The 83,986-nt window shown below is 41.0% G+C and carries 70 protein-coding genes, 7 pseudogenes and 1 other annotated feature; of the genes and pseudogenes, 26 read left to right on the plus strand and 51 right to left on the minus strand.

Going from position 1 to position 83,986, the window contains the following annotated elements; translation table 11 throughout:
- Window positions 1-136: 136 nt before the first annotated feature.
- From F895_RS07360 to F895_RS07315, 12 genes and pseudogenes are all read right to left on the minus strand, one after another.
- Entirely contained in the window at window positions 137-976 is an 840-nt protein-coding gene (locus tag F895_RS07360; RefSeq protein ID WP_005242030.1) for a putative type VI secretion system effector, read from the minus strand.
- A pseudogene (locus tag F895_RS0118985) lies at window positions 976-1,695 on the minus strand (ABC transporter ATP-binding protein). The gene F895_RS07360 and the pseudogene F895_RS0118985 overlap by 1 nt, the downstream one beginning before the upstream one ends.
- Window positions 1,696-4,473: a T6SS effector BTH_I2691 family protein gene (locus F895_RS07355; RefSeq protein WP_005242032.1), complete on the minus strand. Its 2,778-nt coding sequence runs from the start codon at window positions 4,471-4,473 to the stop codon at window positions 1,696-1,698.
- Window positions 4,474-4,481: 8 nt separating this feature from the next.
- Window positions 4,482-5,426 carry a DUF4123 domain-containing protein gene (locus F895_RS07350; protein ID WP_005242033.1) on the minus strand — a complete coding sequence of 315 codons (945 nt, stop codon included), beginning with the start codon at window positions 5,424-5,426 and terminating at the stop codon, window positions 4,482-4,484.
- On the minus strand, window positions 5,423-8,032 hold the full coding sequence (locus tag F895_RS07345) for a type VI secretion system Vgr family protein (protein ID WP_005242034.1): 2,610 nt from the start codon (window positions 8,030-8,032) through the stop codon (window positions 5,423-5,425). The genes F895_RS07350 and F895_RS07345 overlap by 4 nt, the downstream gene beginning before the upstream one ends.
- An 87-nt stretch (window positions 8,033-8,119) precedes the next feature.
- Window positions 8,120-8,893, minus strand: coding sequence for a Rossmann-like and DUF2520 domain-containing protein (locus tag F895_RS07340; protein ID WP_005242035.1), 774 nt, complete (start codon window positions 8,891-8,893; stop codon window positions 8,120-8,122).
- An 81-nt stretch (window positions 8,894-8,974) separates the two neighbouring features.
- A complete protein-coding gene (locus F895_RS07335) occupies window positions 8,975-10,030 on the minus strand; it encodes a hypothetical protein (protein WP_005242036.1) in 1,056 nt (351 codons plus the stop codon).
- A 181-nt stretch (window positions 10,031-10,211) separates the two neighbouring features.
- On the minus strand, window positions 10,212-11,630 hold the full coding sequence (locus F895_RS07330) for an OmpA family protein (RefSeq protein ID WP_005242037.1): 1,419 nt from the start codon (window positions 11,628-11,630) through the stop codon (window positions 10,212-10,214).
- Window positions 11,631-11,877: 247 nt separating this feature from the next.
- A pseudogene (locus tag F895_RS19920) lies at window positions 11,878-12,449 on the minus strand (hypothetical protein).
- Window positions 12,450-12,653: 204 nt separating this feature from the next.
- Window positions 12,654-13,886: a dihydroorotase gene (locus F895_RS07325; protein WP_005242040.1), complete on the minus strand. Its 1,233-nt coding sequence runs from the start codon at window positions 13,884-13,886 to the stop codon at window positions 12,654-12,656.
- A 12-nt stretch (window positions 13,887-13,898) separates the two neighbouring features.
- A complete protein-coding gene (locus tag F895_RS07320; RefSeq protein ID WP_005242041.1) occupies window positions 13,899-14,915 on the minus strand; it encodes an aspartate carbamoyltransferase catalytic subunit in 1,017 nt (338 codons plus the stop codon).
- Between the two features lie 248 nt (window positions 14,916-15,163).
- The gene (locus F895_RS07315; RefSeq protein ID WP_005242044.1) at window positions 15,164-15,535 is read right to left on the minus strand and encodes a hypothetical protein; all 372 of its coding nucleotides are present in this window, start codon (window positions 15,533-15,535) and stop codon (window positions 15,164-15,166) included.
- 285 nt (window positions 15,536-15,820) lie between these two features.
- On the opposite strand from F895_RS07315, the gene rlmKL reads away from it, so the two are divergent.
- Window positions 15,821-18,025 (plus strand): bifunctional 23S rRNA (guanine(2069)-N(7))-methyltransferase RlmK/23S rRNA (guanine(2445)-N(2))-methyltransferase RlmL, encoded by a 2,205-nt coding sequence (gene rlmKL, locus F895_RS07310; RefSeq protein WP_005242045.1) that lies wholly within the window; start codon window positions 15,821-15,823, stop codon window positions 18,023-18,025.
- Here the strand turns inward: rlmKL and F895_RS07305 are convergent.
- Both F895_RS07305 and clpB read right to left on the minus strand, forming a co-directional pair.
- On the minus strand, window positions 18,018-18,458 hold the full coding sequence (locus F895_RS07305; RefSeq protein WP_005242048.1) for a hypothetical protein: 441 nt from the start codon (window positions 18,456-18,458) through the stop codon (window positions 18,018-18,020). The genes rlmKL and F895_RS07305 overlap by 8 nt on opposite strands.
- Window positions 18,459-18,626: 168 nt before the next feature.
- Window positions 18,627-21,206 (minus strand): ATP-dependent chaperone ClpB, encoded by a 2,580-nt coding sequence (clpB, locus tag F895_RS07300; protein ID WP_005242049.1) that lies wholly within the window; start codon window positions 21,204-21,206, stop codon window positions 18,627-18,629.
- 263 nt (window positions 21,207-21,469) lie between these two features.
- Here clpB and F895_RS07295 point away from each other — a divergent pair, with 263 nt between their 5' ends.
- Entirely contained in the window at window positions 21,470-22,270 is an 801-nt protein-coding gene (locus tag F895_RS07295) for a peptidoglycan DD-metalloendopeptidase family protein (protein WP_005242051.1), read from the plus strand.
- Window positions 22,271-22,340: 70 nt separating this feature from the next.
- Here F895_RS07295 and F895_RS07290 read toward each other — a convergent pair whose 3' ends face one another.
- Window positions 22,341-22,763, minus strand: a complete 423-nt coding sequence (locus F895_RS07290; protein ID WP_005242053.1) for an OsmC family protein — start codon at window positions 22,761-22,763, stop codon at window positions 22,341-22,343.
- Between the two features lie 148 nt (window positions 22,764-22,911).
- Between F895_RS07290 and crp the strand changes: the two genes are divergently transcribed.
- Complete coding sequence (crp, locus tag F895_RS07285) at window positions 22,912-23,619, plus strand: cAMP-activated global transcriptional regulator CRP (protein ID WP_004654102.1); 708 nt, start codon at window positions 22,912-22,914, stop codon at window positions 23,617-23,619.
- Window positions 23,620-23,817: 198 nt separating this feature from the next.
- Complete coding sequence (locus F895_RS07280; RefSeq protein ID WP_005242054.1) at window positions 23,818-24,597, plus strand: M48 family metallopeptidase; 780 nt, start codon at window positions 23,818-23,820, stop codon at window positions 24,595-24,597.
- 53 nt (window positions 24,598-24,650) lie between these two features.
- Here the strand turns inward: F895_RS07280 and F895_RS07275 are convergent, their stop codons facing one another.
- The 5 genes from F895_RS07275 to F895_RS07255 all read right to left on the minus strand — a co-directional run bounded on the left by F895_RS07275 (window position 24,651) and on the right by F895_RS07255 (window position 30,298).
- Window positions 24,651-25,529, minus strand: coding sequence for a class I SAM-dependent methyltransferase (locus tag F895_RS07275; protein WP_005242055.1), 879 nt, complete (start codon window positions 25,527-25,529; stop codon window positions 24,651-24,653).
- 95 nt (window positions 25,530-25,624) lie between these two features.
- Entirely contained in the window at window positions 25,625-27,145 is a 1,521-nt protein-coding gene (locus F895_RS07270) for a flavin-containing monooxygenase (RefSeq protein WP_005242056.1), read from the minus strand.
- A gap of 93 nt (window positions 27,146-27,238) precedes the next feature.
- Window positions 27,239-28,063, minus strand: coding sequence for an SDR family NAD(P)-dependent oxidoreductase (locus F895_RS07265; RefSeq protein WP_005242057.1), 825 nt, complete (start codon window positions 28,061-28,063; stop codon window positions 27,239-27,241).
- Window positions 28,064-28,083: 20 nt separating this feature from the next.
- Window positions 28,084-29,058: a metal-dependent hydrolase gene (locus F895_RS07260; protein ID WP_005242058.1), complete on the minus strand. Its 975-nt coding sequence runs from the start codon at window positions 29,056-29,058 to the stop codon at window positions 28,084-28,086.
- Between the two features lie 280 nt (window positions 29,059-29,338).
- Window positions 29,339-30,298, minus strand: a complete 960-nt coding sequence (locus tag F895_RS07255) for a metal-dependent hydrolase (protein ID WP_005242059.1) — start codon at window positions 30,296-30,298, stop codon at window positions 29,339-29,341.
- A 485-nt stretch (window positions 30,299-30,783) separates the two neighbouring features.
- Between F895_RS07255 and F895_RS07250 the strand changes: the two genes are divergently transcribed.
- Window positions 30,784-31,401, plus strand: coding sequence for a TetR/AcrR family transcriptional regulator (locus F895_RS07250; RefSeq protein ID WP_005242061.1), 618 nt, complete (start codon window positions 30,784-30,786; stop codon window positions 31,399-31,401).
- Here F895_RS07250 and adeS read toward each other — a convergent pair.
- Both adeS and adeR read right to left on the minus strand, forming a co-directional pair.
- Window positions 31,385-32,461, minus strand: coding sequence for a two-component sensor histidine kinase AdeS (gene adeS / locus F895_RS07245; protein ID WP_005242064.1), 1,077 nt, complete (start codon window positions 32,459-32,461; stop codon window positions 31,385-31,387). The genes F895_RS07250 and adeS overlap by 17 nt on opposite strands.
- Before the next feature lie 44 nt (window positions 32,462-32,505).
- Entirely contained in the window at window positions 32,506-33,237 is a 732-nt protein-coding gene (gene adeR / locus F895_RS07240) for an efflux system response regulator transcription factor AdeR (protein ID WP_005242067.1), read from the minus strand.
- Window positions 33,238-33,380: 143 nt separating this feature from the next.
- Between adeR and F895_RS07235 the strand changes: the two genes are divergently transcribed.
- The 4 genes and pseudogenes from F895_RS07235 (at window position 33,381) to F895_RS07225 (ending at window position 39,594) form a co-directional block, all read left to right on the plus strand.
- On the plus strand, window positions 33,381-34,526 hold the full coding sequence (locus tag F895_RS07235) for an efflux RND transporter periplasmic adaptor subunit (protein ID WP_005242070.1): 1,146 nt from the start codon (window positions 33,381-33,383) through the stop codon (window positions 34,524-34,526).
- Window positions 34,526-37,636: an efflux RND transporter permease subunit gene (locus F895_RS07230; RefSeq protein WP_005242071.1), complete on the plus strand. Its 3,111-nt coding sequence runs from the start codon at window positions 34,526-34,528 to the stop codon at window positions 37,634-37,636. The genes F895_RS07235 and F895_RS07230 overlap by 1 nt, the downstream gene beginning before the upstream one ends.
- A 78-nt stretch (window positions 37,637-37,714) precedes the next feature.
- Window positions 37,715-39,110 (plus strand): annotated as a pseudogene (gene adeC / locus F895_RS0118995) (AdeC/AdeK/OprM family multidrug efflux complex outer membrane factor).
- Between the two features lie 85 nt (window positions 39,111-39,195).
- On the plus strand, window positions 39,196-39,594 hold the full coding sequence (locus F895_RS07225) for an acyl-CoA thioesterase (RefSeq protein WP_005242075.1): 399 nt from the start codon (window positions 39,196-39,198) through the stop codon (window positions 39,592-39,594).
- Between the two features lie 41 nt (window positions 39,595-39,635).
- On the opposite strand, the gene F895_RS07220 is transcribed toward F895_RS07225, so the two are convergent.
- The 5 genes from F895_RS07220 to F895_RS07205 all read right to left on the minus strand — a co-directional run bounded on the left by F895_RS07220 (window position 39,636) and on the right by F895_RS07205 (window position 45,137).
- The gene (locus F895_RS07220; protein WP_005242082.1) at window positions 39,636-40,577 is read right to left on the minus strand and encodes a Dyp-type peroxidase; all 942 of its coding nucleotides are present in this window, start codon (window positions 40,575-40,577) and stop codon (window positions 39,636-39,638) included.
- An 84-nt stretch (window positions 40,578-40,661) separates the two neighbouring features.
- The gene (gene fdhD / locus F895_RS07215) at window positions 40,662-41,450 is read right to left on the minus strand and encodes a formate dehydrogenase accessory sulfurtransferase FdhD (RefSeq protein WP_005242084.1); all 789 of its coding nucleotides are present in this window, start codon (window positions 41,448-41,450) and stop codon (window positions 40,662-40,664) included.
- Window positions 41,451-41,487: 37 nt separating this feature from the next.
- Window positions 41,488-43,896 carry an FdhF/YdeP family oxidoreductase gene (locus tag F895_RS07210; protein ID WP_005242086.1) on the minus strand — a complete coding sequence of 803 codons (2,409 nt, stop codon included), beginning with the start codon at window positions 43,894-43,896 and terminating at the stop codon, window positions 41,488-41,490.
- 206 nt (window positions 43,897-44,102) lie between these two features.
- Window positions 44,103-44,276, minus strand: a complete 174-nt coding sequence (locus F895_RS20070) for a cbb3-type cytochrome oxidase assembly protein (protein ID WP_005242087.1) — start codon at window positions 44,274-44,276, stop codon at window positions 44,103-44,105.
- A 42-nt stretch (window positions 44,277-44,318) separates the two neighbouring features.
- Entirely contained in the window at window positions 44,319-45,137 is an 819-nt protein-coding gene (locus F895_RS07205; protein ID WP_010590044.1) for a hypothetical protein, read from the minus strand.
- Between the two features lie 356 nt (window positions 45,138-45,493).
- Here F895_RS07205 and F895_RS07200 point away from each other — a divergent pair, with 356 nt between their 5' ends.
- From F895_RS07200 to F895_RS07175, 5 genes and pseudogenes are all read left to right on the plus strand, one after another.
- The gene (locus F895_RS07200; protein WP_005242090.1) at window positions 45,494-46,945 is read left to right on the plus strand and encodes a cytochrome ubiquinol oxidase subunit I; all 1,452 of its coding nucleotides are present in this window, start codon (window positions 45,494-45,496) and stop codon (window positions 46,943-46,945) included.
- Window positions 46,938-47,942 (plus strand): cytochrome d ubiquinol oxidase subunit II, encoded by a 1,005-nt coding sequence (gene cydB / locus F895_RS07195; RefSeq protein ID WP_005242093.1) that lies wholly within the window; start codon window positions 46,938-46,940, stop codon window positions 47,940-47,942. Before F895_RS07200 ends, cydB begins: the two co-directional genes overlap by 8 nt.
- 196 nt (window positions 47,943-48,138) lie before the next feature.
- Window positions 48,139-48,390, plus strand: a pseudogene (locus F895_RS07190) (GntR family transcriptional regulator); the annotation flags it as partial.
- Window positions 48,391-48,442: 52 nt separating this feature from the next.
- Window positions 48,443-49,662 (plus strand): IS3 family transposase gene (locus tag F895_RS07180; protein WP_107114716.1). Its coding sequence is split into 2 segments (ribosomal slippage): window positions 48,443-48,719 and window positions 48,719-49,662, totalling 1,221 coding nucleotides; the frame shifts between segments, so codons are not numbered across the junction.
- Window positions 48,718-48,834, plus strand: a sequence feature (AL1L pseudoknot). (Overlaps the previous gene by 117 nt.)
- 31 nt (window positions 49,663-49,693) lie before the next feature.
- Window positions 49,694-50,881, plus strand: a pseudogene (locus tag F895_RS07175) (PLP-dependent aminotransferase family protein); the annotation flags it as partial.
- Here F895_RS07175 and F895_RS07170 read toward each other — a convergent pair.
- Complete coding sequence (locus F895_RS07170) at window positions 50,842-51,924, minus strand: AraC family transcriptional regulator (protein WP_005242099.1); 1,083 nt, start codon at window positions 51,922-51,924, stop codon at window positions 50,842-50,844. The pseudogene F895_RS07175 and the gene F895_RS07170 sit on opposite strands and share 40 nt — an antisense overlap.
- 119 nt (window positions 51,925-52,043) lie before the next feature.
- Between F895_RS07170 and F895_RS07165 the strand changes: the two genes are divergently transcribed.
- A complete protein-coding gene (locus tag F895_RS07165; RefSeq protein ID WP_005242101.1) occupies window positions 52,044-52,760 on the plus strand; it encodes an enoyl-CoA hydratase/isomerase family protein in 717 nt (238 codons plus the stop codon).
- Window positions 52,761-52,796: 36 nt separating this feature from the next.
- Window positions 52,797-53,624, plus strand: coding sequence for an SDR family oxidoreductase (locus tag F895_RS07160; protein ID WP_005242103.1), 828 nt, complete (start codon window positions 52,797-52,799; stop codon window positions 53,622-53,624).
- 112 nt (window positions 53,625-53,736) lie between these two features.
- On the opposite strand, the gene F895_RS07155 is transcribed toward F895_RS07160, so the two are convergent.
- The 6 genes from F895_RS07155 to F895_RS07120 all read right to left on the minus strand — a co-directional run bounded on the left by F895_RS07155 (window position 53,737) and on the right by F895_RS07120 (window position 58,098).
- A complete protein-coding gene (locus F895_RS07155) occupies window positions 53,737-54,174 on the minus strand; it encodes a hypothetical protein (RefSeq protein ID WP_005242105.1) in 438 nt (145 codons plus the stop codon).
- Window positions 54,174-54,440 (minus strand): hypothetical protein, encoded by a 267-nt coding sequence (locus F895_RS07150; RefSeq protein ID WP_005242107.1) that lies wholly within the window; start codon window positions 54,438-54,440, stop codon window positions 54,174-54,176. The genes F895_RS07155 and F895_RS07150 overlap by 1 nt, the downstream gene beginning before the upstream one ends.
- A 1,069-nt stretch (window positions 54,441-55,509) precedes the next feature.
- On the minus strand, window positions 55,510-55,803 hold the full coding sequence (locus F895_RS07135; RefSeq protein WP_005242137.1) for a hypothetical protein: 294 nt from the start codon (window positions 55,801-55,803) through the stop codon (window positions 55,510-55,512).
- 87 nt (window positions 55,804-55,890) lie between these two features.
- Window positions 55,891-56,328, minus strand: coding sequence for a hypothetical protein (locus F895_RS07130; protein ID WP_005242138.1), 438 nt, complete (start codon window positions 56,326-56,328; stop codon window positions 55,891-55,893).
- On the minus strand, window positions 56,328-57,737 hold the full coding sequence (locus F895_RS07125; RefSeq protein ID WP_005242139.1) for a hypothetical protein: 1,410 nt from the start codon (window positions 57,735-57,737) through the stop codon (window positions 56,328-56,330). Before F895_RS07125 ends, F895_RS07130 begins: the two co-directional genes overlap by 1 nt.
- A 1-nt stretch (window position 57,738) precedes the next feature.
- Window positions 57,739-58,098, minus strand: coding sequence for a hypothetical protein (locus F895_RS07120; protein WP_005242140.1), 360 nt, complete (start codon window positions 58,096-58,098; stop codon window positions 57,739-57,741).
- 73 nt (window positions 58,099-58,171) lie between these two features.
- Here F895_RS07120 and F895_RS07115 point away from each other — a divergent pair, with 73 nt between their 5' ends.
- Entirely contained in the window at window positions 58,172-58,822 is a 651-nt protein-coding gene (locus F895_RS07115) for an Ntn hydrolase family protein (protein ID WP_005242141.1), read from the plus strand.
- 82 nt (window positions 58,823-58,904) lie between these two features.
- Here F895_RS07115 and F895_RS07110 read toward each other — a convergent pair whose 3' ends face one another.
- From F895_RS07110 to F895_RS07070, 9 genes are all read right to left on the minus strand, one after another.
- Window positions 58,905-60,176 (minus strand): Glu/Leu/Phe/Val family dehydrogenase, encoded by a 1,272-nt coding sequence (locus F895_RS07110; RefSeq protein WP_005242142.1) that lies wholly within the window; start codon window positions 60,174-60,176, stop codon window positions 58,905-58,907.
- Window positions 60,177-60,208: 32 nt separating this feature from the next.
- Window positions 60,209-61,129, minus strand: coding sequence for a formimidoylglutamase (hutG, locus tag F895_RS07105; protein WP_005242152.1), 921 nt, complete (start codon window positions 61,127-61,129; stop codon window positions 60,209-60,211).
- A gap of 34 nt (window positions 61,130-61,163) precedes the next feature.
- Window positions 61,164-62,369, minus strand: a complete 1,206-nt coding sequence (gene hutI / locus F895_RS07100) for an imidazolonepropionase (RefSeq protein ID WP_005242159.1) — start codon at window positions 62,367-62,369, stop codon at window positions 61,164-61,166.
- Between the two features lie 52 nt (window positions 62,370-62,421).
- On the minus strand, window positions 62,422-63,834 hold the full coding sequence (locus tag F895_RS07095; RefSeq protein ID WP_005242160.1) for an amino acid permease: 1,413 nt from the start codon (window positions 63,832-63,834) through the stop codon (window positions 62,422-62,424).
- A gap of 64 nt (window positions 63,835-63,898) precedes the next feature.
- Window positions 63,899-65,437 carry a histidine ammonia-lyase gene (gene hutH / locus F895_RS07090; protein ID WP_005242161.1) on the minus strand — a complete coding sequence of 513 codons (1,539 nt, stop codon included), beginning with the start codon at window positions 65,435-65,437 and terminating at the stop codon, window positions 63,899-63,901.
- Window positions 65,438-65,521: 84 nt separating this feature from the next.
- A complete protein-coding gene (gene hutU, locus F895_RS07085; protein WP_005242162.1) occupies window positions 65,522-67,198 on the minus strand; it encodes a urocanate hydratase in 1,677 nt (558 codons plus the stop codon).
- Between the two features lie 238 nt (window positions 67,199-67,436).
- Window positions 67,437-68,018: a HutD/Ves family protein gene (locus F895_RS07080; RefSeq protein ID WP_005242163.1), complete on the minus strand. Its 582-nt coding sequence runs from the start codon at window positions 68,016-68,018 to the stop codon at window positions 67,437-67,439.
- Window positions 68,015-68,767 carry a histidine utilization repressor gene (hutC, locus tag F895_RS07075; protein ID WP_005242164.1) on the minus strand — a complete coding sequence of 251 codons (753 nt, stop codon included), beginning with the start codon at window positions 68,765-68,767 and terminating at the stop codon, window positions 68,015-68,017. The genes F895_RS07080 and hutC overlap by 4 nt, the downstream gene beginning before the upstream one ends.
- 147 nt (window positions 68,768-68,914) lie before the next feature.
- Window positions 68,915-69,970, minus strand: a complete 1,056-nt coding sequence (locus tag F895_RS07070) for an aromatic ring-hydroxylating oxygenase subunit alpha (protein ID WP_005242165.1) — start codon at window positions 69,968-69,970, stop codon at window positions 68,915-68,917.
- A 165-nt stretch (window positions 69,971-70,135) separates the two neighbouring features.
- On the opposite strand from F895_RS07070, the gene F895_RS07065 reads away from it, so the two are divergent.
- From F895_RS07065 to F895_RS19550, 4 genes are all read left to right on the plus strand, one after another.
- Window positions 70,136-71,068 (plus strand): LysR family transcriptional regulator, encoded by a 933-nt coding sequence (locus F895_RS07065; protein ID WP_005242166.1) that lies wholly within the window; start codon window positions 70,136-70,138, stop codon window positions 71,066-71,068.
- A 128-nt stretch (window positions 71,069-71,196) separates the two neighbouring features.
- A complete protein-coding gene (puuE, locus tag F895_RS07060) occupies window positions 71,197-72,147 on the plus strand; it encodes an allantoinase PuuE (RefSeq protein ID WP_005242167.1) in 951 nt (316 codons plus the stop codon).
- 101 nt (window positions 72,148-72,248) lie between these two features.
- Window positions 72,249-72,821 (plus strand): dihydrofolate reductase family protein, encoded by a 573-nt coding sequence (locus F895_RS07055; protein WP_005242168.1) that lies wholly within the window; start codon window positions 72,249-72,251, stop codon window positions 72,819-72,821.
- Between the two features lie 228 nt (window positions 72,822-73,049).
- On the plus strand, window positions 73,050-73,295 hold the full coding sequence (locus tag F895_RS19550; RefSeq protein ID WP_010590119.1) for a zinc ribbon domain-containing protein: 246 nt from the start codon (window positions 73,050-73,052) through the stop codon (window positions 73,293-73,295).
- Between the two features lie 89 nt (window positions 73,296-73,384).
- On the opposite strand, the gene F895_RS20310 is transcribed toward F895_RS19550, so the two are convergent.
- Window positions 73,385-73,615 carry a hypothetical protein gene (locus F895_RS20310; RefSeq protein ID WP_228128856.1) on the minus strand — a complete coding sequence of 77 codons (231 nt, stop codon included), beginning with the start codon at window positions 73,613-73,615 and terminating at the stop codon, window positions 73,385-73,387.
- A 31-nt stretch (window positions 73,616-73,646) separates the two neighbouring features.
- Here F895_RS20310 and F895_RS07050 point away from each other — a divergent pair, with 31 nt between their 5' ends.
- The 3 genes from F895_RS07050 (at window position 73,647) to F895_RS07040 (ending at window position 75,826) form a co-directional block, all read left to right on the plus strand.
- Window positions 73,647-74,603 (plus strand): OmpA family protein, encoded by a 957-nt coding sequence (locus F895_RS07050; RefSeq protein ID WP_010590117.1) that lies wholly within the window; start codon window positions 73,647-73,649, stop codon window positions 74,601-74,603.
- A 356-nt stretch (window positions 74,604-74,959) separates the two neighbouring features.
- Entirely contained in the window at window positions 74,960-75,409 is a 450-nt protein-coding gene (locus tag F895_RS07045; protein WP_005242170.1) for a DUF7832 domain-containing protein, read from the plus strand.
- A gap of 63 nt (window positions 75,410-75,472) precedes the next feature.
- Window positions 75,473-75,826, plus strand: a complete 354-nt coding sequence (locus F895_RS07040; protein ID WP_005242171.1) for a DUF7716 domain-containing protein — start codon at window positions 75,473-75,475, stop codon at window positions 75,824-75,826.
- A gap of 84 nt (window positions 75,827-75,910) precedes the next feature.
- Here the strand turns inward: F895_RS07040 and F895_RS07035 are convergent, their stop codons facing one another.
- The 6 genes from F895_RS07035 to F895_RS19925 form a co-directional block, all read right to left on the minus strand.
- Complete coding sequence (locus tag F895_RS07035; protein ID WP_005242173.1) at window positions 75,911-77,365, minus strand: amidohydrolase family protein; 1,455 nt, start codon at window positions 77,363-77,365, stop codon at window positions 75,911-75,913.
- Window positions 77,362-78,156 (minus strand): ABC transporter permease, encoded by a 795-nt coding sequence (locus F895_RS07030; RefSeq protein WP_005242174.1) that lies wholly within the window; start codon window positions 78,154-78,156, stop codon window positions 77,362-77,364. Before F895_RS07030 ends, F895_RS07035 begins: the two co-directional genes overlap by 4 nt.
- A complete protein-coding gene (locus tag F895_RS07025; protein ID WP_005242175.1) occupies window positions 78,149-78,970 on the minus strand; it encodes an ABC transporter ATP-binding protein in 822 nt (273 codons plus the stop codon). The genes F895_RS07030 and F895_RS07025 overlap by 8 nt, the downstream gene beginning before the upstream one ends.
- A 77-nt stretch (window positions 78,971-79,047) precedes the next feature.
- Window positions 79,048-80,040, minus strand: a complete 993-nt coding sequence (locus tag F895_RS07020; protein WP_005242176.1) for an ABC transporter substrate-binding protein — start codon at window positions 80,038-80,040, stop codon at window positions 79,048-79,050.
- Window positions 80,041-80,427: 387 nt separating this feature from the next.
- Window positions 80,428-80,979 carry a DUF2004 domain-containing protein gene (locus F895_RS07015; RefSeq protein WP_005242177.1) on the minus strand — a complete coding sequence of 184 codons (552 nt, stop codon included), beginning with the start codon at window positions 80,977-80,979 and terminating at the stop codon, window positions 80,428-80,430.
- Window positions 80,980-81,097: 118 nt separating this feature from the next.
- Entirely contained in the window at window positions 81,098-81,247 is a 150-nt protein-coding gene (locus F895_RS19925) for a hypothetical protein (RefSeq protein ID WP_155522870.1), read from the minus strand.
- 134 nt (window positions 81,248-81,381) lie between these two features.
- On the opposite strand from F895_RS19925, the gene F895_RS07010 reads away from it, so the two are divergent.
- Window positions 81,382-82,395, plus strand: a complete 1,014-nt coding sequence (locus tag F895_RS07010) for an isopenicillin N synthase family dioxygenase (protein ID WP_005242178.1) — start codon at window positions 81,382-81,384, stop codon at window positions 82,393-82,395.
- Window positions 82,396-82,455: 60 nt separating this feature from the next.
- On the opposite strand, the pseudogene F895_RS07005 reads toward F895_RS07010, so the two are convergent.
- Window positions 82,456-83,222: pseudogene (locus tag F895_RS07005) on the minus strand (hypothetical protein).
- Between the two features lie 173 nt (window positions 83,223-83,395).
- Here F895_RS07005 and F895_RS07000 point away from each other — a divergent pair.
- Window positions 83,396-83,614, plus strand: a pseudogene (locus F895_RS07000) (isopenicillin N synthase family oxygenase); the annotation flags it as partial.
- Window positions 83,615-83,986: the final 372 nt, after the last annotated feature.

The raw sequence follows: 83,986 nt of genomic DNA on the forward strand, positions 1-83,986 counted from the left end.
TCAGCCAGCACACCAGCAAAAGCAGTACCAGCGGCAATTCCACCTACATTTTGATTTACGGGTATTTTGGATTTGGCTTTTTCTAAAGAATGGATCGGGCCTTCTACCAGTTTTAGGTTTAATTGTAGGCCAGTCATCATTCACTAACTTTTTTCTTATCAAAATAATCTTCTGGATAAGGATCTTGACCTTTTAAATTTTTTCTATAATCCATAACACTGATGTTGATTCCATCATTAATTAAATAATCATTGTAAAAATCCTGCTCTTTAGGATCATCAAAGCCTAGTTTTTCAAATATTTGCTCTGATAATGTTCCAAAATTTTCATATGATTTTCTATAACCAAAATAATTTACAAAAGCCATCAATGGAATACAGATAAAAATACTTATAAGTATCCACATTATTAAATATAGAAAAGAGTCCCAAGAATAATTAAAATCAAAAATGTAAAAAAGTAAAAAAGTAAAAAAGTAAAAAAGTAAAAAAGTAAAAAAGTAAAAAAGTAAAAGCATTATTGACATCCCACCCCAACAAATTAAAGTGAAATAATAGGTTTGCATAATAATCGCTTTATAGCCCTTCTTTACTGAACGACCCATTTCATAGATCATATAAAGCAAACCAGATTTAGGATCAATAATGGCATAGACCTGATAACGTCCATCTACAGGCTTGTCATTAATTACAGCTATCAGTTGGTCATTTTCGTTAAAACGAGCCGTCGTAAATTGCCCCAGTAAAGAATGTCCATCTATTTCCCCAGTAAACGTGATGCCATCTTTAGCTTTACCTGCCATCACCAAAATAGGAGCACTGGTAAGTAATGAACTACTTTCAGCCAGTACACCAGCAAAAGCGGTGCCAGTTGCGATTCCTCCCACATTTTGATTTACGGGTATTTTGGACTTGGCTTTTTCTAAAGAATGGATCGGGCCTTCTACCAGTTTTAGATTTAATTGTAGACCAGTCATCACTCACTAACTTTTTTCTTATCAAAATAATCTTCTGGATAAGGGTCTTGACCTTTTAACTTATTACGATATTTCATTACACTAATCTGCACACCTTCATCCGTTAAGAATTCATTATAAAAATCCTGTTCTTCTGGACATTCAAAACCTAGTTTTTCAAATACTTGCTCCGATAATGCTCCGAAACTTTCATATGACTTCCTATAACCAAAATAGTTTACAAAGCTAGATAATAATACTGATGAAACAAAAATTATAAGAATAGAATAAATTAAATCTACGAAAGAATCCCAAGAATATGAGAAATCAAATATATAGAATAATACAACTAAAAAAGAAACCCCTAGCCATGCCAGTAAAGTAAAGTAAAGTAAAAAATTTGTCTCACAATGGCGTTATTGATAACGTCCATCTACAGGCTTGTCATTAATTACAGCGATCAGTTCATCATTCTCGTTAAAACGTGCCGTCGTAAATTGCCCTAGTAAAGAATGTCCTTCTATTTCCCCCGTAAACGTGATGCCATCTTTAGCTTTACCTGCCAACACTAGGATAGGAGCACTGGTAAGTAACGAACTACTTTCAGCCAGCACACCAGCAAAAGCAGTTCCAGCGGCAATTCCACCCACATTTTGATTTACGGGTATTTTGGACTTGGCTTTTTCTAAAGAATGGACTGAACCTTCCACCAGTTTTAGGTTTAACTTTAAATGTTTCATTTAGACACTCACCACCGCACTATTAAACTCTTTCTCTTCTTCTTTAATATATTTAAAAGGACTTTCAGCACTGGTTTTTAACCGAAAGGCGCACTTCTGACACCAGTCTTGCATCGCATTGTCCAAGACATAATTTTTTAAATAAATCTCCAATACAACAAGTACAATACCGGCTAAGCTTAACATCGCACCTGCCTGTATAGCTCGTACCCCTAAAAATGCTCTTCCTAAAGCATAACGTTCAATATTAGAGTAATAAGCTGTATTCCTCATTAAAGGTAAGTTTAATAATGCATTAATACCTACAGCAAAAGTTAAAAATGAAGTTATACCCTTGACACTATTTAGAGCCATAGCATATGGATTGCCCTCTTTTCTTGACTTTACAAAACCTTTCACATCAATAATTAATGAAACTGTTGCACCTGCAATCGCAAAATATGCACCACACTTAGCAATATAAGCGGCACGCTCTGCAAATGAAAACTTCTCCATCGAACTGCTACCCACTTCCAAAATAGCAGCAGTTGTCGCCATCATACCCGACATATACGACAGTGCATTATCTACCGATGGATCATTATTAAATTTAGAAACCTGTGTTCCAAAATTAATCAGCTCAAATATTGCAACCACACCAGATACACGCAAACCTGCACTTGGTGAACTATTCGCAATAATCCGATCGATTTGTTTTGCTGCTTTACTTGGGTTGGTCGCGGCTGAAGAATACTTTTTCCAGTTGTTCTGTACCATTTCAGGTGTCAGTTTAATCCGACCCGTTAAAGTCTGAACTGGAATAAGATAGTACAGCGAGTTCTTTGCAACATGCTCAACCAATGCCCCACTATGAGCAAAGGTATAAAACGTTAAGCGTCCAAGTTTTTTTGCAAATTCTGAGCCTGGCGTATATTTCATACTCCATTTCACTGCACTTTGAGTCAGTTCAGACATCCAGTAGAACGTTTTTAATAAGCTAAACTTTTGCCCATGTAACATATAACCGTTATTGGTTTTATCTGCTGCCCATTCTTGCCAAGCCTTATCCGCAGCAACAAATGCAGCAATTACAGTTTTGGTCGCATTTTGTCCGTCATCCCAAGATATATCGATAATGCTAGGTGCAGCTGTATTGTATTTATTTTTCAAACTTTCTTGGTTATAACAAATTGCGCGCATATAAATATTTTCTTTCGCAATTTTTTCTACTCCTAACCAAGTTTCAAGTAATGCTTGCCCACTTGGTACTCCACTCATTCCATTGATCATATCCATGGCATGAACATAGAAAATATTTCCATAAGGAACTTGCACTTTGTCATCATATGCGTGCAGCGCATTGATCACAGCTTTAGACAACAACCATTTAATATGATCATCTGCAACGGCTCTTGCTCCTTTCAACCCTTTCTCGATTAACTCATTTACAGTCGTATCAAATTTTGATTTTGCATCCACATCTAGATTTATTTTATATTTCTCATTCCAGATTTTCTGACCTTGATCTTTACTTAAGGTTCCCATGTCTTGATTAAAGATACCTTTAGTTGGGTCCTGCTTCTTTTGAGCTTCACGCAATAATCTTTCTTGTTCTTCTTTTGACTTTCTCTTATATATTTTTTCTAGTTCATAATTAATATCATCAGAATCTGTTAAGTTTTTTGGGAGCTCATCCCATAAGCTCATTAACACCACGCTTTTATTGACTTGGTTTGTTAATTGAACTTTTTCATTCAGCAATCTATTCTCTAAACAAACCTTTATACTATCAATGCATTGAGAGCTATGTAATTTATGTTCATTAGAGAACAAACCGTCTTTCTTTGCCAGATACTCCATCACATTTTTAAATTCAGAATTACGCAATGAATTTAACTTTCTCGTAATACCAACTGGATCATACAATGCCATGCAAGCAAGTGAGTTTGGTTCATTTTTAAATTTATTCAGCGTTGCATTAATACGGTTTTCACCAAAACTCTTTATATTATAAACCGTAGTTTTAAACTGGCCAGCTGCAATACAATGCTCTTGTGTACTTCCAGCACTGATTAAAACTTTCTGCCATTTCCCTTCTGTTACGAACTTCTCTGCATTTTTTTCATATTCACTCAGCTTTGCCTTACTCATAGGCACATGCGTATGAATGATATACGCAATTTTGGCTTCATCTTTAGGATTGCTTTCTACCGCAATGACAGAAGAATTAAAGTTGTGTCCAGCACCTTTACAAGCAAATTCAGGCACGCTTTTTGGGGCTTCTTTACCTACAGGGAAATACGATAAATGTCCTTTCGGGGTAACTAAATAACCTGCCCACTCCAAAGCTCCAGATGCCCGTTTTACTAAACGGTATATATATCCAGTATCAATCATTTCAACGGCATATTTAAAATGGTTTAACTGGATCTCTTTTACATTTTTTCCTAAAGTTGCAGGCAAAGCAGGTGCATTGCCACTGACCACCGTATAACGTAAAGGTAAAATATTAAAACCCATTTTACGACAAAAGTTAGAACATTCCTTTTGTGCTTGCCCTGCACTATTGTTCTGTACATTTGCAGCAGTAGACTGCTTAGCAGACTTGGCAATTTCACTTTGTTCTATTTTTTTATTTACGTCTTTAGCAACTGTAGGTATACGCATATCACCAACAGGCTGAGTTTGTCCGAGCTTAGGAATTTGAGCTTGCTTTTGTTTTTGCTGTTGAATTATCTCATTGAATTTTGAGTTGGTCGCATTGGGTGCTTTAAGATTTGCTTGCTGATTTGTTGTCATATCACACCTTATACATTTAAATCTTTTTGAATAACTAAATAAGCATCAGATTTCAGATAGTCCATCGCCTCTGAAAATGAGAGCTCGCCCTGCACACAATGTTCATAAAGAATATCCGTGACCAAAGGATGAGTCATAAAATCCTTATGAATAATTTGCCCATACAAACCATAAGTGACGAGATCTAAATTATTTTCTAGTCCATAAACTTTGTATGCCTGTAGTAACGTTTTATGAATCTCTACGGGGCGTAATTTTGAAACATCGACGTCTTTAAAATCATTCAGCTGTTGGAATACACTATTTGCTATTTCAACCAGATCTAATGCGACCGATTGAGATTGATCCAGAGAACGGAGAGCTAATGTTTTGATTTGAGCGCGTTCTTCCTGAGATTCGATGCTATAGAAGCCAGTAGGATGTAAAAAATGCCATACTGCAAAGCTATCCAATAAACTCAATAAATTTTTTTCTTCTAAAATATCATTTAAGTAGATCAATACTCGTGGATCATACCAACGGAATAAAATTTTCCGTCCCTGATCAAACACAACCAACTTATTTCTTATCTGATCTCTTAACTCCTCAAGAGATTCTGTTTTTGATGCACCAAAGCCATGTACAAAGTAACAGTCATTGGTCATATCTTTATTGCGCAATAAGTTTAGCAACACATCATCTTTTACTTGCTCAAATACCTTTTGATCATCAATACGTATCAAAAAAAGATTAGATGTTTCCATATCCTTTTTGATTGCTAAGGGAATATAAGCAATGTTCTTTTTCGCTAAGGCATTGACCACATCATCAAAAATTGAAGGATTTAAGGTGCTATCCAATAAAAAGATAAGATGTCCATATTGAGCTAAAAGTTTTAAACACTGCTGTTCTAACTGAGCACGATGATTCTGTTCAGGATCATTTTGAACAGCTATAAAAACCGATAAACTCATGATAAGTCTACCTTTGCAGAACCATTTTGAGCTGCCTGTGTCTGCTTCGCAGAACAATCTGGTAAATCAATTGCAGGTACATTTACGGACGCCCCACCCATAAACAAATGCTGCCCTGCTTTCACCTCAAACTTGCCACCTGTGGTTGGGAAAATCCCCGAACCATTCAGCTTGAGTTCAGATGTATCCCCTTTAAAAATGATCTCTTTTGGACTGATAATCTCAATCCGATCTTCGGTCGAAATAATCTGAATCCCTTGCTTGGCAAGAAAGTCCATCCCTTCGGCCTGAGCCAGCATCTCAAACTTGCCTTTGGCCGCAACTTGTTTGATACCACCTTGTGCAGCAAAAAGACTGGCTTTACCACTGACATGTGCTACTAAATTTTTTTGTGTGCTTAGATTAATACTGTCACCGGCAAACTGATTGATCTGGCCATCGGCAGAGAGATGAATATCTTCATTGCTGCTCAGACCTATACCTGCAGGTGAACTAAGCAACAACATCGCTTGATTAAACTTGGCTATATCAGACTCAATTTCTTCAGCAAAAGCTTTAAACTGATCCAGTGATTCTATTTCATCGGTTTGCTGATTCTTGGCAACTTCGCTCAGTACCTTGGCATTGCTCTGGTTGCCTTCAAGCTGTTGCTTGGCAGGTTGGGCATCAAGATGTTCACCTTTGGCTTGATCCTGTTTATGCGTGGAAAGCAGTAAACCCTCGCCTGCACGGACTGCACCCCATTGGTCGGTACGTAGCTCAAAACCTTCACCACGGTCTTCGCTTTCGGCCTTGTCTTTAGGGTGGCTGAGTTTACCCAGATTCAGTTGACTGGCCGCATGACTGCTTTGCAACTGGGCGCTGATCTGACCTGTGGTGTCATCAAAGCGCAGTTGGTTAAAGCCTTCACCTTGATACTCTTTCGATTTGATCCCCGCCAGTTTCTTGGTGTCTGGCAGCTTGCCTGCGTTGTCAAACTTGGTTGGACTGCGATGCCCCTCATGAATTCTTCCCACCACAAACGGACGGTCGATATTGCCATCAAAGAAGTCAATCACCACGATTTCTCCAATACGCGGTAAGAAACGTGCCCCATAGCCTTCACCTGCCCAAGGCGTGAGTACATCAACCCAAGCTGAATCGGTATCGTTGTCATTGGCACCCGCACCACCATCATGGCTGTGGTCTTCATTGCGGGTAAACAGGAAGCGGACTTTGATTCGCCCCCATTCATCCACATGGATTTCTTCACCACTTGGCCCAACCACTTTGGCACGCTGCGGTGAAGCGACTGGACGGTGTTGTAATGGATTAAATTCGGGTACGGTTTTAATGCTGCGGCGTTGTAGCGTCAATTGATTGGCTTGGCGTTCTTCATTGTTACTTTGTTGGGTTGGCTGCCAGTTGCTTTGCGCTAATAATTGGTTGATTTGCTGATTGAGGTCTTTAGGTAAGTTGTTTTGGTTATAGAAGTTTTTGCCTGTAATCAGAAATTCTTTGTCGCTGCCATCGTGTTGATCAATTTCAGGGTGTTCGGTCAATTCAAACCAGTACCCCACATGCGTATCTCGAACGGTGCTATCGGCAGTAAATTGTTTGGATTGCAGGTCGTAGTATTGGCCTAAGTTCCGATTCAGTTTTTCAATTTGGGCATTGCCTGATGGAGTTGCACCATCTTCACCATTCAGGTCTTGCATCCACGCAGGTGAGAAATGCCATGCCTGTTCCAGACCTAAACTGGCATTGTCGTATTGCTCACTGTGTTTATGCGTGCTTTGTACACTGCCGGCACCATCTTCTTGTTCTAAAGCATCGGCTTGCCAACGCTGTACATGGACGCTGCTCGGTTGTAAGCTGCGTTGTCCCACCAGACTGGTCATGCTGTCGTATTGTTCAGTGGCACTGCTGCGGTGGTAACGAATCTGTCGACGATCGAGCGCTTGGTATTGGCTATTGTCATCAATCAGGCGTAGTTTTTGTGGTTGAATGGCTGCACTACTGAGTGCAACAGTTCGCTCGGCTTCATCAATTAACCAGCAAATCGATTCGCTCCGTAGCAAACGAGTCAGGAAGTCGTAGTCGCTTTCCAAAGACTGCATAATAAAGGGGCGGATATCGTAATCTTGACTGAGTCCGCTTAAATCCAGCGTTAAGCTTGATGCAAATAAGGGACTCTTTTGCTGCCACTCCTTGAAGACAATTTGCACGACGTCAGGCACGCTCTTGTTCATAAACACGCGACTGTTACGGCGTTGTTTCCACAGTGCAGTTGGGTCTTCTAAAGTCAGTTTATATACCGTGAGACTACCATCCGATTGCCCTTGCAGGGCTTGGGTGATAATGCCTGTGACACGAGTCAGCTGACCTTGATCAGTGACAGTATCAATTGCGGCTTGGCTACCAATAAATTGTTTCAGCGGAATAGTAGCATTGGTCGACAGACAAATTAATTCTGCTTTAAAGCCTGCATTCAGTTGATGCTGGCCATCAATCCGTTGCAGGAACACTTGAGTATTTAAATTTTGATTGGAAAACTGAATATGGATCGCACGTCTCTGTGCAGTAAGGCCTAGACGCTCTAACGCTTGAAATATATTAGCCAACATTTTTTATAAAATAAATAAATCAAATTTTAGGTATGGTATACAAAACAGACTGATTTGTCTATTTTGTATATTTATTGTTAAATCTCTTTAATGATGCCGTTTTAAAATGGATTCACTCATTAATTGATATATATTCCGTAGATCAGATCGATTCGATTCTGTTAATAACTGGCCATGCATACTTAATATATTTTGATCCCCTCGCATGGCTGGTCCTGTCTGCATATGCTTGGGATCATTGGCTGTGGCTTTGTTTGCGGTCTCCAGAATCAAGGGATATAACAGGCTAAAATCCACCTGCTCGGCATCCACTACTTGCTTGGCCATGTCATAACAATAATTACTAAAATTGCAAGCAAACACCGCTGCCAAATGCAAAGTGAGTCGTTGTTTCGAGCTATATTGATAGACAAATTGGCTTAAACTGTTTGCTAAATCGGTTAATAAGGTTAAATCTTGCTGCTGCACTGCCTCAACAAATAACGGGGTATCCGACCAATTCACCGCTCTTTCCAGACTAAAAGTCTGTAAGGGATAAAAAACGCCTGATCGCACATGCGTTTGTGAAAGTATTGATAAAGCCGTACTGCCCGAAGTATGCACAATCAGATTATCAGGCAAATATGCTGCAATAGAATCCATCACACTGGAAATGGCCTGATCACTCACAGCAATCATCACCAAATCTGTTTGTGAGTTCAGCTGTCTGACATCGTTAATTGCTTGAGCATTGACTTGATTAGCAAGCACTTGCGCGCGCTGTAAATCCCGACTAAAGATTTGAACGATCTGATGCTGTAACTGCAATACTCTGGCTAAATGGGTTGCCACACGCCCTGCACCAATCAATGTAATTCGCATAATTTCTATTTACCTTCGTGATGACTCAAGCATGCCAATAAAAAAAGGACGAATCAATTCGTCCTTTTGCTTGTTGTTCAATTAATTGACATTATTGAGATAAACAATGCGCTCAATGGTACGCTGCGTAAAGCATTTGGTATATTGCATGGCTTGGTCTTGTTGACGCATTGCCTCATTCCAGTAACCTGACTGCTTCTGATACGTTTCACGGTCTTTCTCAGGAATATCATAGACACTTTTCTGTGACAGCACCTTACAATCCACATCACGCTTTTCAAACCAGTCTGATTGATCTTGCTGCAATTGTGTCTTCTGTTCAGGCGTGAACTTATCCCAAGTCTGATTTAAACGCTCAACCTGTTTTGATTTTTCCGCATCCAGTTCTTTCTTACGGATATCCATCGCTTTTTGCGCCAAGTCCATTTGCGCCGAAGATTGCGCATTATATTCTTGTTGAGCCTTTTCACTATCTTGTTCTATCAGGCGATTTTCTTTTAGGTAGGCAACATACTGTACAGCCTTGGTTGCCATAAACACCACACCATCAATCACGGCATTTTGATCTGGAATATCGACAACTAAGCCATCTTTATCAGTTTTGGTTAGATTATAAGTAAAATCACCACGTAACTGATCATCCTCCAGAGTCAATGGATATTCACTGTCAGAGAAGTAATCACCTAAAGTATAAGTCGTTGTACGTGTTTCGCCCTCGCCATCGCCTTGATACTTTTGCGATTCAAGATAGGCATTTTCTGCACGCTTTTGCAGACCTTTCGGGAACGAAATAATTAATTGGCTATCACAGCTCAACAGTGTTTTTGAAGCAGATTGGGTTTCTGTCGCATCTAAAGTCCGAACATTTTTAATTTCGAATTTTAGCCCCTTATTGATTTTATCTAGAACATCATAATCGGCCTGATATTCACTTGCACGCAAACTACGTTCAATTTGCTTTAAATAGGCTTTCTTTAATGCGGCCTGAATATTATTCAGATTATCCTGATTGGTACAGCTCCACTCAGCAACGGCAGCGGCATCAGTATTTTCCGCTTTATCTTTGGGTTTGAACTTATCACAACCAGCTAATAAAACTGCTGCTGTTAATGTTGTGAATATAAAAAACTTATTCATATTAAGACCCTGTAATCTTGTTTTTTTCGGGCGTATTCTACTCAATTTAAATCTAGACTTTCGAGTCTTTTCTTTAATTTTATTTAAATCACTGCATATTCAAATTACAACACCAAATAAATAGCTAAAATAAAAGGAGTTATTGCAATAATAACTCCTTTTATTTTTTAAAGGATATCAGTTATGGGGTGATTGAAAACTCAATACGGCGATTTTTAAAACGTCCTTCCTCTGTCGCATTATCTGCAACAGGATTATCGGCACCATGTCCCACGGCTGTTAGTTGAGTTGCAGCAACGCCTTGGCTAACTAAATAGTCCACCACAGCTTGTGCACGTTTTTGCGATAACGTTTTATTGCTATCCGCGTTTCCGGTAGAGTCGGTATAACCTGCAACTGTCAATTTAGCATCCTTGATATTTTTCATTAAGGCAGCGGCTTTGTCTAAAATCACTTTATTTTCATCCGGAATCTTATTTGACCCTGTCGAGAAATTAATAATTTGCAGATTAAGAGCCTTAATCACAGCATTAATATCAACCTGATTTGCATCAATACTTGCCAATGCATCATGAGCGGCATTCAAGCTATTGCTGACAGAATCATCTGCATTGACAGGCGCATCAACCACGACCTCTGTATTTGGCACCAAAGCTTTGATCTTGCCCAGTAACTCATTCAGTTTGTTCGTATCGCCACCTTTTAAAGTAATTTTATCCCCTACCCAATCCAAAGAAACATTTGGAACACCTTTCAGTAGGCCAAGCACACCAGCAAGTCCAGCCTGATCTGTAAATGTCGCCGCATGTGAGGTTGCCGTATCGACAATACAATCCTGACTGCCCGAAAAAATCTCTTTTACTTTAGCCTGAATATTGCTCAGGAAGCCTTGATCACCGACCCCCACCTGACACTGCGCAACTTTAGCATTTGCATCCGTACTTAAACTCAAGCTTGCTGGAGCAACCTCTGCCGCAGTCACCTGTGAAGCAGCTTTATCTTGGTTATTTACAGGTACCGCCATTTGTTGGTGCTGACAAGATTTCCATAACCATGCAACCAATAGCGCTAAAATAATCAGCGCCACAATCGGCAGCCAAGCGCGTGATTTGGTTGCTGTTTCAGTTGTATTATTGGCAAAATTTGAAACGGGGACAGATGCATTGGAGACCAGTCCTAATGGCGCAAGTAAACCCAATGCCCATGCAGGTAAAAGTGAACGAATGGAGTCGGCATGCTGTTTTAAATAATTGACGATACTCTGAGAGTCATTGCCAGCCTCATTGGTCAAAGCAACAAGACTTTTCGGAATCGCTTGGTTTAATGTTTGTTCTGCTTCTGTAGTAGACAGTTGACCGTCCGTTAGATTCGATAAAAGCGCATTTTTGACTTGATCATTATGACCAAACAAATCGAATAAAGATGGTGAAATCGATTCCTTTAGTTTCTGAATCAGCTCTGGCTTTGCAGTCAAGACTGAAAGAAAAATCGGATAAAATTTGGATAACAGGTTACTTTTTTCATTAGCCAGACTATCTTGGCGACTTACAAGTACAGATGTTACTTGTTGCTTTAACAATTCCATTGGGTTTATTGACATTGTTATTCACTCCAATCAGTTAAATTTATAATATTCAGATCACTTAAGAAATAATGCGAAGTACAAGCAAGCTGATGTTTTTTCATTCTAATCATTTGTTTAGTTTTTAGTCATTTTTAAATAATTTAAATACAATACTTACATCACACTTTACAAAACCGATCACAGACAAAGCGTTAGTGGCTGGCTCAGATTTATATTGAATTACTAGTGAGCCTGTCGACTTAGCGCTTAGATCAGTTATATGTCACTTCGTTATATGGTACAGAAACAGCAAAGAAAAACTGGCAAAAATCAAAGTAAGGAAAGGAAATAACCGATAAGATTTCTTTTCAGCAGGCAGCTCCACTGGTTCATGCATTGTTTCTAATAAAGGTTCTTTTCGCTCCACTTCATCCAATAACGCAAGCACCTCATCAGACCAATGAGGTAATAAGGCAAAGATTGATTCTTTATGCTCTCGAAGATAATGCAGAATACTGATTGCCTCATTTCCCACTTCGTTTGAGAGTACTGCCAAACTTTTAGGAATGGCTCGATTTAATGTGATCTCCACTTCTGTCACTGCAACTTTGCCTGCTGCCAACCTTATCAGTAATGCATTTTTTACTCGCTCGTTCCCTTCCAGCAAATCAAAAACAGAAGGCGTCAGTTTCTCTTTGAGCTGATCAATTAATTCGGGCTTATCTAGAAAATAGATAAAAAAATTGGGTAAAATCTTGATAAAATATCATTTTTCTCATTAACCAAACAGGTTTGATCATTCACAATCATAGACGATACTTTTTGTTTAAGTAGCTCCATTGGATTCATAGACATATTATTAAGCTCCAATTATTTAAGTTTTAAATAATGTAATTCTCATTTTTATAATTTTATGTAAGGTATATCGCAATTTATTTTTTTACTTTAATCTATTTTTTTAATCTTTATCAGTTTTGTAAAATTTAAATACAATATCTACTTCACATTTAACAAAGCGGAATAAGACCTTGTCGCCTTATCCCGCTGTTTTAGTGCATTTTAGGCAAATGTATGAACAACTTTACCAGTCAACTGCTGTCCAAGTAGTGGTGTGTTTTTGCCTTGAGAAACGATTGTTTCTTTAGAAACAGTCCACTTTCGTTCAGGATCAACCAGAACCCAACCTGCTTCTTGTTGCCAGCGCTCAGTCATATTTGCAACTTGAGCCGGCGTTGAAGTCACTTTTTCGACCCACTCTAGTGGCGCAAAAACACCTTCCTCAATCAACTGTATCCCCAAAGCGACATAGGTATCAAAAGCGCTAATACCTGGCTGTGTTTCAGCAAATGGTGCCATTTTTGCAGAGCTGCTTAACGGCTCATGGTGCGTACAGATCGCATCAATTACCCCCTCTTTAACACCCTGACGTAACAAGTCCTTGTCTTGCTCAGAACGTAATGGTGGACGCACATGCGCAAGTGAATTAAAACCATCGGTCAGATGTTCAGTTAAGTGTAACTGATGCATGGCAACATCTGCCGTTACAGGTAAACCTTTGGCTTTTGCTGCACGAATCAATTCAACTGAAGCGCCACAAGACAAGAGTCCAAAGTGTGCTTTCACCCCTGTTGCTTCTATCATGATCAAGTATTTTGCAATCGCGACCGTTTCAGCAATCGCAGGTATCATCGGTAAACCTTGACGAGACGCAATAAAACCTTCATGGGCACAACCATCTTTGGCAATCTGTGGTTCTTCAGCATAGAACACCACCGTCAAGCCCAAGCCTGCCGCATATTCAAGGGTACGAATCACCACATCATCATTTTCAAATGCAGCATTGGCATTTGAAACCGCAGTACAACCACCTTTCTTCAATCCCGCCATATTGGCAGGTTGTTTACCATTCAAACCTTGGGTTTGTGCACCAATGATATGTAGGTAAATACCACCATCCAAATATGCTTTTTCAATCAAACCATGAATCAGAGCACCATTATCCTGCACAATTGGCTTCGAATCTGGTGGGGTGATGACATGCAAAATACCATTGGCACGCGCTGCTTTACCTTCAGATTTTAAAGTTCCATGTTGTTGTTGCCCAGGCTCACGTAAACGCGCACACAGATCAACCATGGTTGGCATTAACCATTTGCCTTGGCCGTCAATACTTTCATCGAACTGGCTTACTGTATCAGTCAGCTTACCATTTTCGATATAAACCGTTTTAACTTGATCTATGTTTTGAATTGGATCGAGCACACGGACATTTTCAATTTTTACAATACTCATGTGATCTATCCCTTACAGTGCAATCGCTTCAATTAAACCTTGTTCTTGTAACTGCCCTTGCATTGCAAGTGCCAGTACTGCCATACGAACAGCAATACCATTGGTGACTTGTTTCAAAATCACTGACTGATCGCCATCGGCAACACTCGAATCAATCTCGACACCACGGTTCATCGGGCCTGGATGCATCACAATACAATCAGGCTTAGCCAGTGCCAGACGCTCTTTGTTCAAACCATACATTTTGTAGAATTCAGCTTGTGAAGAGAGTGCTGGCGAGTCAATACGCTCATTTTGGATACGCAAGGCAATAATCACATCACAATCTTTGACACCTTCATCCATTTTATTAAACAGACGTACATGCTCGCCATATTCATTAAAACCCACTGGTAATAGAGTATTCGGCGCAATCACACGAATATCTTTACAACCCAGTGTCTGCAATGCTGCGACATTAGAACGAGCCACACGTGAATGCTTAATATCACCGATGATGGCAACACTTAACGCTTCAAATGGTTTTTTGGTTTCACGGCGGATGGTTAACATATCCAGCATCGCTTGGGTTGGATGCGCGTGGCGCCCATCGCCTGCATTAATAATCGCAACTTTTGGACACACATCTTTGGCAATAAAATGTGCTGCCCCAGAGGATGAATGGCGCACCACGAAGATATCTGCTGCCATCGCCTCCAGATTCCAGAGCGTATCACGTAAAGTTTCGCCTTTAGAGGTACTTGAACGTGCAATATCAATATTCAGGACATTAGCAGACAAACGTTTTGCTGCAGCCTCAAAAGTAGTACGGGTACGAGTAGAGTTTTCAAAGAACAGATTCATCACCGTTAGCCCTTCAAGCAACGGACGATTGATCAAATTATTATTTTCATCTAAAAAGCTTTGCGCTGTATCTAGAATCTTGGTTAAGGTTTCTTTGGAAAGACCTTCAATGGTTAAAAAGTGCTTGAGATTTCCTTGTTGATTGAGCTGGATCTGACTCAAAGTATGCAATGCCGCCAAGTGCATAAGAGATTCCTAACACGTTAAGTTAACGCATTATACAGACTTTGGATTTCATTCGCAGTTGAACTTTTCAGCACTTAAGTAAAAATCTTTTAGATTTTTTCATGATCTTATTTTCTAATTGCTCTAGATAAGATTACTTTTTGGTTTTTAAAATTGCGCTGCCACCTGCTAGTTAAACCACACAAATAAGGATGTCAGTACCTTGACTACATCCTTTGCTTATTTTATATTTTTTAATGACTTATAATCTATCTTAATGCACCAATATAGTGATGATGTACCTGTGCCTGATAAATTTCTTCATCAGTAACTTCCATGGAATAAGTTTCTAAAACCTCAACAGGCTGTTTCTCGGTCGCGGTTTTTGTCTCCACAACCAATGGATTTGGCTCAGGATATAAATCAATCAGTGGGCTTAAACGATGTACAAAACGTTCTAACTCTGGGTCCTGAGTTGTTAAAGCAATATCCAGCACATGCTTGGCATAATCTTTATTGTTAACCAGATACATTACATCGATTACACGTCCACAGACCCGTCTTAAACGGACATACATTTGAGTTGCAATCGTAAACGCTTCAGCATTGACCAATACTTCGTTTTTCATGCTTTCCTTCATAACATCCTCACAGCCATCAAATTAAAATTCTTAAATTTCATCAGTTTTAATTAAAATTACGTCACTGATGTGCTGTGAATATAGAAGCAAAAGCTATACCAACTCTCTAATAAAGTTCAGAATAAAAATGATATATCTCACATTGCAAACAAATTAGGACAGCAGAAATTGAGCAAAAAATGTAATGAATCGCTGATAAAGCTAACAATCACACAAATATGCACCGACAGAACAAACAAAAATCAGTTAAAATAGCCAATTGCTAAAAATGTTTTGGAAATTTGAATGAACGCTAAACCACGTCTAACAGACTATTGGGTGACCTGTGCGGACGGGCTTGAAACCTTATTACAACAAGAGCTTGAAGATTTAGGCATTCAAAATATCCAACGTTTTGCAGGACGACTGGTTTTTAAAGGTAGCCTCGAAAATGCCTATCGCGTTTGTATGTGGTCTCGTCTTGCCTCTCGTGTACTTTTGCCGATTCATACACATGAGCTAGAGCATACGCATGATGCACGTGATGTCGCAGAAGAACTTTATGAGGGTGCAATCAACTTTGATTGGTCACTGATTTTTGCACCACAAAGTACCTTTGCCGTTCGTTTGCATGTTGAACGTGAAATTAAGGTCAATACCCAATTCGCCACCCTACGCGTCAAAGATGGCGTGGTTGATTCCTTTATGGAAGCAGTGGGTAAACGCCCAAGTATCGATATTAAACAACCTGAAATTACCCTTTACGTTTTAGCTGGTAAAACAGAACACACCTATTGTTTAGATTTATCAGGCGATTCACTGCATAAACGTGGTTATCGTCATTTTATGACTGATGCCCCGATCAAAGAAAACTTGGCTGCAGCGATTCTGCAAAAAGCCCAATTAGCCCAGTATCAACCTGATATTATCCTTGACCCAATGTGTGGTTCAGGCACATTTATTATTGAATCACTCTTGATCTTGACCGATCGTGCACCTGGTTTAGTTCGTCGTTTTGGCTTCAATGGCTGGCATGGACATGACCGTGATCTATGGCTCTCACTCAAAGCGGAAGCAGCAGAGCGTCATCAAAAGGCTTTAGAACAACCTTTACCGAAATTCTATGCCTACGATGCGGATTGGGAAGCGGTCAAAGCCACTCGCCAAAACATCATTGCTGCTGGTTTTGAAAAATTACTGGATCAGATCCAAATTGAAGAACGTACGCTGGCAGATTGGGATGACTTCCACGCCGAAGGCAAAAAAGCCTTTATCGTCACCAACCCGCCTTATGGCGAGCGCTTAGGTGATAAAGCGTCTAGCCGTTCATTCTATTTAGGTTTGTCTGGACTATTACAAAAGAATTTCCCAAATCAGTCTGTTGCTGTGATTGCAGCACAAATTGAACAGGCAGATGTACTTGCTATCAATGATCCACAAACACTACGGTTGATGAATGGTAAACTGCCGATCTACATCCGTTTTGGTACAGTCAAACCTGCAACCGTCACCCAGCCTTTCCTCACGAACTGGCAACCACAACAGTTTGAGAAAATTGAAGGTGCCGAAGACTTTACCAACCGTTTGCAAAAAAATATGCAAGCCTTGAAAAAATGGGCTGTGAAAGAAAATGTATTCTGCTTACGTTTATACGATGCGGATTTGCCTGACTTTAATGTCGCAGTTGACTTATATGGTGATAAATTACATGTGCAAGAATATGCACCACCAAAAAGCATTGACCCAGAAAAAGCTAAAAAACGCTTTAACTTGGCGCTTGCAGCTATTCGTGCTGTGACAGGTTTAGGCCGTGATGCCATCTTCATTAAAACCCGTGCACGTCAAGCAGGTAGTAATCAATACACTAAACAAAGTACCGCATCTAAACGTTTTATCGTGCAAGAAGGCAAAGCGCGTATCTTGGTGAACTTGACCGACTATCTAGATACAGGGCTATTCCTCGATCACCGTCAAATTCGTTTGCGTATTGCCAAAGAAGCGCGTGGTAAACACTTCCTTAATTTATATAGCTATACCTCTACCGCAAGCTTACATGCTGCGCTCGGCGGTGCAGCCAGCACCACCAGTGTCGACTTGTCCAATACTTACCTAAGTTGGTCAAAAGAAAACTTTGTCTTAAACGGCTTAACTGTAGATCATGCCGATGAACAGCATATGTTCTTTGCCAGTGATTGTTTTGAATGGTTAAAAGAAGGTCATGAACAATATGACCTGATCTTCATTGATCCACCAACGTTCTCGAATTCGAAAAAATTCTATGGAACTTTTGATGTACAGCGTGACCATGTATCCCTGCTCAAACGTGCAATGAATCGTTTAACCAGTGATGGAACCTTGTACTTCTCAAATAACTACCGTGGTTTTGAGCTGGATGAAGAAATTGAGGCGATGTATCAAGTTGAAGAAATCACCTCCGAAACGATTGGTCTAGATTTTAAACGCAATCAAAAAATCCACCGTGCCTGGAAAATTCAGCACCCTGCTATCTAACGACCAGTTCGGCTTTAACATCATCGTTATAAGTCACATGAACATTGCCTGAATCGAATTCGTAAATCATGTATCGATCAGACGGTTGCTCATGTGGCTTGATGGTGGCTATCCTCTTGTCTCTCGGATCAACCGCCATCACTTTCTTCTGTTCTTCATGCGGCGATAACACGCCACCCAAAATGGTGTTGACACGAATTTCGCCTAAGTACTTATCACTCAGGCTCCGTTGTGAGCGCCAACGTTCTTCCTCAGGTTTCAAGGCATCCTGTTGTGCTTTAATGAGAATACTGGGCAGCGCATTGTTCAGCATAGCGGTTTGTAAGGCAAGAGTTCCCTCATTCAATGGCTGAGCAGCATGCAGCATTGAAGTTAAGACGATCATCAACATAATTACACCAACACTTTTGCAATGATGTCTATTCTTTTCCATTGTAATTCATCCTGAATTTTTTTCTTATTTGTTCAGAAACTAGCAAGTTTTTTATAATGTCGCAATGTCATTGGTAATATTCCTGCAAAAATCTGACCAATTGCACCAATATAAAAAAAAGATGGTGATTTGCATCACCATCTTTTTTGTCAATCCTTCACATTTAACTTAGCTCAGTTTTACTTTATCGAACACCAGATGACTACCTTCACCTTTGATCAAAATATTATCTCCAGGCTGGAACTCACCAGAGAGTATTTTCTGAGCCAAGTTATTTTCAACTTGCTGTTGAATTGCACGTTTTAGTGGACGCGCACCATATACCGGATCGAAACCAGCATCAATCAATATATCAAACGCCGTATCATCCACAGTTAAGCCCATATCACGATCACTCAAACGTGCGCGTAAACGATCTAACTGAATATCCGCGATACCACGAATCTGTGCTTTTTTAAGTGAATGGAAGATCACCAGTTCATCAATACGGTTAATAAACTCAGGACGGAAGTGCTGCGTAACAGCATTCATGACTACAGTACGAACTTCATCATCTGTTGCCCCTTCACCCAGTTCACGCACATCTTGTGAACCCAAGTTAGAGGTCATCACAATCACCGTATTTTTAAAGTCGATAACACGACCTTGCGAATCGGTCAAACGTCCATCATCTAACACCTGTAGCAAGATGTTAAACACATCGGGATGCGCCTTTTCCACCTCATCAAATAACACCACACTATAAGGCTTACGGCGGACTGCTTCAGTTAAAACACCACCTTCTTCATAACCCACATAACCTGGAGGTGCACCCACCAAACGACTGACCGAGTGTTTTTCCATAAATTCGGACATATCAATACGAATCATGGCATCATCACTGTCAAACAAGAAGTTTGCCAATGCTTTGGTCAGCTCCGTTTTACCCACACCTGTTGGCCCAAGGAATAAGAATGAGCCGCTTGGACGGTTCGGGTCAGATAAACCTGCACGTGAACGACGGACTGCATTCGACACGGCAACCACTGCTTCATCTTGTCCAACCACACGGTTATGTAAGAACTCTTCCATATTCAGCAGTTTTTCACGTTCACCTTGCAGCATTTTCGCCACAGGAATGCCTGTTGCAGCACTGACCACTTCAGCAATTTCATTTTCGGTGACTTTGGTACGAATCAGCTTCGGCTCTTCATTTTCCTCAGCCACTTCGGCTTGTTCCAAACGCTTCTGCAATTCTGGAATCACACCATATTGCAAACGCGCTGCTTCTGCCAAATCACCTTCACGTTTTGCCTTCTCTAAAGCAACACGTGCCTGATCAAGTTCAACCTGCGCCTTCTTGTCACCTTCAACCAGTGTTTTTTCAGCTTTCCAGATTTCTTCCAGATCGTTGTATTCTTTTTGCTTCTCAGCAATTTGCTGCTCAAGATGATTGACTTCGGCTTTACTGCCGGCATCTTCATCTTTTTTCACTGCCTCCAATTGCATTTTCAACTGAATTAAACGGCGATCAAGTTTATCTAGAGCTTCTGGCTTGGAATCAATTTCCATTTTGATACGAGATGCTGCTTCATCAATCAGATCAATCGCCTTATCAGGTAACTGACGATCGGTGATATAGCGATGTGACATCTTCGCTGCAGCAATAATAGCCGAGTCCAAAATTTGCACCCCATGGTGAGTGGCATATTTCTCTTTGAGACCACGTAAAATTGCAATCGTATCTTCAACACTCGGTTCATCGACCAATACTTTCTGGAAACGGCGCTCAAGCGCAGCATCTTTTTCAATATACTGACGATACTCATCCAAAGTGGTTGCACCGACACAACGTAATTCACCACGTGCTAACGCAGGTTTCAACATATTGCCTGCATCCATTGCACCATCGCCCTTACCAGCACCGACGAGTGTATGTAACTCATCAATAAACAGGATGATCTCGCCTTCATGTTTAGCAAGGTCTTTAAGTACTGCTTTTAGACGTTCTTCGAATTCACCACGATATTTCGCACCTGCAAGCAATGAACCGAGGTCTAATGACAATACACGTTTATTCTTCAGGCCTTCAGGTACTTCACCATTGACAATACGCTGTGCCAAGCCTTCCACAATCGCAGTCTTACCCACCCCAGGCTCACCAATCAATACTGGATTATTTTTGGTACGACGGGACAAAACCTGAATGGTACGGCGAATTTCATCGTCACGACCAATCACAGGATCAAGCTTGCCTGCTAAAGCACGTTCAGTTAAATCAATGGTATATTTATTCAGTGAATCACGTTGATCTTCATGATTGTTGCTCATGACTTTGTCATTTCCTCGAATATTTTCAATTACTTTACGTAAATTCTCTGGTGTTACACCAACGCTGTTTAAAATCGTTTTGGTTTCACCCGTTTCCGCTAAACTTAACAACACCCAATCGGTAGATAAAAACTCATCTCCTGCCTTTTGTGCATAACGGTCAGCTAAATTCAAGGCCTTTACCGCTTCAGGATTCAGATTGATATCACCCGTAGGATTGGCCAAGGTTGGCGCATTTTGCAGGGCTTGTTCCAGTTTTTGCTTTAACTCTGGTAAACGAGCGCCCGCTTGTTGCAACAAACTCAGATTGGCAGGTTCTTCAAGTAAGGTAGTCAGGATATGAATTCCTGCAATTGAAGTATGATCCTTACCCATTGCCAATGATTGTGCATCTGAGAGTGCTTGCTGTAAGCGGTTTGTAAATTTTTCAAATCGCATTCTTGTTATTCCTCACAACAAATTTTTAACTTATCACTAAGATGGGAACGATTTTTAAAATTTCAAATAAAAATTATATATTTTTCAATATTTTATAAAAATATCAAGAGATAAAACTCAGTAATAATATGGGTGTATAAACAATCTATTTCAAGTATCTTTTGTATAATTTTTCTGTCTATTCTGTTTTGCACAAAATCCTTATTGTGATTTTAAGGCGAACGTTTTAGCTTAACGCTTTGCTTTAACTAAAAATGCTCATCATGTCGCTAAAAACAATTTTGCTCGCTGTTGCTTCCCTACTTCCTCTTCATGCTGCGTTTGCACAGCTGCCACAGGACTCAAGACGTGCTGGTGGTATTGCCGTGATTCCATTACCCTCCAATACAATGCAAGTCTTTTATCAACAAAAACCTGTTCTGATTTCCCAAGAAGGGTCTCAACGCTATGCGGTATTTGGCATTCCCCTTTCTACACCTTTAGGAACTTTAACCTTAACCACCAATAACGATCCGATTCAGGTAGAGATCAAACCGTATGCATATGCGGAGCAACGCCTTAACGTCAAAAATCAGGACTATGTCAGTCCTAATCAAGAACAACTTGATCGATATGCCAGAGAAGCCAAAGAGCAGAATGATATTTACAGCTCATTTACACCGAGCGCATGGACACAATTCCCCAATTTTATCCGCCCTACTGCAGGGAAATTCAGCAATTCGTTCGGCCGTAAACGATTTTTCAATGGCGAAGAACGCGCACCGCATTCTGGTCTAGATATTCCTGCACCTGTTGGACAAACCGTCATTGCGCCTGCAAATGGCGTCGTGATAGCAACAGGCAACTATTTCTTTAATGGGAATACGGTACTGATTGATCATGGCCAAGGCTTGGTCAGCATGTTCTGCCATTTGAGTAAAATTAATGTACAAAAGGGGCAGCAGATTCGTCAGGGAGAAACGCTTGGGTTCGTCGGTAAAACTGGACGTGTCACTGGACCACATTTACATTGGGGAATGAGTCTGAACAATGCTCGCGTAGATCCACAATTATTTCTAAAATAAAAAGAAAAGCTTATAAAAAAGTGATCTATAAAAATAGATCACTTTTTAGTAGAACTTAATAATTTATAACTTAAGCAGCTTCAATAATTTCAAAATCATGGGTGATTTCAACACCGCCATCTGAAAGCATTTTACTGGCTGAGCAATATTTCTCGGCGGAGAGTTCAACGGCCTTTTCAACTTGCTTGGTTTTTACTGCTTTGCCAGTGACCACGAAATGCAAATGGATTTTTGTGAATACTGCTGGAATGGCATCTGCTCTTTCTGCTTTAAGCTGACATACAACATCCGTCACATCTTGGCGAGATTTCTTTAAAATCGTCACAATATCAAACGAAGCACACCCACCAAGTCCCATTAAAATCAACTCCATAGGACGTGGACCACGGTTTTCACCTCCATATTCAGCAGAACCATCCATCACCACAGTGTGGCCACTTTCTGATTTCGCCTCAAAAGCAACATTCTCTAACCAATGTACACTTGTTTGCATTGCAACTACCCGAAAAACGTTATAAATTTACTCTGTTCTTGTACACTAACATAAAATGAGTTGATAAGGAATTTCATCTCTTCTGTGTAGAAAAGGCTCTATCAAGAGTCTGTGCGATCGGTTTTATCCAAATTCGGAAATTTTAAGCATGACTTCAAATTTTTCACAACTTAGCACTGATGCTTTATCACCAGGCCAACTGCCTGAATCAGTAAAAGCTCTGCTAAAACGTGCTCATATTAATAGATACCCTAAACGCACCACGATTGTTGACGCTGGAACGGAATCAAAATCACTGTATTTAATATTAAAAGGTTCAGTGTCAATTATCTTACGTGAAGATGACGAACGAGAAATCGTTGTTGCTTACCTCAACCCTGGTGATTTCTTTGGTGAAATGGGGCTTTTTGAAAAGAACCCTCAACGTACCGCAGAAGTACGTACGCGAGATGTCTGCGAAATTGCAGAAATTTCCTATGACAATTTCCATGAGTTAAGCAAGCAATACCCAGATTTGAGCTATGCAGTATTTGCCCAGCTGGTACGCCGTCTTAAAAACACCACACGTAAAGTGACTGATCTGGCCTTCATTGATGTGTCAGGTCGTATCGCGCGTTGTTTAATTGACTTATCTGCACAGCCTGAGGCAATGATTTTGCCGAATGGCCGCCAGATTCGTATCACCCGCCAAGAGATTGGTCGAATTGTCGGTTGTTCTCGTGAAATGGTTGGCCGTGTCCTCAAGACACTTGAAGATCAAGGCATGATCCAGACTGACGGTAAAGCCATCCTTATTTTTGATGCTTCTCTAGAAGAAAACACCTTCTCTGAAGATGAATATGATGATGAGGATTAATTTGATCTGAGATCGGATTGATTCTAACCAAGCCAGTGCCTGTCACTGGCTTTTATTTTTGAGCAAACAATAAGCTTGGCTGATTACATAATTACAATGATTATAGAGCTATTCAGAATATTAACTATCGCTAACATTTTCTATAATCCACCCTGATCACGACTATATTCATAAGATACTGATTTGGAGAGAATAAGTATGAAGAAATTCGCTTTGAGCCTTTGTGCTGTAACCGTAATGACAATTTCTGGCTGTGCCTCTTTCGCAGACATGGCTGGCGCAGATAGCGCAACTTTAAATGCTCAATCAGCACAAAGTTTCTCAAAAATGACTCAGGAAGCACGTGCAAAAAATCAGCTGGATAGCAGCTCAAGTACGTATCAGCGTATCAATACTGTATTTAACCGCTTAAAACCGTATGCGGATCAAATGAACCAGACTGGTCAGCGTTTTGATTGGCAACTGGCTGTATTAAAATCTGATACCGTGAATGCTTATGTTGCACCAGGCGGTAAAGTTGTTTTCTATACCGGTATTGTCAACAAGCTCAATTTGACCAATGATGAAATTGCAGCGGTGATGGGACATGAAATGACTCACGCGCTTGAAGAACATGCCAAAAGTAAAATTGGCGCTCAAGCGTTAACCAATCTTGCGATTGGTATTGGTAAATCTTATGCTGGCAGCAGCATTGGTGATCTAGGCAGTGCTGCAATCGATTTAGGCAGCCAAGTGGGTATTGGTCTACCTTACTCTCGTAATTTGGAAAGTCGTGCCGATTACGGTGGTTTGATGCTTATGGCAAAAGCGGGCTATAACCCAAATGCAGCAATCAGCTTGTGGGAAAAGATGAATCGTTTAGATGGCGCTGGTGCTGGCGGCTCGTTCTTGTCAACTCACCCATCTAACAGTCAGCGTATTAGCGATATGCGTAAAAATCTTCCTGCAGCCATGGCTGTTTATAATAATCGCCGTTAATCCATACGCCCTTAAATGCTCAAATGCATTTAAGGGCTTTTTATTTAATTACATCAAATACTCTGCAACTGTAGATGTAACATATGTGTCGCAATGGTATGACGGATATGATCAGGACGAGCATGAAAATAACGCTCACTCAAACCATTGCCAGATAAATCCTCAATAACGATATAACCCATTTGCGTGACTGCCTGATGCAATGCCTTGGGTCTAAATTGCCCTTTTAAAGGTTCTTTCAGAAAACGGGTAAATTGAGAGACAAACAAAGTCCCCAAACGCTCTATCCCATCCAACTCGCGATAATCAATCGAATAATCCAACACCACTTCACTCTCTCTCACTGCAATCTTTGCAATACTAGCCAAGGTTTTCAACGTCGTTTCAGGTTCCAGATAATGAGTTGTTCCCAGCCATGAGAAAAAAGCAGTATGCTCCTGTTGAAAAGTGCTGCGTGCCAATGCATCAGCAATCGACTCCTTTTCAAAATCGATGGCAACAAATTCCACATTCTCTGGCAGCTCACCCAATTGATGTAGTTTGTTTTGTTTAACGGCTTGGGTATCAGGATGGTCGACTTCAAAAATCCTGAGTTGTGGATGCTGCTGTGCTTGTCGCAAGGCAAAAGAATCCAATCCAGCGCCAACCAGTACATATTGCGTTACGCCTCGTGCTATGGCGGCCTTGAGTTGATCTTCAGCATAACGGGAGCGTCCAACCACCTGTCCTGTCAATAAGCCTAAAGTACGGTTAAATACAGCTGAATTCATCACCTTAACTGTCAGTGGCGTGGTCAGTAATTTCTTCCAGCCCCTGCTGGTCAACTCAAGCGCAAAGGGATCTGAAAACACTGGGTTATTCGCATTTTGAAAATGATTGGCACGTAATGCTGCCGCAGCCTCAGCAGTTCGGCTCGACTGTCCTTCTTTCATCTTTTTTTTCCTGTATTTCTTTCTATCTTGCAAAAAATAAGCAGCAAATTCCATCACGAGACAAAATTTACTGCTTTTGATGATTAAGCTAAAAATCAGTTGGTTTTTTCAGTTTGATAGGTCACTTGGTAATCATTTAAATCCATCTGTTTTAAACGTTGCTTTAACTTCTTCAATGACCAAGGCCAAGCAGCAAAGTTACGGCCATTGGCATCTAAATAATAACTCTTACAGCCACCTGCATTAAATACCGTGGTTTTTAGATGTTTTTGTACCAATTCATTATGCTGCTTAATCACTTCAGGCTTAATGTTGAGTTTGGCAATGCCTTTGTCTCTGATCTTGAGTAAACCATCTACAATGTAGTCGAGTTGTGCTTCTGCCAAACCAATAAAAGAGTCATAGACCAACACATTTGGTCCCAATACCAAGAAAGCATTCGGTACATTTTCAATACTGGTGCCTAAATAGGCTTCCGGTGAACTGCTTTTCCACAGATCATTCAATATCTGCCCTTTTTCATTGCTCACACGTTTGCCAATCGGTGGATGGGATACTTCAAAACCAGTTCCCCAAATAATCACATCCACTTCGTGACGTTCACCATTGGCAGAAACTACCGTATTCCCTTCAACTTTTACCAGTCCATGCGGAATAAGCTTAGTATTCGGCTGCTGTAAGGCTGGATAATAGTTGTTAGCGAATAAAAGACGTTTACAGCCGATGGTAAAGTTCGGCGTTACGTTTTTGCGTAATTCAGGATCTTCGATCTGGAAACGTAAAATCAGTTTGGCTAATTCACCCACAGGTTTTAACACAGCTGGATTACGTAAACCAAAGTTAATCGCATTCAGTGACTGCGCAACCGTTTTGCGCCAGGTTTTTTGAATCAATGGGAATTTTTCAATTAGTGCTTTGCTCACATCACCAAGGTCAGTGTCTGGCTTAGGCACCACCCACGGCGCGGTACGTTGATAGACATATAAGTCTTTAGCTAAAGGCTGAATCTGAGGTACAAACTGAATCGCGGATGCACCAGTCCCAATTACTGCAATACGCTTGCCAGTCAGATCGTAGTCATGATTCCACTTTGCCGAATGGAACATTTCTCCTTTAAAGGTCTCTAACCCATCAAGCTTAGGAATTTGAGCCTCGGTAATTGGCCCTGTAGCAAAAATGGTGGTCCGGGCCAAGAATTGCCCTTTATTGGTGTCCATGACCCATAAATTTCGTTGATTGTCCCATGCCGCATTGAGCAACTCAGTACCAAACTCTATTTTTGAGCTCACCCCAAAATCTTGACTGACTTCTTCTAAATAGCTCAGAATTTCAGGTTGACGAGCAAATAAATGGCTCCATTTTGCACTTGGTGCAAAAGAGTATGAATACAGTGCCGATGGCACATCACAGCCACATCCTGGATAAGTATTTTCACGCCAGGTTCCCCCCACACGTGTCGCTTTTTCAATAATCTTGTAATTGTTGTACCCTACTTGATCAAGGCGAATCGCAGTTGCAATCCCTGAAATACCTGCACCCACAATAAAGGTGTCATAGATATGTTGTGGTAATGCCTTTCCTTCAGCTGAGTTTAATTTTTTTGCTTGAGCTGTCATTTAAAATATCCTTTATTCATCCAACTGAAATATGCAAATTGCCTGTGCTGTTTTCGCTTATTTCAATACTTAAAAATGTGTCTTCACTTTGGGTTACTTCATGAATCGGTATGAGTTACCCAAGAATTTGGCATATAAATTCGGAGCAGTACGTTTCATTAACCAGAATAGCTTGGCATCAATTTGTGGGATGGTATAAAGCTGATCTTTATCCAAACGGTCTAGTGTCAATTTTGCCACCTTGTCACTGGTGGTAAATGCCAAATTGGTCAGTGCATAATCCAGAATACCTTTATGTGGAACCTTGCCATTTTTAATGATGTTGGTCGGTACCAGCGTCGGACAAAGTACATTCACCTTGATATTATGTTTTCGAAGCTCGGCAGAAAGCGTTTCCGATAATGCACGTACCCCCGCTTTGGTCACGTTATATGCTGTCATTTCAGGTGCAGCGGTATATGACGCTGCAGAGGCCACATTAATAATTGCACCATGACCAAGTTGCTTAAACTTCGGTACAAAATAGTGGCACCCATGGATGACTCCCCACAAGTTAATGTCAGAAACCCATTTCCAGTCTTCCAGCGAAGTTTCATCAAACTTGCCACCTAGCCCCACACCAGCATTGTTAATGACCAATGTAGTTGGATGCTGCATTAACTGCTCCGCTTGCTCTGCCAGTTTTTCCACTTGCTTGGCATTACCAACATCACATTTCACAGCAAAGGCTTTTGCTCCTAGGCTTTCAATTAATACAACAGTTTCTTTGGCTGCCTCTAGATTGATATCTGAACAGACCACTGTGCCACCACGTTTTGCCAACTCAAGCGCAAAACTACGACCAATACCGCTTCCCGCACCAGTCACCACAGCAAATGCCTTTTGGCTTGGTTTGTTTTTTTTCCCAAATAATTTCATTTTATTTTCCAGCGATCTTGTTATGCAGAAGCTGCACGTACAGGTGGTACAAACTCTTTAAGGAAATAAGGCGTTAATAAGCCTGTTTCAGGGTTTAATAACCGCTCTTTGTAATAGGCCATATAAGCAGTGGTATCATGGTCGTTGGGATGAAAGCTTGGACGTAGATATTCCAGAATATGCATGAAACTGCTGCCAAATACCCCACGTTCACTGCCAAATAACAACGCAGTGCTTTCCACAATATCTTTCATATAGCGTGGATTAACCAAATTGCTGGGTTTACGCACGAATGGCATCAGATATCCTCCCAATGACACCCCGCCAAGAATCGTTAAACTTGCTAACAAGAAGCCTGTAATTCTGAGCCAATAATTACCTGATAACTCAAGGAAGACATCATAAGCAATGTCTTTATGTTCAGATTCTTCCAGCATGTGCCACATCCACATAGCGCGCTGCCGTTCATCTTGCGAACCCAGCAAGTAGTATTCATGTTGCATCATAAATTCAGCAAGTACGGCAGTGTAATGTTCAATCCCGGCCATTAATGAAAGCTGTAAAGATTGCGGTAGCTTGTAGATACCATATTCAAATACTTTATCGGCAATGGCTCGTAGCAACTCAACGGGATAGCCATTTTCCTTTAGTACTTCATCATTAAATTGATTATGGATTTTTGAATGAATCGCTTCTTGTCCAATCAGTGAAGTCAGTCTTTGTTTTAAAATCGGGTCTTCAATAAAATCACGATGATGACGTGCAGTATCGATGACCACATCTTCTCCAAAGGTTAAGAAGATGGATAAAGCATGAAAATAGGAGGTTGCTAACTCTTTATTTAAAAAAAACTTTTCATCCAATTCATTTGGATTGAACTTAAAATCAAAATGACGTATTGGAATCGGTGATTTACTCGCAAGGTTCTGAACGATCCCTTGATATTTGGTACTGAGTTTGTCTGAGAAGACATTGCGAAGAACTTGAGCGACCATGTCTTAATTCCTATAGGGAGAGTAAAATAAAATCAAACAGCAATGCATCCATCAAAAATCGTAAAGTTGTCTATAAGATTATTTCTGCAACTTTAACAACTTCGATTCTTAAACGTTAAGTTGGGATGCATCACCCCATACACGGGTCAGTTGAGAATGGTTATTTGCATAGTGCATGAGCGAAATAACGGCAACAAGAACCAAACTGCTCATCACACGCTGAGCTTTTTTGCCAACTCAGCGCGCAATAACAGATATACTGTGCATACATCATTCAGCCTTATGCGGCTTGTACCTTTGGCGTAAATTCCTTCACAAAGAATGGATATAAGGCGCCACCTTCTGATAGAAGTTTCTTTTCGTAATATTCAAAATATGCAGATGCATCATGATCATTCGGATGGAAATCGGTACGTAAATAATCAAAAATACGACCTTGGGTACTACCAAATACACCATCCTTCGGACTAAAGATCAGCTTGACACCACGACGTGCATCTTTCCAGAATTTCGAAGTCAGCATTTCTTGTGGTTTACGTAAGATTGGCACCATGGTTGCCGAAAATGGAATCAATCCCAGAATGGTGAAATAGGCAAGCAAGAAACCCGAAATCCGTAAGGCATAATTACCATTGAGAGTTTGATACACATCATAGGCAACATCTTTATGCTCAGACTCTTCCAGCATATGCCACATCCATAAAGCACGTGTTTTGGCATCATCAGAGAAATAGAAGTTCTGTTCATGCGCCATCATGTATTCCGCCAATACCGCAGTAAAATGCTCGATCCCAGCCATCAATGAGAGCTTGAGCGGTTGAGGAAATTTTAAGAAAATGTAATCAAAGAATTTTTCACCCAAGAAACGATAAAGTCTGACTGGATAATCAAGCTCAACAATTGCATCATTAAACTCATTATGTAGTTTTGAGTGAATTGCTTCCTGACCAATCAATGAAGTGACGCGTTGTTTTAAAATCGGATCTTTCAGTTGATCACGATGATGGCGAGCGGTTTCAATCACCAAATCTTCACCATAGGTCAGAAACACTGAAAGTGTTGCGAAAAAAATCGTTGCGAATTGATTGTTCATATAAAATGATAGATCAACTTGTTTGCCTTCAAATCCGATTGCCAAGTGGCGAATTGGAATTGTTTTTTTACTCGCAAAATCGATTTGCTCAGTTATCGGGTTCGATTTAAATAGATTTAAACCTTTCTTCAATGTGCTGCTAATCATGGCTACACCTACCTACTGCACTTGAGCGTCATTTGCCCTTTTATCTTTGCGTCTGGTTCATCTCTTTTTCGCATCTCCATATTTCAGGAAGGTACGAAAAAATATTCGGGAGATTTTTCAGAACCATTTCTTCGTATGAGACAACTGTAAACCGATCTTATGTTCGGATTCAATTCGGGTAATTTTTACACTGATTTATAAATATTTTCTCGATCAGCCTTAAAGCAATCTTTGCTTTAAAAGCTACATACTTTATTAAAAAATAATTTATTTTTAATAATTATCAATAAATTAAAACAATTTAAAAAATTAATATTTTCTAAAAAATGAATTGATGTATTTCATAAATACTTATTTATTACATCCTAAAGAACACATATTAAAAACCTGTAATTTTACTTGTTCGGATTAATGAACTAATCCTTTTCACACATTGACCCACATGTTAATCTGACATTATGTTCGGATTTTAACAATAAGACTTCATGGCGACACGAAAACCACGTCAGTCACGTTCGAAAGTGACCGTAGACACGATTATTGAAGCAGGCTTTATTGCCGTTGCAACCAACGGTACCAGCGGCACCACTACACGACATATTGCAGACATTGCAGGTGTCAGTGTTGGATCTCTTTATGAATATTTTAAAAATAAAGAAGAAATTTATGATGCTATGGCAAGAACCTTTGTCAAAGAAGTCTTGGATATGGTGAAAGAGCTGACGCCCATCATGATCGAACAAGAGCTAGAGCCTTTATTCGAAATGATTTTCTATACATTTAGAGATTTACTGACTCGTGATGACGATCGTTATCTCATTTGTCTACGCTATGCGACTGAATTGAAATACGAAAGATATATTAGTCAGATTGAGATGGCACTGATGGAGGTGTTAATGAAATACATGATTCGTCATCCCCGCTATTTAAAAGTGAATAACCTCAGCGTAACTGCGTATATCAGTATTAACAGCAGTATTTTCAACGTTGCCCGTCACTTAACCCTGCCCAACCCGCAAATCAGCTTTGATGAAATGGTAAAGGGCCTCAGTACCATGATTATCAGTTATATTGAGGCCGAATTGGCTAAGGCTGGGGCTTAGCAGGAAGTTTGATTCTGAACACGCTGTTCTGTTGTGGATTAAGGTACTCAATAGAGCCCTTGTGCGCAATAACGATGGCATGAACAACCGCCAAACCCAATCCCGTTCCCCCAAATTCTTTATTTCTGGACTGTTCTAATCTAAAGAAAGGATTAAATAAGTCTTGCTGGTATTGCTCTGCAATACCCGGCCCTTGATCTTCAATTTGCAGCACCCATTCTTGGGCGATCAGAAGCGAAGAAATTTTCAGTTTTCCCGCATTGGCATAGCGAATCGCATTATCAATCAATGCCATAAAAACTTGTTCAATACGACGCTGGTCACAATGGACTGGTGTCGTTGACATCTCAAGTACAGGTTCTAATCCTGCTTGCTGTAAACGATGTTCAAACAGTTTCAATACGTTATCTGCAAGCACTTTTAGATCAACAGCTTCATAATGTAATCTGAGTTGCTGATTCTCAACAAGACTTAAAGTCCGCAAATCCTCCACCAGATGTGACAGTCCTTCCACTTGTCCTAACAAACTTTTAAATAAAGCTTCATCAGGTTTAAATACACCATCAAGAACACCTTGTAAACGCCCTTGTAAAATAGTGATGGGAGTTCTTAATTCATGGGCGATTGCGGCATTCCACACCTGAGCATTTTCCACTGAACTTTCTAATTTTTTCGCCATATTATTAAAATTATGCATCAGTTCAGAAATTTCAGCAGAGTGAATCTGACTGTCATCTGCTCTGGCTGAAAGATCTCCCTGACTAATTTTTTGGGCAGCTTCCGCCAGATAATTAATCGGTTTAATAAAGCGTTGAGCAAGGTGCATACCGATGATCAAGGAAATCACCGCGCCACAAAAAATGACCGTCGATAACCAAATCCAGTCAACAAAATGGAATTCAGTCCAGTCCCCCTGTAAAGAGCTTAGCGTAATCCAGCCTGCATCAATGGCATAGTTATAAATAAAATAGCCAAGCAGGATAGAAAAAAGTGTCACGCTTAAGTTCACAATACTTAAGGCAATAAAGAGCTGTTTACTAATACCTGACTTGTTTTTCATCTCAATTTTCCAGATGGGTTCTTTTGAGTATTTATAATTAAGGCTTATGCATCTTGTGGATGATCAAGTCGATAACCCACCCCTCGCACATTGATTAACATCTGTTGCAAACCGTGTTCTTCCAGTTTTTTTCTCAGCTTACTTACATGGCTGTCGACTGTGCGTTCCAAAGCATCACTATCTGACAGGCAGTGATTTAAAAGCTCACCTCGCGTAAAAACTTTATGTGGATGATCAATCATTTGCATTAATATTTTATATTCGGTCAGGGTAAGGCTAAGCATGACTTTTTTGTCTTGTTGATGAACATAGACACTATGAATATCGGTATTAATTTCGATGTTTTTATAGATGAGATTTTTGTTGATGGGTTGACTGTTTTGCTGAGCCCGTCTTAGCACAGCCTGTACGCGCGCAACGACCTCATTCGGATTAAAAGGCTTGACCACAAAGTCATCTGCACCAATTCTTAATGCCATGACCTTATCAATATCCTGATCAAGTGCAGTCAACATAATGACTGGGGTTTGCGCCTTTTGACGAATTTTATTGAGCACATCCCAACCATTCAGTTCAGGCAATTTAATATCGAGTAGAATTAAATCAATCGGTTGTGCAGCATGTGTTTCAATGGCTTGCTTACCATTCATGGCACGAATCACGCGCATACCTTCGCGTTTGAGATAGTGTTCGATAATATCGCCTATCTCATACTCATCCTCGACCACGAGAATCAACTTATCCTGACAATCAAAAGAAAAAGAATGCTCAAACATAACCATCTAGGCAAATAAAACAATCTATTCATCATACGATGATTTATCTGTAAATCTCCACACTTTTTCCATACTTCCCCGATGTTGGTTACACAAAGCTGGAAAATAATAGCAGCATCAAAAACTCCCAAGGTTTGGACAGAATGCAAAAGCATCTATTACTTCCATTATTTTTATCCATCGGGCTTGTATTACAAGGCTGTGGTTCTGAACAGGCGAAGCCCGCTGAGACGCCCCCAGCAAAAGTGAGTGTGTTAAATATTCAACCGCAATCTGTGAATTTTAGCGAAAACCTTCCTGCTCGCGTACAAGCATTCCGAACTGCTGAAATCCGACCTCAGGTGGGTGGCATTATTGAAAAAGTCTTATTCAGACAAGGCAGTGAAGTCAAAGCTGGACAAGCATTGTATAAAATTAATGCAGAGACCTTCCAGGCAGATGTAAATAGTAATCGTGCTTCACTCAACAAAGCTGAAGCTGAAGTGGCACGTTTAAAAGTTCAGTTAGAGCGCTATGAACAATTGCTACCAAGTAATGCAATCAGTAAACAAGAAGTCAGTAATGCACAGGCTGAATATCGTCAAGCCTTAGCAGATGTTGCACAGATGAAAGCTTTGCTCACTCGCCAAAACCTGAATCTGCAATATGCTACTGTTCGCGCTCCGATCTCGGGTCGTATCGGGCAATCATTTGTCACTGAAGGTGCATTGGTGAGTCAGGGTGATGCCAATACCATGGCAACCGTACAACAGATTGATAAAGTTTATGTCGATGTAAAACAGTCGATTAGTGAATATGAACATTTGCAAGCCGCATTACAAAGTGGTGAGTTAGCCGCCAATAATGAAAAAACCGTGCGGATTTCAAATAGCCACGGCAAACCTTATAACGTCACTGCCAAGATGCTGTTTGAAGATATCAATGTCGATCCAGAAACAGGTGATGTCACTATTCGAATTGAGGTGCAAAACCCAGAACGTAAACTTCTTCCAGGCATGTATGTACGTGTCAGCATTGACCGTGCTTCAGTTCCTCAAGCTTTACTGATTCCAGCCCAAGCGATTCAACGCAATATTAACGGCGATCCTCAAGTTTATGTGATCAATGCCAAAGGTTCAGCAGATATTCGTCCAGTTGAACTGGGACAACAATATGATCAGTTCTATATCGCCAATAAAGGCCTTAAAACAGGCGATAAAGTGGTTGTAGAAGGTGTTGAGCGTATTCAACCCAATCAAAAACTTGAAATAAGTCCGTGGAAAGTACCCGCAACATTAGGAGCTCAATGATGATGTCACAATTCTTCATTCGTCGCCCTGTATTTGCATGGGTGATTGCAATTTTTATTATTTTATTTGGGGTTCTAAGTATTCCCAAATTACCGATTGCCCGCTTTCCAAGTGTGGCACCGCCTCAAGTCAACATTACTGCGGTATATCCGGGTGCAACTCCTAAAACCATCAATGACAGCGTTGTGACTTTGATCGAACGGGAATTATCTGGGGTTAAAAACCTGCTTTACTATAGCGCGACTACAGATACCTCTGGTACGGCTCAGATTTCTGCGACCTTTAAACCAGGTACTGATGTTGAAATGGCTCAGGTCGATGTCCAAAACAAGATCAAGGCAGTTGAAGCACGTCTACCTCAAGTGGTTCGCCAACAAGGTTTGCAAGTAGAAGCCTCCTCATCTGGTTTCTTGATGTTGGTCGGTGTCAATTCTCCCAGTGGTCAGTATTCTGAAGTTGATCTCAGTGACTATTTAGTCCGTAATGTGGTGGAAGAACTGAAACGTGTTGAAGGTGTCGGTAAAGTCCAATCCTTCGGTGCTGAAAAAGCCATGCGGATCTGGGTTGATCCAAATAAACTGGTGTCCTATGGACTGTCGATTAGTGATGTCAACAATGCCATCCGTGAAAATAACGTCGAGATTGCGCCAGGTCGACTGGGAGACCTCCCTGCTGCCAAAGGTCAACTGATTACCGTTCCACTCTCGGCACAAGGCCAATTAGGGAATGTTGAACAGTTTAAAAATATCAGCCTTAAAAGTAAGACCAGTGGTAGTGTGATTAAACTGTCTGACGTTGCTAATGTGGAGATGGGTTCACAAGCCTATAACTTTGCAATTCTAGAAAATGGTAAACCTGCCACTGCTGCCGCGATTCAGCTTAGCCCAGGTGCCAATGCAGTAAAAACGGCTGAAGGCGTCAGAGCAAAAATTGAAGAATTAAAACTCAATTTACCTGAAGGCATGCAATTTAGTATTCCTTATGACACAGCGCCTTTCGTAAAAATTTCAATCGAAAAAGTGATTCATACCTTACTTGAAGCCATGGTTCTGGTTTTCATTGTAATGTATCTATTCCTGCATAATGTTCGCTATACCCTAATTCCAGCGATTGTTGCACCGATTGCTTTGTTGGGTACCTTTGCGGTGATGTTACTTGCAGGCTTCTCGATTAATGTGCTGACCATGTTTGGTATGGTGCTCGCGATCGGGATTATCGTCGACGATGCAATTGTAGTGGTGGAAAACGTCGAACGGATTATGGCAACTGAAGGTCTGCCACCGAAAGAAGCCACCTCCAAAGCCATGAAAGAAATCACCAGTCCAATTATTGGTATTACCTTAGTTCTAGCGGCGGTGTTTTTACCAATGGCTTTTGCCAGTGGTTCGGTCGGGATTATCTATCAACAATTCACCTTAACCATGTCAGTGTCCATTCTGTTCTCTGCGTTATTGGCATTGATCTTAACCCCTGCACTATGTGCCACGATTTTGAAACCAATCGATGGCCACCATCAAAAGAAAGGTTTCTTTGCGTGGTTTGATCGTAGCTTTGATAAAGTCACCAAAAAATATGAATTGATCCTGCTGAAAGTGGTCAAACATAGTATTCCAATGATGGCGATCTTTGCGGTGATTACAGGTCTTACCTTTGCAGGTATGAAATATTGGCCAACAGCATTCATGCCTGAAGAAGATCAAGGCTGGTTCATGACCTCATTCCAATTGCCTTCGGATGCAACTGCAGAAAGAACGCGAGGTGTGGTAAATGAGTTTGAAAACAGCTTAAAAGACAATCCAAATGTAAAAAGTAACACTACGATTATGGGTTGGGGCTTTAGTGGTGCTGGACAAAACGTTGCTGTCGCGTTCACGACACTGAATGATTTTAAAGACCGTACTGCAACTGCAACCGAGATGACCAACTCCGTCAATAAGACCATGGCACATAGCAAAGAAGGCGCGACCATGGCTGTACTTCCACCAGCTATTGATGAACTTGGGACTTTTGCCGGTTTCAGCTTACGTTTACAAGATCGAGCGAATTTAGGTATGCCTGCGCTTTTAGCTGCACAAGACCAGTTAATGCAAATGGCAGCCAAAAATAAGAAGTTCTATATGGTCTGGAATGAAGGCTTACCGCAAGGTGACAATATTTCTTTAAAAATTGACCGTGCTAAATTGAATGTTCTTGGTGTGAAATTCTCTGACGTTTCTGACATCATTTCAACATCAATGGGTTCGATGTATATCAATGACTTCCCAAATCAGGGTCGGATGCAACAAGTGATTGTGCAAGTTGATGCTAAATCCCGGATGCAATTAAAAGATATTTTGAATCTGAAAGTGATGGGTTCAAATGGACAATTGGTCTCTTTATCTGAAGTGGTCACACCGCAATGGAATAAAGCGCCACAGCAATATAACCGCTATAACGGCCGCCCATCATTAAGTATTGCAGGTATTCCAAACTTCGATACGTCATCAGGCGATGCCATGCGTGAAATGGAGAACCTGATTGCCAAATTACCAAAAGGCATCGGCTATGAATGGACCGGTATTTCATTGCAAGAAAAGCAATCTGAATCACAGATGGCTTTCTTACTTGCGCTCTCTATGCTGGTCGTATTTCTGGTTCTTGCTGCGCTTTATGAAAGTTGGGCCATTCCACTTTCAGTGATGCTGGTGGTGCCATTGGGTATTTTTGGTGCCGTGGTTGCGATTATGTCTCGTGGTTTAATGAATGATGTGTTCTTTAAAATTGGCCTGATTACCATTATCGGTTTATCGGCCAAGAATGCGATTCTGATTGTCGAATTTGCCAAGATGTTAAAAGAAGAAGGCATGAGTTTAATTGAGGCTACAGTTGCAGCAGCTAAACTTCGTTTGCGTCCGATTCTGATGACTTCGCTGGCCTTTACCTGTGGTGTGATTCCATTGGTCATTGCATCAGGTGCCAGTTCAGAAACACAGCATGCCTTAGGTACAGGTGTGTTTGGTGGCATGATTTCAGCCACGATTCTGGCGATCTTCTTTGTCCCCGTGTTCTTCATTTTCATTCTGGGTGCAGTTGAAAAGCTGTTTGCTTCGAAAAGCAAAAATCCATCTTAACTGACAATGGGCAGAGGAAATCAACCTGTTTCCTCTGCTCCTGCTCTGCTTTCATTTTTATATTATTTGGAGAAGACCATGTCTAAAACGACTGTCTTATCTCGTGGCCTGCTTGTTTCTACGCTTTCAATGGCCTTGACGGCATGTATGAATATGCAGGCACCCCAACCTGTGATCAAATCTGATATTCCACAAAATTTTACACAAACAGAAACTGGCTCTTCAATTGCCATTCAGGGCTATAAACAATTCTTTGCCGATGCACGTTTACTACAAGTGATTGATATCAGTTTAAATAACAATCGTGACTTACGTACTGCAACACTGAATATTCAGCGTGCGCAGCAACAATATCAAATCAGCAAGAATGACCAGTTCCCCACTATTGGTGCAAATGGCAGTGCAGTTCGACAGGTCAACCCTGCGGTGAACCCCAATAATCCTTACTCGACCTTTCAAGTGGGTCTTGGTGTGACCGCCTATGAACTGGATTTCTGGGGGCGTGTACAAAGTCTAAAAGATGCGGCACTGAATAATTACTTTGCCACGCAAAGTGCCCGAGAAGCCACTCAAATTAGTTTAGTCAGCCAAGTGAGCCAAGCATGGCTAGATTATGCCTTTGCACAAGCCAATTTAGACCTTGCAGAACAGACCTTAAAAGCACAACTGGATTCCTACAACCTCAACAAAAAACGCTTTGATGTCGGGATTGATAGTGAAGTCCCGCTACGTCAGGCACAGATTTCAGTTGAAACGGCCCGAAATGATGTGGCGACTTATAAGACACAAGTTTCACAAGCACAAAACTTACTTATTTGCAGGTCAAGCCATTCCGCAGAACCTCCTGCCCAATCGTGCACTCCAGCGCATTACCACGGAAACCAGATTTTCCACTGGCTTAAGCAGTGAATTACTGAATAATCGACCAGACCTCAAAGCTGCTGAATATCAACTTCGTGCCGCAGGTGCCAATATTGGCGCAGCCAAAGCACGTTTGTTCCCAACCATTAGCCTGACTGGATCAGCGGGATACGCTTCGAGCGATCTGAAAGATTTATTTAAGTCGGGTGGTTTTTCTTGGTCAGTTGGCCCAAGTATTGATGTTCCGATTTTTGATTGGGGCACCCGTAAAGCCAATATTAAAATTGCAGAAACTGAGCAAAAAATTGCCTTGTCTGATTATGAAAAAGCCATTCAATCTGCTTTCCGCGAGGTCAATGATGCACTTGCTGCGCATGCCCATATTGAAGAACGTTTAAGTGCACAACGCCGTTTGGTCTCAGCAACCGATACGACCTATAAATTATCTACGGCTCGGTTTAGAGCGGGTATTGATAGTTATTTAACAGTTTTGGACGCACAACGTTCTGCATATGCAGCCCAACAAGGTTTATTGATGCTGGAACAAACCAAATTGAATAATCAGATCGAATTGTATAAAGCGCTCGGTGGTGGTTTTTCTCAGGATTCGTAAACGCTTAAGTCTATTATTTGGGCTGATTTTTACAGACTCAGCCCTTATAGTATTTAGGTTTAAATAAGAAAATAATTGCTTAATTATGTTTACACTTTCGATTACACCAAGATTCTATGAAACCGATGCATTCGGACATATCAACAATACCGTGATTACAGGCTGGTTTGAAACTGCACGCGAACCCGTTTTTCGTCTCTTTAATCCAAGTATGGAAATCAAAAATCTGCCTTTGATTCTGGCACGTGTCGAAGTCGATTTTGTGGCGCAGATTTATTATGGTGCGGATATTGAAATCAAAACCTGGATTGAGCATATCGGCAATTCTTCATTCATTGTTGCGCATGAAGCTTGGCAAAATGATCATTGTGTCGCGCGTGGCAAAGCTGTTCAGGTATATTTTGATTTCAGTACACAAAAATCGGAGCGTATTCCAGATCAATTCCGCACTCAATTACAACACTATCTCATTGCAGCATCATGATGTTCAGCTGAAATGAAATATTCCATTTCAGCTGATTTAATTTATTCACCCAAATCTTCGAGAAAGTCAAAGGTAGGCACAAAGAATAAACTGCCTGAAACAGGTGTACTAAAATCTAATAAACGATCAACATGTCCTGTTTCCTTACCCAAGAACATATTTTCAAGCATGGTTTGGGTAATGTTAAACGAGCGTGAGTAACCAATAAAGAAGGTACCGTACTCTCCTTCGGTTGGATTGGAAAATGGCATATTGGCTCTTAAAATTTTGAGTTCATTGCCCTCAGCATCATGTGCCTTACTGGCCACATTATGTGCGCTTTGCGGTTTTACATCATCACCAAGTTCCACGTCATCATATTTCTTACGACCAATCACCTTTTCTTGCTCTTCGGTGGTTAAGCCTTTCCACATCTCCATGTTATGCAGATATTTTTGAATAAAGACATAGCTGCCGCCAAGAAACTCGGCATCTTCTTCCCCTACATAGGCAATCTCTTTGGCAATTTCATGTTCAGGGTTCTCTGTCCCGTCCACAAAGCCAATAATGGCACGACCATCGAAGTAACGGAAACCTTTGGTTTCGCTGATCGAATAGGTATCGTCTTTGAGTTGTTCATGCAGAATTGCCGCTAACTCATAGCAAATTGCCATTTGATTCGCTCGAATATGGAAGAACAAATCACCTGCCGTTGCGACTGCGGTATGTCTTGGTCCTTTAATTTCTTGAAATGGCGCCAGCTCTTTCGGTTTATTCAGCTCTGGAAAAAGTAAATCCCAAGCATGAGAACCAATACCAACCGAAGCACTAAAATTACCATGAGGAAAACGGTTGGTCAGGCTTCGAACCAATGCAGAAAAATTGGCCAGAAAATCGATTACACCCGAATGATCAGGTTGGGTATTGATTCCAAGCACAATAAATAAGGCATTCTCACCCGAAAGATTATTGATAACAGGTTGATATCTTAAAGGAACATTCATAATTTTTAGGAATAGAAGAACTTAGTGCTCATATCCTACACAATTCAAACCATGAGTCAGCAGCATAATCACAAATTTTTACTATTATTCGGTATATAAAACAAAGCTATCTCCCCGACAGAAACTGGCTAAAGTCAGATTCGATTGCTTTGCCATTGTGATGGCCATACTGGTCGGTGCAGAAATGGTTGCCAGTAAAGCAATATTGGATTGTGCGCACTTACGAATCAGTTCATAACTGGCACGACTGGTCATCACCACAAAACCATCGGCAACATTGAACTTTTGCTCCGCCAGATAACCCAATAGCTTATCTAAAGCATTGTGCCGTCCAACATCTTCAAATAACGCTACGATTTGCCCTTTCACCACCCATGCTGCCGCATGTGCACCACCCGTGAGCGCAGTAATTTTTTGTCTGACTTTGAGTTGGGCAATTGCATTGGGAATCTGATTTAACCATGTTGATGGCACTTGAGTACTGACCACAGGTAAATCAGCATAAAGTTGTTTTAAACTTTCAATCCCGCAAAGACCGCAGCCTGTGCGTCCCACCATCATACGCCGATGCTCTTTTAATGCGACAAAAGCACGGGTTGAAATGGTCATATCGACTTCAACCCCCAATTCATTTTGACGGATGTCGAGTGAATACAGTTCGCTTAAACTATGTAGAATTCCTTCAGACAGACTAAAGCCTTTGGCAAATACCTCAAGATCTGACGGCGTCGCCATCATCACTGCATGAGAGATGCCGTTATAGACCAAGGCAACAGGATATTCCTGCACAATATAGTCTATTTCATTTTCAGAACGATCATGATTGAAACGATGCACTTGCACCGTTTCGTAGCCTCGTGTTTTTGTGTCCACGCCTTACCTCTTTTACATCCAGATTGATGCCCATAAACTATGCGTTACTGACGCGTTCATTGGCATGCTCAGGATCAACTTCCACATTCAAATTGAAATGCGCGGGGGCATTACCGGCATGTAGAATCACAGGAATGCTTTTTGATGCTGGGATTTTGGCATATTTATCATGGCTGCCCAAAGCCACCAATGGATTGGTTTCAGGATAATAGGCCGCCAGACTGCCTTGCGGAATGTTATACGGCACTATACGGAAACTATGTACAATCCGTTTCACACCATCCGAGAACACACTTTCGATATCGACCCACTGATCTGCCACGAAGCCTGCTGCATCAATGTCCGCCTGATTCATAAACAGAACCCGACGCTGTCCGAATACACCGCGGTAGCGATCATCCAAACCATACAAGGTGGTGTTATATTGGTCATGCGAACGTGTGGTCATCAGCGTATAGACTTGCTGCTCCGTATAAGCCGCAGCATACTGATTTTCCTTGTCCTCATAAACTTCTGTTAATGGCGTAATTAAAAACTGGGCTTTGCCACTTGGCGTATGCCAAACATGTTGATTGGCAGGATGCTCTAAATGGAAACCGCTCGGTTGATAAACCCGTTGGTTGAAATCATGAAATTCATCAAAAACATCGGCAATAGAGTCGCGAATACGATCATAACTTTCAATATACCAACGCCATTTTACTGCACTGTCAGGCAGAGCTGCTTCCGCCATACGCGCCACAATATCGGGCTCGGATAAGATATTTTCTGAAATTGGCGGATTGCGACCTGCAGACAGATGCACATTACTCATTGAGTCTTCGACTGAAATTGCTTGAGGTCCATGCAGTTGCATATCCACTTCGGTCCGTCCCAAACACGGCAACATTAAGGCTGTCTTGCCACAGACGAGATGGCTACGATTCAACTTGGTGGTAATGTTAACGGTCAAATCACAACGGCGTAATGCCTCTTGAGTATAGGGCGTATCAGGTGTGGCAACCGCAAAGTTTCCACCCAAACCAATAAAGACTTTGACCTCGCCTTCATACATCGCCTTAATGGTATCCACCACTCCAAAACCATGTTTACGCGGTGACTTGATACCAAAAACCCGATCAATACTGTCCAGCAAGGCTTCGCTTGGATTTTCATTGATGCCCATGGTTCGGTCACCCTGCACATTACTATGCCCCCTGACTGGACACAGACCTGCCCCCGGACGACCAATATGGCCACGTGCCAGCATCAGGTTTGCCAGCATATGAATATTGGCTGTCCCGTGACGGTGCTGGGTAATCCCCATCCCCCAACAGAAAATGGCAGTTTTCGCATCCAGATACATCTTGGCAATTGACTCTAAATGTTCAGGTGACAGTCCCGTATGTTTATGAATCTGTGACCATTCTGTGCCATCGATCTCAGCCAGCATTTCATCAAAACCAATGGTATTCATCTCAATAAAACTGCGATCAAAAACACTCGGTTTCCCTTTTGCCAAAGCTTTTTTATCCCATTCCGATAAATGCTTCATCACCCCAAACATTAGTGCATAATCACCACCAATTTTGGGCTGAAAATAATAACGGCTGATTGGGGTACTGCCATTGGTCATCATTTCCAGTGGCGCTTGCGGATCTTGGAAGCGTTCTAGTCCACGCTCTTTGATCGGGTTAATGGCAACAATATTACCGCCTCTTCGAGAGACCTCTCTCAAGGTTGCTAACATCCGTGGATGATTAGTGCCCGGATTATGCCCAAAACTAAAAATAGCATCGGCCTGATCAAAATCATCCAGAATCACGGTGCCTTTGCCTAAACCTATCGCATCTTTTAAACCGACACTGGTGGTTTCATGACACATATTGGAACAGTCTGGAAAATTGTTGGTACCAAAGCTGCGAACAAAAAGTTGATACAGAAATGCAGCTTCATTACTGGCACGCCCTGAAGTATAAAAGGCTGCTTGATCTGGATGATCCAGCGCCTGCAAATGCTGAGCAATCAGCTGAAAAGCATCATCCCAAGAAATCGGTACATATTTATCCGAAACAGGGTCATAACGCATTGGATCGGTTAAACGCCCGAGGTCTTCTAGATAGAAATCATTTTGTTCAGCCAGCCAACTCACCGTATGTTGCGCAAAGAACTCAGGCGTAACCGTTTTACTGGTTGCTTCAAAAGCAACGGCTTTGGCGCCGTTTTCGCAGAAGTTAAAGGCATGCGCATCTTTTTTCTCAGGCCATGCACAACCTGGACAATCAAAGCCTGTGGGTTGATTAATATTGAGTAAGGTGATTGAACCCTTTTTTAAAACATCCTGCCTTTTGAGGTTTCGGGCAACACTTAACAATGCACCCCATCCACCTGCAGGTTGGGTATAGGGTTCAATTCTTGCAAAACTGGTATTTTCTTGCTTATGTATAGGTTGTTCTGAGTTATCCATTATGTTGCCCTCATCTGAGCTATTCTTAACATTTGCTACAGATAGGATTAACATGAATTGTGCTTCTTTTCTATTCTTGATTTGTCTTATTCTATTAATAAAAAATCTGCGAACTTCATTCAAAAGTAATAAAAAAACTTACTGGTGCGTGCTCTAAGCACCAGTAAGTGAGAAAAACCGCGACATGGTATTTGCTTGTATATCCATTATTTACTGACAGGCTGAGTATGTTGAGCTTGGGTACTATTTTGCTTTTGTTGAGAAGGCATATAGTCAGGCTGATTACTCACTGCCAGAAAGAAAAACACCAGAAATAAACAACCCAATAAAATACTGATGCCAACGGCAAGGTAGGGAAACTTCGATTGTTCTTGAGACATCGCTCTACTCCTATTCAAATATTAAAATTCAATTCGATGCCATCACATTGTGGACAACGCTTTAAAACTGGTACCATTCTGAATGCGGGTTTGCGTATACTCAGCATAGACTGATAGCTTTTCAAAAATGTGCTCTGAATAGAACATATCTTCAATTAAATGTGCTGCTTGAGCTAGACTAAAATGACCAATTTGTGCAATCACTTGGGCATTCAGCTGTGCAAATAAGGTACAAACTTTTTTGTGCCATTCATCTTTGTTTTTAAATAGCAACTTTCGCGTATTGATCAATTCATCATCCAGCATGCTTTCAGTGCTATCCGCATCAATCACATCAATTTTCACATCAAAATAATCTTCCAATATCTTTATCTGTTGGCGATCAATCGGCAAATGTGTGATCAGGAAGATATGAAAGATATCCGTTCGACACAACGCCTTGACCAGACAGCGAAATAAGAAATCTTCTTCACTTTTGGGTCGATCAACCAGATCAACATACAATTTCAGACTATGTAGTACTTCTTCGATTTTCAAACTAAGTTGTTTTTCGGCTTGATAATATTGCTTTAAAATCGACAAAACAGGCGCTGAAATTGGCGTCGTATAAATCACAGACTGATTTAAATTGGCAATAATAAATGGCGCGAATAAATAGCCGAGATTATTGTCATTTCCCATAATTTCAGCCTGTGCAATATAAGCGACCTTCTCTTTAGAAAACTCTCTCAGCACTTTTCCTCTTAGCAAGGTTGCTTCAAGATTTACATATTCAAGGCGTAGCTGTTCTTGTACTGATTGCGAAGGTGTACCGTCTTTAAACAGTCGAATCATCGCATTGAGTTCTTCGGTTACAAACATAGTCATACGCCATTCAGTCAAAAGTTTTGCTTAGACAACTTACAATGATTGATCAATATTCAAACACAATGCATCGTTGCTTATGCTATTTTGAATCAGGTCTAAACTGCTGAATAGCTACAGAGTTTGCTTAAAAAAATATAACAGATCATGCTAGAAGCACGTATCTGTTATAAAAAAACAAAAAGAAATTGTATCTACTTATATACAACAGAAGATTGGATGATGAATAAAACTTAAATTGCTTTGAAATATCCCAATACCGTTTTTAGGTTCTGCTTATTTTGATAAGGGTTTAAGTCCGTTCTTTCACATTTTCCTAGCGACTCGTTTCAGTCTGTTATAGGAGAGGATATATGGATCTCGGTCTCACGGCTTTAGAATTAGCCCGAATACAGTTTGCGTTTACTGTTTCATTTCACATTATCTTTCCCGCCACCTCGATTGGTCTGGCCTGTTTTCTTGCCATGCTGGAATGGAAATGGCTACGTACCCAAAACCCGATTTATAAAGATCTATTCAAATACTGGATTAAAATCTTTGCAGTTGCCTTTGGGATGGGTGTCGTTTCTGGCGTGGTGATGAGCTACCAGTTTGGGACTAACTGGAGCGAGTTTTCCCGCGTTGCTGGGAGTGTTACAGGCCCTCTACTCAGCTATGAGGTATTGAGTGCTTTCTTCTTGGAAGCAGGTTTCCTCGGCATCATGTTGTTTGGTTGGGGACGCGTTGGTCCCAAAGCACATTTCTTTGCCACCTTAATGGTTGCGATCGGCACCTGTATTTCCATGTTCTGGATTTTGTCCTCCAACAGCTGGATGCAAACGCCGCAAGGCTTTGCCATTGAAAATGGCATTATTGTGCCGACCGACTGGTGGGCGATTGTGTTCAACCCCTCCTTCCCTTATCGCTTTGCCCATATGGCAGCCGCTGCATTTTTAGTGTCTTCATTATTGGTGGTTGGTACGGCTGCATGGCATCTGATTAAAGGCCGACGCGATGAGTTGGTGAAAAAGTCCTTTTCCATGGGACTTTGGATGGTACTCGTCACTTCATGTTTGCAAGTGGTGATTGGTGACAATCATGGTTTAAATACCTTGAAGCATCAGCCTGCAAAATTAGCCGCTATCGAAGGGCACTGGGAAACCAATCATAATGAATCCATGCCACTGCTGTTATTTGCCATTCCCGATATGGATAGTGAAAAAAATCACTATGAAATTGGCATCCCTCATCTTGGTAGTCTGATTTTGACCCACTCTATGCAAGGTAAGGTTACAGGTTTAAAAGATTTCGCAGCTGAAGATCGTCCAAATGCGACCATTGTGTTCTGGAGTTTCCGTGTCATGGTCGGGCTTGGCATGTTAATGGTATTACTCTCTTTCATTGCCTTATGGCTACGGAAGAAAGGTAAACTATATGGTTCATCTTGGTTTCATAAATTCGCTTTTGTCATGGGTCCAACGGGCTATATCGCGCTACTTGCGGGTTGGGTCACAACTGAAGTCGGTCGTCAACCTTGGGTGGTGTATGGGGTAATGCGCACCAAAGATGGTTTATCGCATGCGGTCACTGCAGATCAAGTCGGCATCAGTCTGATTATCTTTGTGGTGGTGTATACCATCGTGTTTGGTAGCGGTATTTATTACATGTTGAAGCTACTGAAAAAAGGGCCTCAATTTGTAGATGCGATTGATCTTGAGCCTACAGGTCCCGGGCATTTCAAAACCCCGATGCGGCCTTTAAGTGCTGTCGATGAAAGTATTGATCAGCAAGACTCAAAACCAAATAAGGAGAAATACCATGATTGATTTATCTCTGATTTGGGTTGGCATTATCGGTCTTGGTGTCTTGATCTATGTCATTCTCGATGGCTTTGATCTCGGCATTGGTATTCTGTTCCCCTTTATCAAAAGCAGTGAAGAACGTGATGTGATGATGAATACCGTCGCACCTGTGTGGGATGGTAATGAAACATGGATGGTACTCGGTGGTGCTGGCCTATTCGCTGCCTTTCCACTGGTCTATTCAACGGTGCTTTCAGCCTTGTATATGCCGATTATCTTGATGGTAATTGCACTGATTTTCCGTGGTGTGGCCTTTGAATTTCGCTTTAAGGCCAATCGCACCAAGTATTTATGGGATCAAGCCTTTATTTGGGGATCAGTTCTCTCCAGCTTTCTGCAAGGCGTGATTCTGGGTGCCTATATTCAAGGCATTCAAACCACCAATGGTATTTTCTCTGGTTCAGGCTTGGACTGGCTGACTCCATTCGCTCTGTTTACAGGGCTGGGTGTGGTTGCGATGTATGCCGCTTTGGGCTGTGGCTGGCTAATTATGAAAACTGATCATGAGTTACAAGATCAGATGTATGGATTGATGCCTAAACTGATCATCTTGCTGTTTGCGGTCTTTGCAGGGGTGAGTCTATATACCCCACTCACCCATCCTGAAATTGCAGCACGTTGGTTTGCCTTGCCAAATCTACTGTACTTTAGCCCAGTGCCGATCTTGGTGTTATTGTTTACCTTCCTGATTTTAAAGGCATGTAAACAACGTCAGGATTTCAAGCCGTTTATCTATACCTTGGCCTTGGTATTTTTGGCCTTTACTGGATTTGTCATCAGTCTCTGGCCGAATATTATTCCGCCGTCCGTTACCATTTGGCAAGCAGCAGCACCACATTCCAGTCAAAAGTTTGCCTTGGTTGGAGCTGTCATTTTAATCCCGATCATTATTGGCTATACCATTCTTTCTTACTGGGTATTCAGAGATAAAGTACGGGTTGGAGATACGGGTTATCACTAAGGAGCAGCTTTGCATGAAAATAAAATCTCTGCATTTAAGCCAAACACAATGGTTTATAATCTTATGGTTAGTTGGTTTTTTTGCACTTGCCATAATTGCAGGTTTATTTAGACTGTTATTGATGTTTGCTTATTAAAAAAAGAGATGGAACAGCTGGCATAAAAGCTGTTCCATCTATACGGATTCACTTGAGTTTATGTATAAATCAGAACAGTTAGCACACCAGCTCAAACTTCTCATTGAGAATGGGTCATGGAAACCCCACACCAAACTGCCCTCTTTGCGTGAACAAGTACAACGCTCAGGCTTTAGCTTAATTACAGTGATGAATGCTTACCAAGAACTGGAAGCACAAGGGCTGATTTATTCCAAAGAAAAGTCAGGTTATTTTGTGGCTGAGCAAAATAATATTCAGATTCCGCAAGCCTATTCAGTGGTGTCTTTAAATCCTGAACCGTACCGGGTTTGTCGGAGACTCAATATTCTGAGAGACTATTCCGATGAAAAAACCAAACTATACCCCCGAAATTAGAGAAAGAGCGGTTCAATTACTAATTGAATCTGAAAAAGATTATCCATCGAATTGGGCAGCAGTTTCCGCAATTGCTCCTAAAATTGGCTGTACTCCTGAAACACTTCGTGTTTGGTATCAAAAATACTTAGATCAACAAAATCCCGCCAAAGTACAACAGGTATCTGACCAAGAAAAAATGAAGCAAATGGAACGTGAAATTAAAGAATTAAAACGTGCCAATGAAATTCTACGTAAAGCAGCCGCTTTTTTCGCCCAGGCGGAGCTCGACCGCCCACACAAATAATGGTGGATTTTATCCATAACAATAAGGCGTTATATGGTGTTGAAGCGATTTGTAGAATTTTACCGATTGCAGCTTCGACCTATTATCGGGCTTTAGATTTCGTTGATAACCCAGAACATCGAGCGAAACGTGCTCTGCATGATTTACATCATGCAGAGCAAATCAAACGTATTTGGAAAGAAAGTTCAGGTCGATATGGTGTACGTAAAGTTTGGCAAAAATTGAAACGTGAGGGTTATGTTATTGCACGTTGTACAGTTGCTCGATTGATGCAAAAGCTAGGTATACAAGGTGTTTGGCGTGGTAAGAATAAACAAACCACCCGTAGCCGAGATGATCAAAAACGAGCAGATGATTTAGTGAAACGGAATTTTAGTGCTGATCGACCTGACCAATTATGGGTCAGTGACTTTACGTATATTCAAACACATTCAGGCTGGGTCTATACCGCCTTTATTATTGATGTGTTCTCACGAGCAATTGTTGGATGGAAAGTATCTACACGGATGAATACAGATATGGTGCTCGATGCATTGGAGCAAGCATTGCACGATCGAGGCATGCCAAAGAATGTGATTCATCATTCCGATAGAGGTGTTCAATATCTTTCTATTCGCTATACCAATCGTTTAGATGCTGCAAATTTACGAGCATCAGTCGGTACGACAGGTGATTCATACGATAATGCTCTGGCTGAAACGGTGAATGGCTTATACAAAACAGAGGTGATTGAATATTTAAAAGCAGATTGGCAAGGTTTAGCAGATGTACAACTTGCGACACTAAACTGGGTAGATTGGTTCAATAAAAAGCGTGTACACAGTGCACTGGGTTATGTATCGCCTTTTGAGTTTGAAGCAATGTACTATGATAAGATTAACCCGTTAGGTCAGGTGGCCTAACTTAAATAAAAAAGTCTCCGACAAACCCGGTACGGTTCATCCAAAAATTGAAATCAACTCCTTGGTGTTTAAGTATCTTAAATCGATTCAGTCTAAACAGGTCAGCCCCCTAGGTTCGGCTTTTCCAGACAGTCAGTTGCTGTATCCACCCAAGCTGATTCAGATCATGGGACAGCTTTCCCGTAATCGACATAGTTATGATCAGACCACCAATCTACCGCCCGGAAATTTAGCCCTCCGAAAATTGATTGCGCAACGCTATTGTATGCAAGGGATTCCAACCGATGCCGATGACATTGTCATCACCTCTGGAGGGTTGGAAGCCCTCAATCTTTCCCTGCAAGCGATTACCCAACCGGGCGATTATATCTTGTTGCAGCAAACCATTTTCTATGGTGCATGGCAGGCGGCAGAACGTTTGGGCCTGAAAGTGATTACGCTGCCAGAACATCCACAGCATGGCTTTGATATTGAAGCCTTTGAACAGGTCATTAAAAGTTATCCGATCAAGGTCTGTTGGTTTATGTTGAATGCGCATAACCCGATTGGGTTTACCGTCAGCGATGAAATTAAATATAAAATTGCCAAATTGCTGCATGAGCATCAAATTCATTTGATTGAAGATGATGTCTATGAAGAGCTGTTTTATGGCAATCAAAAACCACTCCCAATGAAGTATTTTGATCAGCAGAATCTGGTGTTGCACTGCTCTTCTTTTTCCAAAACTTTAGGTTCAGGTTTTCGTATGGGTTGGGTCTATGCAGGTAAATTTTCCGAGCATATTCAGCATCTGCAATTGATGAGTACCATTTCTGCCAATGCGCTGATCCAGAATGCACTGGTAGAGTTCCTCTCTCATCATCATTATGAAAAGCATTTAAGAACGCTTAGACGGGCGTTGGAAAAGAATAAAAAGCAGTTCTTTCAATATCTGAAACAGCATCTGCCTAAAGACTGTAAGGTGTATAACTATCCAAGTGGCTATTTTCTCTGGATTCAACTGCCAGAAAAAGTCAGTAGCATGCAGGTGTATGAACAACTGATTCAGCAACAGGTGGGTGTTGCGCCAAGTCCGTTATTTAATGTACTGCCCTCACATCAACATTTTATTCGGATGAATTGTTCCTTTGAATGGACCGAACAGATTCAACATGCACTGGAACGCTTTATTCAAACCATTCAAAATGTGATGTTAGATGAATCAGTCTTGGACAAATAGCTTTTCCGATACTGACTCGGCGTTTCTCCAAACATCTTTTTAAAAGCACGGATAAAATTAGTGGCTTCTTCATAGCCCACCAGAGCTGCAACATCCTGAACACTGTATTGTGGCTGTTGCAATAATTTCTTGGCTTGACTAAAACGAACCTCCGCTAAAATCTGTAAGAAGGTGGTTCCTTGCGCCTGCAAATGCCGCTTGATAGTTCGCTCCGACATATTCAAGCGCTGTGCAATTATGGGCAAGGTTGGATAGGCATTGCCTGCCTTATAGAGCAGCTCGGAACGAATGCTTTTCTGTAGGTCACGCGTACTTTCTTTTAGCAATTTCAGTTTGTCATTTTCGCAATACAGCAGTGCTTGCTGAAAAGCAACTTGATCTGCATTCGAATTTTTACACTGTAGATAATGCTTAGGAAAACGTAGACCATTGCGTTGCTGATTAAATTGAATCTTGATCTGAGATAAATCGACACTTTTATAATTCTGTGAATCTGCCCAGTCGACAAAGACCTCACAATTTTCTGCAATTTTTTCAGAAAATAAACTGAGAAAATGAATGGCACCAAATAGTAAGCACTCAATTAAAAATGATCTTAATTGATCAGATTGTTCTGCTCCACCCAACTTTACAGGATGTACATCATCCAAATGCACATAGACAAAGTCGTTCTCGATGTGCCATTCAGGGGTGAAATTCTGGATGCGGGTACAGAAATATTGCTGGCAAAGGCTTAAAGCAGTTTCAACATCGGTACAGCTAAGAAATGCAAAACCTAACGCCCCATGCGACGTTGGGCGTAATTTAAAGCCATATTCAATGCCTAGACGTGGATTGTCCGTCAACTTTAAGGCATTCACCACCAGCTTCGACCATTGATGTGCACTCATTTTGGCATCGGCTTGTTTCATTTCTGCGAGCCTTAATCCCGTACCAGACAGAACTGTTTCAGTATCAACGGCATAGTCTTGCACAATTTCCAATAACAGATGTGCATAAGAAACAGAAATGGTTTCCTGAAACAATCCAAACGGATCTCGCATCGAACATCCACTGTCCTAAAATGATCATCAATATGGCATAGTCCCACCTATTGTGCGAGTGTTTTATTGGGAATAATGACTGTAATCAAAAAACTAACGCACTATCAGGAAGCGCTTCAATGACCACCATGACGCTTGATCAGCAGCAGTCTATTTATGTTCTCACCTTAACCAATGGCGATCAGGACAATGTCTTAAACCAAGATGTGCTGAATGAATATATCGAGATCTTTGATGAAATTGAGCGTGATTCGCATAACGCCTGTCTGGTGATTCAAAGTGATCACCCCAAGACCTTTTGTAATGGTCTAGACCTCGCTTGGCTAATGCAACAGTCTATGCAAGATAAAAAAGCCTTCACCTTACAACTGGAAAATATGCTGCTGCGTTTGGCCTTGCTCAATCTTCCTGTGATTGCTGAAATTAACGGTAATGCTTATGCAGGTGGTGCAATTTTGGCATCAGCCTGTGACTTTCGCTTGATGCGGGCAGACAAAGGACGCTTTTGTTTTCCCGAAGTCAAACTGACCATTCCCTTTACTGACTGTATTGCAGAAATTGTGCAACTCCTTCCCAATCAGCATGCGATTTGGGAAATGTCTTTAACAGGTAAATCTATGACTGGCCTCGAATGTTTAGATGCACAAGTGGTGCATCAAATTCACCCTGCCGAATCATTAAATCTGGAAGTATTTAAGTTTGCGGAAGAAATGTCACAAAAGCATCGCCTGACCTATGCCGTAATCAAACGCCAATTACGTCATCGGATTGTCGAGATTGCCAAGCAACGTCAGCTTTATCAGCCTGAAAAATTCGCTCACCCATTTATGATTTAATTCAACCCCAATAAAAATTAAAGACAGGACTTCACCATGAAAAATATGCAAGGAAAAACCATTTTTATTACGGGCGGTAGCCGAGGAATTGGCCGAGCCATTGCACTGAAAGCTGCACAGGCAGGTGCAAATGTGGTGATCGCTGCAAAAACCGAAGTCGAGACCGCTAAATTAACAGGCACAATTTATAGTGTCGCCGAAGAGATTGAGGCTGCGGGTGGTCATGCATTGCCACTGCTTTTAGATGTAAGAGATGAACAGCAGATTCATACTGCCATGCAACAAGCAGCCAAAAACTTTGGTGGTATTGATGTATTAATAAATAATGCAGGTGCAATTGCCCTCACCGGTGTGGAAGCCACTTCATTAAAACAATATGACCTGATTCAAAGCATTAATCACCGTGCCACCTTTATTTGTGCCCAAGCCGCCTTACCTTTTCTTAAACAAGCAGAGCATCCGCATATTCTGAGTCTATCACCACCTGTGAATATGTCACCGAAATGGTTGGGTATGCTCTCACCTTATGCATTGTCTAAATATGGTATGACCATTTTGACTTTGGGGATGGCAGAAGAATTTCGACACTATGGTATTTCTTGTAATACCCTGTGGCCTGACACCTATATCGCCACAGCAGCAGTTTCGAAAAACCTAGGTGAAGAAAATACGCGTCAATTGAGTCGTAAACCTGAGATCATGGCGGATGCAGCTTTTGCCATTTATAGTACAGTCAAAGGAGAGCTTACGGGACAGAGCTTGACAGATGAACAAGCGTTGGCGCGTATTGGTATAACTGATTTTGCTCAATATGCCTGTGTCAGCGGCAATACCCAATTACAGAAAGATTTCTTTTTAGATTAGCCATAGATAAAAAACGGCCTTAAAACATGCGTCTTAAGGTCGTTTCAAAAGCACAGCTAAAGTAAGTGAGTATTCTCTAATGCAACCTCATAGAAAGAACTCTAAAATTTATTTAAAAAATATACTTCTCTAATCCTACACCCAAGAATAGAAGACATGTACCGAGAATTCCTGACAAAATAACCAAATAATGAAGGTAGAAAAACACTGGATAACTCTTCAATAATTCATTTAACTGAGAGTCACCTATTTTTTGATATACATTATTTCCATAACGGGCTTTAAAAGAGGTATCAAACTTTATATTTAGTATTTCCCTCCAATATGCACTAGGTAACATACTTAAATAAAAAAAATCAAATGGCTCCATCAATCTTTTAAATTTTTTCTCATCCTTATATACAATTTTACATATTTCTTTTATATAAATATTACTATAAATATAAAGACTTATGAAGAATATCCATAGTAACAAAAAGAAAAACAGACCTATTAAGCTAATAAATAAACCTGGTCTATCTTTAGACATGGACAATAAAATTCCCAACATTATTTATTCCTAACGCCATCAATATAGTCATAGGCTTCACCCACAACATACCCAGTAAGCTCTGATGTACCTTTAGATGCAAGTGCTGCCGAAGCTGCAACAATGCCAATTACAATTAATCCAGTTCCTCCTGTAGCAAGTCCGATAATTAAATAGCCAGTCAGAACACCAACACCGATCCCTGTACTAATTTTCGCAGTCTCAACGAAGGTTGTTCTCGCTTTATCCTCTGGTGCAGCTTCATAAACAGTAACACCTGAACTCACGACATCAGCAGGATAGGTACAGAACCTGCCTTTATTTTAAATGAGAAGCTGCCGTCAGTTTTTTCACCTCACTTTTTTAATAAAAAATCACTATTTGAAATAATTACCAACAACGTAAGAAAAAATCATAAATATAAATGCAAATGTTGTAATTATAAAAATCATATACTGGAATACAAAATACCCCTTATACTCAAACAACAATCGTCTTAGTTGACTCTCATTAAGCTTATAATAAAATTCTTTCCCATAGAGTTTTTTAAAGGATTTATTGTATTTTATATTTATAATTTCCCTCCAAAATGTAGTAGGAAGAAAAATAAGAGCTATAAAATTAAAGGGTTCTAATGGCCTTCTATATTTTTTCTCATCATTAAAGACAATCTTTGATATACCCTTCAAATTTATATTCATGTAAATATAAAAAATTAAATATAGTATAATAGTTATTACTATTAAAAAAAGACCAATCATACCAATAAATAAAGATGGGTCAACTTTATATAATTTAACAATAAAATCTATCATTTATTTCCCATTGCTCTCTCAATTAAATCATAGGATTTTCAACGAAATGACCTGCAAGTTCTGTTGTAGCTTTTCCTGCTAACACTGCCACCCCAAAATACCAATCCCACTCTACTTATTAGGAGTCCGAAATCAAATATAAAAATTAAAAATAGTGATCTAATATATAGGCATATAAAATTATCAACATTGAAAGTAAACCAGTAAAAAAACTAAAATACTGAATTAAGAAAAATAAAGGATATTTTTTAAGCAAATCAACCAATTGCTCCTCATTAATAGGATAATAAAATTCCTTTCCATATAATTTTTTAAAAGATTTATTATATTTTATATTTATTATTTCACGCCAAAAAGTTGTTGGCAAAATACTCACAAAGAAAAAATTAAAAGGTTCAAGTGGTCTTTTATATATTTTTTCTCTGGAAACATAATTCTGAATATACCTTTATAATTGACATTTATATATACATAAAGAATAAAATAAAGAATTGAAGAAATTGCAAAGAGTAAAAAACTAGTTGCTATCATAGGAACTTTACTAAAAATTATAAAAATAACATCCATTATTACCTACTCTTATTTCTTCAACAATGTCATATATTTTTCCTGCGCCCCATCCCAATTTCTCACCAAAAACCTTTCCTATTATTGGTGCTGCAATAGCAACTATCCCAATAACTACTAACCTAGCACCACTTATAGCCAAACTAATAATTAAAGCACTCGTTCCAATCCCAAAACCTATTCCACCCCCAACTTTCGCAGTCTCAACCACGGTTGTTCTCGCCTTATCCTCTGGTGCAGCTTCATAAACAGCTATACTTGAATTCACAGCATCCTTATAACAATTGCAAGATATCCTGCTGCTATTTAAACAACAAATTCAAAATCTGAGCACACCTCAAATTTTAAATAAATCCTATTTAAAAAAGTGCTCTATAGAATAACCAAGGAATAATAAGGACATACTTAAAAGCCCCGATAACATGAAAAAATAATGAAGAAAAAAGAACATTGGATAATTTTTCAACAACTCTTTTAACTGAGAATCACCTATTTTGTAATATACATTATTCCCATAGAAAGCCTTAAATGAAGTGTTAAACTTTACATTTAATATCTCTTTCCAATATGCACTGGGCAGAATACTCAGATAAAAAAAATCAAATGGTTCCATCAATTTTGTAAACCGCTTCTCATCTTTATATACAATCTTGCAAATCCCTTTTAAATAAATATTTATATAAATATAAAGACTTATTACAACCACCCATGCCACTATAATGAATAAAACACCAACTAGAATAATAAATAAACCAGGTCTATCTTTAGACATAGACAATAGAATTTCAAACATTACTTATTCCTAATTTCGTCAATATAGTCATAGGCTTCACCTACGCCATATCCTGAAATTTCACTAACACCTTTCGTAGCTATTGCTCCTGAAGCAGCCACAATACCTATTACAATCAACCCAGTTCCACCTGTGGCGAGTCCAACCACAATAGCACTCACTACAGCTCCAGCAATCAAGCCTGTACCAACTTTAGTTGTCTCAACCACTGTTGTTCTTGCTTTATCCTCTGGTGCAGCTTCATAAACACTAACACCAGAATTCACCACATCCGCCGCAATCGACACGTAGCCGACTATTTTAAGTTGACTGGCAAATTTTCCAATCTCACCCATTTTTTTCACATAATCTTTAATCCCACCCTTATAAGTATTATCTCTTACTAAAGCAGATTGTTTCAGTATCCGTCGCATATTGTTGGTTTTAATCGACTGATCCCAACGCAAGAATTTCTTTACGGACTCCTGATCTAGCTGATTATATAGGCTGGCGTATTTTTGCTTAAATTGAGCAAAGTTTTTGGGATTTGCCAGTCCTGAACCTTTGGCTTGTTCTTCGGCATACTTCTGTGCAAGCTCACCATGAATTCGATAAATTCGATGCGATTGCCCTTCTGCCATACTTAACGCACCATCAACCGCCATTTTCTGCTCAAAAAAACCATCCTTCTCTTCTTTCTGATCAAACTTGATTGTGAGAGGATGCTGATTTTCTTCAAAGATGGTTTTCCCAACAATCCTTGTATTTTCTCGTAATAACGCATCATAAAAAAATTCGTAATTCTGAGCAAAAAAATCGGCATCAAAATCTTTATCCTTTTTCATTTGCTCCAAATTTTGTTGGGCTTGTTGTGCCTGTTTTTTATATTCAGATAATTCCTTGGCTGTGGTTGAATTTGCAATAATAACCACCTGCCCAGACTGTAAAACCCCCATGGAAACGAGGTTAGATAAATGCGGGTTATTTGCCTTTAAAATTTCCCAGTCTTTTACACTCAATGTTTTTTTAAAGATACGCTGTGACCATGTCATCACGGGTTCAGCTTTTTTAATGAGATACCATGCAACCTCACCATCATGAATCTGGATTTCTTTTATATTTTCCTTGGCTTTTTTAGTTGCTTCAACAGTCGTTTTAAACTCAAACAGACTCCACTTATTAGGCTCAGGATATGCTTTGGCTGTAACAGTTTTGATGACCTCGCCACGATATTTAATTTTATACATCAACAATCGATTGGGTTGATAGATATGAAACCATTTGCCAAAACCATGATCGTCAAAATTTCCCTCATCTTTAAAAACAGTCTTGCCAAGCTCTCGGTTCACAACCAAAAACTGAAAGCTAAAATCTTTAAATTGTAAGGGCGGCTTGAGCTTAAATTGCAATCGGGAATAATGTGTTGCCATCTTATTCTCCTTCCGCTTCCTGTGCTTCTTCTATCTCATTCACCATCACATGCGTAATCAGATTTTGAGCGGACGACGTTGTCGTGAGTTTCATTAAACCCTCGGCGCTTGTGATACCTTTTTGCAAATTTCCCGCTTGGTCAATCAGGAGATACGGCTTATTTGCCAATGGAATGTTGTCTTTATTCTTCACCAAATATTGAAGAATATAGGGTTGATCCACCACAGCTAATCTGGGAAGTTGAACAGAAACCTTCTGCCCAGCAACAAATTTATGTTGCCCTGCTTTTGCTTCAAATTTTGCAGGGGTAATAAAAGTAATTCCATCTTTATTAATAATTATTTGAGACCCACCAGCCATAAACATCCCTTTATTTGACACAACTCTCCAAAATAATACAATAATAATATCTACCACCCTTAAAATTTATCGTATGACTTTTATTATAGCCATTCAATTGCAAGATAGTATTATTGTTGCTGCTGATAATAGAAGTGCAACCATTGATTATAAAATTCATTCAGATCAAACACCTAAACTATATGCATGGAAAAATGGGATTATCGTAGGTTCGGGTGAAATGACTGTTATATCCCGTGCAGTTGAGTTCTTTATAAAGTTATCAAAATCGAATATTAAAGACCTACCAAAATGTCTTAAAATTTCAAGACTTATGAGAGAGTTGGAAGCAAAACACTTCCAGATAACAACGACAAAACTAATGTATTCCAAGAGCACGCCATCAGGGGCTCAGCTTTACACCATACAGCCAAACAAAAATAATGAATATCGATTAGAAAAATTCCAAATCAATGAAATTATATTATGGTTTTTCAATCCCGATATTTCACATATTAGGACCGAATTAAAAACATTATATGCCAATCTAAAACCTTGTTACCATTTTAATAATAAAAACGAATGGATAATTTATTATCTCGAACAGTTAAATATAATATTTAAAAAACAAGCCCAAATAGATCAAATGATGAGTGCGAGTTTTGATATCTTCTTTCAAACAAAAGATGATTATTTCCATGAGTATATTAGTAGTACCCGTACAATATCGGGACATGGGGAATGATCCAAAACCAAGAGTGCACTGAACAATAAAAAACGACCTTAAGACATGCGTCTTAAGGTCGTTTGGGTATTGATTCGCAGGATTAGCCTGGGAAAATACCACGCTCTTTACGTGCTTTTAAGATACGTTCACAGCCTAAAATGAAGGCCGCGGTACGTAAGGTACATTCTTTCTCACTTGATTTATGCCATACATCATTGATGGCTTGAATCATTAACTTGTCTAGTCTTTCGTTAATTTCTTCTTCAGACCAGAAGTAGCTCGACATATCTTGAACCCATTCAAAGTAAGATACGGTTACACCACCCGCGTTACAGATTACGTCAGGAACAACGGTAATACCGCGTTCAACTAAAACGTCATCCGCTTCTGGGAAAGTTGGGCCGTTCGCACCTTCGAGTACCAGTTTTGCCGACAGGTTTTTCGCACGTTCAACCGTGATTTGGCTTTCCAATGCAGCAGGGATCAAAATATCCATGTCTACAGTCCAGAACGCTTCATCACTGATTACTTGTGCACCAGCAAAGCCACCCACACCTTGGTGAGTTTCCATGTGTGTTTTCAATGCAGCAAGGTCGATCCCTTCTGGATTGAAAATCGTACCAGTGTGATCTTGAATCGTCACGATTTTAGATTTTGATTCTGCAAACAAATAAGCAGCTTCACTACCCACGTTACCAAAACCCTGAACCGCAATTTTTGCGCCTTCTAAAGGTAGTTTGATTTTTTCAGCCACTTGTTGACCCGTGATAAATACACCACGGCCAGTCGCTTTAATACGACCCAACGAACCACCAAGATGTACAGGCTTACCAGTTACTACACCTGTCACAGTATGACCTTGACCCGATGAATAAGTATCCATGATCCAACCCATGACATTCGGGTTAGTCCCTACATCTGGCGCAGGAATATCTTTCTGTGGGCCAATAATATGGCTGATTTCGCTGGTATAGCGACGTGTTAAGCGTTCTAATTCACGTGGAGAAAGCTGACGTGGATCAACACGGATACCGCCTTTTGCACCGCCAAATGGTAAATTTACCACCGCAGTTTTAATTGTCATCCATGCTGAAAGAGCCATTACTTCATTTAAATCTACATCTGGGTGATAGCGAATACCGCCTTTACCCGGACCACGTGACAAGTTGTGTTGTACACGATAACCTTCAAAATGACGAATTGTGCCATCGTCCATAACAATTGGCACATCAACAATCAAAGCACGTTTTGGGCGCTTCAATGTATCCACATAACCTTCTAGACCATCTAGATATGGAGCAACACGCTCGATCTGTTCAAGATAGGTTGCCCATGGACCGTCATTTTGAGAGACATAAGATAAATTAGACATGTTTTAACCTTTTGATGAATTCACATGATCCATCAATCAAATATGTAGTTAAAAATTATATAAGCGGCTAATTTGGCAGTTCTACTATCCAAATCAAACCGTGGATTACATTCCGCCACATCAAAAACTTTAATCTTTCCGGTTTCCTTAATGGCCTCTAGTAATGGGTCAAAAACTGATAAATCAATTCCTTTTACCGCAGGTGCGCTTACACCTGGCGCAATGCTAGCACTAAATACATCAAGATCAACTGTAATATACAAATAGTCAACTTTTCCTGTAAAAGCTGTCAACTTTTCGATTAAAGTTTCAACACTTTGTTTCTGTAACTCATAATCGTAAATATAAGTACAATTCAGCCGATCTGCGGTTTCAAATAAAACCTTGGTATTTGAATGTTTCGCTACGCCAACACACAAATAATGAAATTCTTGCTGATGCTGTTCAGACAGTCTGGCTGCATTCAAAAATGGTGTGCCAGAGGTCACCTGTTCAGCTTCACGCAAATCAAAATGTGCATCGAAATTGATGATGCCAATTTTCTTATTGGGTTCATTGTTTTGCAGATATTGAAACAAGCCAGAAAAGCTGCCAAAAGCCACTTCATGGCCACCACCTAACACAATCGGTTTCATGCCCTGTTTTAAGCTTCTTTCGACCTGTTCAGCCAGTTCAGCCTGTGCTTGTTCCAGTTTTGAACCGTCACACACCACAGTCCCAATATCTGCAATCGTGATGAGTTGATGTACAGGCAAATTGGCTAACTGCGCACGAATGCTATCTGGGGCATCTGCGGCACCTAAGCGGCCTTTATTGCGCTTTACCCCTTCATCCGAGCTAAATCCAATCAGGGCATAATCTGCTTTTGGCGTGGTATTAATGACTTGGTGAATCCTCAAGTGTTCAGCACCCTCGCCATCTTTACGCCCTTGCCATGTAAATGAATGATTCATTGTCTCTAGCATCCTTTATAAATGAGCTACATCGCTAGATTGAGATTTCTTGGCCATGCTGAATAATCCGCTTTGGCAGATCCCCACCCAACCAGTAAACGATCTCGGATGGATGCTCAATCTGCCATGCAATAAAATCGGCAACTTTACCGACTTCCAACGTACCGTGTGTATCTTGTAAGCCCAAGGCATGCGCTGCATTTGTGGTCACACCCGCTAAGGTTTGTTCAGGAGTTAAACGGAACAAGGTACTGCCCATATTCATCATCAATCGCAATGACAAGGCTGGCGATGTGCCCGGATTTAAATCACTGGATAAGGCAATCCGCACTCCATGTTGATGCAAACTCTCTAACGGTGGGAATTGGGTTTCTCGTAGAAAATAGAACGCACCCGGCAATAACACTGCAACTGTACCTGCGGCAGCCATCGCCTTGACATCATCCTCGGTCATAAATTCTAAATGATCTGCTGACAACGCTTGATAACGTGCTGCCAAACTAGATCCACCAAGTGAAGAGAGTTGCTCTGCATGCAGTTTGATCGGTAAATTCAGAGACTGAGCCGTTTTAAAGAGACGTTCAACTTGTGCTGGAGAAAAGGCCAAGTATTCACAAAATGCATCGACCGCATCGACCAAGCCTTCCTGATGAAGTTTTGGCAGCATCTCATTGCAGATATGCTCAATATAAGCATCACTTTGATCCTTATACTCAGGCGGTAAAGCGTGCGCCGCCAAGCAGGTACTGCGAACTGTCATTGGCAAAGTTTCTGCAATCTGACGAATCACACGCAGCATTTTGCGCTCATTGGCATAGTCCAGACCGTAACCCGACTTAATCTCAATAGTGGTGACACCATCTTTGAGCAAACAGCGAATTCGTTTTAACGCCGATGCCAACAACTGTTCTTCACTGGCTTCACGGGTAGCACGAACGGTACTGGCAATCCCGCCACCGCTGGCTGCGATTTCAGCATAGCTGACACCCTGCAAGCGCTTTTCAAACTCAACACTACGGTTACCACCAAATACACTATGGGTATGGCAATCAATCAAGCCTGGCGTTACCCATGCCCCATTTAAGTCAATGGTTTCAGAATATGCATCGGCAGGAAGATCTTTAAATGCTCCAATCCAGTGAATATGCTGTCCTAGCGTGACCATCCCTGCATCTTCAATACTGGAATATTGTCCATCTTGCATGGTGGCAATATGACAGTTTTTCCAAAGCTTTTTCATTTAAAACTCCTCTCACTGCTCAGGCATAACCAATACCTGAGCAGTTTGATTGTTAGCTTTCCAATTCAATGTTTTGTTGCAAGGTCTGATTTTCTTTTACGCTGTTTTGCTTGGGCTTCACCCAAATGGTATAAGCAATCCAAAGGAGAATTAACCACGTTACCCCGACATAAATCGCAGGTCGTGAGTCAGGGAAATATCCCATCATCGCCAAGATAAACAGCATGAATACAATCGCAAATGCAGGTGCATACGGCCAGCCAATCACAGGGAAATCCAAGGCTTTAATTTCTTCTTTCGACAGCTTACGACGCATTGCGACCTGAGAAAGTAAAATCATCAGCCATACCCAAACGGTTGCAAAGGTTGCGATTGAAGCAATGATGATGAAGACATTTTCAGGAATCAGATAGTTCAGCACAACACCGATCAATAACACCCCAGCCATCACCACAACCGTCATCCAAGGCACGCCATTCTTTGAGATTTTCTGGAAAACTTGCGGCGCTTGTCCACGGTTCGACATGCCATACAGCATACGCCCTGCACCGAATACATCACTGTTAATTGCCGAGATTGCTGCGGTAACCACCACAATATTCAAAATCGTAGCTGCTGATCCAATGCCTAGATTTTCAAAAATTTGAACAAATGGACTACCTTGGCTACCAATTTGATTCCATGGAAAAATCGACATCAACACAAAAATTGTCAATACATAGAACAGTAAGATTCGGACTGGAACGGCATTAATGGCACGAGGAATGGACGTTTTCGGATCTTGCGACTCACCTGCCGTCAAACCAATAATTTCAATCCCGCCAAAAGCAAATACCACTACAGATAAACAGGCAACCAAACCTGCAATTCCATTTGGCATAAAGCCATCATGAATCCATAAGTTTTGAATACCTGTGGTAAAACCACTGTGGTCAGCATGGAAACCATAGAACATTAAACCAAAACCACCCAAAATCATGGCAACAATAGCCGTGACCTTGACGATTGAAAGCCAGAACTCAAGTTCACCAAAGACTTTCACATGAATCAGGTTGATTGCGCCCAAGAACATGATCAGTGACAGAATCCAGATCCATCGTGGTACATCGGGATACCAGAATCCCATATAGATCCCAAAAGCCGTGACATCGGCCAAGGCGACAATCACCATTTCAAAAACGTAGGTCCATCCCGTGGTAAACCCCGCCAATGGACCAATATAATGTGATGCGTACTCACTAAACGAGCCCGATACTGGATTATGGACAGCCATCTCACCAAGTGCACGCATCACGATATAAATTGCAATCCCTGCAACAATATATGCGAGTAATACGGACGGCCCTGCCATTTTGATTGCAGTCGCCGAACCGTAAAAGAGTCCTGTCCCGATGGCTGAACCCAATGCCAAGAAACGAATATGACGGGTGTTTAACCCCCGCTGTAATGTGGAGTGTTGTGACATTATAATCTCCAATCCTTGAGGAAATTTAGTTAGATTCGGCCACTCCATGTGACCGTTTTATTGATCACACTTCAGACAAACTCGGTAATAGCTTCGGAATCAGCAATGCGTTCAAGCAACCACTTGCGAGCAATTCACTTGCCTGCTCGATATCGGGTGCAAAGAAACGATCTTCACTGTAGTAAGGTACTTGGTCACGCAACAGTTTACGCGCGCGCTCCAGTTTTGGAGAACTCTTCAATCCTTCACGGAAATCTAGCCCCTGACATGCACCTAACCATTCAACTGCAAGAATGCCGCGAACGTTATCAGCCATATACCATAAACGTTTGCCCGCATTCGGTGCCATGGAAACATGGTCTTCCTGATTTGCAGAAGTCGGTAAACTATCAACACTGGCAGGATGTGCAAGTGCTTTATTGTCACTTGCTAACGCAGCAGCTGTTACTTGGGCAATCATGAAGCCAGAGTTGACTCCACCATTGGCAACCAAGAACGGCGGCAATTGTGACATATGACGGTCCATCATCATAGAAATACGACGTTCAGATAGCGAACCAATTTCAGCAATCGCCAATGCAAGGTTATCCGCAGCCATTGCCACTGGCTCGGCATGGAAGTTACCACCTGAAATTACATCACCTTCAGCGGCAAACACCAACGGGTTATCTGAAACAGCATTTGATTCAATTTCTAAAACTTCTGCCGCTTGACGGATTTGAGTCAAACAAGCACCCATCACCTGAGGTTGGCAGCGCAATGAATATGGGTCTTGAACCTTGCTACAATCTTCATGTGAATGTGAAATTTCACTTGATTCAGTTAATAGGTCACGATACGCAGCCGCAACATCAATTTGACCACGTTGACCACGCACTTCATGAATACGGGCATCGAATGGCGCACGTGAACCCAGCATTGCTTCAACGCTTAATCCACCGCAAACCGTTGCGGCAGCAAATAGATCTTCTGCTTCGAATAAACCACGCAATGCATAAGCAGTTGATGCCTGTGTACCGTTCAGCAATGCCAAACCTTCTTTCGCCGCCAAAGAAATCGGCTCTAAACCTGCAATTTTTAGCGCTTCAACCGCAGGTAACCATTCACCTTTATAACGCGCTTTACTTTCACCAATTAACACCAAAGACATATGTGCAAGTGGCGCCAAGTCACCTGAAGCACCCACTGAACCTTTTAATGGAATATGCGGATACACTTCAGCATTAATCAAAGCCAAAAGTGCATCAATCACTTTACGGCGAATCCCTGAAAAACCACGAGCCAAGCTGTTCGCTTTCAGCAACATGATCAAACGTACCATAGCATCATCTAGGGGCTCACCCACACCTGCTGCATGTGAAAGTACCAAAGAACGTTGTAATTGCTCCAAGTCTTCTGGTGCAATTTTAGTCGAAGCAAGTAAACCAAAACCTGTATTGATCCCGTATGCGGTACGACCTTCATTGACAATTTTTTCGACACAAGCAACGCTGGCATCGATTCCTGCTGCAGCACTCTCATCCAATTTGACTTTGATTGGATTGAAATAGGCTTTACGAAGGTCTGCTAAGGTGAGTTTGCCGGCTTGAATTAAAAGTTCCATTATTGGCGTCCTGTTTTGCACTCTATTGTTCGCTTACAATGCTCAATGCACAATTGCAAAAAGCATCGTAATGTCCTTGTCTGTTTATTGTGTGATCATTGGCAAGTTCAAGCCTTGCTCTTTGGCACAATCAATTGCGATGTCATAACCCGCATCGGCATGACGCATCACCCCTGTTGCAGGGTCATTGGTCAATACACGTGCAATACGTGCCGCTGCTTCATCAGTACCATCACACACGATCACTACACCTGAGTGCTGAGAAAAGCCCATACCAACACCGCCACCGTGATGTAATGATACCCAAGTTGCACCGCCAGCAGTATTCAACAAGGCATTTAACAATGGCCAGTCAGATACCGCATCAGAACCATCTTTCATTGATTCTGTTTCACGGTTTGGACTCGAGACTGAACCTGAATCCAAATGATCACGACCAATCACGATCGGTGCTGAAAGTTCACCACTACGCACCATTTCATTGAATGCCAAGCCCAATTTTGCACGTAAACCTAAGCCAACCCAGCAAATACGCGCTGGTAAACCTTGGAAGCTAATCCGTTCACGCGCCATATCTAACCAGCGATGTAAATGTTCATCATCTGGAATAAGTTCTTTTACTTTGGCATCTGTTTTATAGATATCTTCTGGATCACCTGAAAGTGCAGCCCAACGGAATGGACCAATACCACGGCAGAACAATGGACGGATATAGGCAGGAACGAAGCCTGGGAAATCAAAGGCATTTTTTACACCTTCGTCTTGTGCCATTTGACGAATGTTGTTGCCATAATCAAAGGTTGGAACACCCATTTTCTGGAAATCCAACATCGCTTGAACATGTTTGGCCATCGATTGTTTTGCTGCTTTGACCACAGCTTCTGGCTCAGTTTTAGCACGTTGACGATACTCTTCCCATGTCCAGCCAATTGGCAAATAACCATTCAATGGGTCATGTGCGCTGGTTTGGTCTGTCACCATGTCTGGGTGTACACCACGACGGACTAATTCAGGCAGAATTTCAGCGGCATTGCCATGCAGTGCAATCGAAACTGCCTTGCCTTCTTTGGTGTATTTTTCAATACGCGCCAAGGCATCATCTAAATCCGTTGCTTGTTCATCGACATAACGGGTACGTAATCGGAAATCGATACTGGTTTGTTGGCATTCAATATTAAGTGAACATGCACCTGCAAGTGTTGCAGCCAAAGGTTGTGCACCACCCATACCGCCTAAACCAGCGGTCAACACCCAACGACCTGTTAAATCGCCGTTATAGTGTTGGCGGCCTGCTTCTACAAAAGTTTCATAAGTGCCTTGTACAATGCCTTGGCTACCAATATAAATCCATGAACCCGCTGTCATCTGCCCATACATTGCCAGACCTTTGGCATCCAATTCATTGAAATGCTCCCAGGTTCCCCAATGTGGAACCAGATTCGAGTTTGCAATCAAAACACGCGGTGCATCTTTATGGGTTTTAAATACGCCAACTGGCTTACCTGATTGAACCAATAAGGTTTCATCTGTTTCTAAGTTTTTAAGTGTTTCAACGATCTTGTCAAAACATTCCCAGTTACGTGCAGCACGACCGATACCACCGTAAACAACAAGCTCTTTTGGATTTTCTGCAACATCAGGGTCAAGATTGTTCATCAGCATGCGTAAAGGCGCTTCTGTTAACCAGCTTTTTGCATTGAGCTTTGTACCACGTGGTGCGCGAATTTCTACATCACGAAATTTTGTTGTCGTTGTTGTCACAATCGGACTCCTTCCATTGAGTTTGAATCAGCAAATTAACCTGCTTTACTGTATAGCAATGTATTAACTTGTATATACATCCATATACTACACAAAACTTTTATCTTGAAAAGATGCTTTTCAATGCTTTTATGAAAATAATTTACAAGCTTATGAAATAAATAGATTTATTTTTATACTGGCAATAAAAAACACATACAACCTGGGGTTGCATGTGTTTTAAGAAAAAGTAAAAAACTTAATTTTTCGTGAGTTCGATCAGACAAGCTTGCTTTAAACGCTGTGATTTTAAAACCAGTTTTTTCAATGCTTTTTGCTGCTCTATCTTAAGACTCTCATGCTGGGCTAAACAGAAAACCTGTTGCTCTACAGCAATTTCTAATGGTTCTGGACTCTGATTGAAAATAAAAATCAGATCGGCTGAACTGAAAAGCTCAGAACTCGTTGGCTCACATATCCATTGATAACGAGAACACCATTTTTCAGGATTATAGATCAGATTAAAGTCCCGAATCGGCCCATCGCTGAGTTCACAACTGGTCGTGCTATCTCCACTAAATTGGGCGGACTGTAAGGTTTGCAGATGCTCAGAACCATCATCAATATTCAATATGATGCCAGCACCCTCCAATACTGTAAGGATGCGCTGCATGCCATCAAACTTGGAAAAGTCACCCGAAGTTTTGACATCCGCCATCGAAATGCGCCAATCAAACGCATCCAGACTGTCCCCGTTGCTTCTGGCGAGCTCTACGGTATAGCCCGCACCATTCTTCCACAGCATCTGCTGATAATCAGATACGCTTAACTGTTGAATCATTGGGTAAATTTACCTTCCAGATAGTAACGGCTACCTGGATAAATCAATCGAGCGCTGGAAATCAGCTGTTTATTCGACCAAGTGCGACGACGAATCAATAGACACGGTTCAGTCTTATTGATTTTCAGCCATTTGCATTCTTGTGCAGAAGCAAGAATCGCTGTGACCACATGCTCACCCTCGGTCACAGGTGCTTTAGACATCAAATACGCATTCGGTGTAATGCTTTTAAAGTCTTGTGACAAGTAATCAGGAATCAACATCGGATCGACCAATCGGTCTTCAATCTGTACAGGCACATCATTTTCATAATGCACAATGATCGAGTGAAAAAGCTTTTGCCCTTCACGCATCTGCATCAACATGCTTTGCTCGGCATTGGCCTGAATTTGTTCCAGCACCAAGACTTCGGCATGATGTTTATGGTTTCGGGCAATGATTTCTTCGGCAATATTATTGACATGAAATAAAGCGGTACGCCCTTGCCCTTCGGCAACAAAAGAACCAACACCTTGAATACGCACCAATAAACCTTCACTAGTCAGTTCGCGTAAGGCACGGTTCACGGTCATGCGGCTACAGCCGAGTAAATTGACCAATTCACTTTCTGAAGGAATCTTTTTATTAACTGTCCATGTTCCCTCATAAATTTTTTGTGAAATCATTTGTTTCACGCGCAAATACAATGGAACTGGACTATCTTTTTCTAAGGACAAATCTAAATCGTTTTGCTTTGTCGCTCTTGACATTGACTAAAACTCATACTAAATATTTTAAGGCATTGTATCTTTATTTTATGACAATTGTATATACAAGCCTATACATATAAAATTTTCCAGTTCCATTATTTTATTTACTCTTTTTAATCTCCATAGAAAATACGGTTATTTCTAAAGCTAGACGGTGTATCGTTTGCTTAACCCCCATTCTGCCAAAATACGACGATACATAGTCGAAGAACGATCTGCTTCAAAATGCGCTTCCATACTTATATCCAAAGGCAATTCTTCTGGCTTTTGCGCCTCAACCATCTCCTGATCTTCAGCAAAAATCTGCGCATTAAAATCATAAACCGCCTGTAAATCACCCGTGGTATCAAAATTACGAGTTAATGGTACAAATAAACGGGTCTTGTTATGCGAGACCGGACAACAGGCGTTTAAAATCTTGAGCACCCCGTCATTCGGAAAATGAATGGTCAGCACTGCTGAAAATGGTGGATAAACATCAAAGATTCTTTCCCACAAGAAATCATCGGGTGCTAAATGCTGCATGCCATGCGGATAGTTGCTGACGTTACTGGTGTAGTTTGTATGCAAGCCATAATTGGTACGTTCAGTCGAATATTTAGGTACCACCGGATTATCTCGATCGGCAAAAGCCTGATGATGTACCCAAGCAAAATGTGCAACATCAATAAAGCCTTCCAGTTGACGGCCACTTGAGCCTGCAATATCTACAGAAGGTGGCAAAATGGCTTGATGTGCCTCATTCTCCCATGTCTCTAACACGGGAAAATTCGCCAAATGTTCATCTCTGCCCAAAATGCTGGTCCAAACCAAGCCATATTTTAAAACCACTGGAAACTTAGTCAGCGAAAAGCGCTCTGAGATTTTGGTTAAGTCAGGCTGAGCGGGGATTTTGCTACATTTGCCCTCTTCATTAAAATGTAGCCCGTGATAAGGACAAATCAAAGTGTCTCCCTCAACCCAACCTTTACTCAAAGGTACACCACGATGTGGACAAATATCCCGAGCCAAATGAATCTGCCCTGTTTCGGTCTTATACAAAGCTAGATTCATATCCAATAAAGTCACTTGCTGAGGTTTGCTACTCACATCTTCAATGCGTGCAACGGGATACCAATGTTGTGCAAGAATCTGCCAATCCTGATCATCAAATTGGCTATGGCATGGCTTATTTGGAAGATTGATGAATGAAATTGCGTTCATATCCAGTGCTCGTGATTTCGTCTTTCCTCTGTTGTTTGCAGTGTGGAATAGATCATTATTTTCGTCTATTAGAATGATTTACATGACTCATTCTAAAAATTAGAACAACCTAGGCACTAAAATTGCTTTTGTATTGAAATCTGCTTTATCTCAAGTGAGTTTGCAATGGCCTTGCCATTTTCACGTTTTGCCGATTATTTTATTGCCGTTGCCAAAACAGGCAGTTTAAGAAAAGCGGCCGATCAACTGTTTATTTCTGTCTCCGCGGTACATCGACAAATCGTTTTGGCAGAAGAAGAACTCGGCGTGGCTTTATTTGAACGTTTGCCCAGTGGACTCAAGCTGACTTTGGCAGGCGAATTGCTGTATGCCGATCTACGCAGCTGGCAAAAAGAGTTTCAAATTACCCAGAAACGTTTGAATGAAATTCAAGGGATACAACGTGGTTCAATTGATTTTGGGATGATCGCAGCACTGAGTGAAAGCTTTGTCAGTGCGGTGATGCAGTCTATTATTCAGCAATATCCCTGGATTAATTTTAAGCTTCGTGTCTTGGACAGTGATCGTATCGCGGATCTGGTGATCAATGCTGAGCTCGACTTTGGTCTGATTCTCAACCCTAAACATCAGCACCAATTACAGATCGGTGCTTTTATTGAAATGCCCTTGGGTTTCGTGATTCCCAAACAACATCCTTTAGCCCATAAAGAAAAAATCTACTTCTCCGATACACTGGAATTCAATCATATTGTTCCCGCCGAGCCTTTGGTTATTCATGACCATGTTACGGCCTTATATAAAAAGCAGGACTTTCACCCACGTCATACCATCGAGTGCAATGATATCCATATGATGATCTCCTTGCTCAGACAGAACTTAGGCATCAGCATCATGAGTTATCTGGATGCAGCCCCTTATATTGAAAATGGTGAGTTTGAATTTAGAGCAATCAATGACCATGGCCTACATCCAATTACCGTTGCACTTTGTGTTGCACCAAAACGGCAACTTTCTCGGATTGCTCAAATCATGATGAATCAAATCATTATCGAAATGGAGGCACTAAAATCGCGCATGTTAAAGAATATTCATCAATAACATAGTATTTTTGCACCAAAATAAAACACATAAACCACTGATTTAAATCAATATAATATTTGACACTCAAAGATTTTATCGGTTAAGTTGATGTGAAGATTCACCTTTTTCACGATTCAGGCATTACTATGGTTTGGCCCAATATAGACATTAACTTAACAGCAGATTATCCACGTGATATGGTCGGTTATGCCAATCAACCGCCCCATGCCCAATGGCCGAATCAAGCGAAAATTGCGGTGCAATTTGTGCTGAATTATGAAGAAGGCGGTGAAAAACATATTCTGCATGGCGATGAAGGGTCAGAACAGTTTTTGTCTGAAATCAGTGGTGCTGAAAGTTATCCTGCACGACACCTTTCAATGGACTCGATTTATGAATATGGCTCACGGGTCGGTTTTTGGCGCATTCAGCAGGAATTTGCCAAACGTCAATTGCCTATGACCATTTTTGCCGTTGCAATGGCTTTGCAACGGAATCCTTTGGTGGTCGAAGCGATCAAACAACACAACTATGATGTGGTATCGCATGGCTTACGCTGGATTCATTATCAAAATATGGATATTGAAACTGAGAAACAACATATGGATGAAGCCATGCATATCCTCAAAGATTTGTTTGGTGAAATGCCAACGGGCTGGTATACAGGCCGCGATAGCCCCAATACCCGCCAATTATTGGCGGAATATGATCAGGTGCAATATGACAGTGATTATTACGGCGATGACTTACCTTTTTGGACAACGCTCAGCAATGCAGCGGGTGCTACACGCCCACATTTAATTATTCCTTATACGCTAGATACCAATGACATGAAATTTGCATCTCCTACGGGTTTTAATCGTAGTGAGGATTTTTTTGAATATTTAAAAGATGCTTTCGATGTTTTATACGCCGAGGGTGCAACCTCACCCAAGATGCTTTCTATTGGCATGCATTGCCGTATTTTAGGACGTCCTGCCCGCTTTAAGGCACTGCAACGTTTCTTGGATTATGTGCAAAATCATGATCGGGTCTGGATTTGCACCCGTCAGCAGATTGCGGAGCATTGGTATACGCATCATCCTCTTCAAGCTTAGGCTTTTTAAAACGTCATAAGGTGTCGTTTAGCCGATTCAAACAATTTACTCAAAGAAAATAAGTTCTAAGATACTCCTTTTAAAATAAGGAGATGATCAGGATGAAAGTACAATATTTTGCAGCGAGTACACTAGACGGATTTATTGCGACCGAAGATGACTCTCTAGAATGGTTATTTGCATTAGGCGAACTAAACAACTCAAGTTATCCAACCTTTATTGCAAATGTTGGTGCTTTGGTCATGGGCTCGGCAACTTATCAATGGATGCTAAATCATGCAGAGCAAGTCGCTGCTGAAACAGGTTCATCATGGCCCTACTCTCAGCCAACATGGGTATTTTCTAGCCGCAAACTGCCCTTGATTGAAGGTGCAAATATCCATTTTGTGCAAGGAAAAATCGCTCCTGTTTATGCTGAAATACAATCCGTCATTGGGGATAAAAATATCTGGATTGTAGGTGGTGGCGAATTAGCGGGCCAGTTTTATGATGCAAATTTGCTTGATGAACTTATTATACAAATCGGTTCAGTCACCCTTGGGAAAGGAAAAGCACTTTTCCCTCGAAGATTACTCGCTCCAACACTTAAATTGATCTCTGTTCATCCAATGGGTGAAGATATGGTTGAGTTACATTATACCGTTGAACATAAAACAAAATTAGCAGAATGCTGAAAGCCTTAAACGGTCTATTTGCCTTACCGTAGATAGTAGCAAGGCAATCGAAAAACACCTCAACTCAATCTAAATAGCCCATTCTGTTAAATAAAATGGGTTATTCGGACGAATTTTCCAATCTTTGAACTGATACAATTTTATGACCTGATTGCAAATCGACGAGATATGTTTATACGACATTTGTTAATGCCTAAATGGAAAATAACTTAAAAAGGAAGAACACTTATGGCGCTTATTTCATGCCCCGAATGCAGCCGTCAGGTTTCGACCCAAGCCAATTCCTGCCCGCATTGCGGCTACCCACTACAGACACAACATAGAGCGCCTGAGTCAAAGGGATTGCAATCAACGCATGTCTGGAGCCGCTCCATCACGGCTCTCGGCGCTTGGTTGGTGATACCCTGGATCGCGCGACTCCTCTTCGGACTAGCGGTGCTGGTATTTGTCTATCTCTCGCTCAAGAGCCAATGAATAACCTTAATTAAAGAACTACATCGCCTTGTTGTACATGTGGTTTTTGTAGCCGAAGATCAGCATTCAAAGGACTTAACGCGACTCAATTAGAAACAAAACACAGTCAACATATAAGTAGGGTGATTATTCATGTCTTCAATCAACAGATTCATGGTACTGGGAATGGCATTGCTCGTTTGCGCTTGCACAAAGTCACCCTCAACTGATGAGGATAATGCCAATACCCAGGCGAAAACAGCCAGATCAGCAGTAAAGTCCGCTGGAGATATCGACTTCCCGGTGATCCCGCAAATCGTCGTGCCAGAGATTATAGGCATTGGCCCAGCCCAACGAGCGTTGGAAACATCAATGCAAGACATCATTGATCCAGTCGCAGGCATTAGTGTCAAACCGGCCAACTGTGCCGCCGACGGCGCATTACTCAACGATGCGGGCATTACCAGCATGGATGCGCAAGGCAATCTGTCGCGCAACGGCGATGAAGGCATCTTTCATGTCAATGCAGACGGTAGTGGTACCGCCAACTATGAAGGCGGCGTCATCGTCGTCAACGCAGATGGCAGTGGTACAATCAACGGCAATGGTGACGGTGGTGCTGACGATGGGATCATCTCGGTCGAAGCCGATGGTTCGGGCACATATAATGGCAAGTACGGCATCATTGTGCTAGATGGCAAAGGCGGTGGCACATGGAATGGCGACCACGGGGTGATTCGTAACCAAGGTGATGGTTCAGGCAGTTGGAACGGCCCGCAAGGCATTGTCACCATCAACGCCGACGGCAGCGGTACATGGAATAGTCCGCACGGGTTGGTGAGCAACGACGGTAAAGGCAATGGCAGCATCGGTACACCAGCACGTCAAGTGAAAATGGCACCAATTCCCAAGGTCACGCCAGCCGGCAAGTTTCCGCCATTAAAAAAATTTGCTCCTCTAGGTGCGCCATGTGGGTTCATCATCACACTCAATGATCAGGTGTTGTTCGATTTCGACAAGTCGGATATCCGCCCTGATGCAGCCAAGGTGCTGGACACCTTAGCTGTAGCCTTGCAGAAAGTGCCAGCCAAGACAATAGAAATCCGTGGTCATACCGACGCCAAGGGCAGTGATGCTTACAATCTAAATTTATCCGAGCGTCGTGCCAAATCAGTAAGCATGGCCTTGCGCCAGCGTGGTGCTGCAACCGACGCCAGCACACATGGTTACGGCGAGTCGCAGCCAGTGGCACCCAACGAGGTCAGTGGCCAAGACAACCCTGCCGGTCGACAGTTGAATCGACGGGTGGAAATCTTCGTACGCACTTAATACGGTATGGTTGAACTAGATTGTACAGTTGATCGTAGTAGCGTGATTGGATGGGCAGAATTTTAACGTTCTAAACAGCCTGTTTTACCTACCGTGAAGATCGCACTAAGGTAATCAGAGAATACTAAAACACAATCTAAATGACCTTCTTTGTTGAATAAAATGGGTTATTCGGAGTAAGTTTTCCAATTTTTAGCTGATACAATTTTATGATCTGATTGCGAATCGACGAGATGCATTTATACGACACTTCTTAATGCTCAAATGGGAAATAACCAATTACGATCAAACTAAAATTTTAATCAGTCTCATTATTAAAATGGTAAGTAATGATGCAATTTTTGGAGATATGAATCATGAAATATGATGATGCTTCTTGGCATTATGGAGGTGACTTCCCTGTCGATCTTCCACAAGAGGCTGGTGCAACCCATATTGGAATGTTTTTAACATGGATGCTTTTGCACAATTTTGCTAGTGAAGAATTAATTGAATATTCACAAGATGCAATTGAGCATCTAAACACAAAAAAAATTACAGGAGCGCATTTTCTCATTAATGAACTTGATGAAAAGCTCACTGACAATGATTTTAGTGAAGAAGGTAATGCTTTTGCTCTGGCGTATTACGAAGGATTAAATAATGATAGTCGATATATTGATGACTACTTGCTTAGCTTTTCGGTAGATACGAATAACGTGTATAGAGTCGCTGATACTTGGGAAAATTACGACAAATTGGCAAGCCATATTGATGCAAGGTATCGCAGGTGGGTCATGGATGGTAGACCCCAATATATTGCTTAAAATCATAAAAAAATTGTTCAGTATAAATTTAACTGTCGAATTAAATAATAAAGAAGATAGGTAATGATCCAAATAGTTACAATACGTGATTTATACGAGACAGTCATTAGGGCAAAGGAAAATGAATGGGTTTATGTCAATCTAATAGCTTGGAATAAATCCCCGAAAGAAAGTATTTTTTTCATTATTTCGGAGGAAGAAGTCGATAATCTGCCAGATGAAAAAGTTTATGAATCAGATGATGGAGCATTTTTGCCTATAGAGTTACAAGAGCTATATCTGTCACCATGGATGGAAATAGGTACTTTAAAAGGCGTTATCGAAAACCTTAAATTAATTTCAAACAATTTTAACGATGAAACTTTCATTCAAGGCATCAATTATTATCGAGAATACGATACTTTTTTGGATGCCTGAAAGTTAAGCATTAATTTCATCCTATATCTGACAATGCATATTTAAAAAATAAACCACTATCAGATATCTGTAAATCAATATCGCTTAGGCTATTTTTGCCATTTCCATACTTCGCTGTTGTAACAACTTCACCGCTTGCTTAGCTTGCCAAGCCAACTCCATCATATCCAGATCAGGAATCTGATCATTTTCCATCACCATTTTCCCTGCTACAAACATCGCCTTAATATGCGCTCGTCCGCCACTTGCCACAGGCCCAATCGCCATATCATGCAAGCCAAAATAACGAGGATCATCTAACTGATAAATGACCAAGTCCGCCTGTTGGCCCACCTCAATTGTACCGACTTGATCGAGTCCCAATATCTTGGCACCGCCTACCGTTCCCCAACGGATCACATCCTCAATACTGGCAGCATCTGCACCGCCTTCAAATTGTCCACCCTGATATTGTGGTGTTGCCAGCATCCCTTTTCGGGCCCGTTGTAATAACCAAGCGGCATGGGTTTCAGACAACATATCTGCGGCTTCATTGGAACCCGCACCATCCACCCCAATCGAAATGGTCATACCTGCCTGTTCCAGAGCAACCAGATCAGCAATACCGCTACCCAAACGTGCATTACTCTGCGGACAGTGCGCAATGCCTGTTTGAGTTTGGCCCAACAACTGAATTTCTTCAGGCAGTAATTTCACCAGATGCGCAAACCAAACATCATTGCCAATCCAGTCCTGCTCGGCACAGAACTGGACTGGGGTCATAGCAAACTTGGCTCTAGCTGCATCCAGATAATCCACTGTTTCGGATAAATGGCTATGCATCCGAATCCCCCATTGTCTGGCGATTTTGGCACTTTCCCTTAATTGCTGTGCTGTGGTTGAATGCAAAGTTGAAGTTGGTGCCATCACGATTTTTCGGAAAGCATTTGAATCTGGCTGATGATAGTGCTGCACCAAACGCTCAATATCCGCTATATAGTCTTCAAATTTTTCTGGACGTAAGGCTTGAGGTAACTCACTTTCCAAACCACGCGTTAAGGTTGCACCACCACGACACAGCACAAAGCGCATACCCAATTTTTCGGCTTCATCAAATAAAATTGCAGCGCCATCAAACGGCATTTGTGGCCAATATAAATAATGATGGTCTGCTACCGTTGCACACCCTGAACGTAATAATTCAATTAAGCCAATACGCACTGCAATCCGAAAAGTCGCTTCATCGAATGCACCACGAAATCGATACGGCGTACTGGCAAGCCATGAGGTCAGGTTTTGATTCAACCCTTGTGGTTCACCCTTGAGTAAAGACTGAAATAAATGATGATGGGTATTCACCCATGCTGGGTAAATCACACAATCTTTGGCATTCACAATCTGCTCATTCGGCTGAGCGATTAGCCGCCCTATTTCCGTAATTTGTCCTGATTGAATGCGGATATCGGTGGATGTGCAACGTGCTGCATCTCCAGATAATCCCGTCAAAATGGCATGGGCATTTTGAATTAAATAACTTTGATTTAATTGCATTAAACTCATACTTGCTCACTCTCATGCCATTTGCTTAAAAACAACTGACTTAATAAGGACATCAATACAAATAAGCCCAGACCCGTACAGGTAATCAGGAATAATGCAGCAAACATCAAGGGTAAATCCAACTGAAAACCAGCTTGTAAGATTTGATAAGCCAAGCCTGCACTGGTGCCACCCGCACCTGCAACAAACTCGGAAACTACAGCACCAATCAGTGCCAAACCACAAGAAATCCGTAAGCCACCAAAGAAATAAGGCAAAGCATTCGGCACCCTTAAACGCATTAGAATTTGCCAGCGACTGGCTTTGTTGATTTGGAAAAGGTTAAGCAAACCTTTATTGACACTACGCAAACCTAAGGTGGTATTGGTCAGTATTGGAAAAACCGCAACCAGCATGGCACACACCACCAATGCCAAAGTGGTATTTTGAATCCAGATGATGACCAGAGGTGCGATTGCAACAATCGGTGTGACCTGAAATAAAATGGCATACGGCATAAAACAGGCTTCGAGCACACGGCTTTGTACAAACACAAAGGCCACTAATGTTCCAATGATCACGGCGCAAGTAAAAGCCAATAAAGTGATTTTTAAAGTTACCCATAAACTACCAAATAGCACATTGGACTGATTGATCATTGCCATGACAATATCACTGGGTTTAGGCACCACATACACAGGTACTTCTAATTGTTGAAAACTCAGTTGCCAAAACATGAGAAAAATCAGACCAAGCCCAAGTGGAGCAGCAATACGTTGTACGGTTGGATGTTGTAGCAATGGTTTAATCATGAGCATGTCCTCCGCTTGCCTCAGCCAATAATTGTGATAGATGCGAACATTGTTGAATAAAAATGTCTGAGCTTCGGAAAGACTCATCACGTTGATAAGGCCCTTTAATCTTCAGATCTGCCACTACGCGCCCTGGTCGTGCCCCCATCACAATAACTCGTGAAGACAGATACACCGCTTCATAAATACTATGCGTGACAAACACCACCGTTAAATCTCGTTCTGACCATAATTGACGGATATCACTGTCGAGTTTATGACGGGTAAATTCATCCAATGCCCCAAAAGGTTCATCCATCAGTAATAAATCAGGTTCAGTCACCAAAGCTCTGGCCAAGGAAGCACGCATTTGCATGCCACCCGAAAGTTCACGCGGATAAGCTTTGCTAAACTTTTCCAAACCAACAGCTTTTAAAGCAGCATGGACTTTGGGCGTACTGGTTGATTTGGCAATATGCTGTAAATCCAAAGGTAAACGTACATTGTCTTCGATATTGGCCCAGGGCATTAGCGTTGCTTCTTGAAATACCATGGCCATTTTGCATTGAGATTGTATTTCAGCCTTACCATTCCAGCGCACCAAACCTGCAGAAGGTTGTTCCAGATCGGCAAACATTTTGAGCAAGGTACTTTTACCGCAGCCTGATGGCCCTAGTAATGAAACAATTTCACCACGGGCAATGTTTAAATCTAGTCGCTGTAAGGCATTGGTCCCATTGGGATAGGTTTTTTCAACTCCTCTGGCCATAATCATCGGCGTGATAAAGGTTGAAGATTCATGTATTGGCGTATCAACTGGTAAAGCAGAATTCATGTGGTTTCCCCTTCGTGCGAGTGCCCTATTTTGTTAACCCTTTCACCATGACTTCCTTCTAAGGGAAGTATCTCAGGTTATTTGGCAGCTTTAACAAACTGCGTGGTATAAGCGGTTTTCCAATTGGTTTGAGCTTTGAGTAAACCTGCATTCACCATAAAATCTCGCGTTGCTTTCCAACGTGCGTCTGTCATGACCCCAATACCTTGGGTCTTGGCATCGCCACCATCAATCAGTTTTAATTTGCGCATTTGCCCGACTGCAAAAGTCAGTAGTTCATCATTCATATTCGGGTTTTCTTTTTTAATGATGCTATTGCCCAAACGTGGGTCAGCTAAATAGTTTTTCCATCCTTCCATCGATGCTTGGACAAAACGGCGCAGCACATCAGGTTTATTTTGAATGACATCATTGCGGGTCACTAAAATACCGCCATAAGCTGGATAACCTGCATCAGCAAATAAAAAGAAATTACTCGAAGGTTCTGCTTTTTTCGCCTGAAACACTTCTGAGGTGGCATAGGCTTGCTGGACTACATTTTTACCTGCTAGGAATGGCTGCATATTGAAGGTATAAGGGCGTGCTTGTGCGGCATCTAATTTGTATTTGCCTTTTAACCACGGCCACCAGCTTGCTTGTCCACTGGTTGAGACCAAAATCGTTTTTCCTTTCAGATCGGCCAAAGACTTTACATCGCTGTGAGTTAACACACCTTGGGGATCAAACTGGAATGGTGCTGCAACGGCTTTGATAGGAAAGTTACTTTCGATGCCTTTTAAGACCTGTAGGTCATAATTAATAATAATATCGGCACGTTTTGATAATAATAAGGTCATGTTATTGACCTGTGGCCCACCGATTTTAATATCGACATCAAGCCCGTATTTTTTATAAATTCCTTGTGCCAGTGCTTGGTAATATCCTCCTTGTTCGGCTTGTGCAAACCAAGTGGTTTGTAAAACCAGTTTATCGGCTGCAAAACTGGTTGAGCTCAGAACTGTACCTAGCCCCAATAACGCGCCCACGATAACAGTACGTCGCCCTTTGCCTACATAGTGCTGAATATTCATATTAAGACCCCTAAATCTGTATAGATTCATTTTGCTGTTCTTTTTAGGGGGTTAATCAATGTATAAGTTACACATTTCTCTCAAAACCAAATCAATTGGCTTTGTCCCCAAAAGAGGAACAGCAAACGCTGTAGAGCAATGTCCCGTATGTTTGCAACATACTGACCGCTTATACTCAATCATGATTTAGCAAGCTCTATGCCAAGATTGATTTGATCTTGTTTTTTATAGCAATTCTCTAGCTTGGATTTATTATTAGTTGTTTTCAGGTGAATCAACTGCATTGTGTCTTTGGTTTTGTATGCAGTTTAATGGTGCGTTAAGTAAGTGGAGATGCACTCTCGGGGTGCTTGAATTGCCATTTGAAAATGATTTAACTACCAATGTTCAGCTTTCCCAACTCACCGTGACAAATTCACCAGTCTCCGTGAATTTAACAGCAAGAATTTGATCGCTAACCTCAGGGCTAAACACATAGTCCATGACTATGGTGTACTCCTCCACACCATCACTTAACCATAAATCAGGTTGGCATACATATAATGATATGTTTTGCAGTCGCATCGCCAACACAAAATCAGCAATATTTACAGTCGTAACATCACCAAATGGCATAAGTGTTTTGATAAATGACCAATCATGATGAGGTATTTGCTCAGGAATTTCTATTAAATGAAACTCAATAAAATCCCAATCCGCTTCGAGGTATCTGCCAATTTGTTGACGAGCAGTCATGTCAAGTTCAGATAAATGCTTCAAACGACTGGCAAAGGCATCCAGTCGATGTGCGTCCATAGGTTTGTCGGATGTTGCCCAAAGTTTTGCTTGGACATTATCTCTAGTCAGTGAAAACTCCTTATGCCATACAACATCAGCATAATCGTGACTGATCGCATCCGTATTCAATGCACCAAAATAAGAATGATCAATTTTGTTCATATATTCCCTCTGCAATAATTCTTTTCAGGAATTTTAACACCATTATTTGTCCAAAAAATTTATAAACAAAGGCATTAAACCTAGCTCAAAATCTAAACTGATTAGAGCCTGTCTGGTTTCAAATTTCAATATTTTCACAAGAAATTGCAGCGTTTCTCGTCATATTGACCTGTTTCACTTTATAAACTGGCACAAAAAGTGCTTCTTTCTTTCCGTCAGAGTAGAAGCGTTCAGCATAGTCAGTTACATCGACTGTTATGCGGGTCATTGCTCAGAAATCAGCTCACTTTTTTATAAAAGCTTTCTCTTATGGAAAAAGTGCGGCTCTTTTTTGAATGTGACCCCATCTCTTTCAATCTATTTGATTGGGTCACGGTTTATCCAAAAGATGAGGTTGAAAATATGAATAGCGCCAATATGACTCCAATCGCTGAACATGACTACAGCTTAGAAGAACTGCAAAAAGAAGCGCGTATGGGAGCTTTGGGTCAAGAAACTTTTGAACGAGAAGTTCGAGTAATTGATTTATCTGACTTCGAACAACGCAAATATGAAATTGCGGAGCAACTCTGGGCGGCTGCCACTGATATTGGTTTCTTTCAGGTCTCGCATCACGGTATTCCACTTGAGCAGATTCAAACTGCATTTGACATGACACAACAGTTTTTTGCTCTGCCTGAACCGGTCAAAGCACGCTACCCACTCCATCGAAATGCAGGTTGGGAAAGCAAAGCTCAAGTTCGTCCATCAACCAGTACCCCAGACCAGAAAGAATCCTACCAAATCACTCGTCCACGTATGGCTGGGCTTTATCCAACCGAGCAAGAGCTACCTGATTTTAAAAATACCATGCTTGAATTTGAACAGGCCTGTTGGCACGTTGGTATGAAAATACTCTCCTGTTTTGCTTATAAACTGGGTTTTGCCGATAACTTCTTTAGCCTTGCCCATGATCCTGAACAAGACAGTTATCAAAGTACTTTAAGAATGTTGCATTACTATGCCATTGATCCTGCTTTAAAAGATCAATTGGGTCTTTGGCGTGCAGGCGCACATACCGATTTTGATTGTTTAACCTTATTGTTTCAACGTAACGGTCAAGGTGGTCTGCAAGTCTGTCCAGGTAAAGATATGGAACAGCAACAATGGACCAGTATCGAACCACGAGATGATGTGATCACTTGTAATATCGGCGATATGTTAATGCGTTGGAGTGATGATCAATTACCTTCTAATTTCCACCGAGTCAAAAATCCAGAAGCAGATGAATATCAAGGGCCGCGTTATAGTCTGGCATTCTTCTGCCAAGCCAATGAAGATGTGCTGATTGAAAGCCCACAAAAGAAATATCCAGCAATTACAGCCAAAGAATATCTAAAACAACGCATCAGTGCGAATTTTAAAGGGAAATACTAATCGGTGATTCCTTGTAGACAGAGGCAAATGGTCTCTGTCTACCGTTAAAAAATTATCGATTTATTTTTTCCGTGATCTATTCTTCATTCTTTTACGTACCACTTTTTGAGGAATATTGATTTTTCCAGTACCTAATCCTCGGAAAAAATAGTTAACAAGATAAATGAATAAAAATCCAAAATAGAAAAATGGGAATATGGTAAAGACACTAAAGTACTTTCCCAGAAAAGTACACCAATCCGATAATTATAACCTAACTGAATAAGCGCACCTCTACGGCTACCATCCTGAAAGGAGATATTATCCAAAAGAAAATGGATCAGACCCATTAAAAAACAAAAGAAAAACATTCCTGAAACAATCGTTTTTTTTATTAATGGTTTCTCCAGCCATGGGTGTTTCTTCGATGCATCAAACTCAGCTTGAAAGAATTTACTATAAATTTTTTCCTGAAACGCCTTGTTCACCCCCACTCTCTTAATAAATAAAAAACATAGGTAAAAACCGAAGATAGAAGCCACAACAGTACAATAAATACTTGAAAGAATAGTAAAAAATGGCAATGGACCTTTAGTCCCTACCGTAATCAACATCTGCTCTGTAATATAACGATAAATCTCATACTGCCACTGATTGCGAGGATATGCTGGAAATAAAAATAACGGTAAAATGAATACAATAATCAAAAGGGTAATATGTATTTTCGCCTGTCTTTTTTCTTTAGCTCGTTGTTCGTGCGCCAAACGTCTTTGTTCTAATTTTTCTTGCTTCTTTTGCTTTGTGTGCTGCTCAAGCAATTCTCTTGCTACATAACGTTTTGTTGACATAGAAAATCAATATTTCTGTTTTATATAAAAAATCTTAATTAGAAAATAATAAAGATACGCGAATATTCATAGGATTGAGAATTCTAAATTAAAATGAGCGACCTTCCAATATTTTAAAGTATATATCTTCTTTTAATAAAATTTATACAGTCAGAGATTCACAATCTCTGACTGTACTGATGCGTTGGCGTGATGATCAGTTACCTTCTAATTTCCATCGAGTCAAAAATCCAGAAGCAGATGAATATCAAGGCGCACGTTATAGCCTCGCCTTCTTCTGCCAAGCCAATGAAGATGTGCTGATCGAAAGCCCACAAAAGAAATATCCAGCAATTACAGCGAAGGAATATTTAAAACAAAGAATTAGTGCAAATTTTAAAGGAAAATACTAATTATTTAGATAGGGTTTGAACTAATTTTCGAATCCTATCTAGCCTTCAACATACTTGGACTATGGTTTGGCATTGTTGAGTTATTGGATCGTGGAAGACGTATGCAGCAGCCTCATCATGAAAATAATCTGGAATTGTAATTTGCCCAAGAAAGACTAATGGTTTTTTCTCTCGCATCGGCCAAGCTGGTGCTTGGAGCCATTTAGGTGGTCTCTTTGCATAGCGAAAGAGTTCCAATATTCTGCATTGTAGCCATTTTTTTAATTCATCTTTTGAGTGAACCGTACCGGGTTTGTCGGAGACTTTTTTATTTAAGTTAGGCCACCTGACCTAACGGGTTAATCTTATCATAGTACATTGCTTCAAACTCAA

This window comes from Acinetobacter sp. CIP 64.2 (genome assembly GCF_000369645.1).
GTDB lineage: Bacteria > Pseudomonadota > Gammaproteobacteria > Pseudomonadales > Moraxellaceae > Acinetobacter.

Coding starts and splice junctions, on each gene's coding strand:
- F895_RS07360 (WP_005242030.1), bottom strand. CDS start 976: ATGACTGGTCTACAATTAAATCTAAAACTGGTAGAAGGCCCGATCCAT.
- F895_RS07355 (WP_005242032.1), bottom strand. CDS start 4,473: ATGACAACAAATCAGCAAGCAAATCTTAAAGCACCCAATGCGACCAAC.
- F895_RS07350 (WP_005242033.1), bottom strand. CDS start 5,426: ATGAGTTTATCGGTTTTTATAGCTGTTCAAAATGATCCTGAACAGAAT.
- F895_RS07345 (WP_005242034.1), bottom strand. CDS start 8,032: ATGTTGGCTAATATATTTCAAGCGTTAGAGCGTCTAGGCCTTACTGCA.
- F895_RS07340 (WP_005242035.1), bottom strand. CDS start 8,893: ATGCGAATTACATTGATTGGTGCAGGGCGTGTGGCAACCCATTTAGCC.
- F895_RS07335 (WP_005242036.1), bottom strand. CDS start 10,030: ATGAATAAGTTTTTTATATTCACAACATTAACAGCAGCAGTTTTATTA.
- F895_RS07330 (WP_005242037.1), bottom strand. CDS start 11,630: ATGTCAATAAACCCAATGGAATTGTTAAAGCAACAAGTAACATCTGTA.
- F895_RS07325 (WP_005242040.1), bottom strand. CDS start 13,886: ATGAGTATTGTAAAAATTGAAAATGTCCGTGTGCTCGATCCAATTCAA.
- F895_RS07320 (WP_005242041.1), bottom strand. CDS start 14,915: ATGCACTTGGCGGCATTGCATACTTTGAGTCAGATCCAGCTCAATCAA.
- F895_RS07315 (WP_005242044.1), bottom strand. CDS start 15,535: ATGAAGGAAAGCATGAAAAACGAAGTATTGGTCAATGCTGAAGCGTTT.
- rlmKL (WP_005242045.1), top strand. CDS start 15,821: ATGAACGCTAAACCACGTCTAACAGACTATTGGGTGACCTGTGCGGAC.
- F895_RS07305 (WP_005242048.1), bottom strand. CDS start 18,458: ATGGAAAAGAATAGACATCATTGCAAAAGTGTTGGTGTAATTATGTTG.
- clpB (WP_005242049.1), bottom strand. CDS start 21,206: ATGCGATTTGAAAAATTTACAAACCGCTTACAGCAAGCACTCTCAGAT.
- F895_RS07295 (WP_005242051.1), top strand. CDS start 21,470: ATGTCGCTAAAAACAATTTTGCTCGCTGTTGCTTCCCTACTTCCTCTT.
- F895_RS07290 (WP_005242053.1), bottom strand. CDS start 22,763: ATGCAAACAAGTGTACATTGGTTAGAGAATGTTGCTTTTGAGGCGAAA.
- crp (WP_004654102.1), top strand. CDS start 22,912: ATGACTTCAAATTTTTCACAACTTAGCACTGATGCTTTATCACCAGGC.
- F895_RS07280 (WP_005242054.1), top strand. CDS start 23,818: ATGAAGAAATTCGCTTTGAGCCTTTGTGCTGTAACCGTAATGACAATT.
- F895_RS07275 (WP_005242055.1), bottom strand. CDS start 25,529: ATGAAAGAAGGACAGTCGAGCCGAACTGCTGAGGCTGCGGCAGCATTA.
- F895_RS07270 (WP_005242056.1), bottom strand. CDS start 27,145: ATGACAGCTCAAGCAAAAAAATTAAACTCAGCTGAAGGAAAGGCATTA.
- F895_RS07265 (WP_005242057.1), bottom strand. CDS start 28,063: ATGAAATTATTTGGGAAAAAAAACAAACCAAGCCAAAAGGCATTTGCT.
- F895_RS07260 (WP_005242058.1), bottom strand. CDS start 29,058: ATGGTCGCTCAAGTTCTTCGCAATGTCTTCTCAGACAAACTCAGTACC.
- F895_RS07255 (WP_005242059.1), bottom strand. CDS start 30,298: ATGATTAGCAGCACATTGAAGAAAGGTTTAAATCTATTTAAATCGAAC.
- F895_RS07250 (WP_005242061.1), top strand. CDS start 30,784: ATGGCGACACGAAAACCACGTCAGTCACGTTCGAAAGTGACCGTAGAC.
- adeS (WP_005242064.1), bottom strand. CDS start 32,461: ATGAAAAACAAGTCAGGTATTAGTAAACAGCTCTTTATTGCCTTAAGT.
- adeR (WP_005242067.1), bottom strand. CDS start 33,237: ATGTTTGAGCATTCTTTTTCTTTTGATTGTCAGGATAAGTTGATTCTC.
- F895_RS07235 (WP_005242070.1), top strand. CDS start 33,381: ATGCAAAAGCATCTATTACTTCCATTATTTTTATCCATCGGGCTTGTA.
- F895_RS07230 (WP_005242071.1), top strand. CDS start 34,526: ATGATGTCACAATTCTTCATTCGTCGCCCTGTATTTGCATGGGTGATT.
- F895_RS07225 (WP_005242075.1), top strand. CDS start 39,196: ATGTTTACACTTTCGATTACACCAAGATTCTATGAAACCGATGCATTC.
- F895_RS07220 (WP_005242082.1), bottom strand. CDS start 40,577: ATGAATGTTCCTTTAAGATATCAACCTGTTATCAATAATCTTTCGGGT.
- F895_RS07210 (WP_005242086.1), bottom strand. CDS start 43,896: ATGGATAACTCAGAACAACCTATACATAAGCAAGAAAATACCAGTTTT.
- F895_RS20070 (WP_005242087.1), bottom strand. CDS start 44,276: ATGTCTCAAGAACAATCGAAGTTTCCCTACCTTGCCGTTGGCATCAGT.
- F895_RS07205 (WP_010590044.1), bottom strand. CDS start 45,137: ATGTTTGTAACCGAAGAACTCAATGCGATGATTCGACTGTTTAAAGAC.
- F895_RS07200 (WP_005242090.1), top strand. CDS start 45,494: ATGGATCTCGGTCTCACGGCTTTAGAATTAGCCCGAATACAGTTTGCG.
- cydB (WP_005242093.1), top strand. CDS start 46,938: ATGATTGATTTATCTCTGATTTGGGTTGGCATTATCGGTCTTGGTGTC.
- F895_RS07170 (WP_005242099.1), bottom strand. CDS start 51,924: ATGCGAGATCCGTTTGGATTGTTTCAGGAAACCATTTCTGTTTCTTAT.
- F895_RS07165 (WP_005242101.1), top strand. CDS start 52,044: ATGACCACCATGACGCTTGATCAGCAGCAGTCTATTTATGTTCTCACC.
- F895_RS07160 (WP_005242103.1), top strand. CDS start 52,797: ATGAAAAATATGCAAGGAAAAACCATTTTTATTACGGGCGGTAGCCGA.
- F895_RS07155 (WP_005242105.1), bottom strand. CDS start 54,174: ATGTTGGGAATTTTATTGTCCATGTCTAAAGATAGACCAGGTTTATTT.
- F895_RS07130 (WP_005242138.1), bottom strand. CDS start 56,328: ATGTTTGAAATTCTATTGTCTATGTCTAAAGATAGACCTGGTTTATTT.
- F895_RS07125 (WP_005242139.1), bottom strand. CDS start 57,737: ATGGCAACACATTATTCCCGATTGCAATTTAAGCTCAAGCCGCCCTTA.
- F895_RS07120 (WP_005242140.1), bottom strand. CDS start 58,098: ATGGCTGGTGGGTCTCAAATAATTATTAATAAAGATGGAATTACTTTT.
- F895_RS07115 (WP_005242141.1), top strand. CDS start 58,172: ATGACTTTTATTATAGCCATTCAATTGCAAGATAGTATTATTGTTGCT.
- F895_RS07110 (WP_005242142.1), bottom strand. CDS start 60,176: ATGTCTAATTTATCTTATGTCTCTCAAAATGACGGTCCATGGGCAACC.
- hutG (WP_005242152.1), bottom strand. CDS start 61,129: ATGAATCATTCATTTACATGGCAAGGGCGTAAAGATGGCGAGGGTGCT.
- hutI (WP_005242159.1), bottom strand. CDS start 62,369: ATGAAAAAGCTTTGGAAAAACTGTCATATTGCCACCATGCAAGATGGA.
- F895_RS07095 (WP_005242160.1), bottom strand. CDS start 63,834: ATGTCACAACACTCCACATTACAGCGGGGGTTAAACACCCGTCATATT.
- hutH (WP_005242161.1), bottom strand. CDS start 65,437: ATGGAACTTTTAATTCAAGCCGGCAAACTCACCTTAGCAGACCTTCGT.
- F895_RS07080 (WP_005242163.1), bottom strand. CDS start 68,018: ATGATTCAACAGTTAAGCGTATCTGATTATCAGCAGATGCTGTGGAAG.
- hutC (WP_005242164.1), bottom strand. CDS start 68,767: ATGTCAAGAGCGACAAAGCAAAACGATTTAGATTTGTCCTTAGAAAAA.
- F895_RS07070 (WP_005242165.1), bottom strand. CDS start 69,970: ATGAACGCAATTTCATTCATCAATCTTCCAAATAAGCCATGCCATAGC.
- F895_RS07065 (WP_005242166.1), top strand. CDS start 70,136: ATGGCCTTGCCATTTTCACGTTTTGCCGATTATTTTATTGCCGTTGCC.
- puuE (WP_005242167.1), top strand. CDS start 71,197: ATGGTTTGGCCCAATATAGACATTAACTTAACAGCAGATTATCCACGT.
- F895_RS07055 (WP_005242168.1), top strand. CDS start 72,249: ATGAAAGTACAATATTTTGCAGCGAGTACACTAGACGGATTTATTGCG.
- F895_RS19550 (WP_010590119.1), top strand. CDS start 73,050: ATGGCGCTTATTTCATGCCCCGAATGCAGCCGTCAGGTTTCGACCCAA.
- F895_RS20310 (WP_228128856.1), bottom strand. CDS start 73,615: ATGCCTATAATCTCTGGCACGACGATTTGCGGGATCACCGGGAAGTCG.
- F895_RS07050 (WP_010590117.1), top strand. CDS start 73,647: ATGCAAGACATCATTGATCCAGTCGCAGGCATTAGTGTCAAACCGGCC.
- F895_RS07045 (WP_005242170.1), top strand. CDS start 74,960: ATGAAATATGATGATGCTTCTTGGCATTATGGAGGTGACTTCCCTGTC.
- F895_RS07040 (WP_005242171.1), top strand. CDS start 75,473: ATGATCCAAATAGTTACAATACGTGATTTATACGAGACAGTCATTAGG.
- F895_RS07035 (WP_005242173.1), bottom strand. CDS start 77,365: ATGAGTTTAATGCAATTAAATCAAAGTTATTTAATTCAAAATGCCCAT.
- F895_RS07030 (WP_005242174.1), bottom strand. CDS start 78,156: ATGATTAAACCATTGCTACAACATCCAACCGTACAACGTATTGCTGCT.
- F895_RS07025 (WP_005242175.1), bottom strand. CDS start 78,970: ATGAATTCTGCTTTACCAGTTGATACGCCAATACATGAATCTTCAACC.
- F895_RS07020 (WP_005242176.1), bottom strand. CDS start 80,040: ATGAATATTCAGCACTATGTAGGCAAAGGGCGACGTACTGTTATCGTG.
- F895_RS07015 (WP_005242177.1), bottom strand. CDS start 80,979: ATGAACAAAATTGATCATTCTTATTTTGGTGCATTGAATACGGATGCG.
- F895_RS19925 (WP_155522870.1), bottom strand. CDS start 81,247: ATGACCCGCATAACAGTCGATGTAACTGACTATGCTGAACGCTTCTAC.
- F895_RS07010 (WP_005242178.1), top strand. CDS start 81,382: ATGAATAGCGCCAATATGACTCCAATCGCTGAACATGACTACAGCTTA.